Raw genomic sequence first — 115,343 nt, 5'->3', positions numbered from 1 at the left:
GCGAATACGACCCCGCAAATTTTCTGTTTCGCAAAAACAAAATAGCTCAGTTTTATCAAAATATTACGATGAATTGCTCAAGCAAGATGGACGCCAGCCGCGCAGCATCGTAGCAATGCGCTGATACGCCCTCGCTGACCGGCGGCGTCCGGTTTAGGGTGATCTGACAACAGCCGGAGATATCGATCGTGACGGAACATCTGCCGGCGGCTTCCATCGAAGCCGTCGAAACCAGCCTCGCCTCGGCCGGCTATATCGCCAGCCGCCAGATTGCGACCGCGGTCTTTCTCGCGCAGCGAATTGAAAAGCCTATCCTTGTCGAGGGCCCCGCCGGTGTCGGCAAAACCGAGCTTGCCAAGGCTCTCGCCGCCTCGCGCAACCTCTCGATGATCCGCTTGCAGTGTTATGAGGGCCTTGATGAGGCAAAGGCGCTCTACGAGTGGAAATACGCCAAGCAGCTTCTCTATACCCAGATCCTGAAAGACAAGGTCGGCGAAGTCCTCGGCGGGGCTGAAACGCTTCCCGCCGCCCTGAGCCGCTTGCACGATTTTGGCGACGTCTTCTTCTCCCGCGAATTCGTTGAACCACGCCCCCTGTTGCAGGCGCTGCAGCAGACCAACGGCTGCGTATTGCTGATCGACGAAATCGACAAGGCCGACGCGGAGTTCGAGGCTCTGCTTCTGGAGATCCTGTCTGATTTCCAGATCACCATTCCCGAACTCGGAACGATCTCGGCCATCGTGCCGCCGACCGTGATTCTGACCTCGAACGGCGAACGCGACCTCGGCGACGCTCTCAAGCGGCGCTGCCTTCATCTTCACATTGGATTTCCCGATCAGAAGCTGGAAGAGCGGATCATCGAAAGCCGCGTTCCGGGGATATCGCAATCCCTGCGCAAGCAGATTGTCGGCTTCATCAACGAGGTTCGCACACTCGATCTGAAGAAGCTGCCGTCGGTCAGCGAAACCATCGACTGGGCGCGCGTGCTCGTCCTCCTGGAAGCGCCGGAACTCGATAGCGAGACCGTCAAGGAAACACTGAACGTTCTCCTGAAGTACGAAGCGGACATCGAAACCACGCTGCCGCAAGTCGGCGCTTTAGTGGCCAAGGCCGGCCGACAGAACGTATTCGGATAGTGCAATGAGGGAAAACCTTCATCGCTTCTTTCGTGCAGCCCGCGGCGCCGGTGTTCGCATCTCGCCGTCCGAAAGCATGGATGCGATGAGGGCTGTGGCTGACGTCGGTTTTTACGACCGGTCCGTTCTGCGCGATACTTTCCTCGTGACTCTCGCCAAGAGCCAGGAAGAAAAGCGGCTGCTCAGCGACTGCTTCGATGTGTTTTTCGATCATCCCGAACTGACCCAGCCCCTGGCCGATGGCGATCCGGACGCCTCGGGCGAACAGCAAGAGGGATCAGAGGCTGCACAGACTGAAGGCGCACCCGGCGCGCCCTCCTCCGGCCTCGGCCAACTGGCGCAGACGCTTCTTTCGCAAGACCGCGCGGAGATGGAAGCCGCCATTTCCAATGCGGCCAACGCCGCGTCGCTGTCAGACATCCGGTTTTTCACCCAGCGCGGCATCTTTTCCAGCCGGATCCTCGATCTGCTCGGGATTCAGCAACTGCGCGACGATCTCGAGCAACTGGCGCAAACCAATCCTTCCGAAGCCGAGCGGCTCGCTGCCGCGACCGAGGCCCTGCGCGAAAACGTTCGCGATCGCGTCTCACAGGCACTCCTTCTCTATGGGCGCGAAGAAACCGAAAATCTTCGCAACGAAATCCTGAAGAATGCGCCCCTCTCGCAACTCGACCGGCGACAGGTCGAGCAAATGCGCGCGCTCATCCGCGTCATGGCGCGGCGGCTCCGCGAGCGCTACAGCCGGCCCCGCAAGCGCCAGCGGCGTGGGCATCTCGACGTGCGCCGGACCATTCGGCGGAACGCCGCGTGGGGCGGCGTTCCGTTCCTGACCACGTGGAAACGCCGCCACCGCGACAGGCCGAAAATCGTTGCCATCTGTGACGTCAGCGGCTCCGTCGCCAAGGTGTCGGATTTTTTCCTGCTGCTGATTTACAGCCTGCATGAGGTTGTCTCCGATGTGCGCTCTTTCGCGTTCTCGGGTCATCTGGTGGATGTCAGCGACATTCTGGATTCGAAAACGCCCGAGGCCGCGATGGCCGACATCATGTCGCTGGTCGGCCTTGGATCGTCCGACTACGGGAAGTCGCTGGCGGATTTCGAGGCAAAATGGATGCGCCACGTGACGCCGCAGACGACGGTCATCGTGCTCGGAGATGCCCGGACCAACAATCTCAATCCGCGTGCGGACATTCTGCGCCGCATCTCGGAGCGGTCGAAGCGCGTTGTCTGGCTCAACCCCGAAGGGCGCATGATCTGGGGTATGGGTGATTCCGAGATGCCGAGATACGCAACCTATTGCAGCGTCGTGCGGCAGTGTTCGACGGCCCGGCAACTTGAACGCGCCATCTCCGACATCGTGGCGTCTTACCAGTAGTGCCGCCCCTGACTACGCATTCGACCTATCGATAAAGGCTTTCGATCTCGGTCTCGTACTTCTTGTGCACGTTGGCCCGGCGGACCTTCATCGTCGCCGTGACCTCGTCATCATCGTGATCCAGCTCCTTGGTGAGCAGATAGAAGCGCCGGATCTGCGAGACCTGCGCGAGTTTCGCGTTCGCGCCGTCGATCTCGGACTGGATCAGTTCACGCAGACTCGCGTTCTCGGTCAGGTTCTTGAAATTCGTATAGGCGATGCCTTTCTCTTCCGCCCACTTCCCTGCGAGATCGTAATCGATCTGGATCAGGGCGGAGACGAATTTGCGGCCTTCGCCGATAACGATGCATTCCTTGATGAACGGACTCGACTTGACGGTATTCTCGATCTCTGACGGGCTGAGGTTCTTGCCGCCGGCCGTAATCATGATGTCCTTGAGACGGTCAACGATGCGGAAGTGACCGTCAGTGAGTTCCGCGACATCGCCGGTGTGCAGCCAGCCGTCGCGGATCGCGGCTTTGGTCGCCTCCTCGTTGCGGTAATATCCCGCAAACACTGTGTCGCCACGGATAAGAAGCTCGTTGGAGTCGCCGAGCCTCGCCTCCATGTGGGCGATGCCGGGTCCCACCGTTCCGACGCGGCGGTCGGAAAGCATCTGCCCGAGCGCGATGCCCGAGCTTTCCGTCAGGCCATAAACTTCGACGAGCGGCACACCCAGGGTGCGGAAGAAATGAACGATCGATGGCGAAATCGGCGCTGCGCCCGTCATTGCGATGCGCGTTTTCCGCAGGCCAATGAAATTCTGCAAGGCGCGAAAGATCAGCCAGTAGCAAATCGCGAACGTGATGCGCTCAGAGAGCGTCCGGCTGGCTGCGTTCTTTTCGGCGAACGGTTCACATGCGGCATAAGCCTTGTCGAAGAGCGCGCGGCGAATGCGCCCCGCTTCAAGCAGCTTGATGTGAATCGACGAATGAAGCTTCTCCCAGATGCGCGGCACGCCGAGAAACATGCTCGGTGCAACCTCCCGGAGATCCTCCTGCACGGTCCGGATCGATTCTCCGAAATTGACCAGCGAGCCGAGATAGACCGGGACCATCACCGTCGTCATCTGCTCGGCGACATGGCACAGCGGCAGATAGGACAAAAGGCTTTCCGACGCATCGAGATTCAGCCGGTCCACCGAGGCGATCGCCTGTGCGCGAATGTTCTTGTAGCTGAGCATCGCGCCCTTGGGCTTGCCGGTGGAGCCGGAGGTGTAGATCACCAATCCGATCTGCGAGAGCTGCTGCCGGTCCACGATGCCGTCCGTCAGTCCGGCATGGCTCGCCTCGAACTCGCCGCCGAGCGCTTCAAGCGCCTCGAACGACATGACCTGATCGGGCGGATAGTCCCTGATACCCTTGGTTTCGAGGACGACGATGCTCCGCAGCTTCGGCAACTCATCGCGCCGCTCCAGAACCTTGTCGACCTGCTCCTGATCCTCGCACACGATGATCTCGGACTCGGAATGGGCCAGCACATAGGCGACTTCGTTGGCCGGGCTGGTCGGATAAACGCCGACCGCGACTCCGTCGACAATGTTCGCGCCGAGTTGCGCCAGCACCCATTCGATCCGGTTTTCGGACAGAATGGCGACATGCCCGCCGGAGCTCAGCCCCAGCGCGCGAAAGCCAAGCCCGACATGGCAGGCGCGCGCGTAATAGTCCTTCCAGCTACACGGATTCCAGATTCCGTATTCCTTCTGCCGGATCGCGACACGTTCAGGATGTTTGCGTGCGTTCTCGCGCAACATCTGCGGTAGCGTGAACTCCGGAAATTTCTCGCTCATGCGATCCTCACACAGCCTCAGGACAGCCAGCGCTTGCGGCGCTTGTAGTGCTTGATCCCACGAAAACCTTTTGTCTCGGCATTTGCTGCGCCGACGCCCAGATAGAATTCACGGACGTCCTGATCGCGCACCAGTTGTTCCGTCGGCCCGTCAGTCACGATCTTCCCCGACTCCATGATGTATCCGTAGGTCGAGACTGCGAAGGCGACCGCCGCATTCTGCTCGACCAGCAGCATCGAGACGCCCTGCTCGCGGTTGATGCGCGCGATGATAGTGAAAATCTCTTCCACCAGTTTCGGCGACAGGCCGAGCGACGGCTCGTCCAGCAACATCAACTCGGGCTGCGCGATCAGCGCGCGCCCGATGGCGAGCATCTGCTGCTCGCCTCCCGACAGGTATCCGGCGCGTCCGGTGCGCCTCTCGAACAGACGTGGGAAGTAAGTGTATACGAGATCGAACGGCGTTTTACCCCCTGCCCGCCCCGACATGGCATATGTCGCCGCGGTGAGATTTTCCTCGACCGTCAGGTCCTCGAAAATCCTGCGCCCCTCCATCACGTGGAAAAGGCCGCTCCGCACCAGTTGATGCGGAGCGAAGCGTGAAATGGCGTCGCCCTTGAACAGGATTTCGCCGGTCGTCACCTTGCCGTCTTCCAGTTCGAGAAGATTGGAGACGGCCTTGAGCGTGGTCGATTTGCCGGCGCCGTTGGAGCCGAGCAACGCGACCACCGCTCCCTTGTCGACTTTCAACGACAGGCCGCGCAGCACCTGGACCGTCTTGTTATAGACGACCTCGATGTTGTTGACTGAGAGAACTGCTTCCGCGGTCATTGTCGTTACTTCGCGATCTTGATCCAGTCGGAGACCGGCTTCATGGTCTTGTTCACGCCGTCATACTGATAGACGCGGCCGACAGGAACGGTATTGCCGGGAATCGAGATCGGCACACCGATGATGCCGCCGGTGTCGAAGTCCTTGATCGAATTCAGCGAGGCTTTCATGTTGGCCGCGGTGAGCTCCTTCTTGGCGTCAAGCGTGCGCTTGGCCGCTTCCGTCATCAGCATGGCGGTCAGGAAACCCTGCATGTAGCCGGTCGACTGATACTCCGGACGGATCTGCCGGATCTTCTCCAGCATCGGCGACTTGCCTTCCGTGTCGTAATAGTAGCGATACGGCATCACGCCCATGAAGCCGTCGGCGACATCTGCCGACTTCGCCCAGATCGCATTGTCCATCGACCAGAACGTGCCCATGAACTTGGTCTTGAGACCGAGTTGCTTGGCCTGGGTCATGAATTCCGGCAGCGGGGCCAGAATATAGCCGTGGAAGATCGTGTAGTCGGGATCGGCCCGGCGCAGCTTGAGAACTTCGGTCGAGACGTCGACGCTGGTCGGCGGCGTGGCGATCTTCTCGACGATCTTGAGGCCAAGCTCCCCGGCCCGCTTTTCGGTCGGCGCAATCGGATCGCGGCCGAATTCGGTGTCGGAATTGACCAGAGCGATCTTTGCGCCCGGCTTCGTCTTGGCGATGTACTCCAGCAGAATGCCGATCATTTCCGAATAATCAGGACCGGCGATGAACTGGTTGGGAAAGTTCTTCGGATCGTTCAGTTCGGTCGCGAACGACGCACCCGCGAGCATGATATCGCCGCGGCGATTCAGCTCCGCGTTGATGGTCTTCGAGAAGGCGGTGGAGTCTCCGTAATAGAGGTTCACCTTCTCCTGGCTGGTGATACGGTTGAACACCGCCACCGAGTTATCGACCTTGTAGCCGGTGTCTTCGGCCACGTACTTGACCTTGCGGCCATTGATGCCGCCCGCGTCATTGACGATCTTCACGTAGTCCTGGAACGCGTTGTTCAGCGCGATGCCCGCGAAGGCGAACACGCCGGTCATCGGCATCGATCCGCCGATCACGATCTCGTCGGCGGCGCGTGCCGGAGCGTTAAGACCTAAAGCGAAACAGCCTGCGGCTGCGTAGGACAGCAGCTTCCGCCGCGTTGGAAAAAGTCTCATTGTTGTTTCTCCCTGCATATTACTTTTTGAACGGCCATAGATGGAAGAAGCGCCGCACGCGGCGCCAGATTTCGGCAAGGCCCTGCGGCTCGAACAGCAGGAACCCGATGATCAGCAAGCCGAAAACGATAGTCCGGATCGGTGACAATTGCGCCACCGCATTCGGAATGAAGGTCATGTAGGACACCGCGATCTTCAGGAATTCCGGAACCATGGTCATGAAGATTGCGCCGAGGATCGCGCCGAGAATGGTGCCCATCCCGCCGACGATCACAGCGGCAAGGAAAAACACCGAATAGATCAGCGGGAAGCTTTCGGGCGTGACCACGCGGAAGAAGTAAGCCCACATGCCACCGGCAACGCCCGCATAGAAGGACGACAGCGCGAAAGACAACAGCTTGTACTTCAGCAGCGGAATGCCCAGCACTTCCGCTGAGATATCGCGGTCGCGGATCGCGATGAAGGCGCGGCCGATGCGCGTGCGAAACAGATTGGCCGCCGCGAGCACTGACAGCGCCGTCAGCGGCATGAACAGCCAGTACAACTGGAATGGACGCGCGAGATCGTATCCGAACAGCCGCGCCGGCGGCATGCTAAGCCCTTGCGTTCCGCCGAGGATGGCTGGTCCGTTGGCGAACAGGAAATGCAGAATGAAAGACGCGGCGATGGTGGCGATCGCGAGGTACAGCCCCTTCACCCGCAGACTCGGAATGCCGACAACCATGCCGACACCGGCTGACACGAATCCCGCCACGACAAGATTGATGATGAACGGCGTGCCGACCCGTATTTCCAGAATGGCGACGGTATAGGCGCCAACCGACATGAAGGCCGCCTGCCCCAGACTGACAAGGCCGGTATAGCCGGTGAGAATGTTAAGCCCCGTCGTGCTGACGATATGGATCAGGACAAGACAGGCGAGATAGATCCAGTACTGGTCGGCGAAGAACGGAAACAGCACCAACCCCGCGAACAGCACCAGCAGCATGAACCGCTGCACGCTGGTGTCGAACAGCGCTTCTGCCTGAGCGTAAGTTTGATGGATGGCACCGATACGCATCAGAGTCGCTCGATTTCAACGGTGCCGAACAATCCGTAGGGACGGATCATCAAGGCGACCACGAGAATGATGAAAGTGACGAGCAGCTTGAATTCACCGCCCAAATAAGTGCCGACCAGCGCTTCGACAACGCCGATCGCCAGACCCGCGACGAGCGCGCCGGCAATCGAATCCAGACCACCGACAATGACGGCGACCAGCACCGACAGACCGAACACACCCATGGTCGGCGAAATACCGCCGATCGATCCGATCAGAATGCCGGACCCTGCCGCTGCCATGCCCGCGACGATCCACGAGACCGAGAACACCGCCGGCACATTGATGCCGCAGGAAAATGCCGCGCCCTGATCGGTCGCAGTGGCGCGCAGCGCGACACCGCCGCGCCAGTGCGAAAGATCAGCAGGAAGGCCGCGATCAGAACCGTCGCCACCGCGAAACTCACTGCGATTTTCGGCGAGATGTATGCACTGCCGATAAAGATCGGCTTCGACGGCAGGAAGTTCGGCAGCGTCGCCGGGTCGCTTCCCCAGACGAATTCAACAAATCCGATCAGCACCGAACTGAGACCGACCGTCACCATGAACACGGAAATTGGACTCTCGCCAAGCATCGGCCGGATCAGAACACGCTCGATGACACCGCCGAGAATGCCGCCGCCGATCACCGTCAATATGATCGCGAGCCAGACCGGAAGCGCGAGCGCAGCGGTCAGCCCGAAGAAGAAATACGCGCACAGCATCAGCATTTCGCCGACCGCGAGATTCAGGACCTTGGTGGCCTTGTAGATCAGAACGAAGGCGATGCCGGTCAGCGCCAGCAACGCGCCCGATCCGAGGCCCGACAGAACGATCTCGGTGAGAAAGAGCCAATCCATCACGCTGCCTTCTCGCCTGCAATGCGCCGCGACAGTTCGCCGACATCACCCGATCCCAGATAGGCCGAGATGACGTCGGGGTTGTTCTGGATCTCCGCCGGCTTCCCGGCTGCGATCACCTGTCCGAAATTCAGTACGACGACATGGTCCGAAATATCCATCACCAGGCCCATGTCGTGCTCGACCATCAGGATGGTGACACCCCACTCCTCCTTCACGTCGAGAATGAAGCGGGCCATATCCTCGGTCTCTTCGCGGTTCATGCCCGCCACCGGCTCGTCGAGCATCAGGATGCGTGGACGCATGGCGAGCGCGCGCGCCAGCTCGACACGCTTGCGCAGGCCGTAGGACAGCGACGCCACCGGCTGATCGCGGATATGCTCCATCTCAAGAAAGTCGAGAACGCGCCGTTCGATCTCGGAGCGCAGTTCGAGTTCCTCGCGCCGCGCCCGGCCGAAATACCAGAGCGCGTCGAACACGTTCGTTTCCATATGGGCGTGGCGCCCGAGCTTGATGTTGTCGAGCACGGTCATGCCGCGAAACAGCGCGATGTTCTGGAACGTGCGCGCCAGGCCGAGCCTGGCCCGCGCCGGCGGATGCAGTTTGCTGATGTCCTCGCCGCCGAATGCGATGATGCCGGTGGATGGCCGATAGAAGCCGGAGATGCAATTGAACAGCGATGTCTTGCCCGCGCCGTTCGGGCCGATCACCGCCGTGATCGATCCGGGCGCGACTGAAAACGAAACATCCGTCAGCGCCTTCAGGCCGCCGAAAGCCAGCGACAGATTGCTGACGTTCAACTCGGCCGACGATGACGGATCACGATCACGCATCGTCATGCTGCGCTCCGCGCGATCAGCCCATCGATATCCGGACGCACCGGATTCCCTAACCCTGTCACCACGATCTCCCCTTTGTATTATCCGGCGCTTTCAGCGCTCTTTTGGCGAAGTGTTTTTAGGACACCGTCCTCATCGCTTCTGTTGCGCCAACAGCGCATGTTCCATGTACATCCGCTCCACAGGCCGATCGAGCGAGTTGCCGGCCCGTTCAAAACCGCGGCGCCAGTCTTCGACATGCCGCCGCATCCAGACCATACCCTCTTGCTTGTCGCGCTTTCGGATCGCGTCGAGCAGATGATGATGTGCGGCAATCAGACGCGGCATGCCTTCGGCGACATTGCGCACGACCATCTCTGTGGTCGGAAAGAACAGCAGGCCAGCCGGCTCACGCGCGAGTTGCAGCACGCGGTTATGCGATGCCTTGGCGAGCAGAATGTGAAATTCGGCGTCCAGCTCGGCGAACGCAGCGGGATTGGCGACGGATTGCTCGGTCTTCTCGATGTTGAGAGCGATCTCGGCGATGTCCTCGTCCGTTGCGTGATCCACCGCATATTCGATGGCGGCAACCTCGAGGATCATGGCGGTCTCGAACAATTCCCGGAATGTAACCTCATGCAGCACCAACGCACGGCTGAGTCGGCTTGCCAGCTTGTTGTAACGCGGCAGGCAAGCATACAGGCGGCGGCTTGAATCCCGCCGGATCAATCCGCTCTCCTCGAGAACCCGGATACCTTCACGAACCGTCGAGCGATTGACGCCGAACTGCTGAACCAGTTCGGACTCCGTTCCGATCGGGTCATCGGGCTTGATCCGGCCGTTGACGATCTCGCGCTCGATCGCGTCAGCCACCTTTTGATAGGCGGGCGCGACCTCGATGCGCTTGAAGTTCGGGGACGTCGACGACATGAAGGCTCGATGTTGATTGTCGGACAATTGGTAGGGGCGTGTCTTGGGCTCGTCAATGGGCTGTTAGCAGCGACTTTTTTGCTGCATTGCGAAAATTCGTCGGCCAGATTTCACCTTTGTTGTCTTGTCCGACAATGCAGACCGACCTGATGGCTTTTGATTGATCCCGTTGCAGTTGCTGGAGAATGTCGCCCTCCCGCATCCCGGCATTGAACAACCGCGGCCGAGCTGTTCCCCGCGGCGAAAACAAGAGCATGCGGATGCCGGAATTCGATTGGCATCGTTGCAACTGTGCAAATTGACAAAGAAGGTGCCGTAGACGAAATCCGAAGACGGAATTTCCGGTTATATTTCGCCGTCACCGATCAGCAGAGCGGATAACCTATGGTCAGCCAACGACTCCGAGCCCTGGACGGCTTGCGCGGCGTGGCCATCCTGCTGGTGATGGGCTTTCATTATTTTTATCATCTCGAGTCGTTCTACTATAAATCGACGCTGTACCCGTACGGCGAGACGTTCAGCAACGTCCTGATCTTCAAGTACGGCTACATGGGCGTCGAGTTGTTCTTCATCATCTCGGGCTTTGTCATCGCAATGACGCTGGAATCATCGCGATCGGTGATTGATTTCGCGATCCGCAGATTCGTGCGCATCTGGCCCGCGCTGATTGTTTCTGCGATTCTCACCTTCTTTCTTCTGAACTGGTCCGATGCGCCGTTCGCCCTCCACCGCCGCCAGTCCTGGCCGAATTTCCTGCCGTCGTTGACGCTGACGCCGCCGTCGCTGTGGTCCGGCTGGTTTCCGAAGGTGGATTACGTCACCGGGGTCTACTGGTCGCTGGTGGTCGAGATCCGGTTCTACATGATCGCTGCAATCCTGTTCTGGCTGTTCTCCCGGGAGAAACTCGCGCGCAACCTCGTCATCTTTACACTCGTCGTCTACATCGCCCGCGCCCTGCTGCGGCGCGCGATGCCCGGATATAACGGGGTCTATGATGCCCTATTCATTCCTGATTACCTGCCGTGGTTCGCGGCCGGTGCGGTGTTCTACGAACTGTACAAGGAACGGCTCGCCAAAGGCGCAGCGCTTATCATGCTCGCCGTGATTTATGCGCTGATCGCGCGGGTCAGCACAAACTACGCGATGATCGGGCGAGATCCGGTCTTCGCCAGCGCCGCTGCGCTGGCATTCATGGTCCTGTTCTGGTTCCTGGCAACAAAGCCGGAATCGATGAGACTTTTTGAAGTCCGCCCGCTGGTCTGGATCGGCGAGTGCAGCTATTCGATCTATCTCTACCACTACGCGGTGGGGATGATCCTCATTTCACAGGTCTCGAAGACCATCGGTCTCGCGCCGCAGCTTTTGCTGGTGGCCGCGATTTCGCTGCTCGTGCTTGCTGTGGGCCGCGTGTCCTATGCGGTGGTTGAGAATCCGGCGCGGCGCTGGCTGACGAAGCTGCTGATCGGCCCGCCGCAGAAACCTGCGGCGGCGGCATCTCCGGCGGAGTAGTTATTTGCCCGTGAAGGTCGGCTGCCGCTTGGCGAGAAACGCGTTGACACCCTCGGCAAAATCCTTCGTACCGATGCACGCGCCAAACGCCTTTGCCTCGGCTTCCATTTGATCGTGCAAGGAATTGTCGAGCGAGCCACGTAACAGCGCCTTGGCCTGTCCGTAAGCAAATGTCGGCCCATCCGCGAGACGGCGCGCCAGCTTTTCGGTTTCACTGGCGAGATCGGCCGCCGGCACGATGCGGTTGATGAGACCCAGGCGCAGCGCTTCGGGCGCATCGTAGAGGTCCGACAGCAGCGCGATTTCCATCGCCTTGCGCAAGCCCACCAGCCGCGGCAGCGTCCATGAAGACGATCCGTCCGGGCTGGTGCCGAGTTTCGAATAGGCCAGCGTGAAAATCGCATTGTCGGCGGCAATCGCAAGATCGGTCGAAAGCGCGATGCTCATGCCTGCTCCAGCGACCGCGCCGTGGAGGCTGGCAATCACCGGCTGGGGCAGCCCCGCCAGAATTTCGAGTCCTTCATGCAGCGGTTCCATGATCGTCGGAACATGCCTGCGCACTTCGTCAGCCGGTCCCTGAAACGCAGAGATATCGCCGCCCGCCATGAAGGCGCGCCCCTCTCCTGCAATGATAACGACACGGTTTTCCTTATCGGCGGCGACGCTTTTGCAGGCGCTCAGAAACGCATCCGCCGCATCCACGCTCAGCGCGTTCAGAACCTTGGGACGATTGAAAACAATGCGCGCAATCGGTCCATCGACCTTCAGAAGCACCGGCTGATCTGACACTCGCATCTCCCTTGACCATTGTTGCTTTGAACAATCGGTAAGCCGGAAAATCCAGAGCGTCAACGCACAGTGAGGCGCAGGAAACTCATGATACAGCCGAGCGCGCCGAAGCCGGCACCCAGCGCCAGCGCGACAGTCGCGCCTTGATGGCCGGCAAGCGCGAAACACAGCGCGGCCAGTGCCGCCCCCAGAGTCTGGCCGATCAGACGCGCGGTCGCGACGATGCCGCTCGCGCCGCCGCTGCGCCCGGCCGGTGCGCTGCCCATGATGGCTTTCATGTTCGGGGACTGGAAGAAGCCGAAACCGCAGCCACAGATCGCCATGCGCCATACGATATCGGCCACGCTCGGCGATGCCGGCAGCATGGCGAGCAGCGCCATACCGATCCCGAGGATGAGAAGCCCCAATCCGCCCAGCAGGCCGGCGGGATGACGATCCGACAGACGTCCCGCGATCGGCGCCATGATGGCAACCACGATCGACCACGGCGTCATGAAGAATCCGGTTTCAACCTGGGTGCGGTGGAGAACATCCTCGAAATAAAACGGCAGCGACACGAAGGCGAGCCCCTGCACCGCGAACGAACAGACCGCGGTTGCAACCGACAGGGAAAACATCGGCCTGCGAAACAGATCGATCGGGAGCATTGGAGCTGGATGATCCGCCTGCCTGCGCAGCAGCCACGCGCCGAAGATCACTGCGCCCGCGAGCTCGATGGCGACAACGCCGACCGGGGCCTTATGCGCGGCGCTGCCGATTCCGAGAATAAAAAGACAGAGGCTGATCGATGTCAGCAGCGCGCCGGGAAAGTCAAAAGCATGGGCCGCGCGCGGCGTTTCCGGCAGGGTCTTGATGCCGATCAGCATCGCAGCCACGCCGAACGGAATGTTGATGGCAAACAGCCACGGCCACGATGCGACCGACAGGATGCCCGAGGCGAGCGCCGGGCCGAGCGTGAAAGCGGTTGCGACCACCAGCGCATTGTTGCCAAAGCCGCGCCCGTGAAGCCGGGAGGGATACACGAACCGGACCAGAGCCGTGTTGACGCTCATTACACCGGCAGCCCCCAGTCCTTGCAGCACGCGCGCGATCAACAGCGTCGGCAATGACCACGCCAACGCGCAAGCCAGCGAGGCAATCGTGAACAGCAGAAGCCCGCCGAGATAGATGCGCTGATGGCCAACGATTTCGCCAAGCGCCGCCAGCGGCAGCAGCGTCGCGACCATGGCGATCTGGTAGACGTTGACGACCCAGATCACGTCGGCCGGCGTCGTGTGCAGGTCAGCCGCAATTGCGGGAAGCGCGATGTTGGCAATAGCGGTGTCGAGCGCCGACATCGCCAGCGCGGTGAAGATCGCCAGCACCGCCCAACGCCGGGTTTCCGGCGGAAGACCATCGGTGACGGGAGGCAGCTTCGTCGAAATAGCGTCCATTTCGCGAAGTGTCCTGGAGCGGTTCGCGCGGTGTGTGATGGTGGTGTGTATGTAGCCGGGATGGCGTTCGACCTGCAGTAGCGGCGTTGCATGCGGCATATGCGCAGCGCAATAACCAAGCCAAATGGCTACACGATCGCGTGAGAACCGCAGTGCTCAAGGCGAACTGAGCGAGTCCTCTCCGAGGTAGCGGATTCGCGCCTCGCTCCACGACTCCTTCTGCACGGCGTCGAGGATCGCAATCGACAGCGATTTTCGCAGCGGACTGTCGGGCGGCAACGCGAACGCGTAGTTCTGCGCTTCGATGGAAATGTCCAGCACCTTCAGCCGCGACGCGAAGCCCTGCCGAATGGCCCATGTCAGCAGCGGCTTGTCGTAAACGAACGCATCGATGCGGCCTGCGCGCAAGGCCTTCAATCCGTCGCTGAGCGTTTCATAAGGTTGAAACTTGAGCTTGCGCCGCAGGAGATCGCTTTCGGACGATGTCCCCTTGACGGTGCCGACCCGCACCGATTCCAGATCGGAGGCGCCGTAGATCGTACCCTGGATCTGCGAGGTGGTCAGCACTGACGTCACGCCTGCGGTGAAAACCGCAATGGTAATGACCGACACCACCAGCCAGATGGTCGCGACGCTCCGGCCCAGAATGGTCTGCGGCCCCTTCTCCGCCGACGATCGCTGCGTCATCGCCAGCGTCGACCACCACACGCTGGAACTAATGCCCTTGGTGATGCTGCCGCCGAAATATTCGTTCTGCCGCCGTTCCAATAGCCAGACAAGAATGCCGGCCACCAGCGTCAGTCCGATCAACGCCGCGACCGCTTGGACAAAATTGAAGGACGTCATCGCCCGGCGAAGCGTTGCCCAGTTCATCACGCTGACAACAGGAACGGCGATGCCTGTGCCCGTCGAATAATACGACTGCGTGAAATCGAGCACCTTTTCGCGCTCGACGGTGACGGTGATTGCGCCGACGGCGACGTCGAGATTCCCGGCAGCGGTCTCCTGGATCAGCTCAGGCATGTCCCGGATTTCAACGAAACGAAACGTCCGGTTCGTCGCCTTCGCGACCTGCCGCCAAAGCTCGATGCTGAGACCCGACCACGCGCCGTCGGACCCCTTCATCGCAAACGGGGGCGCGTTGTTGACGCCGACCACAAGTTCGCGCTTCGCAGGCGCCGCTGCCTTTTGCGTCTGCGCGTAAGCGAACGGCGGAATGGACAACCACACGAGCACCAGAAAGGCTATCCGCAAGATCATCGTCTCTTCCGCATGTTTGTGAGCTGGTTATCGGTGACGAAGCTGTGACAGAATTTGGTGAGCACGGCGTTACCAAAATGCCCGCTCCTGGCGACTGCTCACAGCCCCACCGGCTGCTTTGTGAGCCTGCATACTACTGCTATACCTGAAGATCTCATCCCAGCCCTGCATGACCGAAAAGAGCAATGCCATGAAAGCCTTTGTATACGGTGCGAACGGCGCCGCGATCACCGATGTCCCGAAGCCCGCACCGAAGGGCCCGCAGGTTCTGGTGAAGGTTCACGCCTGCGGCATGAACCGGGCCGATCTCGGCATGATCAAGGGCCATGTCCACGGCGCGGCCGGCGGCGTTGGCACCGTGCTCGGCATGGAATGGGCCGGCGAGATCGTCGAACTCGGCCCCGAGGCAAAAGGCGTGAAAGTCGGCGACCGCGTGATGGGCTCCGGTCCCGGCGGTTACGCCGAATATGCCGTCACCGACCATGGCCGCCTGTTTCCGATCCCCGCATCGATGGACTTCGAGCAGGCCGCCTCGCTGACGCTAGCGCTGACCACGATGCACAACGCAGTCGTGACCAATGGCGCGCTTCAGCCGGGTCAAAACCTGCTTGTGCAGGGCGCGAGTTCGGGCGTCGGACTGATGGCGCAGCAGATCGCCCGGCTCAAGGGTGCGAAGCTTGTGATCGGATCGTCCACCGATCCGAAGCGTCGTTCGCAACTCACCGATTGGGGTGCGGATATCGCGATCGACTCGAACGATCCGGCATGGGTGGAGCAGGTGTTGAAAGCCACCGGCGGCGCGGGTGTCGATGTCATCATCGATCAGGTGTCCGGCAAGCTTGCGAACCAGAATCTTGCAGCGACGAAAGTGCTCGGACGCATCATCAACGTGGGGCGGCTCGGCGGCACCCGTGGCGACTTCGATTTCGATCTGCATGCCGCGCGCCGCATCCAGTATATCGGCGTGACCTTCCGCAGCCGCTCGATTGAGGAAATCCGCGATATCTTCGCGGCCGTAAAGCAGGACATCTGGCCTGCGGTGGAATCCGGCAAGCTCAAGCTGCCGATCGACCGCGTCTTCCCGTTCGGCGACATTGTGCAGGCTGTGGACTACATGTCTGCCAACAAGCATTTCGGCAAGATTGTCCTTAAACTTTAAAGCTCGCTGCCAACTGCGAATGATACGCATTTGGAGTCGCGAACTCTCGCGTTGACGTGCGCTGCAAAGGGCGTGACAAGACGCGCGCATTGAGGGTCCGATGAGCGCAGTCAAACAACGCGTCGCCGCCATATCGATCGCCGCCAGCGCCAGCATGGCCGCGATCAAATTCGTCGTGGGCGTGGCCATCGGCAGCCTCGCGCTGATTTCCGAGGCGCTGCATTCGTCCGTCGATCTGATCGCCACCGTGGTCACGTGGATCGTGGTGCGGGTGTCCGACAAGCCAGCCGACGCCGAACATCATTACGGCCATGGCAAGCTCGAAAGCCTTTCGGCGCTGGGCGTGATCGCCCTGCTCTATATTCTGGCCGGCGGCATCGTGGTCGAGGCCTACAGCCGCCTGCGTGAAGGCGTGGCGCCGCCAACATTGACCGCCCTGCCGTTCGTGGTGCTGGTCGTGGACATCGTGGTGAACTTCTGGCGCGCACGGGCGCTTCATAAGACAGCCATGGAAACCAAGAGTCAGGCGCTGGAAGCCGACGCGCTGCACTTCGCTTCCGACGTGCTGGGCTCGTTCGCCGTTATCATCGGTCTCGGGCTGGCTGCCTTCGGTTATGCCTGGGGCGACGCCGGCGCGGCCATCGCCGTCGCGGTGCTGATTTCAATTCTGGGATTGCGGCTCGGCAAATCCACCATCGAGACCCTGCTGGACCGCGCGCCCGACGGCGCGTCCGAGAAGGCCGAGGAAGCGATCCGCGGCATTCCCGGCGTGGTCGATCTGGAGCGGCTGCGTGTCCGAATGGTCGGCGCCCGGCATTTTGTCGATGCGACCGTGCAGGTCCCCCGCACCTATCCCATCGATCGCATCGACAGCATCAAGCGCAAGGCGCAGGATGCGGTGACCACAGCGCTTCACGACGCCGACCTGACCTTCACCGCGGTGCCGGTCGCCCGCAGCAATGAAAGCGTGCGCGAGCGGATCATGGTGATCGCCCGCAACTCGGGCCTCGCAATCCATCATGTGACCGTGCACGACCTCGGCGGGAAGCTGACCGTCAGCATCGACCTCGAAGTCGATGGCGACATGCCGCTGGACGAGGCTCATGACATCGCGCACCGGCTTGAACATGCCATCCGCGATGAATTCGGCGCTGACGTCGAGGTCGATACCCATATTGAGCCGCTCGAGCCGGAGCTTCCCCACGGCACCGATGCCGGCGCGGATCGCGTCGAAGCCATCCAGAAGGCGCTATCTCAATACGCGGCCGAGAGCGGCGCGATCCACGACGTGCATAATGTGCGGGTGCGCGATACCGAGGCCGGCGAGATTGTGAACTTCCACTGCCGCGCGGTCCCCTCAATGAGCGTCATCAATGTTCATGAGAAGGTGGATGAGATCGAACGCGCCCTGCGGCGCGCATTTCCATCCGTGAAGCGCGTCATCAGCCACGCCGAGCCCGAACGCTGACGATCAGCGCCTCCGTTCTCGTTTCGGACTCAACTTTCATCATCGAAACAAGTCGGATTCTCCTTTGGACAAGATTTATTTCGCATTAACGATTCGTTGACTCTCGACAGCCCCCGAAAACTGGATTCAAATCACATTGATTCGGAGGGTTGGGGAAAACCTCCCGAACGGGGTGCAGACAAGAAAATTCGAGGGGCAAGGAATGGCGCGTTCGCACGCAGCGACCACGTGTGTCCAATCCGATTCTATCAAGGGATTGGCACAGTCGATCGCGAAGCCGGCATATCACCGGCTGCTGATCGCGGAGCCGACGCTGCGGCGCGCCGTTCCCACCCTGATCATCGCCTTTCTCGTCACCATCTGCATCGGCGCCTTCGTCCAGGTCCTCGACCAGACCCGGCAAAAGCGCGCATCGGTCAAACGCGACCTCTCAGCGCTGGCAGATGTGCTGGCGGAACGTCTCGACCGCATTGTCCTGACGCGTCAGGATCGTGCGGCGTCGGCCGAGCGGCTTCAGAGCCTGTTGCCCGGCTTGGTGCCTTCTTGGGGCACCGCCGCCGGCCGCCATATCATCGTGACCAGCCCCGACCAGAGCATCATCGCGCGGGTGTCCATCGATGTTCCAAACGACGACGCCAACCGCCTGATCGATGTCCTCAGCGCCACACAGTTGCTGACCTTGCAGGGAACACAAACCAGCGTAGTCGAAGTCAATCTTCCCAACACCTCCCGTGCCCTCGCCGCCCAGCGCATCGTGAAATCGATGCCCGGTCAGGTCGTCGTGGTTCAGGAACAGGTCGAATCTCCCTGGCGCTCGGATGCCGCCTTGCAGATCACGCTGTCCGCCACCACCGGCTTTGTCGTGCTGATCCTCGGCTTCGCATTCCACTGGCAATCCACCCGCGCCCGTGAAGGCGACTTGATCAACGACGCCGTGCGCGCCCGGATCGATACCGCGCTGAACCGTGGCCGCTGCGGATTGTGGGACTGGGACCTCTCACGCGGACGCATCTTCTGGTCGCAGTCGATGTTCGAACTGCTTGGCCTCGAAAGCCGCAGCGACCTGCTGACCTTCGGCGAAATCAATGCGCTGGTCAAAACCGACGACATCGACCTCTTCCACATCGCCGACCAGCTCGTCTCCGGCAAACTCGATCACATCGACCAGACGTTCCGCATGCGCCATGCCAACGGCCACTGGATCTGGCTGCGCGTGCGCTGCGAGCTCAGCCAGGGCCAGAACGACAACGGCTGTCACCTGATCGGCATCGCCGTCGACATCACCGAGCAGAAGAGCCTCGCCGAGAAGACCGTCGAAGCCGACCTGCGGCTGCGCGACGCCATCGAGACAATTCCGGAAGCCTTCGTGCTGTGGGACGCCGACAACCGCCTCGTGCTCTGCAATTCGCACTTCAAGCGCCTGCACAAGCTCCCCGACTCCGCGGTCAAGCAAGGCACCTCCTACGAGACCCTGATCGAAGTCGGCAGCATGCCGGAAATCCGCACCCGGCTGCCGAACTCCCTCGCCCCCGGCGCCCGCACCTTCGAAGCACAACTGGAAGACGGAAGCTGGCTCAACATCAGCGAACGCCGGACCAAGGACGGCGGCTACGTGTCGGTCGGCACCGACATCACCCAGATCAAGCTGCATGAGCAGAAACTGATCGACAACGATCTCCGCCTCACCGCCAACGTGATCGACCTCAAGCGTTCACAGGCCGAGCTTGAGCGGCAGGCCCAGTTGCTCGCCGAACTCGCGCAGAAATATGCCGAGGAAAAGACCCGGGCCGAGGAAGCCAACCAGACCAAGTCGAAATTCCTCGCCAACATGAGCCACGAACTGCGCACCCCCCTCAACGCCATCATCGGTTTCTCGGAAGTGATGGGCAGCGGGATGTTCGGCGCGCTCGGCTCCGAGAAGTATCAAGAGTACTGCAACGACATCATGACCAGCGGAAACTACCTGCTGGACGTCATCAACGACATTCTCGACATGTCGAAGATCGAAGCCGGACGCATGAAGCTCGATTACGAGCCGCTCGACCTGGCGCAGACCCTGACCGAGTCCCTGCGCGTCGTCTCCGGCCGGGCAGAAAACAAGAACCTGACAGTGAATGCCGATATCCGCGGCGCGATCCCGATCGTCGCCGACCGCCGCGCCATGAAGCAGATCGCGGTCAACCTTCTGTCCAATGCGGTGAAGTTCACCCCCGACAATGGCAAGATCACCGTGCGCAGCCGGATGCGCAACGGCTCGATCGTGCTCACCATCGCCGATAGCGGCATCGGCATCGCGCGCCAGTCGCTGGCGAAACTCGGCCGGCCGTTCGAGCAGGTCGAAAGCCAGCTCACCAAGAGCTATCACGGCTCGGGTCTGGGGCTTGCCATCGCCAAGTCGCTGACAAACCTGCACGGCGGCTCGATGAAGCTGCGCTCGAAGCTGGGCGTGGGAACCATTGTCTGCGTGACGCTGCCGTGCGGACACGGCGAACACCCCGCACCAAGCATTATTGCCGAGGCGATCCCTCAAGCAGCTTCAGGAAAACCTCGCGCACCTCGTTCTGCGTCTCGCGCACCCGCGCCTCAAGCGCCGAAAAGTCCGGCGCGTCTCCAGCCCGCGTCAGCACCCGCAGAAGATCCTCCCCAGCTGTCTCTGGTTTGAATTTCCCGATCACGCAGAGGCGGATGATTTGTGTGAGATCATGATAGAGCCGCGATGCCGCCCGCAGGGTATCGGCATCGGATTGCGGTAGCACCCCAAGCCGCGCAGCATTGTCCAGCACCTGCACCGTGCTGACATTGAGAATCTCCGGCTTCTCCGCCGCGTGAATGAGCTGAAGATACTGGGCGATGAACTCGATATCGACCATGCCGCCGGCGGCGTTCTTCAGGTCCCAGATGTCGCTCTCGCCTCTTTCCTCGGCGATGGCGCGGCGCATTTCGAGAACGTCGTTGGCAATGATGCCGGTCTCGCGCTTGCGGGTCAGCACATCGCGGATGACGGCTTCGATCTTGGCCTGGAACGCCGGCGACGCCGAGATCACGCGGGCGCGCGTCAGCGCCATGTGCTCCCAGGTCCAGGCCTCGTGCTCCTGATACTCTGCGAAAGAATCGATGCGCGAGGCCAGCGGGCCGGCGCGGCCGGACGGCCGCAGCCGCATATCGACCTCATACAACACGCCGTAGTTGGTGCGCGTGGTGAAAGCGCTGATCAGGCGCTGGGTCAGCCGCGCGAAATACTGCGATCCCTCCAGCGGACGGTTGCCGTCGGACTCCGGCGCTTCATGGTCGAAATCGTAAATCAGGATCAGGTCGAGATCGGACGACGCCGTCATCTCGCGGCTGCCGAGCTTGCCCATCGCCACGATGGCGGTTTCCTGACCTTTGATCCGGCCGTGCTGCTCCGCGAACTGGTCCATGACGAGGCCATGCACCGTATGCGCGATACCCTCGGCCACGTCAGCGAAGGCAACGCTGGCGTGCTGCGCCGAGACCGTGCCGGACAGGATGCGCGTGCCGATCAGGAACAGGCTTTCCTGCCCGAACAACCGCAACCGATCCAGAAACTCCTCATATGAATTCGCATCAGCCAACGTCGACTCGAGCCGTGCCGACAATTCATTCTGGTCGGGCATTGCGCCGAAGAAGCGTGGATCGATCAGGCCATCCATGATCTGCGGCTGCCGCGCCAGCATGTCGCTCACGCGCGGCGCTGCACCAAGCACCAGCGCGACCAGCGCCACCAAGTCCTTGTTCTGGCTCAGCAGTGAGATCAACCGCCCACCCCGCTGCAGCGCCTGCAGGAAGCGGTCGAACGCCGTCACCGCATCGTCCGGCTCCTCGGCGCGCGACAGGCCACGGATCAGGTCGGGCACGAATTCGTTGAAGGCCAGCCGCGTCGCCTCGACCTTGAACACGCGATACTCGCCGCTCATCCAGCGCTGAACGGTTTCCGCGACCATCTTGGGCTTCTTGAAACCGAGCGTCAGCAGATGCTCGAGCAACCGGTTGTCGTCCGGGCCTTTGCTGTAGTCGATGTCCGGCAATTTTTCGGTGCCGGTCGGATCGCCCTCGAACAGGCGGCTGTAATGGTTCTGCACGCAGTTCAGATGCGCCAGCAGATCCTTCGCGAAAGCGGCACGATCGTCGTAGCCGAAGAACCGCGCGAACCGTTCGACGGCCTCGGCTTCGGCCGGCAACGTGTGGGTCTGCTCATCAGCGATCATCTGCAGGCGATGCTCGACCCGCCGCAGGAAGTCATAGGCCGAGGTCAGCTCGTCGCGAGCCTCGTTCGTAATCCAGTTGCTCGCAGCGAGAATGTTCAGCGCTTCCAGCGTCGGGCGCACCCGCAGTTCGGGATGCCGCCCGCCCGCGATCAGTTGCTGGGTCTGCGCGAAGAACTCGATCTCGCGAATGCCGCCGCGGCCGACCTTGACGTTATGGCCCTCGACCGAAATCTCGTTCTGGCCACGGAACGTCTGCATCTGCCGTTTCATGTCATGGACGTCGGCGAGTGCCGCGAAGTCCAGATGCTTGCGCCAGACGAACGGAGCGATCTCCGCCAGCAAAGCGTTGCCGGCCTTCTGGTCGCCGGCGCAAGGCAGCGCCTTGATCATCGCGGCACGCTCCCAGGTGCGGCCCTCGCGCTCGTAGTAATGCAGCGCCGCCGCCGTCGAGATCGCCACCGGCGTGGACGCCGGATCGGGCCGCAGCCGCAGATCGACGCGGAACACGTAACCGTCGGCGGTGCGCTGTTGCAGCAGGCGCGACAGCCCCTGCGCAACCTTGACGAAGAATGGCGACGGCTCGATGCCCTCGGCCAGCGTTGGAGCTTCCAGCTCGTAGAACACGATCAGGTCGATGTCGCTGGAGTAATTCAGTTCGCCCGCCCCCATCTTGCCCATGGCGAGCACGACGAGGCCGCTGCCGATTTCGGGATGCTCGGCATCAGGCGGCAACAAACGCCCCCGTGCTGCTTCCTGCTTGAGCAGAAAACGGATGGCGCACTGAACGGAGGTCACCGCAACGTCGGTCAGGGCCCGCGTCACCCGCATCACCGGCCAGACGCCGCCGATGTCGCACAGCGCGATCATCAATGCGGCTTCGGATTTGATCCGGCGAAGCACAATCATCACATCGGCTTCGGTCGCAGCGGCGGCGACATCGGCCACCGCCTTGTCGATCAGCGCCGCGAGATGATCGTCGGGATCGCATTGAAGGAGCCGCACGACGCGGCCCGCATCGGCGCGCATCAGGTCGAACAGATAGGGCGAGGCTTCCGCGATACCTTCAAGGATCGCTTTGGCATGCGGGAAGGAACCTGACACCTCCCTGAGCGCGGTCGCGACATCAGGCGGCACGTCGCCCAGCCAGTCGGCCAGCCGCCGCTCGGCGTCCTGTGGTGCAAACAGTTTCGGGCCCGCCACGAAACGGGCCGCCAGGGTGGGCCGGTCGGCGCGGCCCATCTCAGGTGAACTCATACAGTCTTCTGTTCCACGCCCCGGCTCGGGATCACAAGCGTCACGCGCAGCCCCGGCTGGCTGTCGGCGAGTCGCAGGTCGCCACCATGCAACGTTGCGACAGCCGATGCCAGACTCAAACCGAGCCCGGATCCAGGCTGGGTGCGGCTGGCCTCGAGGCGGACAAACCGCTCGACCGCGCGCTGGCGGTCGGCCTCCGGAATGCCGGGCCCGTGGTCCGTGACACTGAGAAGAACACTCTCCCCGTCCCGCCGCGCTTCGATCAGGATATCGGGCGATTTGGTCCCGCCGTCCGGACGCGGAGCCACCGGCTGACCGTACTTGATGGCGTTCTCGACCAGATTGGCCAGCGCCTGGCTGACGAGTTCGCGGTTGCCGTGGATCGTGGCGGCGTCGGCGGCGACTTCGAGGGTCAGGCCCTTGTCTTCCGCCAGCGGCTCATACAGTTCGTGGATGCCGTGGGCGACTTCAGCCGCGTCGAAATCGGTCATGTTGTCGCGCGCCTGACCGGACTCCGCGCGTGCGATCATCAGCAGTGCATTGAAGGTGCGGATCAGGCCATCGGATTCGTCGATGGTGCGTTCCAGCGCCGCACGGTATTCGCCTTCATTGCTGGATTTCGCCAGCGCTTCTTCGGCGCGATTGCGCAGCCGCGTCAGCGGCGTCTTCAGATCGTGCGCAATATTATCGGACACTTCCTTCAGTCCGGCCATCAGCGCCTCGATGCGTTCCAGCATCGCATTGAGATTTTCCGCGAGCCGGTCGATCTCGTCGCCGCTTCGGCCCACCGGCAATCGCTCGCTAAGATCGCCCGCCATGATCCGCTGCGTGGTCCCGGTCATGGCGTCGATCCGGCGCAGCACGCGGCGCGCAACGAACACACCGCCGCCGAGGCCGAGAACGACCACGATCAGCACCGACCATTGCGCCGCCTTGGCCACGATGCCGAACAGCCGACGCCGCTCTTCCAGATCGCGTCCCACCAGAATCCGAAAGCCGCCGGATAATTGGGACACTCTCACCAGCGCGAAGTGGTTCTTGGTGTCGGTTTCTTCCAGCCGTTTGTAAAACGTCTCGGCCCAGCCAGGATGATCCATCACCCCCGGCTCGAGCGAGGCGACATTGCCGGCGACGCCCTGCCCCTGCGGCGTTGTCACCAGATAAAGATTGGCGCCCGGACGCAGCGCGCGGCCCTCGACGGCAGCGACCAGCCCGCGCAGACCGCCCTTGGTATATTGCTCGGTGAGTTCGCTCAGTTCGGAGTTGACGGTGTCGGTGATCTGCTCGGTGATCATGCGCCGCGTATTCCAGGCGAAGTAACCCAGCAGCGACGCGGCAAACAGCGCGAACAGGAACAGGTAGACCAGCGTCAGCCGGAACGCTGTGGTCCGGATCAGTTTACCGAATGCCGTCACGGATCATGTATCCGGCACCACGGATGGTGTGCAGCAGCGGCTTGTCGTGCCCCTTGTCGATCTTGGAGCGCAGCCGCGAAATATGCACGTCGATCACATTGGTCTGTGGATCGAAGTGATAGTCCCACACGTTTTCCAGCAGCATGGTGCGGGTGACGACCTGCCCGGCATGCTTCATCAAATATTCCAGCAGCCGGAATTCACGCGGCTGCAACGTGATCTCGGTGGCGCCGCGCTTGACCTGATGCGACAGCCGATCGAGTTCGAGATCGCCGACGCGATAGGTCGTCTCCTCGGACGGGCCTCCATGACGGCGCGACAGCACTTCAACACGCGCCAGCAGTTCCGCGAATGAATAAGGCTTCGGCAGATAGTCGTCGCCGCCGGCACGAAGTCCCTTGATGCGGTCATCGACCTGGCCGAGCGCCGAGAGGATCAGCGCGGGCGTATGATTGCCCTTGCTGCGCAGCGTGCCGATGATCGACAGCCCGTCACGCTTGGGCAGCATGCGGTCGATCACGAGCACGTCGTAATCGCCGGACTCCGCCAGCGCGAGGCCTTCCTCGCCGTCACCCGCATGGTCGGCGATATGGCCGACCTCGCGAAATGCCTTCACGAGATAGTCCGCCGACTCGCGGTCGTCTTCAACGATGAGCAGTCGCATCTGTGATTCGGTCTGGGTCTGAGCAGCGGGGCTTTGTATCACCATGGCGCGATGATCGTCCTCTTGCAAGGCAGCGAGCGACGTGCCCGCGGCCGCCAGCCCCGACAAGAGAAAGAGAACGGGCGGCGAAGCTGGGGGACTTCGCCGCCCGCATTGCACGACCGACTGGAGTGCGATCGCGCCGCTTTCGACGGAGGGGGGCGTTTTCCATCGAAAGCATCCTTGCATGATACTGAAAATCGCATCATGCCTTGATTTCAAGGGACGGGCTTTTGGCCCGCCCCCGGGAAGGAGCCGTCGGCGGGGGCTACTTTGCCGGCGACAACTCCCCATTCCTCACCCGCTTGCGCGGATGCTTAACTATCGAAGTGGGCATGATCTGATCCGAAAACCGGTGCCCACTTTTCGGGATCATGCCTCAGCCCTTGGCGACCGGCATCGCGACGAAGCGCGACGAGTCTCCGGACTTCACGCGAACCAGAACGCTGTTCTTGTTCTCGCTGCGCGCGGTGTTGATCGCCTCGCGGACTTCAGCCGGGTTCGAAACCAGCTTGCCGGCGACTTCGAGAATGACGTCGCCTTCCTTGAAGCCGCGCTCAGCCGACGGGCTGTTCGGATCGACGTCGGTCACGACCACGCCTTCCTTGCCCGCGCCGGCCACGCTGTTCGCCGGAGCCAGCGTCAAACCGAGGTTCGGCACGGTGACGGTGCCGCGGCCCGACTTGCCATTGTCCTTCTGATCGGTATCGGCACTTGCAGCCTTGGCGTTCGGCAATTCGCCGAGCGTCATGCTGAGGATCTTGTCCTGGCCCTTGTGAACCACGACCAGTTTGACCGTCTGACCCGGCGCCATGCTGCCGATGGTGCGGGCGAGTTCGCGCGCATCCTTCACCGGCTGGTCGTTGACCCGCGTGATGACGTCACCGGATTCGACGCCCGCCTTCGCGGCCGGACCGTTGGCCTGCGGCTCCGCAACCAGCGCACCTTCGGTCTTCTTCAGACCGAGGCTTTCGGCGATCTCAGGCGTCACCTGCTGGATCTGCACACCGATCCAGCCGCGGCTGACAGTGCCCTTGTCCTTGAGCTGCTGCACGACGCTCTTCACGGTCGAAGCCGGGATCGCGAAGGCAATGCCGACGCTGCCGCCCGACGGCGAATAGATCGCAGTGTTCACGCCGACAACATCGCCTTCGGTGTTGAAGGTCGGACCACCGGAGTTACCCTTGTTCACGGGCGCGTCGATCTGGATGAAATCGTCATACGGACCGTTGCCGATGTCACGGCCGCGGGCTGAAACGATGCCGGCGGTCACGGTGCCGCCGAGGCCGAACGGATTGCCGACCGCAAGCACCCAGTCGCCGATCCGCGGCTGACCGTCAGACAATTTGGCGAACGGCATGTTGCTGACGCCATCGACCTTGATCAGCGCGAGATCGGTGCGCGGATCGGTGCCGATCACCTTTGCGGTGTGAACCTTGCCGTCGTCTGTGGTGACTTCCACCTTGTCGGCGCCATCGACCACATGATTATTGGTCACGGCGAAACCGTCAGCCGAGATGAAGAAGCCCGAGCCCTGCCCGGTCATCTGGCCACCGCCACGACCACCGCGGCCGCCACGGCCGCCAGGGAATCCATCCGGACCACCGAAGCGGCGGAAGAAGCGCTCCATCGGCGAGTTCGGCGGGAACGGATTGTCTTCAGGGCTGGCGCTCTCACCAGTGGTTGTCTTCTCAGCGATCTTGACGCGCACCGAAACCACCGAGGGCTTCACGCGCTCGACGATGTCGGCAAAGCCGATCGGCTGCTGAACCTGACGGACGTCCTTGTTGACCTGCGCATGCGCGCTCGTCGTGAGCAGGTCGAAATTATTCGACGGGCTGAGACCATAAGCGGCGACGCCGAGGCCCGCGACGACCGAAGCCATCAGCGCGAACTTGCGCGCGGAGAAAATGGAACGGCGAGGAGCGACGTAGGATGGAAGTTTGGAAAGATCGGTAGGGCGGTCAGTCATGAACAATCTCCAGAGGGCGCGAAAACGGGATGCGAATCTCGCGGTGCATGTGTGCACCTGTGCTCTGGAAGATGGGGCGCGCGGCCTTACCGCGCTCTGACGGGGGAATTAATGTTTTGTAATAAAAACAGGGCCGCAGCGGCCCTTGATACCTGCGCCGGATCGCGATCGGAACCGGTGCGCGAAAAGCCCGCTAAACGGACGTTTTCGGCGGCTCCTCGCCCGCAATGAGCTTCTCCAGCCGCGCCTCTTCCTCGGGGGTGAGTTGGAATGACGCACCCTCCTCGGCCGCGGCAGCGCGGTTGCGGCGGCGGTTGCCGTACCAGAGCGCAAGCCCGCCCCCGGCCAGCACCAGCGGGGGAATCAGCCACAGCAACAGCGTCCGGCTTTCGACGCGCGGCTTGAGCAGCACGAATTCGCCGTAACGGGCGACCAGAAAGTCCATCACCTGCTGATCGGTGTTGCCGGCAGCGATCCGCTCGCGCACCAGCAGACGCAGATCGCGCGCCAGCGGCGCATCGGAATCGTCGATCGACTGATTTTGGCAGACCATGCAGCGCAGTTCGCGCGACAGATTGCGCGCCCTCGCCTCCTGCGCCGGATCGGCCATGATCTCGTCAGGCTGCACGGCGAAGAGGACAGATGGCGCCAGTGTCAGCATGATCGCCAGCAACGCCGGAAGGATGCGTTTCATCGCGGCTACTCCGCAGCCTGCAACGCGCCGGAAGTCTTGTTTGTCTTTGCCGGCTTCGGCGCACCAACGCGGAGCCGCCGGTCGGTCAGCGACAGCAAACCGCCGAACGCCATCAGCACCGGCCCGAACCAGATCAGCAGCACCAGCGGCTTGTGATAGATGCGAACCGCCACCGATCCGTCAGCGTGGCTGTCACCGAGCGAAATATAGACCTGGCTCGCGCCGCGCGTCAGCAGCGCAGCTTCCGTGGTCGACATGCCGCGCGTCGCGAAATTACGCTTTGACGGCGACAGGATGCCGACCGTCTTGCCGTCCTGCATGACCGTGAAGTGCGAAATCGCCTCGCGGTAATTCGGCCCCTGCTGCTGGGTCACGTCATCGAGCCGCACCTGATAACCGCCGACAGTGACGACATCCTTCGGCTGCATCGAGGCGATGCTCTCGCTGTTCCATGTCGTTTCGCAGACGATTCCGATCAGCGCGATCCCAAGCCCGGCATGCGCAAAGGCCGAGCCCCAGGTCGAGCGCGGCAATCCACGCGCGCGGCTGAGCGATGTGGCGAACGGGACGCGGAACAGTTGCGTGCGCTCGACAATGTCAGTGAGCGAGCCGAGCACCACGAACGCCGCGACACCGATCATCAGTGGCGCAAACGCACCGCCGCCCTTGGTCCAGGCCCACAGCACCGCCATGGTGACCAGCGCGACAATGCCCGCCGCGGTCAGGCGCTGCGCCGCGCCGACGATGTCTCCGCGCTTCCACGCCAGCAGCGGCCCGAACGGCACCGCGAGCAAGAGCGGCAGGAACAGCGGCGCAAATGTCAGATTGAAGAACGGCGCACCGACCGAAATCTTGTCGCCGGTGAGAACCTCAAGCGCCAGCGGATACAGCGTGCCGACGAACACCGTCGCGCAGGCTGTTGTGAGCAGCAGGTTGTTCAGCACCAGCGCGCCTTCGCGCGAAATCGGCGCGAACAAGCCGCCCTGTTTCAATGCCGACGCCCGCCACGCATAGAGACTAAGGCTGCCGCCGATGAACAGGCACAGGATCATCAAGATGAACACGCCGCGCGCGGGATCGCTGGCGAAGGTATGCACCGAAGTCAGCACACCCGAGCGCACCAGGAAGGTGCCGAGCAGCGACAGCGAGAATGTCAGGATCGCAAGAAGAATGGTCCAGACCTTCAGTGCGTCGCGCTTCTCCATCACCACCGCCGAATGCAGCAGCGCGGTGCCCGCGAGCCACGGCATCAGCGAGGCATTCTCCACGGGGTCCCAGAACCACCAGCCGCCCCAGCCGAGTTCGTAGTAGGCCCAGTACGACCCCATCGCGATGCCCAGCGTCAGGAATATCCATGCCATCAGCGTCCATGGCCGCACCCACCGCGCCCATGCGGCATCGATGCGGCCTTCGATCAGCGCCGCGACGGCGAAGGAAAACGAAATCGAGAAGCCGACATAGCCGAGGTAGAGCATCGGGGGATGGATCGCGAGGCCGATGTCCTGCAGGATCGGATTGAGGTCGCGGCCCTCGATCGGCGGATTGGCGATCCGCGCGAACGGGTTCGAGGTCGCGAGAATGAACAGATAGAACGCCGCGCCGATCCATGCCTGCGCCGCCAGCACGAGCGCGCGCAGCGTGCGCGGCAGATTGTTGCCGAAAGCGGCCACAAGCGCGCCGAACAGCGCCAGGATCAGCACCCACAGCAGCATCGAGCCTTCGTGGTTCCCCCATACACCGGTGATCTTGTAGATCATCGGCTTCAGCGAATGGGAATTCTCGTAGACGTTCGCAACCGAGAAATCCGACGTGACATGCAGCCAGGTCAGCGCCGCGAACGACAGCGCGGCAAACGCGAACTGCGTCAGCGCCGTGGAGCGTGCGACATTCATCAGCGCCGGATCGCGCAGGCGCGCGCCAATCACCGGCACGACCGACTGGATCAGCGCCAGAACCAGCGCCAGAACCAACGCGTAATGTCCTGCCTCGGCGATCACTTCGCGTTCCCCTGCAGGTTTTGGGCATTCGCCGGCTTCTTCTCGTAGTCGTCCTTCCAGTGACCGGTCTTTTTCAGTTCGTCCGCGACGGCCTTGGGCATGTAGGTTTCGTCATGCTTGGCGAGGACCGTATCTGCCTTGAACACGCCCTGCGCGTCGAGCGCGCCTTCGGAAATGATGCCCTGCCCCTCGCGGAAGAGGTCTGGGAGAATCCCCTGATAGGTCACCGGCAGGATTGCGTTTCCGTCGGTGACCTCAAACTTCACTTTAAGCTGCTCGCCGCGCACCAGCGATCCCTCGCGCACCATGCCGCCGAGGCGGAAGCGCTGGCCGGGCTGAATGTGCTTTTCGGCGGCCATGGTCGGCGTCGAGAAGAACAGAATGGAGTCGCGCAGCGCATTGAGGACGAGCGCCGCCGCAATCGCCAGCACCGCCAGCGAACACCCGATCAATGTCAATCGCCGCTGTTTGCGCGTCATCGTATCATTTCCGTTTGTATCTGAATGCTTGCCGTCCTCGCGCTCTGCTCCCTCTCCCCAATGGGGAGAGGGTTGGGGTGAGGGGCGCTAGATGCTCGAAGTAAAATCCGATCCCCCTCACCCGGATTGCTTCGCAATCCGACCTCTTCCCGCCGGGGAGAGGTGAAAAGAGCTCCGTCATTGCGAGGAGCACTCGCGACGAAGCAATCCATTCTTTCTGTTCCAAAAGATGGATTGCTCGCTTCGCTCGCAATGACGTGGCTGATGCAACCCGCATTTATCCATCCAGTCCAAGGCTCTTGAGACCGTCGTTCAACTGCTGCAACCGCCCGGCGTCGTTGCCGACGGCGCCCCGCGCATCGATCAGCGCAGCCTGCGCCTTGTCACGTTCTCCGAGGACCATATAGGCGCGCACCAGCCGCAACCAGCCTTCGACATCGTTGCCGTTGTCCTTCAGCCGCGTGGCGAGACGATCCACCATGCCGCGGATCATCGTGTTGCGGTCGCCTTCGGTCATGTCCTTGGCAGCCGCGATGGTGTCGTCGGACAGTTTGGGCGCAACCACCCCAACGCGCACCAGCGCGCCCTGCACCAGCGGACGCCACGGCGCATCGGCCGGCGCCGACGCCAGCATACCGCGCCAGATATTGATGGCATCGTCCTTGCGGCCGTCCTGCTCGGCCGCGAGGCCGGTGAAATAGCGCGCCTTCACCTCATTCGGATCGAGCGCGATGGCGCGGTCGAACTCGGCCTTGGATTCGGCAGTCACGACCCCGCCGCTCGCTGCGGCAATCGCTTCGCCGAGATCGGCGCGGCGCGATGCGCTCTCGCCGTTGTAGGTGATGGAATTGCGCCAGGCGCGCACTGCGTCGTCGTAGCGGCCGATCCGCGCCAGCACCGGGGCCAGCACGTCCCAGCCTCGCCCGTCGGTCGGATTTTTCTCGAGATGGGTTTCGACCTGCGCCACCAGCTTGTCCATCGACGCGGTCGCAACTGCGGTACGGCTGCGTTCCGCGAGCGGAAAGTCGCCGAGCGACGGCGAGCCGAACTGCGCATAGAGCCCCACCGCGACCAGCGGCAGGCCGATGAGCGCAATCACGGCAACAGCGCGGCGAAACGAAACGCTCGACAACGATGTTGCGCCCTCCGCGGCATCCGATGCCGCGAGCAGACGGCGGCTGATCTCGACGCGCGCCGCTTCGGCCTCTTTTTCTCCGATCATGCCGGCGGCGGCGTCGCGCCGAACCTCGGCGAGCTGATCCTTGTAGACCACCGCTTCGCTGCCTTCGTGCGCCGAGGTGTTGCCGCGCCCGAGCGGCCACAGCACGGCAAATACCGCTGCGGCAGTCATCAGCGCGAACACAAACCAAAGTGTCATTTCAAAGGGTTCCCGGCAAAGTAGAACCGTTACAAGCGGCTGTTCCGTGCCGGGTTACACCATGGCTGGCGGATGGGCGCAATTGACATTTCCGTCACGGATTCAATGGGATTCGAAGCCGTCTTGCGGCCTTTTGAGAATCGCAGCTTCAGATGGAGGCCATAGCGCGCGGGCGCGTGTTCACCCTTGCGCCAGATCAACCGGCGCGCGGCTGCCTGGCGGGTTTCGCGGGCTCGGCCGCCTTGCGCTCGACCGGCCGCGCCATCTCGGCCGCCTTGCTCATCAGCGAGGCGTAATCCGGGCCGAACATCACCTCGCAGAACCGGATTGCGGCCTTCACCTGCATCAGGCGGAACGTACGGACCCGCTGATCGGTGGTGCGAAGCGATTCCACCAGCGTCTCGGTGGCCTTCTCGACATAGTGCTGCAATTCGGTGTGCGCGCGCAGCGACACTTCGTTGATGGCAAGTTCGCTGGCGTAGTTGCGGCACATCGCGACGAAATCGATCAGCGCCGCCGTCTCCTCGATGTCCACCGGATCGATCCGGTTCGCGGTGGTGACGTCCTTGTCCGGCCCCTGCCGCAGCAACCGGCGCACCCGGCCCGGCACGCTGTCGATTTCCGATTGCAGCGAATTGGAGATTTCGGAGCGGATCGCGGCGAGCTGCTTGCCCCATGCGGAGTCAGAGCGAATGTCGAGTTCGGTGCGCAGCCCGCGGACGCCGTCGTGCAGCGTCTTGAGATGGTTGGAGGTGTCCTGGAACTGGCCGCGCTTGATGTCGTTGCGCAGTTCTGCGGCGACGCGCGACAGATCGTGGATCGCCATTGTCACGGTGACGCCGAACGGCGTACCGGCCACGCGGATTTCATCGTCGGATGCGGCGACCGCGATGCCGAGGCGTACGATCTGCCAGGGTGATGCGAGCCGCTGCATCACCAGCGAGATCGCGAACGGCAGCACCTGCGGGGTTTGCAGCGACGGAATATTCAGCGCGGCCATCGTCGAGGTGATGTGGGAATCCGCGAACACCCGGATATGTCCGGTCAGCTTGTTGTTGAGTTTTTCCAGTGAATCGCTGGCTGCGAGAACCGCGCCGATCGGCGCGATGTCATCCACCACGCTCGGCGCGCCGAGGCGTCCGAGCGTGCGCTGGCGTTCGCCGCTGGACAGCGCGCCGGTGACATTGGCAATGGCTTCGGACGCGGCAACCTGCATGGTGCGGACGGCCGCATTGATGTCAGGAGCAGCAGACGCCTGCGCCAGCGCGGCCTCATAGGCATGAACGGCATCGGGAGCGCCTTCGCGCCCGAGCCATATCCAGATCGGAGCCAGCGACGAGCGCCTGATCTGGCCGGGCCTGACATGGGGAATGCTCTCGACCAGAAACGGCTCGAGCGGACGAAACACCCGCCGCATCGGATCGTCGGTCCGGGGCGTCATATCCTCGGTGGGCGCGCGCACGATCATGCGCAGTTGCTCGAGCACGAAGCCCGCAACGGCGACGTCCTCGCCGCGCTCGATCGCCCGCTCGAACTCGCGCATCAGCAGCGCCTGCGCCTTCGGCGGAAGCTGCCCAAGATAGTCTCTCAATCGTTCGATCGACGATTGGCTCATGCGCCCAAACGCTCACCTTCGGTGACACCCGGCAGGTGTCCACCGGGTGTCATAGCCGGGGCGTCGTTAATTTGGCGTTGAGGAACAGGGATTTGGGGGCCAATTGCGGCGGTACCCTAGCCCACCGCCGTCCAGGTGCCGTCCGGGTTGCGGCAGGCCGTTCCGCGCTCGGCGGTCGGCTGGCCGTTGATATAGACGGTGTGGGTAAAGGCGCGGCAGCGGGTCCCACGCCTGGTATAGGCCGGACCCGGCACGATGTTGCCGTAGCGGCCGGTGTCCGGATTGCGCCAGTCCACGGGCGCGCCCGGCGCACCCCGGTCGAGGGCGTTCATTTCGGCCTCATAGGCGTACTGCCGATCCTGCTCGTCCATCGACGCGCCGACCCGGTTGCCGATCAGACCACCGATGGCCGCACCGGCCATCGCCGCGCCGACCCGCTCGCCCGTCCCGCCGCCGATGGCCGAGCCGATCAGCGCACCGCTCAGCGCGCCGATCACGGTCCCGGAATTTTCCTTCGGTCCGCTGTCGGCGGCACAGCCGCCGAGGGTCAGTGTGGCCGCGAGCAGAATGGCGGCTGTCTGATGATGCATAGTGTCGTCCCCAAAATTCACTGCGGACATGGATCGTCCGGCGGCGCTTTGGAACGGACGAATGGGGCGAGAGAGCGGCGGTTAAATCCCCGGCAGCACCAGTTCCGACCGCAGGCCGCCGATGGGGGCCGCGCCGAGCGTGAGGCTTCCACCGTAGAGTGCGGCGAGATCGGTCACGATGGACAGGCCGAGGCCGGAGCCCGGCTTGGTCTCATCCAGCCGCTGGCCGCGGCGCGCCACTTGGGTCCGCTCGGCCGGTGACAATCCCGGGCCGTCGTCATCGACGATGATGCGCAGGGTCGGATCGAGCGCCCCGCCGGGCGTCAGTTCCAGAAGCACCTCGATGAAGACCTTCTGTGTCGCCCACTTGCAGGCATTGTCGACGAGGTTGCCGACCATCTCCTCGAGATCCTGCCTTTCGCCGCGGAATTTCGCTCCCGCGTTGACCTCGGCATCGATCAGAATGTCCCGGTCGCGGTGGATTTTTTCCATCGTCCGCGCCAGCGCCTCGATCACCGGCGCAACATCGGTCACCGTGCCGATGGTGGTGACGCGGGCGGCGATGCGCGCGCGCTCCAGATGATGCGCAACCTGATCGCGCATGATCTCGGCCTGCTCCAGAACCTTGATCGCCAGCGGATCGTCCCGGTTGGCGCCCGCTTCATTGACGATCACCGACAGCGGCGTCTTGATCGCATGGGCAAGATTGCCGACATGGGTGCGCGAGCGCTCGACGATGGCGCGGTTGGCGTCGAGCAGCGCATTGGTTTCGCGCGCGAGCGGCGCGATCTCCTCGGGAAACTCGCCCTCCAGCCGGTCGGCCTGACCCGAGCGAATGGCCGCCAGCGAATTGGAAATGCGCTTGAGCGGCGCGAGGCCGTAACGCACCTGAAAGATCGTGGTCAGCAGCAGCCCGACCGTCAGCGCCGCGAACGTCACCGTCAGATAGGTGTTGAACGCCCAGGTTTCATCCTCGATCTCGGTGGCGTCGCCCGCCACCGTCGCGAGGAATTTTCCCTCGGTGCCGAGATCGACCGGCCGCTCCACCATGCGCAGACGCTGGTTTTCCGGTCCGATGACATAGCCGAGCCGCACGCCGGACTGATCCAGATCGATACCTTTGTCTTCGAGCCTGGGCAGCGACGCATCCCACAGCGAACGCGACGCGCGCACCTCCGGCTTGTCGCCATCGGTCCGCGCCATGCGCCAGTACCAGCCCGACAGCGGCAGTTCGAACAGCGGCTCGCCCAGCGACTGCACGGACCGTTCGGACTTGTCGCTGGAATCGTCAGGCTGCGCGGCTTCGGCGATCAGGGTGCGGAGATAGAAATTGAGCCGGCGGTCGAAGGCGCGCTCGGTCGAACGCTTGTAGACCGTCGACAGCACGATCCCGGTGATGACAAGGATCAGCACCACCCACGCCGTCGCCGACAGGAACAGACGTGTTGCGAGGGATTTCGCGTGACGATTCAAAAAAACTTATCCCAGGTATGGCGCATGCCCAGTGGCGTGTTCAACCGCGTCATTGCGTGGAGCACTTGCGACGAAGCAATCCAGTTCTTTGCACGGCCCTGGATTGCTTCGCTTGCAATGACGGTGGGCGATTCCGCTCCACCTGAGCCTATCACACTTTACCGCGCGTCGGTTGCGGAAGCCTTTGTATCCGCCACCGGCGGCGTCAGCAGATAGCCGAGGCCCCGCACGGTCTGGATGATGTCGACGTCGAGCTTCTTGCGGATGCGTCCGACGAACACTTCGATCGTATTGGAGTCGCGATCGAAGTCCTGATCGTACAGATGCTCGACAAGTTCGGTGCGCGACACCACACGGCCGGAATGATGCATCAGATACGCCAGCAGCCGGTACTCGTGCGACGTCATCTTGATCGGGTTGCCGTTGACGCTGACGCGGTTGGTGCGGGTGTCGAGCATCACCGGCCCGCAGGTCAGTTCGGACTGGGCATGGCCCGCGCTCCGGCGCAGCAGCGCGCGAATTCGGGCGAGAACTTCTTCGAGGTGAAACGGCTTGGCGACATAGTCGTCGGCGCCGGCATCGAAGCCCTGCACCTTGTCGCTCCAGCGGTCGCGTGCGGTCAGGATCAGCACCGGCATGGTGCGCTTGTTGCGCCGCCAGGCCTCCAGCACCGAGATGCCGTCCATTTTGGGGAGCCCGACGTCGAGCACGACGGCGTCGTAGGGCTCGCTGTCGCCGAGGAAGTGCCCCTCCTCGCCATCGAATGCGCGGTCTACGACATAGCCTGCGTCCGACAAGGCTGTCGTGAGTTGGCGGTTGAGATCGGGATCGTCTTCAACAACGAGAAGGCGCAACGTCGTCTCCAGGTGGCAAGCTTGCGATAACCTAACATGAACGCCGCGGCGGTGAATGCACCATGAACGGAAGCCGTGCCGGAGGTTACTTTTTCTCCATACTCACTTCTTCTTCACGACCGCCTTGACCAGTTTGTCGAGCACGCCGGGGGTCTCCTGGCCGGTTGCGAGGCTGAGTTTTTCCCGGGTCCGGCCGCTGACATAGACGCCTAACACGCCGAATCGGAACCCCCAATAGCTCACCAAGAGGCCGGTCGCGCCGATCAGGGCGTTGATCGCCGTCATGTCGCCGGTCCAGAACTCGTGGACCAGAACGGCCCACAAGGCTGCGCATTCCAGGGTTAACTCCAGAGCGTAAAACGGACGCCACAGCCTTTGAACGACATCCTCGCTGCCAAGTTCCGCGCGGATCGTCGCCTGCGTTTCGGCAACCGAGCCGCGCACCGCCTCCGCCTCGGCGCGGACGGCCTCCGTCCAAGCGTTCTCGGCCAGCGCGATCCTGTCTGCGCCGCAGGACGGCAACGCCTTGCCGACCGCCTCCGGCGTTGGCTCCGATGCGCCGACCACCTCGGCCAGGATGCGCCCCGCCGCGCCGCCGAGCGGGCCGCCAAGCGCGGTTCCCAGTATCGGCGCACCGAGCCCGATCACCTGTTTGGCGAGACTAGCCCAATCCATTGGACGTCCTTTCTGTGAATGCTGTGACCGCCGCTTCCTGAGCGGCGCGATGACGCCAGCGCCAGATCAGAAACACGGCGACTGAAGCTGCAAGCGCTGCTGCGACAACCAGTGCGGCGACTTCAAAGCGCGACGTGGTGGCGGCCGCGGCAGCGCCCGCCGCAATCACCGCGCCCGCCGACGCGGGACCGGCTGGATTTTTCACAGGCACAACGGCCTTGCCCGCAGAGGTTTCGGCAGACGTTGCCGCAACCGGCGTTCGCCCTTGCGCCATCGCCAGCGCCGCAACGCGCACGCCATTGACGCGCGCCGTCCAGCCGCGTCCGAACACCGGAAAGATTTTCAGCCCTTGCAGGAACGCGAGCCGTTCCGCGCAGATCGCGGCAACGAGATCGCCAGCGTTGCGCCTGGATGTTGCCGCGATGACGTCGTTCGTGACCGCGCTGGTTGAGTCCGGCATCTCGAGCACGCGGCGCAGGACCTTGCCGGCACGGCCGATGCCGGAGTTCACGCCGTAGTCGAACACCGCATAGTCGACGCCGGCGGGAAGCTCGTCGCAGCGCATCGCATTCCAGTAATGCTTGCGATAGATTTTCCGCGCGGCGCTTTGCGGCATCGTCCGCACATCGTCCGCTGTGGCGTTGCCCTTCCAGTAACGCCGCGCGTCGGCAAGCGTGATGCCGAAATTGGTCGGCCCGCCCGGATCGGAGGGATGATCGGTGTAACCGCCTTCGTCCTTCAGCAGCCGCGTCAGCGCCGCGTTGTAAGATTCCGCGGCCATCAGTTGTACTGCCCGCCGGTCGCTGTCGTTCCCGCGGTCGAACCGGGCAATGTCGCGCCTGATGACAGGATCACGCCATTCAGCGTCACCGAGTAGCGCGATCCCGTTGCGGAGCCGGAATACGTGTTTGAGACCGCGACGATCTGGGCGACGATGGTTGCGTTGGCAAAAGCCGTGAAGGCCGGCGTGCCGGTCAGCGTGACCGTGCGGCCGATCACGGCGATCGAACCGCCCGCAGTTTCGCTCCACCAGTGATAGAGCGAACCGCCGGAAATGGTGTAATCCGCCGACACCGCGATCTGCCCGGCGTAACTGCTATGCATGTGCGCAGTCGCGCAGGTGCCGAACTCCATCTTGCCGGTGACGTTGATACGCCCGGCCTTCGTCGCGTTCAGGCCGCTGCCCGCCGTCGCGGTCACCAGCTTGAAGCCGCCGATCCCCAGTTCGGCGCCATTCGAGACGCTGACGGCATCCCCGGTGACGCTGATGACGACATTGCCCGGCGTGGTGGTATCGCCCTGAAGCACCGGCACGCCGCCGACGAACGGGCTCGTTACGCTCACACCGGCCGTGTAAGTGCCGTTGCCGACCTGGATCGTGACTGCCTTCCCGTTCAGATCGAGACCTGCAACGGCACTGATCGCTTTCTGAATCGTCAGAAAAGCGCCGCCTGAGACGTTCGACAATCCGTCGTTGCTGTCGCTTCCGTCGGTTCTCACATAATATGTGCGGCTGGCAGCTAGCGTCTCGCGGCCGCCAGGACGCGACATCGCACGCCAGCGTGCGGCGGTGCCGTCGTAACGCAGCAGCGCAGCCTGCTTTCCGGCAATCGTCAGATCGGTGCCAAGTGCGAAGCGGTTGGCGGCCGTCGATGACGCGCTCTCGTTGAGCAGCGAAATGATCTGGCTGCCGGTGTTGATGAGAGCGATCACGCGGCCCTCCGCCCCGCCCGCCAGTCCCGACACACTCCGCAGCGTGTCGGACGACAGGTTGAGAACCGACACCGCGCCGAGACCGGACGGATTGTAATCGTTCTGGTTCGCCGTGATCTGCGACGGCGAGATCACGCCCGTCAGCGACAGACCGCGCGGAAACGCGGCATTGCCAGAACTCTGGTCGATCGCGAGCGCCTCGACGAATGTTGAGCCGTCGCTGGAGACTTTCAGCTTGAAATCATCGGAGCCGATCAGGCCGAATTCGGCGCGGCCGGAAAACGCATCGGAGAATACGACCGACGCGGTCTTCGCACTGGCTTCCTTGGAAATTTGCACGCGCATGTGACCGGTGCCGCCGCCAGCGACGGAAACCGCATTGAACAGCGCCGCATTCGATTTCACGGTCAGCAGATTGGGAGCGCTCGCCGTATCGTTGACGCCGAGTTGTGCGACGCTGCCTGGCATCGCGCCAGCGCCGCCCGCGACATCGGTCCATGCCGTCCCGTCATAGACCAGCAACGCGCCATCGGCGTCGCACCATGCACACCAGCCGGACTTCGGGATCAGAAAGCGCCATGCGCCGTCTTGATAGGCGGCGACCGCGTCAGCGTGTCCGGCCCATGAGCCGGTCGCGCCGCTCGCGATGATATGACGATCGCCTTCCGCCGGCGTGGTGGGCGGCGCGGTGCGGTCGGCATCGAGAACGCCGATCTGCACCACGGCGTCGACCGCGACCGCTGCGGCCTCAATGGGCGCGAGGCCGTAATGATCGTCGAGCGGATGAAAGAATGTCAGATGGAGGATCGGCGGCACGCTCGAGCCAAGCTGATCGAAGCGTACGCTGCGTCCCGCGACGCTGTATTCGTAGGCTTCCGCCCAGCCGTCGTGCCCGGGCACCACCTTCATGCGGTCAGGCCGCAGCGCGTAAAGCTCGCGCACCTCCTCGCCGAGCGCAACGGCCTCGACATAGGCATTTCCCGCAAGCAGCATGTGCGCGTACAGCGCCTCGAAAAAACTCGCGCCGTCCTGCCGCGCATTGGGCCGTGTCAGAAGCTGCAGCAGGGGATGCGCCTCGCGCTCCTGCGCGCCCTCATACAACAGAAACCCGCACGACGCGGCGTTCTCCGCGATCAGCCGCACGGCGCGATGCACGATGGCGTTGGCGAGATAACCCTCGCGCGCCAGCGCCGCATAATCGCGCGGCGTCCATCGTGCCCGTCCGCCGGACTCGAATGCGAGCACCTGCGCGGTGCGCGAGGCTTTCGCTTCGGGAGCGCGGAAGAGGTTTTTGAAGTTGAGCATGGGAGTCCTTTCTCTCACGAGGCAGAGAGAACGTCGGGGCAAGCATCATCATCAGGGTCGTCCCCACGAAAGCGGGGACCCATACTCCCTGAACTATCGTTATGAACGCAGCAGTTTCGATGCGTCCTTTATCGTCACATCATTTGGTGATTATGGGTCCCCGCTTTCGCGGGGACGACATCGTCAAAAATTGCCAGGCCGCGCATAACAGCTAACCTACAATCCCCGCACCCGCGGCTGTGCTCGTGCCGTGAACGTCAGCGACGCGATCGCCCACACCAGCGCATCGAGCCGGTCCGGCGAGCGGCCGGACGTCAGCCCGCCCGGACCGAAGTCGCACATCTCGTCTTCCAGCGGGGGAAACATGCCGGCATGTTTAACGCGGCCCTGCTCGTAGAGTGTCGCGACGGGCTCGGCGCGCAGATATTTCCCGCGATGCGCGCGGACGGACACCACCGGCACGCTGGCATCGACTTCATTGATCACCGAACGCACCATCTCGCCGCCCTGATTGACCTCGGCGACAAGCGCATCGGCTTCCAGCTTTCGCCACAGTGCGATGGCCTTCGCTGCCCACACCGCAGGCGTCGCTTGCGATACCGTTTCGTCGGCGATCACATAGATCGCGCCCTCGCCCGTGATGCCCGCCGCGACAATGCCGCAGGCGTCCGCGCGCTTGCCAGACGAGGCCGGCGGATCGACCGCGACCACGATACGCGAAAGCGGCGGCGCGTCGCTCACACGGCAAGTCTCGATCAGCGCCCGCGACCACAGCGCGTCGGGGCGATCCTCGATGATCTCGCCGTCCAGTTCCTGCCGCCCGAGCCGCGTATCCTTGTAGCGCGCGAGCACGCCCTTCAGGAATGTCGGCGCAAGATGGTATGCGTTGGCCTGTGTGCCTGCGCGCGTCACGACACTGGTCGGCTCCAGCATCAGCCGCTTGATCAGCGCGGTCGGCCGCGGCGTGGTCGTGATCAGTTGCCGCGGCTGATGGCCGAGGCGCAGACCGAATTGCAGCATGTCGAAGGTCGCCTGCGCATAGCGCCACTTCGCCATCTCGTCGGACCAGGCGCAGCCGAATTGCGGCCCGCGCAGACTTTCGGGATCTTCCGCGGAGAAGGCATAGGCCACCGCGCCGTTGCTCCATTCCAGCCGCCGCCGCGACGAGGTCCACACCGGGCGTTCATCGCGGCGATGAACGGCGAGCAGGCCGGAAATTCCCTCTACAATCACCTCGCGCACATCGTGTTCGGTTTCGCCGACCAGCGCGATGTTGGTCACCGGCGCATCGGCCAATGGCGCAAGCCCGAGCGCCTGCGCCCTCACCCATTCCGCGCCGGCGCGTGTCTTGCCGGCGCCGCGCCCGCCGATCAGCAGCCATGTCAGCCAGGGTTGGCCATTCGGTGCCAGGAGTGGCGGCACCTGATGATCATGCGCGAACACATCCCACCGGCCGAACAGCAGCTCGAGTTCAGCCCGGCTCATCCCCTCGATCAGAAACCGGCGCTGCGCTTTCGACCAGCCCTTCCAGGCGTCGCGAAAGCTCGCGGCGGAATTCGTCGAGGTCTCGGGGGATGGCATCGTCATCGGCCTTCGCGTTGTCGTCAGTCCCACGCTCCTGCTCACGCAGCCGCATCACTTCTTTCAGTGTGCGCGCGAGTGAGGCCAGCACCCGGGCGCGGCTTTCGGTCTCGATGCGCTGCGCGGGATACAGCCGCGACGGGTGACCGACGATGCGCTCGATCTTCGACAGTTCGCGCTCGATCGCATCGCTGACCCGCGCAACCATCGAAGTCGCCGGCGTATCGCCTGGCGGCGGATCGGCCGCGATGTCGGTGGCCGTCTGCTTTCTGGGCTTGAGACGCGTCGTCCGCCGCGCGCTGCGCGCCGTGATCGCCTCGTTGGCGTCATGATCGTTCGGATCGGCGACAAGATTGCCGGGATGTTCGTAAGTGACTCTCGCACGCGGACGCTTTTCCCCTTCAGGCTTCGCCGCGGTGGGCTTCCTTGCAGTCTTCGCGGCAATCTTTCCGGCGCGGCTCTTTTTGACGGGCGCCGTCTTGACCGCGGTTTTCCTGACCGTTTTCTTGGCAGTTTTCCTGGCCGTCTTCTTCACAACCGTCTTGCGTGCAGCCTTCTTCGCCGCCGGCCTCTTGACCGGAGCTGAAACAGGCTTTTTCGGCATTGTGAAAGCTCTCGTATCGAAACGAAAACGCCGCGCTCAAGGCGCGGCGATCAACCGATTATTGCTGTCATTGCCGGGCTCGACCCGGCAATCCATCTGCTTGAGGAAGCTGTCCGGTGGATGCGCGGATCAACCCCGCGCATGACACTCAGAGCATCACGCGATGCCGTTCAGCGTGCCTACGTCCGGAAGAAAATGAACCAGATGATCGCCAGCACAAAGCCGGCAGCGATGGTGCTAATGGTCAGCAGCGCCAGGACGGACGGTCCCGGTTCCCCCTGCCGCGCTTCGGTCGGCGTTTCGACAACCCGCCGATGTCCTTCTGCGTGTTCGACTTTTGCCATTGCGTCCTCATTCACTGGAATGCGCGAAACGGCCCGCGCATCATATGAAGGGCAACGCCCGATGGCAGATGAGGTTCCTGATCGAACCGATGCCGCCGCGTGCATGTCTCTCAGGCACAACTCTGGAGCATGCGATAACCCTACTGCGGGAGCGTTACGCTGTCAAGGACTATTTTCCTAGAATCGACCCTGCTGAAAACCGGTCCGTCAGTGCACCGTGTGCCGCTGGCGCGAAATCTCGGCCTGCCGCAAAATTTCAAGCGGCAGCCACGGCTTTTGCATGAACATGGTATTGTCGGGGACATCCTCGATGGCCTGCTCCGATGTCACGATGACATCGATATGCGGAAACCGCTCCATCGCGATCCACGCCAGTTCGATTCCCGACATCTCGCCGTGAAGATCCGCGTCGGTGAACATCAGCATCAGGTCCCCGCCGGTTTGTTCAAGCACGGCGGCGGCCGCCTCGGCGCTCCTGCACTGAATGACGTTGAGATCGCTCTCCTCGAAAATCAGGCTGACGAGCTCCCGCTGCAGCTGATCGTCTTCGACGACCAGCACAGTCTGTTTCAGGGCGTGTCCCATGGGGTCTCCCCTTTCCATGAAGAAAGGCAATGCACGAAGGCGGGAGAAGTTCGCCTGATGCCGAGGAACCAAATCAGCAATGTCACGTTTTCCTTCGCGTTACGAGTTACACCATCGAGGTACATCGTGAAGCAAACCGTCGATCGCGTGATGAAGGCGTTCGCACAAAAGCATAAGGCGATGACGCCCGAACAGGAGCGCCGCGTTCGCAATGAGGTTTCCGATTTCGTTGCGAAACTTCTCGAGACGCGCGCGTCGCAGTTCACCAAATTCGGCAATGCGCGGCTGCGGGAAACCGAGCCGCATATTTAGTTCTCATTCGACAGAAGCTACCGCAAAACTGCATACCCGCCGGACCGAGGCGGGTTTTTCATCGCCGAATGGAACTCCGCGGGAGGAACCGGAATCCTCGAAAGCCGTTTCCACCTCACAGTGTGGAGACCCGATCATGACAGCTCAAGAGCATGTTCTCGACGCGGTTCTACGGGCACAGGGCGTTCTGGCCGACTATATCGAACCAGGCCCGCGCGACTGTGCCCAGACGCTTAGCAAGCTTTACGCGATCTTCGCTGACGACAGGCTGACCAACGCCGTCAACACTCTGAATCTGGAAGCCGTTCACGCGGCAATGGCGTCGGCGGATACGTCCAAGCAGATATTCACCTCTCCTCGTCGTCGAACCAGCGGTTGACGCGACCGCCATTCGTATCGCGCGCCGCTCCTGCGGTCACATCGTATGGGATATGAGCAATCTGGATCGTGGTGGCTCGCAACACGACTGGTGGCGCTAAGACGCGCTCACCCACCTCTCCTCTTTGTAGTCGAACCAGCGGCTGAAGCGCCTGCCGTCCCATTCGTATTGCAGATGCCGCTCCTGCATGGGAACGCCGGCGACATCCGGCCAGAACGCGGCGATGCATGAGCCGCCCTCGTCCCGCACGCTGGGATAGACAATGCCGTCGCTGCCGTCGTCGCGCAGCTTCAACGCAAACGGCCGGCTGTGCGCGTAGCTCTCGCTGTCCAGGATCAGCCGCCTTGTCTTGTCGTCGAGCTTCGTCACGTCGTGAAGTTTCGCATCGACGTGACCGAGCAGCACGCGCATGTCTTCCCGGCGCGGCGGGTCGCTGGAATCCGCTGCGAAGCGCGCGAAGTGATAGCCGGTTTCCCTGATTGCGGTGGGCAACGTGCGCGCGGCGTAATAGACGCCGTAGCTGCCGTCCGAAAAACGCGAGCCATTGCGGTTCACATGGGTGAACGGCGCCATCACCCACGATGCGTTCGGCCCGGTCACGCGCCGCTCCGGCGGCACCAGCGCGATCTCGCCGGCCTCATCGCGCAGCCGTGGATTGGTCGCCTGTTCAAGATCGGTCAGCACATCCCAGACGGCAGGATCATCCGAGACGCGCTCGAACAGCGCGATCGGCGGATAGCGCGAGGCGATGATGCGCCATGCTTCCCGCCAGCGCACACGCGTGGTGTCAGGTGCTTTTGCCGTCACGACCACGGCGCGCGCGCGGCATCGACATAGGCGCGCACCGCCGCGAGATCCGTCACGTCCCCGGCGGTCATTCTTGCCAGCGGAGTCTGTCCGGCGAACGAACGGTTCGGCCGCAGCACCCAGCCGTCGGCCAGCGCGGCATCGGAATAGATGATCTGCAACGCCTTCCAGATGCCGGCGACATAGCCGATCCGGCGCAGCGTATCGTCCGGCAGGCGCGCGGCCTTGCCGCTCTTCCATTGAAAAAACGTGCGCTCCGGAGGGTTGCCGAGGATGCGCCGCGCGTCGCTGTTGCCGACGCCCCAGCGGGCCATGATGCGGAAGAAACCTTCCAGCGCGAGGCCGTGACGGTCGGCAGGAACAAGTTCCGATGCTGTCTGCGATTTTGCAGGCATTTGCCTATCCTCTGCAATCTTGCATAAGATAGGAACCTTGCCTGCGGGCGTCAACGGCTCATCCGGCCGCTATGGGGCCGCCGGAATGACACTTCTGGAGCATGCCGGAACCGTAACCCGGCAGTGTCACGCTGTCAAGGATTTATTTCCTATCTAGGGACAGCCGCGCGGCCCATCCGGCGTCGGTCGCATCCCTTAATAACTTCCTCGTCAAGAAGTAGCCGCGCGGGCCGGGATGCAGACTCCCGTCGCAATCCGCTGCGGGATACGCCTCTCGCAATAGCTGTTGCAGACGGGCCCGTTCAGTCTGGTGCATTTCGCCATGCAGGCAGCATAGGTGCAGCTCACACCCATGGGTTGGGAGGCCGCCGCCGTTCCCGGGAATGAGGTTGCACTTGCGATCAGATGAACGATCAGCCAGGCCGAGTTCAGCATGCTGCCACTGCTCCGTTCGCGGAGTGCAGCACGACAGGGGGTCGCGTGCAACGCAGCCGGACACCTTGTTGCCATTCCCGCCTTATGCGCCGAAGTTCGTCACCGTTTCGCCTTATCGCGCAAACAGCGGGATCAATCCCTACTCCGCCATCTCGGCGGGGGCCTGTTGCGGCCCCGCCAGCGGGCGCTCTTCCATCAGGATCACCAGCGTCGCGGCGGTCGTCAGCAGAACCGCGGCGGCGGCGAACACGTAGCGGAACGCGACGATCATGTCGCTCGCGGCGATCGCATGCTTCGAGCCGATCTGATGTTCGGCGCCGATGGTGAGGTTGCCGCCGAGCACCATCAGCAGGATCGCGGTGAACACCGCAACGGTGAACGACGCCATCAGCGAGCGGAAGAAATTCATCGCACCGGTCGCCGTGCCGACCTGCATGCGCGGCACTGCGTTCTGGATCGACACAACGCTGACCGGAAACACCGTCCCGAGACCCACCGCCATGAACGACAAGGCCGCGAGCAGTTGCCACAGCGGCAGCGGCGTCGCCACTGCGAGCGCCGTCGCGGCACACGCTGCGACGGTCACACCGCCGATGGCCGCGCGCTTGTAGTGTTTGGTGAACATCATCGCGCGGCCCGCGGCCCATGCGCCGAGCACCGACACCGCGACCAGCGGAATCAAGGCGAGGCCCGCTTCACTCGCGGACAATCCGTACACCACCTCGTAGTAGAGCGGCATGTGCACTGTAAGGCCGATCATCGTGCCGATGGCGCAGCCGCCCGCCGCCATCGCGTACGGCACCACCGATCCCGACAGCAACGGAATCGGCAAGAACGGTTCACTGGTGCGCTTCGCATGCCAGACAAATGCGACGCCGAGAAATAGCGCCGATCCGATCATGGCGATAATCGCGGGCGATGCCCAAGCGAAGCGGTTGCCGCCCCACGTCAGCACCAGCATCACGATCACGGCGGATGCCATCAGCAGCACGCCGCCGAGCCAGTCGACCTTGCGCCTGCGGTGAAACACGGGAATCTTTTTCATCTTCGGCAGCAGCAGCGCCAGCGACAGCGCGCCGAGCGGCAGGTTGATCCAGAAGATCACCGACCAGTGCAGATGCTCGGCGAACAATCCGCCGAGCACCGGACCGCCGATGCCGGCGGCGACCCACACCGACGAGAAATAGGCCTGGTATTGGCCGCGTTCGCGGGGTGTCACCACGTCGGAGATCACCGTCTGCACCAGCGGCAGGATACCGCCGCCGCCGATGCCCTGAAGGGCGCGCGCGAGAATCAGCGTCAGAATATTCGGCGCGATGGCGCACAGCACGGAACCCAGCAGGAACAGCGCCAGCGAGACGATGATCATCGCGCGGCGGCCGTAGATGTCGCTCAGCGTGCCGTAGACCGGCGCGACCGCCGTTGATGAAAGCAGATAAGCGGTGATGACCCACGACAGATTGCTGACGTCGTGAAACTGCCGGCCGATGGTCGGCAGCGCGGTCGCGACAATGGTCTGGTCGAGGGCGGTGAGGAACATCGTGAGCATCAGGCTCAGCAGGATGGTCCGCACTTCGCTCTTCGAGAGCGGCGGCGCCGGCACGATCGGCGGCGCTTCCGACAGATCGATCACTTCGCTGGCGATGTTGGCAACGTCGTCCGGTGTATCCAGCGCCTGCGCCTCATCGGCCATATCGCCGCGCTGTCGATGTGTCTCGGTCATGAGGCTGGACGAGGTCCGGAAAATGTTTCTGAAGAAGGATCAAGCCGCAAATGACTTGAACTCGAAATGTACGGGATGACACCAGCCTTATCCTGTTTCGCGCGGCTTCATAAGCGGCGCAGGCGCATGGGTGCACCGCGCGGAAGGACCATCACGTGGGCGTTATCCGTCGCCTGATATACCGTGGATAGGTTACTTGGACGGTGGCCGCTGCTTCATCCGCGCCCGCTTCGGAATCACGCCGGGCCACTGCACGATGTGGTCCTCAAGATCGGCTTCCTCGATCTCGTCCTCGCTGCCCCACACCCTGCCCTGCACCGAAACGCCGGCTTCATGGACGGTGTTGGGGTCGCCGGAAATCAGTGGGTGCCACCAGTACAGATCGCGGCCCTCGGCCACGAGCTTGTAGCCGCAACTCGGCGGCAGCCAGTTCAACGTCCGGACGTTCTCCGGCGTCAGCCGCACGCAGTCGGACACCTTGGCCGACCGGTTGGGATAGTCCTTGCAGGCACAGAGCCCGGCATCGAGCAGCCTGCAGGAGATGTGGGTGAAATAGATCTTGCCCGTATCCTCGTCTTCCAGCTTTTCCAGGCAGCAGCGCGCGCAGCCATCGCACAGGCTTTCCCACTCGCTGTCGGACATCTCCTCCAACGTCTTGGTTTTCCAGAAAGATTCGCTTTGGGTCGAGGGCGGCCGAGGCCGGGCTGTCATGGCTTTGAACCTGCTGGGATCCTGAAGCGTCCTTACGCTAATATGGTGCTTTATGAGCCTTGGCGGCTGTTGCGCAAGCGGCAAGGTGCCGGTCGGTGTTGCCGGCGCCGAAAAACGTGGGCAGCATTCACCGTCATCATTAAAAAACCAACGCGGCCATTGGTTTATGGTTCATGGTCGGCTAGAAGATGGCGGATTCCCGCTGGCAAAATCGGCCCTCCGGTCGCCTTGGGGATGCCGCAAATTGATCAGCATCGTTTAACCAGCGCTTTTCATCCGGCGACTCGTGATCCCGTTTCGCCGCGTCATTATCAAGGGTTCCGGTGCGCCAGATCGTACCCAGCGAGTGGAAGAAATGGTTCCGGCACTTCCTGCTGGACCTCGACGCGCGAATTGATTCCTCGCTGTTTAATTCGGCTGTCGGCCTGCGCGAGCTCTGGGAGCGCTATTCGACCTTCATGGATCGCTTCTATGTCGGCCGCTGGAAGCGCTGGGTTTTCATCGAGCCGCTCTCCGAAGGCGCAACTATCGGTCTCGCCGGCCTTGTTCTGATGCTCGCGCTGGCCATCCCGGCATTTCGCGAAACTTCCGATGACGACTGGCTGAAGAAATCCGATCTCGCCGTGACATTCCTCGATCGCTACGGCAATCCGATCGGCAGCCGCGGCATCAAGCACAACGATTCGATTCCGCTCGAAGATTTCCCCGACAACCTGATCAAGGCCACTCTCGCCACCGAGGATCGCCGCTTCTACGATCACTTCGGCATCGACGTCGCCGGCACAGCGCGCGCTCTGATGACCAACGCGCAGGCGGGCGGCGTCCGGCAAGGCGGCTCATCGATCACGCAGCAGCTCGCGAAAAACCTGTTCCTCAACAACGAGCGCACCATCGAGCGCAAGGTGAAGGAGGCGTTCCTTGCGATCTGGCTGGAAACGCGGCTGACCAAGAACGAAATCCTGAAGCTCTATCTCGACCGCGCCTATATGGGCGGCGGTACCTTCGGCGTGGACGGCGCGGCGCACTTCTATTTCAACAAGTCCGCACGCGACGTGAACCTTGCTGAAGCCGCGATGCTCGCCGGCCTGTTCAAGGCGCCGACCAAATACGCACCGCACATCAACCTGCCCGCTGCCCGCGCCCGCGCCAACGTCGTGCTCGACAATCTGGTCGACGCCGGTTTCATGACCGAGGGCCAGGTGTTCGGCGCACGCCGCAATCCCGCCAACGCCGTCGACCGGCGTGACGAGAACTCGCCCAACTATTATCTGGACTACGCCTTCGACGAGATGCGCAAGCTCGTCCTGACATTCCCGAAGTCCTATATTGAACGTGTCTTCGTGGTCCGCACCGCCATCGACATGAATGTGCAGCACGCCGCGGAATCCGCCGTCGAAAACCAGTTGCGCCAGTTCGGCCGCGACTATCACGCGACCCAGGCCGCCGTGGTTCTTGCCGATCTCGATGGCGGGGTGCGCGCCATGGTGGGCGGCCGCGACTACGGCGCCAGCCAGTTCAACCGCGCTGTCGATGCGATGCGCCAGCCCGGCTCCTCGTTCAAGCCTTACGTGTACGCCACTGCGCTGATGAACGGCTTCACGCCAAAATCCATTGTGGTGGACGGCCCGGTTTGTATCGGCAACTGGTGCCCGCAGAACTACGGACGTTCGTATTCGGGTTCGGTGACGCTGACGCAAGCGATCACGCGCTCCATCAACGTCGTGCCCGTCAAGCTGTCGATCGCGATGGGCGGAAAAGGTGGCCCGCGCGCCGGCCGCGCGAAGATCGTCGAGACGGCGCGCAAGATGGGCATCACCGCTCCTCTGGTCGATACGCCGTCGCTGCCGATCGGCTCGACCGAAGTGAGCGTCGTCGAGCATGCGGTCGCTTACGCCACGTTCCCGAACAAGGGACGCGCGGTGAAGCCGCATGCCGTGCTCGAAGTCCGGACCGGCGCAGGCGATCCAGTCTGGCGCTGGGACCGCGACGGCAGAAAGCCGACGCAAGCCATCCCGGCATCGGTGGCTGCCGACATGGCGGAAATGATGAGCCACGTGGTCGACGAAGGCACCGCGCGGCGCGCCCAGCTCGACGGCATTCCCGCCGCCGGCAAGACCGGTACGACGAACGCGTTCCGCGACGCATGGTTCGTCGGTTACACCGGCAACTTCACCGCAGCCGTGTGGTACGGCAACGATGATTACTCATCGACCAACCGCATGACCGGCGGCTCGCTGCCGGCGCAGACATGGCACGACGTCATGGTCGTCGCGCACCAGGGCGTTGAAATCAAGGACATCCCCGGCATCGGCGCCGGCAAGAAGCGGCCTGACGCTGTTGCTTCGGCCAACGCCAACGCGAAGGCCTCCGAGGTCAATCCCGGTCCTCCTCCGGTCCTGACCCGGCGTGGTGCGAATATCCTGGTGCGCGTCGAGAAGTTGTTCGATGATGCCGCCAAGACCGTCGCCGTGCCGGGCAAGACGTCCTCGAATGACAACGGCAAGCCGGCGCCGGCCTCCAGCGTGGCTTTCCCGGACAGTTTCGCATCGGCAACCGATCAGCCTGCGGCGGCCCAGCCGCCGCGCAAGAACTAACCGCGTCATGAGTGCGCTTCGATCGTGCGGCTGATCCTCATCACCCTTGTTACACTGATCATCGCAACCATCGTCGGCCTCGGTGCCACATGGATGACGGCGACGCGTGGCGTCAATGTCGGCACCATCAAGATCGGCGCGTGGACCGCCCGGCCCCGGACCGGGACCAGCAGCATCGACCCCTACTCGCGCGCCTCCGTCGCCCGCAGCGGCGAGCTTCCGGTCGGCACCGGTGACGGCGTGTTGTTCACCGCAAACAGGGACGATGCAGGCCGCGCGCTCGACGGACGATGCGATGTGGTCGTGAAAGGCGTGACGCCTGCTGCGCGTTTCTGGACCATGACGATTTACGATACCAAGGGCCAGCTCGTCGCCAATTCGCTCCAGCGCTACGGATTCACCAGCCAGGAAATCGTTCGCGGCTCGGACGGAAGCTTCGAGGTGCGGATCACGTCGCGCGCGCGCGCCGGCAACTGGCTGCCGACCGGCGGCCTTGACCGGTACATGCTGGTGTTGCGGCTCTACGATACGCCGGTCGGCGTCGGAACGCGTACGCAGAAGGATGCGCCGATGCCATCGGTCAGCACGGTGAGCTGCCCATGATCCGGTGGCTGTTCGCAATTCTCGGCGGCGTGCTGCTCGGCGGCGTGGTTCACCTCGTGAGCGTGCTGGTGCTTCCGCGGGTCGCGACGCTCGACGCCTATTCGCGTCTCGCTCCGATCACCAAACTGAATGCTGTGACGGCGTTGCCGGCGGCCGCGCCGGGCAGCGCTCCGATGCCGTTCATGGACCCCGCCTTCGCCAGCGCAGCCTGCCGCTACGATCTTTCCAGCGGTCCGCTCAAGCTCACCGTTCCGGTGAGCCAGGCCTATACCTCGGTGTCGTTCTACACGCGCAACGATGTCGCGTACTACGCGATCAACGATCGCTCCGCAGGACGGCGCGTGATCGAGCTCGACCTGATGACGGAAGCACAGCATGCCGAACTGCCGGAAGACGAAGAAGTCACCGCGGCCGACCGCCTGATTATCGACTCGCCAACCACGACCGGCCTCATCGTGCTCAAGGCACTCGCGGCAGAGCCAGGCCTGATGCCACAGGCGCAGGCCTCGCTGGCGGCAGCAAAATGCGGCCTGCAAACCGAAGCACCGCAAGCCAAGCGGTAAATTTCCAGATCAGCGACACAGGTAACGCCGCCCGCAACAACAAGATTGCGGGCGGTACTACCGATGTCGTTCACTTCAGGTGTGGCCAGATCTCCAGAGCGCCGCGATAGATCATCTCGCCGGCGACATAGAGAATAACCGCGAGACCGACATAAGCGATCCAGCGATGCTTCTGCAGCAGCTTCGCGATGAACGACGCGGCAAGACCCATCAACGCTATCGACAGAGCCAATCCAAAGACCAGCACCATGGGATGCTCGCGCGCCGCGCCGGCGACCGCGAGCACGTTGTCGAGCGACATCGAGACGTCGGCGATAACGATCTGCCATGTGGCCTGGGCCAAAGTCTTGGTCGGGGCTCCTGAGGTCTCACCATCAGGCGTCATAACGTGCTGTTCATGACCGGCGCTCAGCTCACGCCACATCTTCCAGCAGACCCACAGCAGCAGGACGCCGCCCGCGAGCAGCAGACCGACGATGGCCAAGAGCTGGGTCGTAAGAGCTGCGAAGACAATTCGCAGCAGCGTCGCGGCGCCAACGCCGATCAAGATCGCCTTGTTGCGCTGCTCTTTTGGCAGACCCGCAGCGGCAAGGCCGATGACGATGGCGTTGTCGCCCGCAAGAACAAGGTCGATGAGAATGACCTGAACAAGTGCGGTCAGGGCTTCGGGGGTGATAAGTTCAAACATGAGCCGGGCTTCCCTATTTTGTGGAAGAGCGGCCCCTGTCGCAGGCGAACACGATGCAGCACAACAAGCATCACGCATCGACTTTTCAGTCAGTGCATCACGCTGCCGGACAACAGCCGTATAGTTTAAAGGGCCACTCCAATTGAATTCCAGTCCGACATCGCAGCTTCACGCTGCCAGAGGGGCCCGGCCTGGTCGTCTAGCTTCTAAAACGTCTCCCGTTACTTGGAGTCAGTTCTGCGTTCGAACAGATGCTCGAAAAGTTGTGCGACCTGCTCCGGTTCTCCCAGCACGGATGCTGCGCAACCGGTGATAACGAGGCCGCCGGCGACATCCCAGAGATTCAAATTCTCCGTGTTCTTCTTGGTCTTGACCGACAGCGCCGTGATCGCGGCAAGAGCTGCTGCCGCGAAAAACAGCACACTGAGCGCGGGTAGGACCAGATGCGGTTCAAGCGTGTAGACAATGAAAAACGCAGGCACAGCAACGGCGAAACTCAGCGCAATCAGAGTTCCAAAAGATCTTCCGAGAAGAAACAATCTTTCGACCGGGGAACCTGTCATTCCATCCCCCATCTTCATCTCAGGGCAAATCAGTTGGTTCGATGTCTTGAAAAAACAAACAACTGATTGCAGGCGGACTCAACGCGGCGTTCCGCCGCGTGTCGGAACGTCGCAGAGATTCTGGATTTTGATTTATCCGCCGACGCGCAGCGCGCGGCCGACAACAGGCGTCGCCTTGATCCACAGTTCCGATGCGCGCTGGGACAATTGAACGATCAAACGATCCGCATCCGCCGCCATCGGATCAGGCGCCTGAATCACCAGCCGATCAAGCGCCCACCGATACGACGCCACGCGCTGCTGCAGACACTGCTGCGCCCACTGCACGACCAGAACGTTCTCGCGCATTCGCGCCTGCGCGTCATCGTATTCGCGCGGTGAGAGATCGGCGACGATGCCGAGCGCCTTGTTGCGCTTGATGTCGAGATCGTTGACTTTCAGGGCGACGGGAATGAACTGATCCAGCATCACGCCGTCGTTGCGCACATCCTCTATCAACCCCCCGTAAGCCGCAGCCTGTGACCGGTGCGGCTCGTCGATCATCCGCCGTCCATAGAGCGTCCGATCGAAGACAACGTTCTGCCGCCAGGGCGCGGGTATTTTTTCGTAGTCACCGAACACCGCTTTCCATGCCGGGTGTGAGTGCGGCGGCTCGATAAAGTAGTAAGCAAGATCGCGCAGCGAGCGCTCCAGATCCGTCAACTGGAATTGCGACGGATAGCCGCCCAGACTCTTGGTCGCCTCGGCGCCGACCCATCTGTGCATGTCTTCATGATAGAACGTCGCGCGGGTGCGGCCGAAATCATCGCTCGGGCAGGCGAGGCTCGCAACGAATGGCAAAAGATAGAGCGGATTACACATCGCGGTCCGGTCTGAAAGCGTTATCGATCCGGCGAGCCTTTCGCCGGGAAACCTATTCAGGAACGCGCCCTGCGCTTGCGACGGCGTCCCGGAGCCGTTCCCTCCCCCGGTCCGACTCCATCGCTGGTTTCGTCAGCGTAGCGCTCGATCCGGATGGCTGGGAGAATCAGGATCGTTGCCGTTCCCTCGCGCGGGACCATGTTCATGTCCGGCCCGGCGCGCCGCGCCGCTGCACCAGCCGGAAATTCAACAATGATGCCCATATCGATCTCTCCTGACCGCCTGCTTCCTGCGCCGGCGGCACCCGGTCATTAAGAGTGGTCATGGTTAATGGGTTGTTAACAGGCGATCGATAACGTCGGGCCCAGACTTAAACCCGCGTATCCGGCATGACGACACCTCCGATGTTTCACGGCTTCGATGGCCTGATGACACTGTCCCGGCGCGAGGGCGTCGACATTCGCCCGACGCTGCTTCGCGTGCTGACCGACCTTTACGTCCAGACCAGCGACCACACCCTCGACGAGGAGCGGCAGTTCGCCGAACTGGCCACGCGTCTGATCGATGAGGTCGACGATGCCACCCGCGCCGCGGTGCGCGCGCGCCTGGCGATCTACCCGAAAACGCCGCGTGAAATCGCCTGGAAGCTGCAACTGAAACACACGACAGACAGCCGGGTCGTTGTGCGGGACGACGAGCACATCCTTGACGACACGCTTGAGATCGAACCCGCGGCAGACTTCGAGATCGTCTCCGACTCCGAAGCGCCAGCCGCCCCCATCTTGCCCGCGCCGACCCTGTCGATGCAGCCGGACGATGCAGCAAAGCTGATCGAGATGTTTCTGACCGCCGACAAAGGCCACCGTGCTCAAATGCTGTATGGCCTGACCGATACGCCGCTGAAACCGTCGACGCCGGTCGATCCGCGCCGCGCCGCGCGCGCGGTCGCAGCGCTGGAGCAGGCCGCGCTGGCGGCCGATTCCGCTGGCTTCGCCGCCGAACTCGCCGACGCGCTGATCCTGACGTCGCGAGTCGCCACCCAGATCGTCAACGAACCGGGCGGCGAGCCCCTCGCCTGCGCGCTCAAGGCGCTCGGCATGCCGGGCGAATCGTATCAGCGCGTGCTGCTGTTCCTGAATCCGTCGCTCGGCGCGTCGGTCATGGAGGTCTACCGGCTGGCGCGCCTCTACGAGGTCATCGAACTGCGCACCGCACTGATCATGCTTGCCGCATGGCGCGGCTCGGCACTTGCCACCACGCGGGCAAAATATCGCCCTGCACTCTATGACGACGAGCGCCAGCGCGCCCGCTCAACATCCCTACAATCGCGCCCCACAGCCCAGCCGGGGACGCGCGTCACCACCCGCAACACGTCTCGCGGCTAGGTTTACGTCTTCGCTATATCGAGGAAGTGACGGCCTTCCTTGTCCTCGACTTCCACAATCCAGACATCCGGATCGAAACCGATCTCCTTCGCAAGACGCGCTTCGATGACCTGCTCGTCAACAGCTTGCGGCGGCGACTGAATGAAAGCCCGTTCCATGGGGTGGCTATCGTCGTAGGCGGTTTGCGGCGCAGGAACGAACAACATCGCCGTGCCGTTCATCAAGGCGATCTTCACAAATACCGCGCCGGCCTCCTCCGCTCCGCGACGCCGGACCGCGCCGAACATGCCGACGCCCTGGCATCGCCGCAGATAACCCGCGACCCAGATGGATGTTTTCAAACGAGACATGAGGCTGGACCGACCGGGCGAATGGAAGACAGAGAGGTGCTACCACAGTCGGAGCGCGGCCCGTCTATCCATTTAAGAGGGGCCGCCTATTCGATCGGCCGTCCCGTCAGAACGGTCAGATCGCGAATCAGGCGGTCGGACAACTGGCCGGTGACCGGCATCTTGCGATCCCGCTCGAACTTCTGGATCGCGGCCTGCGTGTCGGTGCCGACAACGCCGGTGGGCTTTAGCTGGCCATAACCGTACTCCGTCAAGGCACGCTGAACAGCCGCGATACGCCGCGTCGACACGATCAGATCGCCAACCGGATCGCTCTTGGCCGCGTGAACGGCGGCCGGAGGCCGCGGCGCGGCAGACGCTGCTGCCTGCTTCGCTGGCGCAGGCGATTCCAAAGGCTTCTCGACAACACGCGCTTCCGCCTCTGGCGGACGAACGCGCGGCAATGGCGCGGGGGCCGGAGCTACCGCCGGCAGTGACGACACCGAAGCGGTGCTGAACATCGGCGACGGATGACGCCCGGCCTGCAGGAACATCGCATTGGTGACGATGGCGATGACCGCCGCGAGCGCCGCCGTTGCCGCCAGGGTGTCCTTCGGGCTGTGCAACAGAACGCGCATGATCAGGCCACGCTCGGACTCGGCCTCGACCGCCGCAACTGCGGAGGCCCGGCGGCGGCGGCGTGGTTTCTCGTCGTCTTCTGCAATCTGCCTAGGCACTTTTCTTCACCTGATAGTCTTGATGTTCGGCGCGCTGGGGCGCCAGGGTCGCGATATTGCTGGGCTTCTCGGCCGGGGGCGTGAACGTGATCGGCAACGCCACCGTGACCGTCGTGCCTTCGTCGATCTGGCTTTGCACCGTCATCTCACCGCCGTGCATCGCAACGAGGCTCTTGACGATCGAGAGGCCAAGTCCGGTGCCTTCGTGGCGGCGCTGATAGGTTTTTCCCGCCTGAAAGAACGGATCGCCGATCCGCTTCAGATCCTCGGCGCCGATTCCGACACCGCTGTCGATCACGCGAACCAGCAGGCGCGCCCCTTCGATCCCGGCGGTGACGGTGACCGTGCCGCCGCGCTCCGAGAACTTGATCGCATTGGACAGCAGATTCAAAATCATCTGTTTGAAGGCGCGCGGGTCTCCGGTGATTTGCGGCAAGTCCGCCGGCGCGCGTGTCACGACATCGATGCCGTTTTCGCGTGCTTTCAAAACCATCAGGTTGCAGCAACTGACCAGGGACTCGCGCGGCGAGAACAGTTCGGGAAGAATCTCGAAGTTGCCGCTTTCCATCTTCGACATGTCGAGAATGCCGTTAACCACCGACAGCAGGTGCAGACCGGATTCGTTGATCAGCTTGGCGTACTCCTGCCGCCGTGCCGCGTCGATCATCATCTCGTCTTCGCGCACGATCATCTCCGAGAATCCGATGATGGCGTTCAGCGGAGTGCGCAGTTCATGGCTCATCGTGGCGAGGAAGCGCGATTTGGACGCGCCTGCCCGCTCAGCCTCCATGTGAGCATTCTCCAGCGCCTGCTCCTGTAGCTTGCGCTCGGTCACATCGCGCATCACCGCAACCACTTCGACACCCGGATCGGTCAGCGATCGCGACGTCGCATCGATCGGGCGGCAGCGCATTTCGATCCAGATGAATTCGGTGGCCGGTGGCCGCTCATGATCAAAGCTGCGTACAGCATCCCGCTTGACCCGAAACTCGACGCTGCGCTCATCGCCGCTGCGCGCGGCCTCCGAGAGAGCGGTCAGATAGGCCGGCCGGTCGGCTACATGAACACGGTCGAACAGACCATGCTCCTGAAGCAATGCCGCAGGTGTGCCAAGCAGCGCTTCCGCTGCCGGCGAAATAAACCGGATCGCGCCATTTCGGCTATGCCGGGAAATCACGTCGCTGATGTTATGCGCCAGCAGCCGATAGCGCTCCTCTTCGACCATCAGCAATTTTCTGCTCATCTGCGCCAGCGATTCCGCGCTGAAAGCCAGAGCCGACGCATAGATCGTTGCCGAGGCAATGCCGAGCGCCTCGAACAGCGAACTGTATGAAGCGGGCACCTTGGAAGCCGGAAGCGCGCCGAAAGCGTCGATCATGACCAGACCCAGCGCGCAACCGAGCGCCAGCACGACGGCAATGACAACGGCACGCCGCGAAGCGGACAACGCCGCATCGAGCGGAACGGCCACAAGCCAGATCGCTGCGAACGACGAAATTCCGCCGGTATTGATGCAGACCGCCATGACCACCGCCGCCAGCGCGGTCGATGACAGAATGTGCGCGCGCTCATAATGACCTGTGCGCGACAGATAATAGGAGACGAGTATGGGCGCGATCAGCCACGCGAACACCATGACCTCGACTTCCTGCGGAGCGCCGCGAACCGCGAGATAGAGCGGAAGCGATGCAAGTGCCGCAAGGCCGCCGAGCAGCCGCGGCCCGATGAAAGCGCGATGGCGGGCTCTCGTCATCAAATCCCGCCGCGCCGATGGATGCAGCAGCGAGTCCAGATGATCACGTATGATGGCGGACAATCTCACGTTGTTCTCACTGTTCGGCCGGTCGTCGTGTCGACTGCCGGAACGCCCCCGTTTTTCGTTTGGCCGATGGTGTCAGAGTGAACTTAAGCGAACGCTAAGGCGCGCTGCCGATTGCAAGTTACGCCGCTCGAATGCGCTGTTTTCGCGGACAATTGGCGATTTCATCCAGCCGAATGGTGAACGCGAAGTTTCCATGCGGCGCGCTATGGTTTCGAAATCGTGCATGGGTCGCGGTCAGAGCCGCGTCATTCGAAGCGAAATATTGCTCTTATCAATCGAAAATTTACGCCAAATCAAACCATTCAAATTTTAGACAGCGCAAGAACCGGAGATTTATCCGCGTCTGATACGACACGGGATGATTGCGAGATCAATCGCAACGGGGCGGAGTGCTTCATTGTGTGAAGCCACTCCGGTGAAAGCGACTAACGGGGTGTGAGATGTTTTTCCTCCTTCGCATGGCGTTCTGGCTGGGGCTGGTGCTTGTGCTGCTCCCGACCGACAAGACGCCCGATTCGGACAAGGGTCCGCAGATCGGCGCGTCGGAAGCTATTTCGGCAGCCACTGCGGCCGTGTCCGACATGAGCCAGTTCTGCAATCGTCAGCCGGCGGCATGTACCGTGGGCGGACAGGCGGCGACGGTGATCGGCGAACGCGCGCAGTCCGGCGCCAAGAAGGTTTATCAGTTCATCACCGACAAGGCCGAGAAAAACGAGAAGAAGGCGCCTGATCCCGTCGACAAGGCCGGCAAAAAAGCACCGGATCACACCGGCTCCATTGGCACGCCGGATGACAGCGAGGTCGGCGGACCGGAGATCGCGGCGGTCGTGCATCAGACGCTGACGCAGGACGACCTTGCGATCGACTGGCAGCCGCCGGCCGGGGGAACTGAGGGTCCATAAGACCGCCGACAAAGGCAATTCCAGGCCGAAAAAGGCCCGGAACTTATGGCTATCGATGTCTCGCGATCTCATATAAGGCTCGGATGAGACCTTTTTGATATGAGCACGCGGACCGCCATGACCATCGACGAAATCAGGGACAATTTCGAACTGCTCGATGAGTGGGACGACCGCTACCGCTATGTCATCGAGCTTGGCCGCACGCTGGCCCCGATGTCCGATGCCGAGCATTCCTCGCAGAACAAGGTTCAGGGCTGCGCCAGCCAGGTCTGGCTGTCGCGTGACATCGACCGCAGCGGCGACGAGCCGGTGCTGAATTTCAAGGGCGACAGCGATGCGCATATCGTGCGCGGGCTGATCGCGATCCTGCTGACAATCCAGTCCGGCAAGACGGCGCGCGAAATCCTGGACACCGATCCGATCTCGATCTTCGACGAGTTCGGATTTCGCGAACACCTGACGCCGCAGCGCTCCAATGGCCTGCGCGCCATGGTGGAGCGGATCAAGAACGACGCCCGCGAAACGCTCGCTTCTGCCTCTTAGGACAACTACGGCGTGAAAGCCGCGTCATCCGCAAGCCAGGTCCTGATCGAACCGCCGGTGCCGTGCGCATCGCTGCGCAATCCGTAATGACGCGCCAGCCGGTCGAGCGCCAGCTGCAGCACAACCTTGGCCGAACGAGAAGGCCAGCCGCGCTCACGCTCGACATCCTCGAGTCCTCGCAAAAAGCAGCAGACATCGAGCAGAAGCCCGGAGAATTCCGGTCCGCAGGCTTCCAGCGCCAGACGCACGCGCTGGCGCGACGCAACGATCAGATCCGTCATGTCGTTGCCGCCGCCCGATCCTTTCGTCCGGCCGATACCGGTCCAGCTCGACGTCACGCGCGGCGTCATGTGTCCGCGGGTGAAATCCGCGCGGAGGCGTTCACCCGCGATGAACTGATCCGGTCCGATCATGGCGCGCCCATCACGTCCTTTGCGGCGCGCCAGCCACGCCAGGGGGCTTTCGCTGTCATTCACAAGGACCTGGGTCACGCCGGTCTCCGTCATGAGATCGCGCGTTGCGAGATGGAGATGTTGCGCACGGAACGCGTCAACCGCGTCACCGGGAACCGGCATGGCTGATTGCCGGGTCTTGCTGTCCTGCCGCTTCATCGGACATCTCCACCGGCCGCCGCGCGGCAGATCAGTTCGAGTGTCGCGACACGGCAGTCGAACCAGATGTCGTCGCGGCCATCTTCCACGACGCGGCACGCATGGGCGACGGTGGTCCGGTCGCGTCCGAAGGCATGTCCGATGATCTCGAAACTGAGCCCAAAGCCGATATTGGCGAGGTACATCGCGATCTGCCGCGCGAAGGCCATGCGCCGAGAACCGCGCAGACCGGTTTCAAGAGCAGCGGCGTCGAGACCGAAATCCAGTGCGACACAGGCCGCAACCAAACGACAGATCTCGTTCGGATGCGGTTCACCGGTGCTGGATTGCGGCGGAGAAAAAGGGAGAGCAGGCGGCTGGAAATCGAGCATCGAAACCTCACTAGGATTTTATACCTAAATCCTAATGCCGATGCCAACAACGGGGATAGCTATCCCCGAAAAAATATAACAGCCGTCCGGACTTGACTCCGGGAATCTCAAATGTGGAATTATTCCTAAGCTATGGCAAGCCTGTTGTTTTCAGGCGCTATTTCCGGCGCCGGCGCTGCTGGCCAAGGCCCATCTTCTTGGCAAGCTGGGACCGGGCCACCGCATAGTTCGGAGCCACCATCGGATAGTCGGCCGGAAGGCCCCACTTCTCGCGGTATTGCTCGGGACTCATGTTGTACTGCGAGCGCAGATGCCGCTTCAGGGACTTGAAGCGTTTTCCATCTTCCAGACATACGAGATACTCCGACGTCATCGACTTCTTGATGGAAACCGCCGGCTTGGCCGGCTCCGCCGCGGCTTCCGTGCCGGAGTTTGAAACCCGCACAAGTGCTGCGTGAATCTGACTGATAAGGGCCGGGATTTCAGCCGCGGTGGTCGCGTTGTTGCTGACATAGGCGGAGACGATCGAAGCGGTCAGGTCGACAAAGCCCTTGGGGGTGGTTTCGCTCATCGTGATGTCTTTCAAATCCGCAAATCAGATGACAGTCGAAAGCTCCGCGGCCAAGCAAAGGGCCGCCTGTCGACAGTTTCGACGTCATCTATACTTGCAAGTATGAGAGATTTGCTGCCGCACTGACAAGGACAACAAGAATACCGGCGTGTATTTATTTACGCTCGGGAACGGCCGTCTGTTTGCCGGGATCAGCCGCGCTGATCCAGATGCGCGCGCAGTTCGTCGATCGACGCAAACCGCACCATGCCTTCAGGCATCTGCGCCTCGATCGATCCGTCGGAATACAGCGAATACGCCATCGAATCGACGACTCCCGACTTCACGATGGTGACCGACGAGGCATCCGCTCGCCGCGGCGGCTGAAACCGCTCGCGCACGGGCTCCGGGGCGTCATGATCGGAGGCAGGCGGCGGCGCGCTCCGTTCATTTCGAGTCAAGGGTGAATCCTGCCGCCCCTTATCGGATTCAAGGCGCGAGCTGGGCCAGGCGCTGTCGAATGCGCCTCGCGCCTCCGGTTCCGGCTCGTGACGCTCGAAATCCTCCGCCGCCGGCCTGTCGGCGCTGTCGTCCTGCGGTGAAAGATCGCGCGGGGGCAACTCGCGCGCCTTATCGCGCCGGTGCGACGAGAACATGATGTTGCGGCGCTGGCGCGCAGGAGTTTCCGCCGGAGGCTCGAATGATTCCGTGGCAGGCGCAGGATTGCGCGCGCGGGTGACCGGATGCTCCGGCCATGGCGCCGGCTCATGCGCGCCGAGCGGCGCACGGCCGTGATCGTCGCGGCTGTCGTCGCCGAAATCGTCCCTGTCCTGCGCTCCATCGCGCGGCTGATCGCGGGTAAACAACGTGTCTTCGCGGGCGGGCCTTGGGGGCATCGGACGCGGCGTCAGCGGCGGTTCAGGCAGGGTTCGCGCCGGGCGAATGGGCGGAGCAGAAGCCTCGATCTCAGCGGCCTGCTCGCGCGGCAACACGGCTGGCACCGGCAGACCGGTTTCCAGACGGCGCGCTAGGTTCCGGAATTCCCGGCCAACGAAATACAGGCCGATCAGGACCAGCCCGGTGCAGGACACCACGGCCCCGGCCAGGATCATCGTATTGCCGAAACTGAATTCCTTGATCGGAATTCCGAACACGACCGTCAGAAGGCCGATGCAGAGGATGACCGTTCCGCCGATCAATAGCGCAATCATTACAAGCTCCAAACCCGCGCTAGTGATCCGATTCTGACATTCGGATCGAATCTCCCCTAGGCACTTTTACGCATGTCAGAACCAAAGGATCCCTTAGAATGATAGGTTTGCCGGTGTCCGTTTGGATCCGGCGGACTCACAGGGTGAGTTCCATAATAGTTTCAAGTCAGCGCATTACCAATTGGTAATTGAACGCCTTTTCGATGAAAGATGCCTCGCCAGTCACGCGTCGTTCAGGTTCAGAACCCCAATCTGCCCGCGTGCAAAACAGGCTTTCGGAGCATGGTTGTTTTACCCTGGTTGCAAATGTTGCAACGCAATTAGAGAAAATACGCCATATTTGGCAATTACCTGAACACCGATCTGGGATACAAGGTTCCCGGGAAAGCCTGCCCGGGAAACATGCAGGCACGGGAACGGCTGGATTCATTAGCTGAGATGTCATCGATAACAACTTCGGCCCTCGACACGCCGGCCGGGCGCTCGATCGAGCAGACATGTGACGATCTTGCGCTTGCCGTGCTGGCAGTTCTCGCGGTCGTCGCAGGCCTGACGTTCCGCGACTACGGTCTGGGCTGGGATGACTACACACACGCGGAATACGCCGATCTGCTGCTGAAGATGTTCGGCAGCGGCTTCACCGATACCAGCGCGCTGTCGTTCGCCAACCTCTACATGTACGGCGGCGGCTTCGACATGGCGGCCGCGCTCCTGCACAAAGTCATTCCGCTCGAACTGTTCGAGACGCGGCGCCTTCTCGGCGCCATCGTGGGCCTGATTGGCATCGGCGTGACATGGCGGCTGGCGCGGCGCGTCGGCGGACCGGTGGCCGGTCTCGCAGCGATCGTCCTGCTCGCCCTGTGTCCGACTTTCTACGGACACATGTTCATGAATCCGAAGGATGCACCCTTTGCCGTGGCAATGGTGATCCTGATGCTCGGGCTGGTGAGGCTGGCGCAGGAGTATCCGTCGCCCAAGCCTCATACAATCCTGATCATCGGTCTGGGTGCGGGTCTGTCGATCGGCTGCCGTATCCTCGGCGGACTGGCGCTGATCTACGCTGCGATCGGATTTCTGCCGATCTGGATTTCCGACATCCGCACCCATGGCCTGCGCGAAGCCGCGCACCGGCTCGGTCATGTCGTTTATGTTCTGCTGCCCGGCGTGCTGCTGGGCTATCTGATCATGGGCCTCGTGTGGCCGTGGTCGATCATCGACCCCGCCAATCCGTTCCGCGCGCTGACGTACTTCTCGCATTTCTTCGAGAAGCCATGGAAGGAACTGTTCAACGGCGCGATCGTCTCCGTACCGGACATGCCGTGGTCGTATCTGCCGACGCTGTTCGCTCTCCAGCTTCCCGAAGTGTTGCTCGGCCTGCTCTGCGCCGCCGTCGCCGGCACATTCGTTGCGCTGATGCGCTCCAACGTCGATACCCGGCGCAAGAGCATTATGCTGATGCTGACGCTGGCGGCGACGCTTCCGCTCATCATCGCGATGGTGAAGCGCCCGGCGCTTTACAACGGCATTCGACATTTCATCTTCGTCATCCCGCCGATGGCCGTTCTCGCCGGCGTTGCCTTTGCCACGATCATCGGCTGGCTGAAGGAACGCAGCCGTCCCGCGCAGGCCGTGTTCGCAGCGCTATTCTTGCTGGGGCTGATGCTGCCGCTCAACGAGATGATCCGGCTGCATCCCTATCAGTACACGCACTTCAACCACATCGCGGGAACGGTTCGTGCCGCCGACGACCGCTACATGCTCGACTACTGGGGGCTCGCGCTCAAGCAGGCGTCCGAGGGGCTGCGGCAGGAGATCGAGGAGCGTCAGGAGCCTGCGCCCCGGAACCGCAAGTGGCGTGTCGCGGTGTGCGGTCCGCAGCGTCCGGCACAGGTCGCACTTGGCCCCGATTTCACCATCGGCTGGGACAGCCAGGCCGCGGATTTCGCCATGACGCTCGGCGAGTTCTACTGCAAGGGACTGAACGCGCCGGTTGTGGTCGAAATCAAGCGTGACGACGTGGTGTTCGCGCGGGTGTACGACATCCGCGGCAAGAGCATCGCCAGCCTGCTCACTATTCCGGCACCCTGATCCCTGCCCGTTTCGGGTTCACGGCATGGCGCCCCTGCGGGCGTCGCATGTTGCGATAGCGGTATCCCGGGACTAGGCTCCTCCCCGAGCAAGATCAAAACAAATCGCGGGAGAAAATCGCCATGTCACCGGCTGAAGCACGTCTCAAGGAAGTCCAATCCAACATGGTTCCCGGTGAGTGGGAGCAGCGCGTCAATCTCGCCGCGGCCTATCGCCTTGTTGCGTATTATGGCTGGGATGATCTGGTGGATACGCACATCTCCGCCCGCGTCCCCGGTCCAGAACATCACTTCCTGATCAATCCCTATGGCCTGATGTTCGACGAGATCACCGCATCGAGCCTGGTGAAGGTCGACCTCGACGGCAACCAGCTTACCCAGAGTGAATACAGCATCAATCCCGCCGGCTTCACCATTCACTCGGCGATTCACGAAGTTCGCGAGGACGCGGGCTGCGTTCTGCACCTTCACACGCCCGACGGCACCGCGGTTGCAAGCTGCATGGAAGGGCTGTTGCCGCTGAACCAGACCGCCCAGCTCGTCACCGGCGACCTCGCCTATCACGACTACGAAGGGATTGCGCTCGACCACGACGAACGCCCACGCATCCAGAAGGATCTCGGCACCAAGAACCATCTCTTGCTGCGCAATCACGGAACCCTGACAGTCGGACGTTCAGTCGCTTCCGCATTCGAGCGCATGTTTCATCTTGAGCGCGCCTGCACGATGCAGGTCCGCACCCGCATGCTCGGGCCGACCGCTTACCCGGTCGAAAAGCTTGTGATCGAGAAAAACGAAAAGCTGGTCAGCGACCCGGATCGTTCGGAACTGCGCTCAACCAAGCTCGTCTGGCCGCCGCTGCTGCGCAAGCTCGACCGGCTCGATCCAAGCTACAAGACTTGACAGGATCGGCCTCGGATATAGATTCCATCCGTCAGCCTCTACACTGACAGAGACTAAAAACGCCGCCTAATTCCGGGCGGCGTTTTTGCGTTTGGCGGATGCTTCAGCATCGACCGCCTCAGCGCGGGGTGTCGGCAAACGCCGCAAGAATGCGCGCCCACGAGCGGATACCCTTGTGGAAGCTCTTCAGGTCGTACTTCTCGTTCGGCGAGTGGATATTGTCATCCTCGAGGCCGAACCCGATCAGCACCGTGTCGAGTCCAAGCGTCTTCTTGAAATCCGCAACAATCGGAATCGATGCACCGGACCCGATCAACAGCGCGTCCTTGCCCCATTCATCAGTCAGCGCATGCTTTGCCGCCGCCAGCGGCTTCATGCCCCAGTCGAGCGCGATTGCCGGCGCGCCGGCGTGATCGATAAACTCAGCCGAGCAGTCCGCAGGCAGACGCGAGGTGACGAAATCCCGGAAGGCTTTGCGGATTTTCTCCGGGTCCTGTCCCTCCACCAGACGGAACGAGACTTTCGCCGATGCGTGCGCGGGGATGACTGTCTTGGAGCCTTCGCCGGTGTAGCCGCCGAAGATGCCGTTGATGTCACAGGTCGGACGCGACGAAACCTGGTCGATCAGCAACCGGTCCTTCTCACCGGCGGGAACCGACAACCCGATCGGCTTGAGGAATGTTTCCGGCGACAGGTTGAGATTCTTCCACTGCGCGAGAATATCCGCCGGAAGATCTTTCACGCCGTCGTAAAAACCCGGAATGGTGATGTGGCCGTTGTCGTCGTGGATGCTGCCGAGAATGCGGGTCAGCACGCGGATCGGATTTTGCGCGCCGCCACCGAAAATACCGGAATGCAGATCGCGGTTCGCCGCCTTGATCTTGACCTCGTCGTAGACGAGGCCGCGCAGCGACGTGGTGATCGCCGGCGTGTTCTGGTCCCACATGCCGGTGTCGCAGACCAGCACGAAGTCTGCTGCGAGGTCCTTCTTGTGCCTGTCGAGGAACGGTCCGAAATTCTTCGAGCCGACTTCCTCCTCGCCTTCGATCAGAATCGTCACGTTGAGCGGCAGCGAGCCCGTGACATTCTTCCATGCGCGGCAGGCTTCAACGAAAGTCATCAACTGACCCTTGTCGTCTTCAGCGCCACGCGCGACGATGATCTTCCGGCCATCGGCATGATTGGTGACGATGGGCTCGAACGGCGGGCGGTGCCAAAGATCGAGCGGATCGACAGGCTGCACGTCGTAGTGGCCGTAAAACAGGACATGCGCGCCGCTCTGGCTGTTGCTCTTGCCGACGATCGCCGGATGCCCGGCGGTTGGATGCACGTCGGTCGCAAAACCAATGGAGGCGATGTCCGCGGCGAGATGAGCAGCCGCCTTTTTGCAATCGTCCGCGAATGCCGGATCGGCCGAAATCGACTTGATCCGAAGCAGCGTGAACAGCCGCTCCAGGCTGTTGTCGAAATCCTTGTCGATATGGTCGAGAACGGCTGCGAGTTGCGGTGTGGCTGACATATTCGATTGGTCCTCTCGGTCGGGATGCGCCGGCATTGCCGGCCAACTGGACTCGCCCGACAATTTCTGCTTCACCCTCTATCATCTTTTATCACGCTTCTCGCGGCTTTTGTGCCCTCGAGCATCGATCGCATATGCTTTTCTACGAACCGCTTTTTCTCACAATTTTTCCGGCGCTCTATGCGTTCTATCTGCTTCTGACCGGCGCATCGGCCAAGAAGTGGACGCTGCTGATTGCGAGCACGCTGTTCTACATCTGGGGCGAACCCGCCTTCGTGCTGGTGCTGTTCCTCTCGACTGCCATCGACTACGCGCTGTCATTTCATCTCGTCGAAGGAAATCCGGCCCGGACGCGGAAGCTGGCACTGGCCGCCGGGATTGCCGCCAATCTCGGCCTGCTCATTTTCTACAAGTATGCGGATTTTCTTGCCACGAACATCAACCTCATCCTGGCGCCCTTTTCCGCCGGCCGCATTCCGTTGCTGCACATTGCGCTGCCGATCGGCGTGTCGTTCGTGGTATTCGAGAAGATCACCTATCTCGTGGACACTTACCGCGGCGTCTCGAAACCGGCCGACCGGTTTTCAGACTACTGCCTGTTCGTGCTGTTTTTTCCCAAGCTACTCGCCGGGCCCATTCTCAAATACCATGAGATGCGCGACGCAATTGCGTATCCCCCCCCTGTGGTCTGGACTGATTTTCAGGAAGGGTTTCTGCGCTTCGCGCGCGGGCTGGGCAGAAAATTGTTCATTGCCGATCCGCTCGGCAGTTTCGCCACGCAGGTTTTTGCCGTAGATCCTTCAACACTGTCTCCAGGCATGGCCTGGCTCGGGCTGGCGTGTTTCACGATCCAGATCTACTTCGATTTCGCGGGCTATTCCGACATGGCGATCGGCCTCGCCCGCATGTTCGGCATTTCACTCAGGGAAAATTTCAATTCGCCTTACGCCTCCCGCTCGATCACCGAGTTCTGGCAGCGCTGGCACATCTCGCTGACCACGTGGATCCGCGATTACCTCTATATCCCCCTCGGAGGAAATCGGGAGGGTGAAGCCCGCACCTATCTCAATTTGTGGATCTGCTTCCTGCTCTCCGGTCTCTGGCATGGAGCGAGCTGGAACTTCGTGCTGTGGGGTGCATACAACGGATTGTTCCTGACTCTCGACCGGATGTTCCTGCGGAGGCTTCTCGACCGCTGCGGTGCGTTCATAGCAACGGCGGTGACCCTGTTTATTGTCATGATCGGCTGGGCGATCTTTCGTTCTGAATCGCCCGCCCATCTTGGGCCTTTCCTCACTGCGTTGTTCGGCTCAACTTCCGCCCACACCGCGATCTCTGTTCCGGCGGAGGTGCCGTTCACGCTTGCACTCGGAGTGATCATCTCGCTGTTCCCGGCAACGATGCTGTTCGAGCCGCTCAGAAATGCCTACAAGACACGCGGTTGGCTGCGGCTTGTGACGGCGGTGGCGCTCGTGATGCTGTACGTTTTTGCCATTGCCCGCTCGGTGACGGTGCCGTTCCAGCCATTTATCTATTTCAGGTTCTGATGCCATGAACCGGCCGTCATTCTCACACCCCGTTGTCCGCGCCACATTCAGCATTTTCCTCGTGCTGCTGCCGCTGTTGACCGCATGGAATCTGGCCGTTGCACCAAATCATCCGAAACTTGAAATCAAGATCGGGCCGAAGCTGGCCGGCGTCACACGGCAGTTGCCGCTGACCTGGTCGCTGTCATCCCTGATTGACGGCAGCCTGCAGAAAGCCATCACCGAGCGTGTAACCCAGGCGCTGCCGATCCGTCCGTTGCTGGTGCGCTTCAATAACGAGCTGAAATTCGAACTGTTCGGAGAACTAACACTGCCCGGCGTCGTCCGCGGGGCCCACGGACACCTGATCGAGCAATTCTATCTGGACGACTACTGCAATCGCACCGAAGGCATGGTCGAGACGCGGGCCCGTGCGACCATTCCCAAGCTCAAGGCGGTTCAGGACTATTACCGCTCGCGCGGATCGGTTTTCATTTATCTGATCACACCGTCAAAGGTGGCACACCTGCCGGACTATTTTGTGAATCTCCAGGCATGCCCGAGCACGCCTGCGGCGAGGACCGAGTTCGTTCCGAGATATGTGAACCTTCTCCGAGAGGCGGGTATCAATGTGGTCGATACTGCGACCATGATCCATTCCTTGAGAGGAAAGTACGAGGTTGAACTGTTCCCGCAGGGCGGGACCCACTGGAACGACATCGGCGGTGCTTTGGCCGCGACGGCCATTGCCGAAGAGATCAACCGGCAGGCCAACCAGACCCTCGCGCCGCCGTTCACTTTTACGTACACCATTTCCGGTGTCACCAGCGGCGTCGATCGCGAACTGGCAGACCTGATCAATGTGTTTTTTCCACCGACAGCCTATCTCACGCCGAAGGTTAAATTTCAGCACTCGGCCTCCTGCCCGGACCATCCGTCAAGCAAGCTGAATGTCGCGGTGGTCGGCAGCAGTTTCACTCACCTGCCAGCGGAAATCCTCGCACGCGACAACTGCTTGTCGGCGCTCAGCACATATTTTTATCTGAACCTCAGCCGGCACGGCGGCCAGCCCTATCGCCGGCTGCAAACCAATCTCGCTGAAAAAGATCTGAACTCTTTACGCGATGCAAAAATCCTGATCCTCGAAGAGAATGAGTCCTTTGCAGGGACCCATTCATACATCGATGCACTTCGCGAACTGCTTGCCAGGCAGCAGTAGTCATCGCCGCAGCAGGCTACCCAGCACGTTCCTCACGATGGAACGGCCAATCGACCCGCCGAGCGAACCGCCGACCGATTTGCCGATGCTGGCTGCAACATCGCCCGCGACCTTGTTGGTCACCGAACGCGTCACACTGCGCGCGATGACCTGCCCGGTCGACATCTTCCCGCGCGGCGTATTGGTGCCGAACACCGTCCCGACAATCGAGCCGATCTGCCCGAGAACGCCGCCGCCTTCCGGTCCGTCAGCACTGGGCGTGCCGACCGGCGCTGCGGTATTCGACAGGCGCTTTTGCAAAATCTCGAACGCGCTTTCCGCATCGACGGCGGTGTCGTACTTGCCCTTGACCGGGCTCGCATTCATGATCGCCTTGCGCTCGTCCGGCGTGACCGGTCCGATCCGCGCCGTCGGCGGGCGGATCATCACACGTTCGACCATCGCGGGCGTACCGTTACCTTCGAGAAAAGAGACCAACGCCTCGCCCTTGCCCAGTTCCGTAATGACCTGAGCCGTGTCGAGGGCTGGATTTGGCCGGAAGGTTTGCGCTGCCGCCTGCACCGCCTTTTGATCACGCGGCGTGAAGGCGCGTAGCGCATGCTGTACGCGGTTGCCAAGCTGGGCGAGAATCTTGTCCGGAACGTCAATCGGGTTTTGCGTGACGAAATAGACGCCGACGCCCTTCGAGCGGATCAGGCGCACAACCTGCTCGATCTTGTCCATCAGGGGTTTTGGGGCATCGTCGAACAGCAGATGCGCTTCGTCGAAGAAGAACACCAGTTTGGGCTTTGCCGGATCGCCGACTTCAGGCAGTTGTTCAAAGAGTTCCGAGAGCATCCAGAGCAGGAATGTCGAATACAATTTCGGGCTCGACATCAGCTTGTCGGCGACAAGAATATTGACCATGCCGCGGCCGCTGGAGTCGGTCCGCATAAAGTCCTTGAGCTGAAGCGCGGGTTCGCCGAAAAATTTGTCCGCGCCCTGATTTTCCAGCACCAGCAACTGGCGCTGGATGGTGCCGACCGTCGCTTTGCTGACATTGCCGAAAGACTGCGCGGCCTTGCGAATGTCCTGTAGCGGGTCAACGTCTTCGTCCTTCGCCGAGCCGGGCACGATGGCATCAAGCAAGGCGCGCAAATCCTTCATATCGACCAGCGCGAGGCCGTGCTCGTCGGCGACGCGGAACGCGACGTTGAGAACGCCTTCCTGCACGTCGTTGAGCTGCAGCATCTGCGACAGCAGCAACGGTCCCATTTCAGTAACGGTGGCGCGGACCGGGTGGCCCTGCTCGCCGAACACTTCCCAGAATATCGTCGAGAACTGATCCGGCTGAAACTGCAGACCCATATCCTTGGCACGGCTGAGAATGAAGTCCTTGGCCTCCCCCACTTCCGCGATGCCGGAAAGGTCGCCCTTGATGTCGGCTGCGAACACCGGCACACCCGCGCGTGCGAAGCCTTCCGCCATGACCTGCAATGTGACCGTCTTCCCGGTGCCGGTCGCACCGGTCACGAGACCATGCCGGTTCGCAAGCCCGAGCGTCAAAAATGCCGACTGATCGCCCTTCCCGATGAAGATTGTCTTGTCGGTGTCCGCGGATGCAACGCTTCCACCACTGGCTGGAGTTGCAGCCGGGGCGGCCTTTGGGGAGGAAACACTCGTGTTGGAAGCAGCCTTGTCAGAAACGGTCTTGGACGTCTTCTTGGCCATGTCTCGCCTCTCGCAGGCTTTCGATTCCGTGCGCCTGCCTCTACGGCCGCGCGTCATGCGTGATCTTGCAGGACGGAACCTGCCGGTCAACCCGCAGAATGCGCCTCTTCGCACAAGCCGATGCCGCGCTGCATTATATATGGCGTCCGGACGCTACGAATGAGTGAATACTTACCACGCGCCGTCAATTCTCTGCTTGCGTGTCTCGGCATCCTGACAATGCAGGTTGCTCCAAATCGGACAGCGCGTTGAAACCAATACGGCCTCACCGCGTAATTCGAAGCCGCGATAGTCCCGATTATTGCTTTCAGCACCGCAAATGTTCGTAAAACCAGTGACGGCCTTGCATGGCTGCAACACTTCACGATCGATTGCGTCCAAACTGCGGTTTCCAAAAGCGGCATAGCTTGTAATTCGCAACGCACGCGCTCAAGATAAAATCACAAACAAAATATCCGGCAATCAACCGGAGGGCACGGGGCATTTGATGGACGAACTGATTGACGCTCTGGCTGCAAAAGCCGGCATCGATAGAGCTGTGGCTGAAAAGGCCGTCGGTGCGATCTTGGGGTTCCTTCGCAAGGAGGGGCCGGTGGATCAAGTGCGGGCCCTGATCGAAAAGATTCCAGGCGCCGAGTCCGCGATCGCTGCTGCCGGTTCCACGGGCGGTCTTGCGGGGATGCTGGGCGGCGGTGTGATGGCGCTTGGCGCCAAGCTGATGGGCTTTGGTCTTGGCATGAACGAGATTCAAAGTCTGGGACGTGAACTATTCCGGTTTGGCCGCGACAAAATTGGCGCGGACGGAATGAGTACGATCATCGCCGAGACCCCGGGCCTTTCCAAGTTCGCGTAAAGAATTCATTTCCAAGTTCGAGTCTCATGTCCAATCCACTTGCAGCGTATCCCCTCTCTAAAATCGACGGCCTGGGTCCGCATGCCCTGGCCAAACTCAAGGCACAGGGCATTCGCACGACGGCTGCGCTGCTCGACAGCGCCAGCACGCCCAAGGGCCGCAAGGCGCTCGCCGCCAAGACCGGCCTCAGCGAGCAGCAGTTGTTGGCTTGGGCGAATATCGCCGACTGCATGCGCATCAAGGGGATGGGCAAGGCCAAGGCCGAACTGCTGCGAGCAGCCGGCGTGGTCACCGTGCGCGAGTTCGTGCAGCGCAATCCCCAGCGGCTGGCGCAGGCGATGAAGGAAGCCAACGACAAGCGTAAACTGGTTCAGGTTCTGCCGTCGGACAAATCTGTAGCGGAACTGATCCAGCGCGCCCGCAAGCTGCCGCTGAAGATTTCTTACTGAAACGACCGGCCCACGGCTCCGGTCAATCCGGCAGACCCCGACACCTTGGGCCATATCCCCTCCGCCATCGCTTGACTCGTCAGCGGGGACCGCGCAAAGCCACCGCATGATGGCTGCCCCGTCCCGATCAAGCCCGGCCGCCTCGCAGTATCATCCGGTGCTGCGGGCCCTTTTCGTGCGGCGCGATCCCGCCGTGATGGGCGTGCTCAACATAACGCCGGATTCCTTCTCCGACGGCGGCCGGTTCATCGAGCCTGACCGGGCCCTCGTACAGGCGAAACGCATGATCGCCGAGGGTGCGGATATCCTCGATATCGGTGCGGAATCCACCCGCCCCTACGGCTCGCAACCGGTCACCGCCGCCGAGGAATTGCAGCGGTTACGGGATATCCTGCCCGCGGTCGCTCGTCTCGGGAGTCCGGTCTCGATCGACACCATGAAGTCATCGGTAGCTGCATGGGCGCTCGGCAACGGCGCGGTGATCGCCAACGACGTATGGGGCCTGCAACGCGATCCCGATATGGCGCGGGTGATCGCCGATCATGGTGCGCCGGTGATCGTCATGCACAATCGCGACAGCGTCGATCCCGCCATCGATATTGTCGCCGATATGGTGGCGTTCTTTGCCCGTTCGCTCGACATCGCCGCCAACGCGAATATCCCGCGGGAGAACATCGTGCTCGACCCCGGCATCGGCTTCGGCAAAACACCGGAGCAAAGCATGATCGCGCTGGGGCGACTCGATGATTTGAGCCAGTTCGGCCTTCCGTTGCTGGTCGGCGCGTCACGAAAGCGCTTCATCGCGTCGGTCAGCCCGTCCGAACCGGATCAGCGGCTCGGCGGATCCATTGCAGCGCATCTGCTGGCGGCGCAGCGCGGCGCCAAAATTATCCGCGCGCACGACGTGGCGGAAACGATACAGGCCCTGCGCGTGGCATCGGCAATTGAGGACAAGCGATGAGCGACGTAATTTTCATCAGGGGACTTTTGATCCACGCCCGTCACGGCGTTATGGACCATGAGGCTGAAGTCGGCCAGCGGTTCGTGATCGACCTCGAACTATCCATTGATCTCGCAGAGTCTTCCCGCACCGACAAGCTCGCCGACACGGTGTCCTATTCGGACGTGGTGGCGACCGCGAGCGCAGCCTTCAAAGGTCACAACTACTATCTCCTGGAGCGGGCGGCAGGCGCAGTGGCGGAAGCGATCCTTGCAGCCTTCGTCCGCATCAGCGCGGTCAAGGTAACGGTCCATAAGCCGCACGCACCAATCGCCGCGATCTTCGACGATGTCGGCGTCGTCATTACCCGCACGCGGGCTTGAAACAACCATGGCGAGCGTCCTGATTGCTCTCGGCGGCAATGTTGGTGATGTCCGCGCCACCTTCGCCAAGGCGATCGCCAACATTTGCGGCATGACACAGGCCGCCCTCGTGGCGCGTTCCTCGGACTATGCGACGCCGCCGTGGGGCGACGAACATCAGGAGCCGTTCGTCAATGCCTGCATCGAAATCGAGACCAGCCTCGATCCGCATGCGCTGCTGTTCACGCTGCACAAGATCGAGAAGAAGTTTGGCCGCGACCGGGCCAATGAGCGGCGCTGGGGGCCGCGCACGCTGGACCTCGACATCATCGCATATGACGACGTCCGCCTCGACAAGCCGGAGCTGACGCTGCCGCACCCTCGCCTGTTCGAACGGGCCTTCGTACTGGTGCCGCTAACCGAAATCGCACCGGATCGCCCGATCGCGGGGCAGACCCCGCGTCAGGCTCTCGCGCGGCTCTCGTCCGATGGCATCGAACGCTTGCCTGATTTGCAATAAACGCCTGAAACAACCATTTGGCTTGCGCGCCGCCACATGGCATTTTCCGGTCAACCAATAGCGTTCCGGGAGCTAACCTTCTGAATGTCCACTAAAACCGATGCCCTGACCTTAGCGGCTGATTTCGCCCCTGCCACTCGCGATGACTGGCGGAAGCTGGCCGACGGGGTTCTCAAGGGTGCTCCATTCGATAAGCTGGTGGGCAAGACCTACGACGGGCTGCGGATCGATCCGATCTACGAGCGTGCCCGCAATGCGACCGCCATTCCCGCGCGTCCCGCAGGCAGCCCCTGGCAGATCATGCAGCGGGTGGATCATCCCGATGCAGCGAGCGCTAACGCGCAGGCGCTGCATGATCTCGAGAACGGCGCCACCGGTCTGACGCTCGTCTTCGCCGGAGCCAACGGCGCGCGCGGCTATGGCCTGCCGCCGACCAAGGAAGCGCTGGAACGCGCACTCGACGGCGTGTATCTCGACGCCGGCATCGGCATTGAGTTCGAGATCGGCCCGCAATCGCGCGACATGGGGCAGCATCTGGCCGAGTTGCTTGCTGCCCGAAAAATTTCCCCCGCGGCTGTGCACGTCCGCTTCGGTCTCGATCCGATTGGCGGCGGCGGAGTACGCGGCAGCAGCCACGGTCCGTGGGACTCCATCGCGAAGGTTTTTGGCGACAAGATTGCGAAGCTTGCGAAGCTGGGCTTTCAGGGTCCTTTCGCGCCGGCCGATGGCCGTGTCATTCACGACGCCGGCGGTTCGGAAGCACAGGAACTGGCTTACGTCCTCGCGGTTGGCATCACCTATCTGCGCGCGCTGGAAGCGACCGGCATTCCGCTCGACGACGCACGGCGGATGGTTTACGCCCGCCTCAGCGCCGACGCCGATCAGTTTCTCACCATGGCGAAATTCCGTGCGCTGCGTCTGCTCTGGGCGCGGGTCGAGCAAAGCTGCGGACTTACCCCACAGCCGCTTTTCATTGCCGCGGACACCGCGTGGCGGATGCTCACACAGCGCGATCCCGATGTGAACATGTTGCGCGCGACCATCGCAGCGTTCTCGGCGGGACTTGGCGGCGCGAACAGCATCAATGTTCTGCCCCACACGCTGGCACTCGGACTGCCGGATGCATTCGCACGCCGTATCGCCCGTAACACCCAGCTCGTGCTGCTGGAAGAATCCAATCTCGACAAGGTTTCCGATCCGGCCGCAGGATCGGGCGGAATCGAAACACTCACCAGGCAGCTTTGCGAAGCCGCATGGACGCAGTTTCAGGATATCGAAAAGGCCGGCGGCCCGTTTGCCGCGCTCGAAAAGAACATCATTCAAAGCAAAGTGGCCGCAGTTCGCGCCGCGCGCGACGTCAATATCGCAAGGCGCAAGGATGTGTTGACCGGAGCCAGCGAGTTTCCGAACCTTCACGAGAAGACACCGGCCGTGCTCGATGCCAAACCGGTGACGGGGCTGTCGCCGGATGACATCGTGATCCGGTTCGATGCGCTCGCGCCCATTCGGCTCGCAGCACCTTTCGAGGCGCTGCGCGATCGCTCCGATCAGATGTCGAAGACCGGCAAGCGCCCAAAGGTGTTTCTGGCCAATCTCGGCACCGCTGCCGATTTCACTGCGCGGGCGACCTTCGCGAAAAGCTTTTTCGAGACCGGCGGCATCGAGGCCATCGATACCGAAGGCTTCTCCGATCCGGCGGCGCTCGCTGCGGCTTTCAAGTCGTCAGGCGCAGCGCTCGTCTGCCTCTGCTCGTCCGACAAGGTCTATGCCGCGAGTGCCGTGGCCGCAGCGAAAGCTCTTCACGACGCCGGCGCAAAGCATATCTATCTGGCAGGCCGGCCCGGCGAACTCGAAGCCCCCCTACGCGCTGCGGGCGTCGGCGATTTCATCTTTGCGGGAGGCGACGCCCTCGCAACGCTCAGGGCGGCCTACGAACGAATTGGGTGAAGCCATGAAGGAACGAGTTCCTGTTCTGACCGGCGGTTGTCAATGTGGCGCGGTGCGCTTTGCGTCGTACAGCAATCCGGGGCGGATCAGCGTCTGCCATTGCCGGATGTGCCAGAAGGCTGTGGCCGGACCGTTCGCCTGTTTCGTTGAAATTCCCCATGGCGACTTCGCGTGGACGCACGGTATGCCAGGGACGTTTCGCTCATCATCGATAGCTGAACGTGATTTTTGCAAGGCCTGCGGAACACCGCTGAGCTATCGGAAGCTGAACGGCTCGGTGATCGAGCTTCTGACCGGCGCTTTCGATCGCCCGGATCGCGTGATTCCGACCTATCAGATCGGCATTGAATCGAAGCTCGCCTGGGTCGCCCATCTGCACAACTTGCCGGGTAAAACGACAGCCGAATCATGGGGTTCTGCCGAGACGGGCAGCATTGTCAGCTATCAGCATCCGGACCATAATACGTGAGAGCGATATAACTCATGACAGATATTACGGGTCCCAAGATTGTCTTAGCAACCCAAGCTGCGCGCAAGCGGCGGCGGATCAATCGTGAATTACACGCACTGCGTACCATGCAGGTTCATCTAAATGCTAAGGACATTGCGTGTGCCGTACTCACAATCCCAATGCTGGCACTACTTTGTTTGGCCGTTGCGTTCAAACTACATTTTGCTTCCGGATCGATCCTGCTTTCATGCGCGGCTGCTTTACTGGCAGGAGCTGTAATATGGTGGATAGGTCGTCGCTTGTTTACGATCGCTTACCTAATTGTCATGGCTTTGCTGATCATTCTCTTTGAAACCGGTTTGGATCTTGGCTGGCCTATTTCGACTAATAAGGAACACAGGCACGAGAAACTCAAGTACGCGATTGCGAGACGCGAGGCGTTGCTACGTGAGTTGGATAGAGCAAAACTATGATCCCTGATTTCACAAAGATTGCGTTTGAAAGCGTCCAGACTCCTTCGAGCGAAGGCAACGCGCAGCCGTGGCTCACGCCCGAGGGTCTTCTCGTCAAACCGAGCTACAGCGAAGCCGACCTCAACGGCATCGATTTCCTCGACACATGGCCCGGCATCGCACCATTCCTGCGCGGTCCCTACCCGACCATGTATGTGAATCAGCCATGGACCGTGCGACAGTACGCAGGCTTCTCGACGGCGGAAGATTCCAACGCCTTCTATCGACGCAACCTCGCAGCCGGCCAGAAGGGTCTTTCGGTCGCGTTCGATCTCGCCACCCACCGCGGCTATGACTCCGACCATCCGCGCGTCTCTGGCGACGTCGGCATGGCGGGCGTCGCCATCGACTCCATCTACGACATGCGCACGCTGTTCGCAGGCATCCCGCTCGACCAGATGAGCGTGTCGATGACCATGAACGGCGCGGTGCTGCCGATCCTGGCGCTGTTCGTGGCTGCCGCCGAGGAACAGGGCGTGCCGCCGGAGAAACTGTCGGGCACCATCCAGAACGACATTCTCAAAGAATTCATGGTGCGCAACACCTACATCTATCCGCCGGCTCCCTCGATGCGGATCATCTCGGATATCTTCGCATACACGTCGCAGAAGATGCCAAAGTACAATTCGATTTCGATTTCCGGCTACCACATGCAGGAAGCCGGCGCGACGCAGGATCTCGAACTCGCCTACACGCTCGCCGATGGCGTCGAATATCTCCGCGCCGGATTGGCCGCCGGCCTCGATGTCGATCGCTTCGCCCCCCGACTGTCGTTCTTCTGGGCCATCGGCATGAACTTCTTCATGGAAGTCGCCAAGATGCGCGCGGCCCGGCTGCTGTGGGCCAAGCTGCTGAAGCCGTTCAATCCGAAGGATCCACGGTCGCTATCGCTGCGCACCCATTGCCAGACATCCGGCTGGTCGCTGACCGCGCAGGATGTGTTCAACAACGTCGTTCGCACCAACATCGAGGCGATGGCCGCAACGCAGGGTCATACCCAGTCACTGCACACCAACGCGCTCGACGAGGCGCTGGCGCTGCCGACAGATTTCTCCGCGCGCATTGCCCGCAACACGCAATTGTTCCTGCAACAGGAAAGCGGCACCACGCGGATCATCGATCCGTGGGGCGGCTCCTATTATGTCGAGCGGCTCACACACGACCTCGCCGCCAAGGCCTGGGCGCATATTCAGGAAGTCGAGGAACTCGGCGGCATGGCGAAGGCCATTGAGGCCGGTGTGCCGAAACTGCGGATCGAAGAAGCCTCGGCCAAAACCCAGGCGCGCATCGACGCAGGGAAGCAGGCTGTGATCGGCGTCAACAAATACAAGCCTGAAAATGAAGCACCGATCGACGTTCTCAAGGTCGAGAATTCCACCGTGCGCCGCCTGCAGATCGACAAGCTGGCGCGTCTCCGCTCCGAGCGGAAACAGGCAGACGTCGATGCAGCGCTTGCAGCGCTGACGCGCAGCGCAGGCGAAGGCAACGGCAACCTGCTCGCGCTGGCCATCGATGCGGCGCGCGCCAAGGCCACGGTCGGCGAAATTTCCGATGCGATGGAAAAGGTGTTCGGTCGTCACCGTGCCGAAATCAAATCCATCACCGGCGTTTATAAACGCGAGGCCGCCACCATGTCGGACCGGGTCGAAAAATTGCAGGCTCTTATCGATGCCTTCGAGGATGCGGAAGGCCGCCGCCCGCGCATTCTGGTCGCGAAGATCGGTCAGGACGGTCACGATCGCGGACAGAAGGTCATCGCGTCGGCCTTCGCCGACGTCGGCTTCGACGTCGACATCGGGCCGCTGTTCGCCACCGCCGACGAGGCGGCGCGGCAAGCCGTCGAAAACGACGTTCATATGCTCGGCTTGTCGTCGCTCGCCGCGGCCCACCTCACAGCCGTTCCGGAGTTGAAGGAAGCGCTCAAGAAGCGCGGCCGCGAAGACATCATGATCATCGTCGGCGGCGTGATCCCGCCGCAGGATTACGATGCCCTTTACAAGGCTGGCGCCGAGGCGATCTTCCCGCCCGGCACGGTCATCGCGGACGCCGCCGAGGAACTGATCCGCAAGCTCAACGTGCGGCTCGGGCATTCCAGCGAAGCGGCGGAGTGAGCGGCGATTGAAACAACACCGCGTATGGCCCCGGTGACAGCTTCCCCGAAAGCCTCGCTCCATCTCGCCGATGGCCTTCGCTCCGGTGACCGCGCTGCGCTGGCACGCGCGATCACGCTGATCGAAAGCCGCCGCGCCGACCATCAGGCGCAGGCGCGCGATCTGGTTCAGGAATTGCTGCCGCTGACAGGCAGCGCGATGCGTGTCGGCATCACCGGCTCGCCGGGCGTCGGCAAGTCCACCACCATCGACGCACTCGGAATGGCGCTGATTGCCAAGGGCCACAAGGTGGCAGTGCTGGCGGTCGATCCCTCATCGGCGCGCACCGGCGGCTCGATCCTTGGCGACAAGACGCGGATGGCGCGGCTCTCCGCCGAAGACAATGCCTTCATCCGCCCTTCCCCGTCATCGGGCACGCTCGGCGGTGTCGCCGCAAAAACGCGCGAAGCGATGCTGCTCTGCGAAGCCGCCGGATTCGACGTGGTGCTGGTGGAAACCGTCGGCATCGGCCAGTCGGAAACCGCGGTCTGCGACATGACGGATTTCTTCCTGGCGCTGATGTTGCCGGGCGCGGGCGACGAATTGCAGGGCATCAAGAAGGGCCTTGTCGAGCTTGCCGACATGATCGCCGTCAACAAGGCCGATGGCGACAATCTCAAACGCGCGAAAGCGGCCGCTGCCGAATACAACGCCGCGCTTCACATTCTCGCGCCGCGCTCGGAACACTGGTTTCCGCCGGTCCTCACCTATTCCGCACTGACAGGCGACGGGATCGAGGGGCTGTGGGAGAAAATTCTCGCGCATCGGACCGCCATGATCGCGTGCGGCGACTTCGAGACACGGCGGCGGCAACAGCAGGTCAAATGGATGTACACCATCCTCGAGGATCGGCTCCACGCGCGGCTACGCTCCGATCCCGTCATCCGCGCCAAGGTCAAGCAAACCGAAGCCGCAGTGGCCAACGGCCGCATGACGCCCGCAGTCGCTGCGGACACGATTACAGCGTTGCTGGAGCGATGATGGGTGCGAAGCCGCGTATCCTGATCACCGGCTTTCGCCCCTTTCCGGGCGCTCCTTACAATCCGACCGAAAAACTTGTCGAGCGGCTGCTTCGCCTGCGCCGCCCCATGTTCGACGGCATCGAGCGGATCGGGCATATTTTTCCCGTGACGTACAGCGCGGTGGATCGGCAGCTTCCGGTGCTGATTGAAACACATCGCCCCGATGCGCTTCTGATGTTCGGCCTCGCGACCCGCACGCCGTTCGCGCGCATCGAAACGCGCGCCCGCAATACCGTCACCCAGATATGGCCCGATGCCGAACACACGGAGGTGCGAAGCCGCACCATCGTGGCGAATTCAGATTCCACACGGCGATTCGGACCGCACACGCACCGTCTGCTGCGCGCGGCGCAACTGACAGGCGTGGATGCCCGGCCCTCCCTGAGCGCAGGATATTATCTCTGCAATTATCTGAGCTGGCGGGCGATCGAGGCGACCCATGTTGAGGGCGGCCCTCGCCTCGCGAACTTCGTCCATGTTCCGCTTGTGCCTCGAAGTCCCACCGGGCGCCAGGCGCCGGGCCGGATGACGTTTGAGCACCTGGTCGATGCGGGCGAAGCCATGCTGATGGAAATGGCACGTCTGGCGCGACATCGAGCAGCCGGGTTTTTGGCCGCAAATCCGTCTGGCAGCCATACCGGAAGCTAAGTTGTGCAGCGCAATATCGCTCCGTAAGCTGTGCTCTTAGCCTCACGAGACACGCTTCATGACCGATACCAGCGCCAATGCCTGGGTTTCATCGACCCATCGCCCCATGGGCTTTCGCGAGTTCGTCGCCATCGTGGCCGCGATCATGGCGCTTAACCCGCTCGCCCTGGACCTGATGCTCCCGGCCCTGCCGAACGTGTCGTCGGCATTTCACCTCAGCAACGTCAACCACGCCCAGGCAGTCCTGTCGGTGTTCCTGACCGGCTTCGGCGCCGGGCAGTTCATCATGGGCCCGCTGTCGGACCGTTTCGGACGGCGACCGATCCTGCTCGGCGGTCTGATCGTCTATGGCATCGCCAGTCTGCTGGCGATCGTCGCGCCGTCCTTTGAAACGCTGCTGCTCGCGCGCGCGTTGCAGGGTCTCGGCACCTCCGCCTCGCGCGTGATCGCCACCTCCATCGTGCGGGACTGCTACAGCGGCCGCAGGATGGCGAGCGTGATGTCGCTTGCGATGATGATCTTCATTTCGGTTCCGGTGATCGCCCCGTCATTCGGCCAGGCCATCATGCTGCTCGCTGAATGGCATGGCATTTTCATCGTCCTGCTGATTTACGGCCTGCTCACGCTGAGCTGGATCGTCATCCGCGTGCCGGAGACGTTGCCGCTCACCGAGCGCAAATCGCTTACTCCCCGCGAGGTGGCGAAGAATTTCCTTCAGACCCTGACGAACCGGCAAACCTTCGGCTACGCACTGGCTGCCGGCAGCATACAGGGGATTCTGTTCGGCTACGTTCTGTCGTCGCAGCAGATCTTCACGGGTATCTACGGGCTCGGTCATTATTTTCCGCTGGCCTTTGCCGCAATCGCGATCGGTATCGCCGTTGCCGGTTTCCTCAATTCGCGCATCGTCGGCCGCTACGGCATGCGCATGATCTCGCACAGCGCCCTCGTCGGCCAATTGGCCGTTGCCGTTGTGATGCTGGTTGCGGCGCTCGTCGGCTGGCTGTCCCTGACTCTGTTCATGATCCTGTCCACCGCCAGCCTGTTCTCGTTCGGATTGATGTTCTCCAATTTCTCCGCGCTTGCGATGGAGCCTCAGGGACATATCGCCGGAACGGCCTCATCCCTGTTCGGATCGATCACAACCCTGATCGGAATCGGGGTGGGGACGGCCATCGGGCAGACCTATAACGGCACTCTGGTCCCCCTCGCGGTGGGTGGGGTACTGAGTTCGGTCGTCGCGCTTCTCGTTGTGGTCGTAGTCGAGAAAGGCCGCCTGTTTACGCCGCACAACAAGCCGATCTGATCGCTCCCGCGGCTCCATTCCATTAACCCTACTACCGACAATCGCGGGCAAATTCGCGCGGGCGGGCATCGTTCGCTGCATTCCTGCATTAGGTCTTACTGTGCGTTCAGGTGAACCTGGGACGCTGTCAGGCCGAGCATCGCATGGACATCAATCGCCGCAGTCTCATCAACGCCACTGCCGCCGGCGCGGCGGCAGGTGCGCTGGCGGCAACGCCTGATCCTGCGCGCGCGGCTCCGCTGACCTCCACACTAGGGCGTGACGCGACTCAGTACGGCGTGCGGCCAAACAGTCCCGACGATCAAACAAAAACACTTCAGCGCGCTATCGATACAGCAGCCAATGCGCAGATGCCATTGGCGCTGCCGTCGGGCATCTATCGTACCGGCGCCTTGAGAGTGCCGAATGGCGGCCAGCTCGTCGGCATACGTGGCGCGACCGTTCTCAGGTTTACTGGCGGCGCATCGCTCATCGGCAGCGAGGGTGCGAGCGGCATCACCCTCACCGGCCTTACGCTTGAGGGCGCCGGCATCAAACTGGCCGACCGGCGTGGACTTGTGCATTTCCAGAACGGCCTCGATGTCCGCGTGCAGGACTGCGACATCGTCGGCAGCGGCGGATACGGCATCTGGTTTGAAAGCATCGCGGGCGAAGTCAGCGGCAACACCATCCGCAAGACCGCGAATACGGCGTTCACCTCGTTCGATGCGATGGGGCTGCTCGCCGCACAAAACACGATCCAGGACGCGTCCGACAACGGCATCGAAATCCTTCGGCATACGATCGGCGATGACGGCACGATCGTCGTCAACAACCGCATCGACGATATCAAGGCCGGCCCCGGCGGCTCCGGCCAGCACGGCAACGCCATTAACGCCTTTCGTGCCGGCAATGTCATCGTCAGCGGCAATCGCATCCGCAACTGCGATTATTCCGCCGTGCGTGGCAACTCCGCTTCGAACATTCAGATCACCGGCAACAGCGTCAGCAATGTCCGCGAAGTCGCGCTTTATTCGGAGTTCGCGTTCGAAGGCGCGGTGATCGCCAACAATACCGTCGATATCTGCGCGGTCGGCGTGTCGGTCGCGAATTTCAACGAGGGCGGCCGCATCGCGACCGTCCACGGCAACGTCATCCGGAATATCCTGCCGAAGCGCCCGATCGGCACCGCGCCCGATGACGACGCCGGGATTGGCATCGTGGTGGAGGCGGACGCCGCGGTGACCGGCAACGTCATCGAGAACGCGCCCTCATTCGGAATCATGGCCGGCTGGGGCAAGTACCTCCGCGACGTGACCATCACCGGCAACGTGCTGCGCAACGCCTTTGTCGGCATCGGCGTCTCGGTGGTGCCGGGAGCCGGCACCGCGATGGTCAGCAACAACCTGATCTCAGGATCCAGAGGCGGCGCGATCGTCGGACTCGATCATGCAAAGGCGGTCACAACCGATCTCGGCGCAGACGGAACCTCACGCTTTGCGCAGATTGTCCTTGGCGTTAACGCTGTGCGCTGACGACATGTCTGCGAAAGGCGACGCGGGAATGGCTGAACTTACAGCCTGCGCGATCGCCACTTCGACCGGCTTGTCCTGAGCAGGATCGAGAGGCGCAAGCTGCTCCCACGTTTTCAGCGCCGCACGGGCCTCCTGAACGACGTTCAGAAACTCTGTCTCGCTGTAATAGGCCTTCCAGCGCCCGGTTTCATAAAGTTCGACCAGATAATTGAGCCTTCGCTCAGCGAGCATACGCCAGCGCGTCACTACACTTCGCCCCTGCTGGGCGTCGCCAGGATTGGTCATTTCGAATCCGGAAAGTTCTAAAAATCACTTCTGAACAAACATCAAGCAACGCCACGACTCACGCAGCACCGAAACAACGAGAAACAGATAGCGCAACCCGTGCCACACATACATGCAACTTTCGTGACAGGCGTTTGCACAATTCACGAACACGCAAGTATTAACGCACCTGCCGCCTGATCGCGGCCCGAAGCGACTACCGCGACCCTGCCGGCGACGGCACGCGGCCGAGGGTGGATGGGCGCCCGCGCCATTCAGCTGCAGGAAACGAGGAATTCGTCGCCGGCAGTTGGTCGCAGGAAGGATGCGGCGGGTTCACATCCGGCGGGATCGTCAGCGCTTGTCGCCGTTATCGGATGCCGCAGCCATCGGAGCCGGGGCGACCGCCGAAACTGCGCTGAAAGCATCGGCCTGCCCTGCTCCGAACTGATCGTCGCGGCCCTTGGGTCCTAGGTCGCGCGCGGTCGATATCAATGTGGCGCGGACATCGGCAGAAGAAATCCCGGGATTGCGCGCGATCATCAATGCCGCCACGCCGCTGACATAAGCGGCGGACAGCGAGGTGCCGGACGACATCTGATATTTGCCGTCGGGTGCCGGCGACAGAATATCCACGCCGGGTGCCGAGATGGCGACGTAACTGCCGCGATTCGATTGGGCAAAGAGCTTGTCGGACTGGTCGATGGCTGTCACCGCGATCACGTTGCGATCGGCGGCCGGATAGAGCGGTGGAGACTTCGCGCCGGCGTTGCCGGCAGCAGCCACCAGAACGATGCCCTTGGCCGCGGCAGCGGCAAGACCGCGCTCCATGGCGGGATCGTGCGGACCGGCAAAGCTCATGTTGATGATCCGCGCATTCTTCGCGAGCGCATAGTCCAGGCTCTTGAGGATCAGAAACGAGGTGCTTTCAGCACCGCTCTTCTTGTCACCGAACGCCCGGATCGCCAGCAGATGTGAGGACGGCGCCGTTCCCATCAGGCGCGCATGTGCGGCGATGACGCCCGCGATGCTGGTGCCGTGCGAATGTGGTCCTTCGCCATTGTTGAGCGCGTCGAACGTGCCGGTGATGACACCCGCCAGTTCAGGATGGGTGACGTCGATTCCTGAATCGATCACGGCAATTGTGACGTCCGCACCGACCGAGAGCGCGTGTGCCTCGGGCAGCCGCATCTTGGCGAGTGCATACTGCACGGGATCGCCCTCGAGTCTGGCGGCTCCCGGCGCTGCATTCTGTTGCAGCTTGAAGATGTTGTTTCGTTGCGCCGCCTTGACGTTGCCGCCGGCAACCAGTTCGCGCACCACGGCATCGACCGAGCGGCCGTCCGGTATCCGCCAGCGAAAGAACGTGCTGTCGGTCAGCGCGAAACTCTGGGACTGAACACGCGTCAGGCGATGGCGCCGCGCGATGTCGTCGACCTGCGCATCGGTCGGGTTGCCCGCGATCTCGATCAGCACTTCCTTCGCGACGTAGGTATTGTCGATAGCAGCAGACGTGGACTTCGCCTTGCCGGGGCGTTTACGAGGTGAAATGTCCTCCGGCCCACCCTGATCCAGATTCCGCATGACGCGCGGACGCGGCCCTGGATCGCTGTATCCGTCGTATTGAATGTTCGGCGAGTAACGTATCGTCGGATTGATGTTGATGCGCGGCCCCACATTCATGCTGGGCCCGGTGCGCATGCTCATGCCGCTGTACTGCGCAAACGCCTGCGGCGTTGCCAGCATCACCACCGCCGCGATCAGAGCAATTGACCGCAACGGCCGCATCCGGCTCTTCGTCCGGATGAAAGATCGTTTGCCCTGGCCGGTCTCGATCATCTGATGTCCTCGCGAATCCATGGCAGCGCCAGCGCGGCGCGCAGGTGATGTCCCTCAAGCTCTATCGTGGCGTTGCCGCCAAGCCGATGGCCCGATACTTATCGGGCGCGGGATCAAGGACTAGTCAGCACTCACCACCATGCTGATGATCTTTTCGGCCTGCAACCGTGTCATAAGCTGCGCCGCGTCCTGCTTTGACAGCGCTTTGTCGCCGAACTGGACGCGGAACATGCCAGCCTTGGGACCGGAAACGATGGACGCGTTGTAGTTGTTCAGCAATTGGGCGATGTCGTCGGCCTTGGCGTCCGGCGCGAAGCGGATCAGGCCAAACGTGCCCGCGGTCGACTGAGCCGGGAACGCGGCCGTCTGGAAATTGCCGCCCGCGCGATCCTTGACCAGTACGGTTCCAATCACACCCGCCTGCAACAGAACCAGCACCGCACCAGCGACACCTGCATAAGCAAGCGTGCGCGGTGACAAACTCGAGAAGAACCCGACAGCCCGCATAAGCGGATTAAATGACACGCTCTTGCGCGCAGGCTCGGCGTCGATGGCGGCGAACAGCTTCTGCATCGCCCGCGAAGACGGCGCACCAAGGCTCTCGTTCAGCAAAATCGTTTCTGCGTACTCGTCCTGGATCGCTGCGTATTGGCGCGCCAGATCGGGATCGCTGGCGAGTGCCTCATCGACGCGGCGGGCGTCACGCAGGTTGAGCGTGCCCGCCGCATGGAACGGCAGCAGAGCCTCGAGCTCCGTAGGCTCCCGATCGGCGGTTTGCTTGCTCGTGGCAGTCATGGCCAACCTCGCTCTATGCCGGCTGCCTTCAGCAGTTCGGCTAATTTCTTCCGCGCGTAAAACAGGCGCGTCTTTACTGTATTCTCCGGGATGCCCACGATTTCGGCCACTTCTTCCACGGACTTCTCGTGGTAGTAGACGAGATCGACGATCTCCCGATGTTCTGGCGAAAGTGCGGTCAGGCAGTTCCGCAACGCGTTACTCGTGTCCTTCTTAGCGACGGTGACTTCCGGATTATCGGACGTGTCCTCGATCGCGGCAGCCGTTTCGTCGTCCAGTTCCGCGTCCTTCCTCTTGCGGAGGGCGGACAGGGCCTTGAACCGGGTGATCGCCAGGAGCCACGTAGAGACAGCAGACCGGCCTTCAAACTTGCCGGCCTGACGCCACACATCGAGGAAAACCTCGCTGATGAGGTCCTCCGCGATGGACTCGTTCCTCACGAGCCGCAGCGAGAAGCGAAACACCCGTACATGGTGCCTTCCGTAAAGCACCTGCATGGCGAGCCGGTCACCTTGGGCGATGCGACCGATCAGAACTTCGTCCGACGTCGCGTGGGTTGCACTCAATGGCCGTCTCGCAAGGTTGGTCGCACGCGACTGGAAATGGGTTCGATCAAATCCGTGAAAATCTTCGCGATTTCCCGAAATTGCCGGGATTGGCGAAGCGCAAAATGCCCCTGAATCATGAACAAGGGCAAGTGATGAGACCTATGGATACCAGAGATGGTATTCAGTTACCTAATCAGGATTATTCCGGATTGGACGGAATAGTTCTTGAAGCTCTGCGGCTTACCGATCCCGTAAGTCACTCCAACGATACCAAACCTAAAGGCTTTCCCGCCTACAGTCCCGCATTGCTTTTCCTTAACGGCGAGTTCATGCGCGGCGCAGCTTCATCGGCCTCCGGATCCCTGACAGGCGCTCTTGGCCGAAGCCATTCCGCCGTCGAGAGCGAATTGGCGCCGGAGATTCTCGCACGCCGTGCAAGGCAGCGGCGGCAGATGCTCGACATGGTCGGCGTCAGCTACATGATCGACGCCGCGATTCTGCTGATCTACGCCTACGCAGGCGCCACCAGTTTTATGGTCGCACCCGCCTATGGAGCCTGCGGTCTATTGTCGGTGGCTGCGTACATTGCGATTTCGGAAGCCAAGATCAACGACCGGTTCAGAGATCACTACTTCATCTCGCAGCAAACCAGCATTAGCCTCGGGATCATGCTGCTGTTCATCTACCTGGCGCCCGAAGTCGGCTGCCTCTTCCTTTGCTCCATCTTCCTTGTCTTTACCTTCGCCGCATTGCGGTCCACGCCTCGCCAGACGATCATCGGATGGACGGCCGCAGCCGTCGGCTTGACCGTCCTGTTTCTTCTCTCGGATAGACCTATCGGAATGCCGACCGGCACGCCGCTGGAGCGCTTCGCGACCATGCTGGTTTTCATTCTGGTGCTTGGCCGCGGCATGGTCGTCGGCCTGTTCAGCAGTTCGCTGCACGAATCCCTCTATCGGCGCGGCATCGAGCTGAAGGAAGCTTACAAGCGCATCGAAGAACTCGCCGAACTTGACGAACTGACCGGATCGCTCAACCGGCGCAGCATCATGCAAACGCTCGACGAAGAGATCGCCCGCTCCCGGCGCAGCAAGACGCCTTGCGCTGTCGCGTTGATCGATCTCGACTGGTTCAAGCGCATCAACGACCGGTTCGGACATCCAGTCGGCGACGAAGCACTGCGGGCTTTTGCAATCACAATGTTCGCCAATATCCGCAGCATCGACAAATTCGGCCGCTATGGCGGCGAGGAATTCCTGCTCATTCTCCCGGAAACATCCGATGGCGCAGCGATGCGCACCGTCGATCGATTGCGCGCCATCGTGGGCGCGCTCGACTGGAGTGCGATTTCGCAGGACATGAATGTCACAATGTCGGCCGGTGTGGCCATGTTGCGAACGGACGATACCGCGGACAGCATTCTCGCCCGCGCCGATCAGCTTCTTTATCAAGCCAAAGACCTAGGGCGAAATCGGGTTGTCTCAGCCTAGCTTCCATTTACGCCGGCCAAGAACCTGGCTGGCATTTGTCGCTTCGGTGTTTCCAGGACAGAAAGTCATGAGTTCGAGATCGACAGCACGGCCGGCCAATCTTCTCGATGAACTACAGAATGCTCTCGCTCACGGCACTGTGGCACGCCGCGTGGAGACGCTGCGCCGGGTCACCGATCTCTTTCTGTACGGTGTGACGGACTACTCCGACGAGCAGATCAATGTTTTCGATGACGTCTTTCATTGTCTGATCGAAGAAATCGAGACCTCGGCCAAGGCCCTGCTGGCGAAACGCATGGCGCCAGTGCCGAAAGCGCCCCCACGCCTGATTTACACGCTTGCCTTCGACGACGAGATCGAGGTTGCCGCACCAGTGCTGTCGCTGTCAGAGCGGCTGAACGACGACATGCTGATCAAAAACGCGCGCAGCAAGAGCCAGGGCCATATGCTCGCGATTTCGAAACGAAAGGTTCTGAGCGACGCCGTCACCGACGTTCTGGTTGAATGCGGCAACAACGACGTAGTCGAGAGCACCGTCAACAATCCGGGCGCAGAATTCTCCGACAAGGGCTTCACGGAGCTGGTCTCCCGCGCCGAGGGCAATGACAATCTCGCCACTTGTCTTGGCGCACGGCGAGGAATTCCAAGGCCTCACTATCTCAAGCTCATCGCAAGAGCGTCGGACTCAGTACGAGAGCGCCTCCAGGCCGCAAACCCCCGCGCAGCGGACGATATCTCGGCCGCCGTCAAGGAAGCCGCATTCAACGCCGGCCATGGAGCCTCCACACGCGGCGAAACATCTCAGGCGATGCGTCTCGTTAAATCCCTCTTCGACGACGGACGCCTCGACGAAAGGCAGATCGCCGAATTCGCGGCGTCCGGGCGCTTCGAGGAAACAGGTGCCGCGATAGCTGTATGTGCGAATGTTCCAGTCGCGACCGTTGAAAACATGATGATCGAGTCGCGCTCGGAGGGATTGCTGGTCCTCGCCAAGGTCGCAGGACTGTCGTGGATGTCGCTCAAGCTGGTACTTGAAATGTGCGGCAACGCGTCCGGAACCGAGATCGAGAATATCGACGAACACAAGTCAAGCTACGACATGCTGCGCCCTTCAACCGCGCAACAGGTGCTGCGCTTCTACCGGATGCGGCAGGACACCGCGCAGACGGAATCTGCTGTGTGAGGACGATGGCACCGGGCTTCGCACGGCCCGTCACATGAATTTAGAATCTCAGGACGCGCGAGCCCGCGAGCGCACCAATCGCCGCAACGATTGCAGCCGCCATCGAGTACCAGGTCGCCACGAACATCGGTGAGTCGTCGGTGCAGTGCGCCGCGTAAAGCGTTGCAGCCAACCCGGCCGACAGCAACCCGGCGAAAGCTCCCGTCACAGCCGGCCGCGACGGCGCACCGCGCCGCAAGGCTACCAGCGCCGCCGCCAGCAACGGCAGGGACAGCAGCGGAATGGCGACCAGGCAAAGTTTCGAGTTAGAGCCCACCATCCGCGTCGCCATCGGGGCACGATTTGGCATCATCATCATCTCGCCCATCATGCCGATTCCGAGCAATCCGGCCGGAACCGCCAGCAGCCACGCCCAGCGCCCAAGCGAGGCTTCCGGCCGTGAAAGACGCAGGCTGATCACGATAGCGCCCGCGGCCAGCGCGAGGGTGACGGCGAACTTCAGATCGAACATCGGATTGCGCATGGCGGTCATCACGTCGGAGCGCACACCAAGCCCAGCCAGGAACAGCGCAGTCGATACCGGCACCGCAAGCACCAGTGCGGCCAGCAGCAGATGACCGACCGAGCGTTCGTGTGTGTCGTTATCCGCGGCGAGGGTGCGGATGAGATCGTTGGTGTCCATGGTCATTCTTTCCGCAGTTTGCTTGCGAGACCCGTCAGTCCCCGGTGCAGCGCCACGCGCACAGCGCCCTCGGTCATCGAAAGTTTAGCCGCCGTTTCCTTGATAGACGCACTGTCGACGGCGATCGATTGCAACACGTCCCGCTGCCGCTTCGGCAAGCCGTTGAGATGGGTCGTGACCTCACTCGGCGCCACACGGTCCTCGACCGGCGCACCCGCCAGAGTCTCCGAAAAATCGTCGATGTTGACGAAGACACGGCGGCCGCGGCGGCGCAGGGCATCGATCAGCTTGTTGCGGGCAATCGCGAACAGCCACGGCGCGAACGGGGCGTTGGCGTCCCAGGTATGCCGCTTCAAATGCACCGCTAACAAAATGTCCTGCACGATGTCCTCGGACTGGTCGACCGGCTGACCGGCTCTCGCCAGACCGCGGCGCGCCCCTGCTCGCAGGACCGGCGTCACGGCCTTGAGGAGGCGATGATATGCGGCGTTGTCTCCGGCATTGGCCGATCGCATCAGATCGGTCCACTCGTCCTCACGTCCGCGCACGCGCGCTCCTATCAACGCAATTCGCTCCTGTTCCTAAAGTGTTACGGGGAGAAATTGCAATCACGCAATCGTGAACGAATTGGTTCCCGAGACCTAACGACGCTGCGCGGGGCTCCGGCTGTGGGTCTTTTTTAGGGCAAAAGATCACAAGATTCCCTCTTTCTGCCGTCCTGTGGCCATTCCGCACCGGTCTGTTCCCCTTGCTGGAGGCTCTGGCAAAAGGGGAAATTGCCATGCGGATTAGGAGTACAGGATTAGCGGCGCTGGTCGCTGCCGCCGGAATCTGGATGAGCTTTTCAGTCGAGCCGGCGATGGCCGCCAAATCGACAACCAAGACTGAAAAAGCCGCGAAGGTCACCTCGGCCAACCGTCCCGTTGTTCTCTCCAAATTTAAAAAGCAGCGCGTGGCTGCGAAGAAATCCAAATCAGCGCGATACGCCACCAAGTCAACGCGATACGCGAAGAAGGCAGGATCGAAGGTCTCGTCGAAGATTATCGAGGCTCCAGAGACATGGGAGGACAAGCCGGCCCGTAGCGAGGCCAAGACTGCCAGTCAGAACAAGACCGAGTTGCCGGCTTCGGTCGCCAATGCGCGCGCCCAGGCCCTGGCGGAAGACCAGGCGAGGAATTTCGCGGCTCTCGACAGCACCGATGCTCCGGTCGTGGACGGCATGCAGCTTGCTGCCGCCGACCAACTGACCGATGCCGACCGCGCTGCGACGGCCGAGACCGCGCAGGATTCCGGCGCTCCGGCCGCCCCCGCCGCAGTTCAGCCGGCGCCGGTCCAGAGCGGCAAGATCATCCGGGCGACATCGGCATCGGAAAAGCCCGTATTCAAGACTGATGACGGGGATCCGTGGAGCAAGACATCGCTGATCGGCAAGATCTTCATCGCGTTCGGAAGCCTGCTGACACTGGCATCGGCGGCCCGCCTGCTGATCAGCTGACGCAAACACCGTCTGCATCAGACGCAAACGCCGGTCCGCAGCCTTGCGAACCGGCGTTTTTGTTGCGCACGTGACGATCAGCCCTGACATCCCCGGTCTTGCAGAGACCAGCCCCGGAAGGCACATTGCCGCCCAACCGCGCGCAGGCGCTGATCCTCAGACATCCTTCAAGGGGCGAAACATGTCAGCATTCGAGCACATCATCGTTGAGACCAGGGGCGCGGTCGGCATCGTGCAGATCAACCGGCCCAAGATGCTCAATGCTCTCTCCTTTGGTGTCTTCAAGGAAATTGCGATCGCGATCGATCAGCTCGAGGCCAATACTGCTGTCGGCTGCATTGTCGTCACCGGCAACGAAAAGGCATTCGCCGCCGGCGCCGACATCAAGGAAATGCAGCCGAAGAAATTCATCGACATGTTCAGCGAAGACTTCATGGATATCGGCGGCGATCGCGTTGCGACTTGCAAGAAGCCGACCATCGCGGCTGTCAGCGGCTATGCGCTCGGCGGCGGCTGCGAACTTGCGATGATGTGCGACATCATCATCGCGTCCGACACCGCTAAATTCGGTCAGCCCGAAATTACGCTCGGCACCATTCCGGGCCTTGGCGGCACACAGCGGCTGACGCGCGCGGTCGGCAAATCCAAGGCGATGGACCTGTGCCTCACCGGCCGCATGATGGATGCGGCGGAGGCCGAGCGCTCGGGCCTCGTCAGCCGTATTTTCCCCGCCGACAAGCTGATGGAAGAAGTGCTCGCGATCGCGGAGAAGATCGCATCGATGTCGCAGCCTGCGGTCGCGATGGCAAAGAGCGCCGTCAACCGCGCGCTGGAAACACCGCTCGCCGAAGGCATGAATGTCGAGGGCGATCTGTTCCACGCGACGTTTGCGCTTGAGGATCGTTCAGAAGGCATGGCCGCTTTCATCGAGAAGCGGAAGCCGAACTTCAAGCACCGCTAGGTCTGGCTGCTCCGCGCCAGCGCGGCGATCAGCAGGGCGCGATAGAACCGGTCGGCAAAGGATGCCGGCCGTTCGAGTTGCATCCGCGCAAGACATGCGGCCAGTTCGGCGGAATGGTTGGCGCGGCGGCCTTCCCATGCGAGCCCGAGCAAAGCCAGCGGACTGGCGGTCGCCTCCTTCAGAATCTGCAGGGCCGGGATCAGCCGCTGTTCGACGTCCGTGAAGTCGCTGCCGAAGGGGAATGCCGGCAGCAATCCGGCATCACGTGACGGCTTCAGGGCTGCGGCGACGCGGTCCGGGAAATTCTCGCGGTGGACGGCCGGAATCTCGTATCCCTTCGGCAGTTTGCCCGCCTCTTTCGCCTGCCGCATCAGTTCGCGTTGAAACCGCGTATCCGTCACATTCAGCATCGCCGCGATCACATCGGCATCCGAATGGCCGCGAAGATCGGCAACGCCGTATTCGGTGACAATAACATCGCGCAGGTGACGCGGGATCGTGGTGTGCCCGTAGGACCATCGAACATTGGACGCGACTTTCTTGCCGGAACCGCGCGTCGATTCCAGCGTCAGTATCGAGCGTGCGCCCTCGAGCGCAAAGGCCTGCGCCACGAAATTAAACTGACCGCCGACGCCGCTCACGACCTGACCGTTATCGAGACCGTCGGAGACCACGGCTCCCATCAACGTCGCCATCATCGCGTTGTTGACAAACCGTGCATCGACACGCGCTCGCCGCTTGGCATCCTCGCCGCCATAGAGCTGGTTGGTAAATGAGACCGGCACCATCTGGATGCGTTCGATCTGCTCAGGCTTCATTTCACGCAGAGCACGGTAGAAGGATTTCGGGCCGAGGAAGAACGCGGCGTGCAGGAGTGCGCCATCGACCTCGCGCTTGAGCACGCCGGCATCGATCAGCGCGAGAAACGCCTCGAAAAACATTTCACTGACGCCGTAAAGACCTGCCGTGAATGGTTCTGCCTCGCGCAACGCCTGCCCCGGGGCCAACCGTGACATGATTTCGCGATAGGCTGCACTATCACGATGACGAACGATCAATCCTTGTGCGAGCGCATCGCCGACCTGTCCAATACCGATCTGCAAGGTGCCGCCATCGCGGATCAATCCCGCAGAATGCAGCCCGATGGCGTACTTGGTGTCCGAGACCGGCTCCGATGGCGGCGCGAACAGCGGGAAATCGGTTTCCGGACTGTCCAGCACCGCATGAAATTCATCCCCGGCCAGATCGCCCTGCCCCGGCATGAACGGCAGTTCGGAGTTCACCTGCCCCACAATCTTGAACGCGATCCGGCCCTCGGCGCGCGCCCGCATCAGATCGAGCGTGGTGTCGGTATTGCCGCCGAGGCTGTATCTGGTCTGGCCGTCGACGATGCGCTTGGCCACCAGTTGGGCGATCACGTTGACGCCGCGGGTCAGCAGGTATGACGAGGCGTGGGTGTAGTTCGCCGAAATATAGTGCTGTTGCGCATAGGCATTGCCGAGCCACTTGCCTGCAAGGAAGAAGAATTCGACGATCTCGATATTCGGCGGCAGCGCCCGGGCATGCAGTGCCTTGGCGTAATCCAGATCCGGGTAGCCGCCGAACAGCCGGTCTATCACGGGTCCGATAAATCGCCGTTCGAGATCGGCCGACGGTGCCGGCTTCTCAAGTGTCAACGCCGTGAAAATGGTTAGATGGATCGAGCGGTCATTCAGAGCCCGCCGAAACAACGCATTGACGATGTGATTCGCCTTGCCGAGGCCCAAAGGCAGACCGACCACAAGCCTTGGTCCGACCTCGCGAATGATATCGCCCGCGATCGCCTCAGGGTCGGAGAAGATTCTTGGCATCGGATGTCTGCTGGTCCACTCCGCCGGACAGGCCGCTGTCATCGCATAAGGGCGCGCGACACTTAGCCACCGTGCCGGAATTTCACCGTAGGACATTGATCGGTCAAGACAATACCGGCCTGGTTGATAACAAAGCGGTGTACACAGTCACAGTCGGCGATTTTCTGTGTTCATAGGTTTGCCCAAGCGAACATCGGCCTCTAAACAGTGTACGAATGGAGCTGCCGGATGGTGCAATCCCACCGCTGCTGTGAATCTCGGATTGTTACGGAAAACGATGGCTCGGCGTGCTTCAGGGTTTGGTGGCGTAGGCTGGCGCCTTGGTGTGTCGGGCGTCGCTATCGGTCTCGCGCTGTCTGCCGGATTCGGAGCGCAGGCCCGCGCCGAGACGCTGAACGAGGCGCTGGTCAAAGCCTATCAGTCCAATCCGCAGCTCAATGCCGGCCGTGCCCAGCAGCGCGCCACCGACGAAAACGTGCCGCAGGCGCTGGCGGGCTATCGTCCGCAGATCGTCGCGAGTCTCAGCGCCGGATTGCAGCCGGTTCGCAATCTGCTTCTGGATAACACCATCCAGACCGCGACCCTGAAGCCGTGGACCATCGGCGTGACGGTCACGCAAAACCTGTTTAACGGCTTCAAAACCTCCAACAGCGTCCGTGTTGCGGAATTTCAGGTGCTGTCCGGCCGGGAGGCCTTGCGCAACACCGGTCAGGGCGTCCTGCTCGATGCCGTCACCGCGTACATGAACGTAATCTCCAATCAGGCTCTGGTCGAGACCCAGCGCGGCAACGTCGCATTCCTGCGTGAGACCCTCGGCATTACCAAGAAGCGCCTCGACGCCGGCGACGTTACTCCGACCGACACCGCTCAGGCCGAGGCGCGGCTGAGCCGGGGCCTCGCAGACCTCAACGCTGCGGAAGTCGCGCTGGAAACCAGCCGCGCCATCTATGCGCAGGTGATCGGCAACATGCCCGGCAGCCTTGCACCGGCACAGACGGTCGATCGCTTTGTTCCGCAGAGCCGGCAGGAGGCCATCGACAGCTCGATTCGCGAAAATCCCGCGGTCATCGCAGCGACTTACGACGTCGATGTTGCCACCACCACCATCAGCGTTGCCGAGAGCAGCCTGCTGCCGCAGGTTAACGTGCAGGGCAATGTCAACCGCAGCGCTGACAGCGACCCTAACCTCGGCACCAAACGTGCCGATCAGGCGTCCGTGGTCGGCGCCCTCACCTTGCCGATTTATGACGGCGGCACCGCCGCCTCGCAAACCCGCCAGGCCAAGGAAACCGCGGTGCAAAGCCGACTCGTGCTGGAACAGGTCAGAAATCAGGCCCGCACCGCCGCGATCAGCGCCTGGATCAGCAGCGAGGGCACCAAGGTCGCGCTCGCCGCTGCCGAAGCCGAGGTGAAGTCAGCGAACATCGCATTGCAGGGCGTGCGGCGCGAGGCGCAGGCCGGACAGCGGACCACCATCGATGTGCTCAATTCACAGCAGGATCTCACGGCCGCCCGGTCCCGCCAGATTCTGGCACAGCGCGACCGCGTGATCGCCTCCTATACCCTGCTGAGCGCAATCGGCCGTCTCGACGTCAGAACACTTGGCCTCAGTACGCCGGACTACCTGCCCGAGGTGCACTATCATCAGGTCCGCGACGCCTGGCACGGCGTACGCACGCCGTCGGGACGATAGCTCTTAGCGCACCCGGCGCGAGAACATCAAAATCAGGACCGGCAGCGTGATCAGGATGACCAGCGGCGCCACCGCCATGCCGGTCACGACCACCACCGCGAGCGGCTTTTGCACCTGAGACCCGATTCCCTCCGACATGGCTGCCGGCAGAAGACCAATGCCTGCGACGACGCAGGTCATCAGCACCGGACGCAACTGAAGCTCGCCGGTCCTTATCACCGCCCTGACGCGATTGTATCCCTCGTCGATAAGCTGGTTGTATTGCGACAGAATGATGATGCCATCCATCACCGCAATGCCCATCAGCGCGATGAATCCGATCGCCGCTGAAACGCTGAACGGAATGCCGCTGAACAGCAATCCAAGCACGCCGCCGAAGATCGCCATCGGAATCACACTCATCGCCAAGAGAGTGTCCGGCATCGATCCGAAGTTGAACCACAGCAGAATGGCGATCAGCGCAAGGCTGATCGGCACCACGATAGACAACCGCCGGATCGCATCCTGAAGATTTCCGAACTCTCCGACCCATTCCATATGCGAGCCGGCAGGAAGCTGGACCTGCTCCGCCACCTTGTCCTGCGCCTCCTGAATGGCGCTGCCAAGGTCGCGCTCGCGCACCGAGAACTTGATCGGCAGATAGCGCTCCTGCTGCTCTCGATAGATATAGGCCGCGCCGGATACGAGTTTGATTGAAGCTACTTCCGACAGGGGAACCTGCTGGATCCCGTTCGGTCCCTGCGCGCCGATGCGCAGATTGTGAATCGCTTCGGCGCTCTTGCGGTATTCAGGCGCAAGGCGGACCACGATCGGAAAATGACGATCGCTGCCGGGCTCGTACAGATCGCCCGCGCTGTCGCCGCCAATCGCGACACGGATAGTCGCGTTGATGTCACCGGGAGAGAGGCCATAACGTGCGGCCCGTGCGCGATCGATGTCGATCTGGATCGTGGGCTGCCCCAGCGATGTAAAAACCGACAAATCGGTGATGCCCTTCACCGTCGAGAGCACCGACTTGATCTTGTTGGCGGTCTTGGTCAATTCCTCAAGATCGCTGCCGTACAGCTTGATCGAGTTCTCACCCTTCACGCCGGACACTGCTTCGGCGACGTTGTCCTGCAGATACTGCGAGAAATTGAACTCGACGCCGGGAAATCTCTTCTGGAGTTGCGCCAGAAGCTCGCTGGTCAAATCATCCTTGTCGCGTGAACCCGGCCATTCGCTGACCGGCTTCAGTGGCGCGAAAAATTCCGCATTGAACAGACCCGCCGCATCGGTGCCGTCGTCGGGCCGTCCGTGTTGCGATACGACCGATTCCACCTCCGGCCGCGAGCGGATGAGCTTTCGCATTTCGTTGACGTAGGAGTTGCCCTCCTCGAGTGAAATGGTCGGTGGAAGTGTCGCACGGATCCAGAGGTTGCCCTCTTCCAGCTTTGGCAGGAATTCGAGCCCGAGCATCCGCACCGCAACGAATGTGAGGATGACGAGCATTCCCGCAGCCGCCATGACGATCCGCCGGCTGCTGATCGCCCAATGCAGCAGCGGCATATAAACGCGATGCAGCCATTGCATGATGCGGGTTTCAGTTTCCTGGATATGCGCAGGAAGAATGATCGCGCTCAGCGCCGGGGTGATCGTGAAGGTCGCGAGCAATCCGCCTGCCAGTGCATAGGCGTAGGTTTTCGCCATCGGCCCGAAAATATGACCTTCGACACCGCTCAGCGTGAACAGCGGCAGGAACGCGGCGATAATGATCGCAGCCGCAAAGAAGATCGACCGGGAGACGTCGGCCGCAGCGCTGAGAATGGCATGGGCTTTCATGCCCATAATGGTCTCCGGCGAGATTGCCCGCTCTTCGGATACGGACAGTACGGTGGTCTGCGATAGTCTGCGGAAAATCGCCTCGACCATAATGACCGTGCCGTCCACGATCAGACCGAAGTCGATGGCGCCCACCGACAGAAGGTTGGCTGACTCACCGCGCAGCACCATGATGATGACGGCAAAAAACAGCGCGAAAGGAATCGTGGCGCCCACGATCACCGCGCTGCGCAGATTGCCCAGGAACAGCCACTGCAGCAGGACGATCAGAAGGATGCCGACTACCATGTTGTGGAGCACGGTGTGGGTCGTGGTGTCGATCAGATCCTTGCGATCGTAGATGCGTTCAATCCGCACGCCGGGCGGCAAAATATTCGAGTTGTTGATCGATTTGACCAGCTTTTCCACGCGCGCGATGGTCGGCGAGCTCTGCTCGCCCCGGCGCATCAGCACGATGCCCTGAACGATATCATCGTCAGCATTCATGCCGGCGACGCCGAGACGTGGTTTCTCGCCCACCGTCACGGTCGCGATGTCACGCACCAGTACGGGATTGCCGCCGCTTTGCGAAATCATGGTGGTGGCCAGATCGTCGATGGAGCGGATCAGGCCGACGCCGCGAACAACCGCGGACTGCGTGCCGATGTTGACGGTGTTGCCGCCGACATTGATGTTGGCGTTGCCGACGGCCTGCAGCACCTGCGGCAACGTCAGGCCAAAGGCTGTCAGCTTGTTGAAATCGACCTGAAGCTCATAGGTCTTGGTCTTGCCGCCCCAGCTCGTGACATCGATCACGCCGGGCACGCTGCGGAAGCGGCGTTGCAGCACCCAGTCCTGCAACGTCTTCAGATCCAGAACGCTGTAGTTCGGCGGTCCGACCAGCCGATAGCGGAAGATTTCGCCGATCGGGCTCAACGGAGAAATCTGCGGCTGCACATTGCCCGGCAAGGGGCTGAGCTGCGACAGGCGGTTGAGCACCTGCTGCAAGGCTTCGTCGTAGGTGTAGTCGAACGAAAACTGCAGTTTGACGTCCGACAGACCGTAAAGCGAGATTGTGCGAAGCGTCCGCAGGTTCTTCAGGCCAGCAACCTGCGTTTCGATCGGAATGGTAATGTAACGTTCGATTTCCTCAGCCGACAGGCCGGGACTTTGCGTTACGATGTCGACCATCGGGGGCGTGGGATCCGGATAGGCCTCGATGTTCAACTGCTGGAAAGCGATGACGCCGCCAACCATCGTCATGATGAACAGCACCACCATGAGGTAGCGGCGGTTGACAGCAAGAGCGACAAGGCGATCCATCGAGACCGGTCTTTCAGCGGGAGCGTATGACGTCGGGGAAAGACACGGAGCGGACTAGCTGCCTGACGCAGCGCGATCAATGAACAGGCTGCCTCGGGTCACGATATTCTCGTTGGGGGACAGGTTGCTCTTCACTTCGACCAGATCGCCGTTGGTCATGCCGATCTTGATCTGGCGCAGTTCGATGGACTTGTCGTCGCGCACAACCCAGACCCTTACCTGATCGCCTTCGTAGATGAGCGCCTGCCTGGGCACACCGACGGCCGGACGGTCGCCTGCGGAATAGATGGTTACGTTGGCGAACATCTCCGGCTTCAAGGCTTCGCCGGGATTGTCGATGGTGGCACGGACCATCAGACGGCGGGATGTCGGATCGATGGCCGCCGAAACATAATTGATGCGCGCGTTGAAGGTGCGTCCCGGAAACGCGAGAACGCCGAACATAATTTCCTGACCAACCTCGATGGCGGGCGCTTCGGTTTCGCGTACGAACGCTGTCAGCCAGACGGTAGACAGATCGCCGACAACGAACACCGGGTCGCTCGCACCGGCATTGACGTATTGTCCGGGGCCGACCTTGCGCTGCACGACCGTGCCGGTGATCGGCGAGAAGATCGTCGTTTCGCGATTGATGCGGCCCTTGTCCTGAAAGGCCGTGATGGCCTCGTCGGTCAGGCCGAGCATGCGCAGCCGACTGCGCGCGGCTTCCAGCGCCGTCTCGCTCGAGCGCATGTCGTTCTGCGCGGATATCAGCGCTGCCTGCGATTGCTGATAGTCCTTCAGCGGCGCGGCCTTGCCCTCATAAAGATCGCGGGCGCGCTTGTCCTGGATTTGCGCCAGTTCGAGTTGCGACTTCGCCTTGTTGAACGCGGTCGCCGCCGTGATGAAATCGTTCTGCGCCTGAACATTGTCGGCAGCCTCGATCACGAACAGCGACTGGCCCTGCGTGACCCTGTCGCCGGGCCGCGACAGCAGCTTGGTGACACGACCGGCATTGGGCGAGAATACCGGCGTCGAGCGGTCTTCATCGACCGCGATCTTGCCTTCTGTGACATGCTCGGCACGGAACGCGCGTTCCACCACCGGCTGAACGGTCAGGCTGGCCCATTCCGCCGCCGTCGGCGTATAGCGCAGCAGCCCCTTTCGAGACTGGCTGGAGACGTCGGAATGGTTTTTGGGCGAAGCCCCCACAAACGTCAGGCCAAACGCTGCCAGCCCGGCAATCACGGCCACACTAGCGCCCATAGCCAACCGCTGCCGGGGCATAGCCTGAACCCGGGCAATCAGAGCACTCAGGCTGGTTGTCTTTTCGGTCATTCGAAATCCGTGATCCTGCGGCGAGCCGACGCAGCCTGTCAGGCTAATAGTTCCTCTTTCCTATTTAGGACAATCAAAAACCGACGGCATGGACATTATTTTCGGTTAACGTCAGCCGAATGAAGGCCACATCGGCTCGTGGGACCCGAGGGGCATCGCCGGGCGGCGCCAGAATGCAGGAGTTGCCGACATCACCGCCGCGTGACGAACACCCCGCAGCGCACCAAAACCCGATGCACTTTGCTCCATAAACGGCAGAATTTGGTCCGCTGTGAGGTCTGCCGCCGCCAGGCCATCGTCCAGCCGGCCCAGGTTCCAGAGCCAGCGCCCCGTCTGCGCCAGCGAAACCTTCACATGCCAGCTTCCGCCCTCCCGCGCCTGCCGCAAACGCGCCATCATGGCACCGAACGCCATCAGATGCCCCGTGGCGTGGTCGAGGATCTGCATTGGCAACTCTTTCGGTCCGTGTATTCCGGCGGCTTTGCCCTCAGCGTGGTTGAACCCGGTTGAGGTCTGGACCAGGGAGTCGAAGCCGCGTCGGCCTGCCCACGGGCCAGCGTGGCCATAGGCGCACATGGACAAATAAACGATGCCCGGGCTGATCCGGGCCGCGTCTTCCGCCGAAAAGCCGAGCGCGGCGATCGATTGCGGCCGGTAGCCTTGAGAGAAAATATCGGCCGACGCCAGCAGGTCGCGCAGCACGTTCCTTCCCTGCTCCGTCTTGAGGTCGGCGAAACTCGTCAGCTTGCCGCGGCCGGTATCGATGACGAGCCACGGGATCGAAGGCAGGTTCGGCGAGGAAATCAGCATGACCTCCGCGCCATGCGCCGCCCACGTACGCCCTGCGACCGGACCGGCGATAACCCGCGACAGATCGAGCACACGCAATCCCGCCAGCGGGCGATCACCGGCAGGCCATTGACGCGGCGCAGCTTCGCCGATTTTCTCGATCTGTATTAGCGGCAATCGCTCAAGGGCCTGCGCCTGGGACGTTGCGAGCCACTCGTCATGCGACCGCATCATCGAAACGACGCATCCGCCTGCATAAGCGTCGTTCTCGAATGCTTCGGCTTTCCATTGCATCAAAGCGCGCTGTACATCGTCGCGCTCCGGTTTGCAGGCCAGCACCTTGCAGACATTGTCGCGGTGATGCGGAAAATTGGTGTGGAGACGCACGAAGCGTCCGTCGCCCGTTTTATAGACACCTGCAATGGCGTCCCACGCCCGCGGCGGCGGTTTGTCATCGACCCGCAGATGTCGCTCACTGCGGCACTCGACGACCGCGTGCATCATGTCGACCGAAATGCCTTGTGCCTCGCCGCCGCGGGCTTTCCATATTTCCGCTGCGGCAAGACCGGCGGCTGCAATCGTGACCTGCGAAGCGGCGCCAACGCGGAAGGACGACGGGAGGATTGGCTCGCGTCCCGTCAGCGTGACGGCATCGAGCGCAGAAGGTTCGCCGCCGCCGAGGGTCCAGAGATCAGCGAGAATATCGTGTACGGACTTCATGGCGCGGCTCCGGCATCAGCAGCCCCATTGAGCGGATGACGAAGGCCGAAGCAATTCACAAATCGTATCAGTGAAAATCCCGCGAGCGCGGAAGGATAAGCACATTGCGCGGATGGCGTATTTTGTAAACGGGGCTGTCCGAATGCGCCTTCTGTTCATCCTCCAGCGGCTCGACGATATCTGAACCGGGAGGGATCGGATGTTTCCGTCCAAGCGCATCGTTGGCGAGATTCATCAGGTCATGGGAGCGATCAAACAAACGCTCCGCCACCAGATGGACCACCCTGTCCGGGCTGCTCTGAATGGTCCCCTGCACCTCGATCAGCCGCGCGCCCATTACTTCCTTGCGAAATTTCTCCATCACTTTCGGCCACACCACGATATTGGCAATGCCGGTCTCATCCTCCAGCGTCATGAAAACGACACCCTTGGCGCTGCCGGGCCGCTGCCGGACCAGCACCACGCCGGCACAGCGCACCCGCTGTCTGTCATGGGCATGGGCGACAGCTTCGCAAGCCACCACTCCCTCTTCCGCAAACTTCAGCCGCAGGAATTCCATCGGATGTCCCTTCAATGACAGCCTGATGGTCTGATAGTCGGCAACCACATGCTCCGGCAGCGGCATTTCGGGTAACGGCTGAGCGGCTTCATCGGGTTGTTCGCGCGCCGCCGCGGCGGAAAACAACGGCAATGGCACATCGTCCGGCAACCGCCGCACCGCCCACAGCGCCTCACGGCGATCGAGCCCGAGCGAACGGAACGCATCTGCATCCGCCAGCAGGATCAGGGCGCGCTTCGGCAACCGCGTTTCACGGGCGAAGTCCTCCAGAGAGGTGAATGGTTTTCGTAATCGCGCGGCGGCGATGCGCTGATCCCAGTAATCCTCGCGGCGCTTTGCTTTGCTTTTCGTAGCCGCAGATTTGGCCTTGTCCAGTTTCTCCTCGTCCAAATCGTAGACATCAAAACCGTCGATCTGCCGGAAGCCCAGCCGCACGGCGCAATACTTTCCGGTCCGCTCTTCCAGGGTATTCTGCCCAAAACTGTGAGATACATCGATCTCGCGCACCGTGACGCCGTTCTTGCGCGCGTCACCGATGATCTGCGCGGGTGCATAAAATCCCATCGGCTGCGAATTCAAGAGACCGCAGCAAAATGCATCGGGATGGTAATGCTTTAGCCACGACGACACATAGACAAGCTGCGCGAAGCTCGATGCGTGGCTTTCGGGGAAGCCGTAGCTGCCGAATCCCTTGATCTGGTCGAAGCAGCTTTGCGCGAACCCAGGTTCGTAGCCGCGATCGATCATGCGGCCGACCATACGCTTTTCGAACTTCGGCATGGTGCCGACATTGCGGAAGGTCGCCATCGCGCGTCGCAACCCGTTGGCTTCCTCCGATGTAAACTCAGCAGCCGCCATGGCGATGCGCATTGCCTGTTCCTGAAATAGCGGCACGCCGAGGGTCTTGTGCAGAATGTCCTTCAATTCGTTTTTGTTGCCTCCCTTGGGATAAGGATAATCAATTTCCTCCTTTTTCATCTTTCGTCGCTTGAGATAAGGATGAACCATATTGCCCTGGATCGGACCGGGCCGGACGATGGCGACCTCGATGACGAGATCGTAGAACGTGCGCGGCCTCAGGCGCGGCAGCATGTTCATCTGTGCACGGCTTTCCACCTGAAACACGCCGAGCGACTCGCCTCTACACAACATATCGAAGACCGGACCGCTGTCGTCATTCTCCGCCTTGATGTCAGAAAGCTGATAATGCAGCCCCTTGTGCTGCTCGATCAGATCGAAGCATTTGCGGATGCAGGTCAGCATGCCGAGCGCCAGCACATCGACCTTCATCATACGTAGCGTGTCGATGTCGTCCTTGTCCCACTCGATGAAGGTGCGGTCGTCCATCGCGGCATTACCGATGGGCACGTAAGTATCGAGACGGTCCTGCGTCAGCACATAGCCGCCGACATGCTGCGACAGATGACGCGGGAACTTGATCAGCTCCGTGGCCAGTTCAACGGCGCGGCGGATCATCCCGTTCTGCGGATCGAAGCCCGCCTGCCTGATCTGCATGTCACTGACGCCGACGCCCCAATTCCCCCACACCGTATCGGCCAGCGCGGCCGTCACGTCTTCCGTCAGCCCGAGCGCCTTGCCGACATCCCGGATGGCGCTGCGCGGACGATAATGAATGACGGTGGCGACGATCGCCGCGCGGTGGCGTCCATAGCGCCGGTAGACATATTGCATCACCTCCTCGCGCCGCGAATGCTCGAAGTCCACATCGATATCGGGAGGCTCGAGGCGTTCTTTGGAGATGAAGCGCTCGAACAGAACGTCGGTCTGTGCCGGATTGACGGCGGTGACTCCGAGGACATAGCAGACGGCAGAGTTAGCTGCAGAACCACGCCCCTGACAGAGAATGTCCTGGCTTGTCGCATAGCAGACAATGTCGTGTACCGTCAGGAAATAATGTGCATACTTCAGCTTGCGGATAAGCCGCAGTTCTTTCCAAAGAACCTTTTTGATCTTGGGAGAAATCCGCACCGGAAATTTCCGATGCGCGCCGCTCCATGTCAGGTCTTCCAGATGCCGTTGCGCCGTCTTGCCCGGAGGCACCGGTTCGTCGGGATATTGATATTTGAGTTCGTCGAGCGTGAACGTGATGCGATCGGCGAAGCGCATCGTTTCCGCAACCGCCTCGGGCAGATCGCGAAACAGCCGCGCCATTTCGAAGCCGGGTTTCAGATGCCGCTCGGCATTGGCTTCGAGCCGCCTGCCGGCACGCATGATCGTCGTCTTTTCCCGGATACAGGTCAGCACATCCTGCAAGAGCCGGCGCGCCGGGTGATGGTAAAGCACCTCGTTGGTCGCCAGCAGCGGCACGCGAACCGAAACGGCAAGACGCTGAAGCCTGCCAAGACGCCGCCTGTCATCACCGCGATACAACAGGCTCGCAGCGAGCCATATATCTTTTGCACCGTCGGCGCGGCTGCGCTTCAATCGATCGAGAACCTTCAAGGCCGTTGCAGCCTCAAAACGGTGCGGCAGCACAAGAACGAGCAATTGCCCTTCGGCAAAATCGAGCAGATCGTCGAGCGTGAGATGACACTCACCCTTCTCCGCCTTGAGTTTGCCGCGCGTCAGCAACTGGCACAGCCGGCCATAGGCGGCGCGGTCGCGCGGATAGATCAGGATATCCGGCGTTCCATCGATAAATACGAGGCGGGCTCCAATCAGCAATCTGGGTTTGAATTTGACATCTGGGTTCCCGAGTTCCTTGTAAGCGCGCACGACACCGGCCAGTGTGTTGCGGTCGGCGATGCCGATAGCCGGAATGCGAAATTCGCCGGCCTGATGAACATATTCCTGCGGCTGCGATCCGCCGCGCAGGAACGAGAAGTTCGTCGTGATCCCGATTTCCGCATAGTCGGTGATTTTCATGCGAACAGCCCATGCACGAACCATTTCGGCTGAACCGGTTCGCCCTCGTCGGTGACAAGTTCGCTGCCGTAAAGACCATCGCGATAAATCCAGAAGCGCATCCCTTCCGCATCCTCGACGCGGAAATAATCACGCGTCAGCGTTTCTGGCTTCTGTCTCCACCATTCCATGGCGATGCGCTCCGGCCCCTCGACACGCACCACCGCATGGGTCGCACGCCGCCACGTAAACCGGGGCGGAGGTCCGTCAGGGACCGCGGCAGCAGTGACCTTGATTTCTTCCGGCCGCTCGAACAGCCGCAGCGGGCGCAGCGGCGGTTCGGCTTCGGCGCGCGCAGGCCACTCGGCGCTAGAAGCCGCGGCGAGATGTTGTTGCGCCGGAACAGCCAGCGCAGCGCGTTCCGGAATATGCGTATCCTGCGGCAGATGAACAACAACGCGCCTGCCGCCAAGACGCGCGGCGAGACGGTCGGCCAGCGCCGCCACTTCATCATTGTCCCGGGTGCGGGTATCGAAATCGCGCTGCTCTTGCACCACAATCTCGACGCGGCTGGCCGACAGGCGGATCAGATCGAACCCGAAGCCGGGATCGAGCGGATCGGCCAGCGCATCGAGCCGCTCGCGGAACAGACGATCGACGACATTGACCCTGGTGACCGGCTGTCCAGTCTCCACCGTGATAGTGCGTACCGCGCCGTCGGTGCGGAAAAAGCTGGCTTCCAACTGCCGCGCGCCCTTGCCTTGCTTGTCCATCGCCGCGACCAGCATCTGCGCCAGACCGGAAAGAATGGCTGCGATCACAGTGTCGGTGGCGACCGGTTCGGCGAAACGCTTTTCCACCATGAAATCCGGCAGCGGCTTGCGAGGCGAGATCGGCGCGTCGGCCTGCCCCAATGCCTGTTGCAACAAACTCACGAACGCAGCGCCGAAGCGTGCTGCAAGTTCGTGCGGTGCCCGCGCCGCCACATCGCCGACCGTTTTCAGACCAGCGCGGCGCAGGCCTCGTGTGATCGCATCATCAGCACCAAGCGCGTCCACCGGCAGACGGGCGACGGCACGCGCTTCCTCTCCATCGGGAACGATGCAGCTTCGCGCCGCGCGCGCCACGGTGCGCGCACAGACCGGCGTGCTGGCAATCGCCGCGTTGACGACAAAACCTTGCCGCGCCAGCGATCCGCAGACGTTGCGCAGCATCGCTGCCTCGCCGCCGAACAGATGCGCACAGCCGCTGATATCGAGCAGCAATCCATCAGGCGCATCGAGCGCCACCAGCGGCGTGAAGCGGTTGCACCAGTCGGCGATATCTTCCAGCAACTTTGCATCCGCCGCTTCGTCCGCGTCGAACACCTCCACATCGGGACAAACCGCGCGTGCGTTGGCAAGCGGCAGCCCGATCTCAAGGCCGATATCGGCAGCGGCGTCGTTCAGCGCGGAAATTTGCAGCTCATTGTTCAGTTTTCCGACGACCACACACGGACGCGCATCATCCGGCGCGGCGTCTTGTCCCGACAACTGACGCTTCAAGCGATCTGTCGGCAGGCGCGGCAGCCACAGGCTGAGAATGCGCCGTGCCTTCACGGAAGAGGCCCTCATCACATTTCCACTCCATGATCCATTGTCCGGTCTGGCCGTGACGGTTGCGAATGAGGCGTGCGTCAAGCATCGGCGCGCCCCACGCCTCGGTTTCGGAAAGTGAAGGCGCGGGACGCACCACCCACCGCGTCTCCGCCGTGCTGGCGGACGGCGTGGCGGCCGTACGCAACATCAGGCACGTGACATTCGACGCGCGCGCGGCCAGCGTCAGCCTGCGGCTTGCGACCAGATCGAGTGCCCGCACTTCGCCCCAGACATCCAGCACCACGGCACCCAGCGCATCGCAGGCGATCGCGTCGGCTGCGGCACGCAGCGCCGTCTCGGCATCCGTTGCCCGGACCGTCACCAGGAGACGCGGATCAAGCCCGAGTTCATTGAGGCCGCTCATCGAGAGCGCACCGGATTCAAGTTCCGCAAAATCCTGCCGCACCCACACCAGCGGCCGCTGCCCCGCGAGGCGATGTGCCAGCCCCGCAATAAAGCCCGTCGCTGCCGCACCATGACGGCCGCCCTCGGCGAACACCTCATGCAGCGCGCCGCGCACCAGTCCGCCCTGCAACACAGCGTCGGCATCCGCGTGTCCGAGCGCCACGCGCGCAAGCCCACCGGCTTCACCCTCAAGGCGGCCGATGGTCCCTCGCAAGGACGCAAGCGTGGTCATGCGCGCGCCGGTCATGGGCCGCTCCTGGAAATTCTGGTCCGTTATCTGTGGTCGATTGAACGAATGACGGACTTATTTGTTCATGATATGTTCGCTAAGAGCGAACGGAGAGTCAACCGGACTTTGGGACGGCCTCTTTCTTTAACGAAAACAATGAGATTCGATCCATGGACGTTCAGCGCAAACTCGAAATCCTGGCGGATGCTGCCAAATACGATGCTTCCTGCGCTTCCAGCGGGACGGAAACGCGCGACAGCCGCAACGGCAAGGGCATGGGCTCGACCGATGCTGGTATGGGCATCTGCCATTCCTATGCGCCGGATGGCCGCTGCATTTCGCTGCTGAAAATCCTGCTGACCAACGCCTGCAACTACGATTGCCTCTATTGCATCAACCGCGCGTCCTCGAATGTTCAGCGCGCGCGCTTCACCGTGGAGGAAGCCGTCAAGCTGACACTCGATTTCTACCGGCGCAATTATATCGAAGGACTGTTTCTCTCCTCAGGCATCATTCGCAGTCCGAACTACACCATGGAGCAGGTGGTCCGCGTCGCGCGCAGCCTGCGCGAAGATCATCATTTCCGCGGCTACATCCACCTGAAGACAATCCCTGAAGCCGATGACGCCCTGATCGCCGAGGCCGGGAAATATGCCGACCGCCTCAGCATCAACATCGAAGTGCCGACGGAGAGCAGTCTCTCGAAACTCGCGCCGGAAAAAGACGTCCGCGCCATCCGGCGAACCATGGGCCGGCTCCGGCTCAGGCTCGATGAAGCGCAAGAAACAAAGAAGGACAAACGAGCGCCGCGCTTCGCACCCGCTGGTCAAAGCACACAGATGATCGTGGGCGCTGATACCTCGAACGATCAAACCATTCTGGAAGCCAGCGCCAATCTCTACGGCTCCTATAAACTCAAGCGCGTCTATTATTCGGCATTCAGTCCAATTCCCGATGCCAGCCGCAGCCTTCCCTTGCAGGCGCCGCCGCTGATACGCGAGCATCGGCTGTATCAGGCCGACTGGCTGCTGCGGGTTTACGGGTTCGATCTCGGCGAGATCACCGATCCGCTCGAAGGCGGTATGCTGCCTCTCGACATCGATCCGAAACTGGCGTGGGCTTTACGCCATCGCGAACGCTTTCCGCTCGATGTCAATCGCGCCAGCCGCGAGGATTTGCTGCGCGTTCCCGGCTTCGGCGTGAAAACCGTTGATCGCATTATTTCCGCGCGCCGCGTCACCAACCTGTGCAGCGCCGATCTCGCACGCCTGCGCGTTCCTCGGAACAAGGTGCTGCCCTTTATCGTTCTTCCTGACCACAAGCCACCAGCGCAACTCCTCGACAGCAACCGTCTGCTGCAGTTGTTCCGTCCGCCGGCAACGCAAATGGGATTCGGATTTTAAATTGCACGTCATCAGCCTCGACAACGAAACGGACTTCAACGGGTGGCGTAATGCTGCGCGGGCCCTCGCATCGAACGGCATCGCGCCGAACGATGTGACATGGACCGTGGCAGGGGGAGACGCGGGCCTGTTCACGCCTTCCGCTATTCCCGCCTTCGATACGGAACAGTCATTCAACGTGCCCGCTGCTTTCCTGCAACTCGCAAAAACCGCGATCCTCAATCGCAATCCGGAACGCTTTGCATTACTGTATCGCCTGCTTTGGCGATTGCGGACACACCCGCGCCTGATGGATGCGGCAACCGATGCCGATGTTGCCCGGGTGCAGTCCCTCGCAAAAGAGGTTCGCCGCGACGAGCACAAGATGCATGCCTTCGTCCGGTTTCGCGAATTCGGCCGTGGCAACGATTTTCGCTTCGTCGCATGGTTCGAGCCCGACCATCATATCGTGGAACTGGCTGCACCATTCTTCGAGCGCCGTTTCGCCGATATGGCGTGGTCGATTCTCACGCCGGATCGCTGCGCGCACTGGGACGGGTGCAAGACGATCTTCACACCTGGCGCGGTGAAATCAGACGCGCCCTCCAGTGATCCGCTCGAAGACATCTGGCGCACCTACTACGCAAACATCTTCAATCCCGCACGGCTCAAGATCAAAGCCATGAAAGCGGAAATGCCCAAGAAATACTGGCGGAACCTTCCCGAGGCCGCGCTGATTGATCCGCTAATTGCAAAAGCCGGACTCATGACGCAGGCCATGATCGACAGCGAGGCTTCAGTGCCGCGCGCATCGCAGCAACGGAGGGATAAACCGATGAAATCACCATCGGTCCATACAAAGCCCGGCAGCCTCGCTACAATCAGCGCCGAGGCCGCCGATTGCCGCTCCTGTCATCTTTGGAAGGATGCGACCCAAACTGTGTTTGGCGAAGGCCCAAACCACGCGCCGATCATGCTGGTCGGCGAACAACCCGGCGACAAAGAAGACCTCGCCGGCAAGCCGTTCGTCGGCCCCGCCGGGCAGGTGCTCAACCGCGCACTGGAGGAAGCCGGACTCGACAGGGACAAGGTGTATGTCACTAACGCGGTGAAACATTTCAAATTCGTGCCGCGCGGAAAAATCCGCCTGCATCAGAAACCGAATACACCCGAAATCAAAGCCTGCCGGCCATGGTACGAGCGCGAACTCGCATCGATCAAACCTGCCCTGGTGGTCGCGATGGGCGCAACGGCGGCGCAAACCGTATTCGGCAAGATCACGCCGATCGGCAAGAACCGCGGCCACCTGATCGATCTCGATGAAGCCGGACCCGAGACCAAGGCGCTGGTCACAGTTCACCCGTCCTATCTGCTGCGGCTGCCGGACGAAGACGCCAAAGCGCGCGAGTATGCCAACTTCGTGAAAGACCTGAAACTTGCAGCCTCGTTCCTGCACAAGCTGAAGGCGGCGTAAGCCCCTCTCCCCGCAAGCGGAGAGAGGGGCAAATAGATCACGCAGCAAGCGCTTCGGAATTCACAGCACCTTCAGCAAGTGCCGTGAGATCTTTGTCAGTCTTGCGTTCCTGCTGGAGCGTTTCATCGAGCAATTTTACAGCTTCGTTCATGCCAAGCTGGATGGCCCAGGCCTTGAGCGTGCCGTAACGCGACATTTCATAATGTTCCACTGCCTGTGCGGCAGCCAGCAATCCGGCATCAAGCGCTTCGGTGCCTTTGTATTCGTCCATGATCTCCTTGCCCTCGTCGAGGATTCCCATGATCGCATCACAGGTTTTGGCCTTCGCGGGCTTGTCGATCAGCTTGAAAACCTGCTCGAGGCGATCGACCTGACCTTCGGTTTCGCCATGATGTTTCTTGAATGCGGCGCTCAGGTCTGCCGACTGAGCTGCCTTGGCCATCTTCGGCAATGCCTTTAAAATCTGCTTCTCCGCGAAGTAGATGTCCTTGAGCGTGTCATGAAAGAGATCGTTGAGATCCTTATCGTTCGGCACAGCTCGCTTTGCGGCCATCCGCTTCGGTGCGGATTTCTTCGCTGATTTCCTGACCGACTTTTTGGCTGACTTCTTCGCCGATTTCCTCGCTGCCATTGTCCCACTCCGCATGTTTGACGGGATCGTTCCCGCCTCTCAACGCGATGTGATGATCATGGTTCCGAACAGGATGCACCCGGTAGCGACTCGTCGTCAGCCTGCGAGCTGGCTTTCGACCAGCTTGATCCAGTAGGACGAGCCATAGACGATGGCGTCGTCGTTAAAATTGTAGGCAGGATGATGCAGCCCCGCGCTGTCGCCATTTCCGATAAAGATGAACGCGCCCGGACGCGCTTCCAGCATATAGGCGAAGTCTTCCGCGCCCATCACCGGCGGTATCTCGGAACTGACGTTGCCCTCGCCTGCGACGTCGGCCGCAACACGGGCGGCAATACCCGTTTCGGCGGGATGATTGACCAGCACCGGGTAACTGCGCTCGTAATCCAGCGTGATCTTCGCGCCCGAGAGCTGCGCCACCCCGTTCACAACTTCCCCTACCCGCTGTTCGATCAAATCGCGCACCTCGGGAGTTAGCGTCCGCGCAGTGCCGAACAGTTCCGCGGTCTGCGGGATGACGTTGCGGGCGTTCCCGGCGTGGAACTCGCAGATCGAAATCACTGCGGCATCCAGCGGATCGACGCTGCGGGAGACGATCGACTGCAGGGCCGTAATGAGCTGGGCGCCGACCAGCACCGAGTCGATGCTCTTGTGCGGTCGCGCGGCATGTCCGCCCAGACCTTCGATGTGAATGTTGATGTGATCGGTCGCGGCCATCGCAGGTCCAACGCGCGTGGCAAACGTGCCGATCGGCATGCCCGGCGAGTTATGCATGCCGTAGACCTGCTCGATCTTGAAACGGTCCATCAGACCGTCCTTGATCATCGCCTCGGCGCCCGCACCGCCCTCCTCCGCCGGCTGGAAGATCATCACGGCATCGCCGGCGAAATTCCGCGTCTCGGCGAGATAGCGCGCCGCGCCGAGCAGCATCGCGGTATGACCATCGTGCCCGCAGGCGTGCATCTTGCCCGGCACGGTCGAGCGATAGGCGACGCCGGTTTCTTCCTCGATCGGCAGCGCGTCCATGTCGGCCCGCAGCCCGATCGCTTTCAGATCACCGCCATTGACCGGCTTTCGCCCCTTGATGACGCCGACCACGCCGGTGCGTCCAAGGCCGGTCGCGACCTCATCGCAACCGAATTCGCGCAAACGGTCGGCAACGAAGGCCGCAGTGCGGTGCACATCGTACATCAGCTCTGGATGGGCATGGAGATTGCGACGCCAGCCCATAATTTCGGGTTGCAGATCGGCGACGCGGTTGAGGATGGGCACGGCGGTAACCTCACAGGATCAAGACGGCAAAGGCTAGCATGGGCCCGCAGTAGACCCAATATCCGCGCAAACGGGACTTGCGCGGAACCATACTGTACAGCGAACCCCGGCCGGGGCCATAAGAAGAAAAGTCTTCAACAATTTGACCAGAGAAACGCAGGATCGGGAATGGCGAAACGTCTGGAGGGGGATTTCGACTATATCGTCGTCGGCGCCGGCACCGCCGGATGCATCGTCGCCAACCGCCTCTCGGCTGATCCCCGCAAGCGCGTTCTAGTCCTGGAAGCCGGCGGCAGAGACAACTGGATCTGGTTTCACATCCCGGTCGGCTACCTGTTCGCCATCGGCAATCCCCGCTCCGACTGGATGTTCAAGACCGAGCCGGAAGCCGGTCTCAATGGCCGTGCACTGGCCTATCCGCGCGGCAAGGTGATCGGCGGATCGTCTGCGATCAACGCCATGATTTCCATGCGCGGACAAGCCGCCGATTACGATCACTGGCGACAGCTCGGCTTGACCGGCTGGGGCTGGGACGATGTGTTCCCGGCTTTCAAGAAACTCGAAGATCATTTCCTCGGCGAGAGCGAACATCACGGCGTCGGCGGTGGTTGGCGGATCGAAGCCCCGCGGCTGTCCTGGAAAGTGCTGGATGCCGTCGCGGACGCTGCCCATGAAATGGGAATCCGCAAGACGGCCGATTTCAATACCGGTGACAATGAGGGCATCGGATACTTCCACGTCAATCAGAAGCGCGGACGGCGCTGGTCATCGGCACGCGGGTTTCTGAAGCCTGCACTGTCGCGGCCAAACCTGCGCCTGGAGACCAACGTGCTGGTCGACAGGGTGATCGTCGAGAACGGCCGCGCGGTCGGCGTGCGCTTCCGCCAGGGCGGCGAGACCATCGAGGCACGAACGCGGGGCGAAGTGATCCTGTGCTCCGGGTCTGTGGGATCGACGCAGGTGTTGCATCGTTCCGGCATCGGTCCGAAAGAATGGCTGTCGCCGCTCGGCATCGACACCGTGCTCGACCGGCCGGGCGTGGGCCGCAACCTGCAAGACCATCTGCAACAGCGCGCGATCTACAAGGTCGAAGGGGTGCGCACGCTGAACGAGACCTATTACAATCTGTTCCGGCGCGGCTGGATGGGTGTCGATTACCTGTTGCGGCGGCGCGGGCCATTGACCATGGCGCCGTCGCAACTCGGTATCTTCACGCGATCCGATGCGCGGCAGGAGCGCGCCAACATCCAGTTTCACGTCCAGCCGCTGTCGCTGGATAAATTCGGCGAGCCGTTGCACCGCTTTCCGGCCATCACCATCGCCGCCTGCAACCTGCGGCCGACATCACGCGGAACGATCCGCATCAAGTCCGATGCACCGGACGAGGCTCCGGCGATCGCCCCGAATTATCTGTCGACGCCGGAAGACCGCCAGGTTGCTGCTGACGCCATTCGCGTCACGCGCAGGCTGATGAAACAGCACGCGCTCGCGGCCTATCATCCGCAGGAATATCTCCCGGGCCCATCCGTCGGCAATGACGATGCATCCTTGGCGAAGGCAGCGGGCGACATCGGCACCACGATCTTCCATCCGGTCGGCACCGCAAAGATGGGCACCAGCAGCGATCCTCTCGCCGTGGTCGATGAGCGCCTGCGCCTTTACGGCCTCAAGGGGCTGCGCGTTGTCGATGCATCGGTGATGCCGACCATCACGTCCGGCAACACCAACACGCCAACTGCGATGATCGCGGAAAAAGGTGCGGCGATGATCATCGCCGACGCCAAATAATCACGGCCTGATCGCCATCTTCGCGACGCCTGGCGTGCGCAGCGGCTCTGCGAGCCTTGCGAAATCGCAAAGCAGCGATCGCGTCTTGCGCGGATCGATGATCTCCTCGACCCAGAATTTTTCCGCTGTACGAAACGGCGACCGCAGCTTGTTCAAGCGGTCCTCGATTTCAGCCAGCTTCGCCTTGGGATCTTCGGCGGCGTCGATATCGGCACGGTAAGCGGCCTCAATGCCGCCCTCGAGCGGCAGCGATCCCCAATAGGCCGACGGCCATGCATAACGCATGGAGAAACGGCCAGCAGGCTGATGCACAACACCAGCAACGCCAAAGGAGTTACGGATGATAATCGTGCACCACGGCACGGTGCTCTGATTGACGGCAGCCATCGCGCGAACGCCATGCCTGATCGTTGCAGCCTTTTCCGCTTCGAGTCCGATCGCGAAACCCGGGCAATCCATCAGATAGACCACCGGCAGATGGAAGGTTTCAGCGAGATCAACAGCGC

The 115,343-nt window shown here is 61.9% G+C and carries 102 protein-coding genes and 2 pseudogenes (1 of these 104 running past the window's edge); 39 read left to right on the top strand and 65 right to left on the bottom strand.

Features of this window, described 5'->3' with window-relative positions; all coding sequences use genetic code 11:
- Positions 1 to 188 precede the first annotated feature (188 nt).
- Together ACP7AL_RS19145 and ACP7AL_RS19140 are read left to right on the top strand one after the other, a co-directional pair.
- The gene (locus ACP7AL_RS19145; RefSeq protein WP_425993515.1) at positions 189 to 1,136 is read left to right on the top strand and encodes an AAA family ATPase; all 948 of its coding nucleotides are present in this window, start codon (positions 189 to 191) and stop codon (positions 1,134 to 1,136) included.
- 4 nt (positions 1,137 to 1,140) lie between these two features.
- Complete coding sequence (locus tag ACP7AL_RS19140; protein ID WP_425993514.1) at positions 1,141 to 2,511, top strand: vWA domain-containing protein; 1,371 nt, start codon at positions 1,141 to 1,143, stop codon at positions 2,509 to 2,511.
- Positions 2,512 to 2,536: 25 nt separating this feature from the next.
- Here ACP7AL_RS19140 and ACP7AL_RS19135 read toward each other — a convergent pair whose 3' ends face one another.
- From ACP7AL_RS19135 to ACP7AL_RS19100, 8 genes are all read right to left on the bottom strand, one after another.
- Positions 2,537 to 4,339 (bottom strand): AMP-dependent synthetase/ligase, encoded by a 1,803-nt coding sequence (locus ACP7AL_RS19135; protein WP_425993513.1) that lies wholly within the window; start codon positions 4,337 to 4,339, stop codon positions 2,537 to 2,539.
- Positions 4,340 to 4,356: 17 nt separating this feature from the next.
- Positions 4,357 to 5,169, bottom strand: coding sequence for an ABC transporter ATP-binding protein (locus ACP7AL_RS19130; protein WP_425993512.1), 813 nt, complete (start codon positions 5,167 to 5,169; stop codon positions 4,357 to 4,359).
- Positions 5,170 to 5,174: 5 nt separating this feature from the next.
- Entirely contained in the window at positions 5,175 to 6,353 is a 1,179-nt protein-coding gene (locus ACP7AL_RS19125; RefSeq protein WP_425993511.1) for an ABC transporter substrate-binding protein, read from the bottom strand.
- A 19-nt stretch (positions 6,354 to 6,372) separates the two neighbouring features.
- Positions 6,373 to 7,413 carry a branched-chain amino acid ABC transporter permease gene (locus ACP7AL_RS19120; protein ID WP_006019872.1) on the bottom strand — a complete coding sequence of 347 codons (1,041 nt, stop codon included), beginning with the start codon at positions 7,411 to 7,413 and terminating at the stop codon, positions 6,373 to 6,375.
- Positions 7,413 to 7,733: a hypothetical protein gene (locus tag ACP7AL_RS19115; RefSeq protein ID WP_425993510.1), complete on the bottom strand. Its 321-nt coding sequence runs from the start codon at positions 7,731 to 7,733 to the stop codon at positions 7,413 to 7,415. The genes ACP7AL_RS19120 and ACP7AL_RS19115 overlap by 1 nt, the downstream gene beginning before the upstream one ends.
- Complete coding sequence (locus ACP7AL_RS19110; protein WP_425993509.1) at positions 7,667 to 8,290, bottom strand: branched-chain amino acid ABC transporter permease; 624 nt, start codon at positions 8,288 to 8,290, stop codon at positions 7,667 to 7,669. Before ACP7AL_RS19110 ends, ACP7AL_RS19115 begins: the two co-directional genes overlap by 67 nt.
- Complete coding sequence (locus ACP7AL_RS19105; protein ID WP_425993508.1) at positions 8,290 to 9,129, bottom strand: ABC transporter ATP-binding protein; 840 nt, start codon at positions 9,127 to 9,129, stop codon at positions 8,290 to 8,292. Before ACP7AL_RS19105 ends, ACP7AL_RS19110 begins: the two co-directional genes overlap by 1 nt.
- Before the next feature lie 132 nt (positions 9,130 to 9,261).
- A complete protein-coding gene (locus tag ACP7AL_RS19100) occupies positions 9,262 to 10,038 on the bottom strand; it encodes a FadR/GntR family transcriptional regulator (RefSeq protein WP_024921011.1) in 777 nt (258 codons plus the stop codon).
- A 384-nt stretch (positions 10,039 to 10,422) separates the two neighbouring features.
- Here ACP7AL_RS19100 and ACP7AL_RS19095 point away from each other — a divergent pair, with 384 nt between their 5' ends.
- On the top strand, positions 10,423 to 11,547 hold the full coding sequence (locus ACP7AL_RS19095; protein ID WP_425993507.1) for an acyltransferase family protein: 1,125 nt from the start codon (positions 10,423 to 10,425) through the stop codon (positions 11,545 to 11,547).
- On the opposite strand, the gene ACP7AL_RS19090 is transcribed toward ACP7AL_RS19095, so the two are convergent.
- The 3 genes from ACP7AL_RS19090 to ACP7AL_RS19080 all read right to left on the bottom strand — a co-directional run bounded on the left by ACP7AL_RS19090 (position 11,548) and on the right by ACP7AL_RS19080 (position 15,029).
- The gene (locus ACP7AL_RS19090; RefSeq protein ID WP_425993506.1) at positions 11,548 to 12,336 is read right to left on the bottom strand and encodes an enoyl-CoA hydratase/isomerase family protein; all 789 of its coding nucleotides are present in this window, start codon (positions 12,334 to 12,336) and stop codon (positions 11,548 to 11,550) included. It abuts the gene before it with no gap.
- A gap of 59 nt (positions 12,337 to 12,395) precedes the next feature.
- Positions 12,396 to 13,769 carry an MFS transporter gene (locus tag ACP7AL_RS19085; RefSeq protein ID WP_425993505.1) on the bottom strand — a complete coding sequence of 458 codons (1,374 nt, stop codon included), beginning with the start codon at positions 13,767 to 13,769 and terminating at the stop codon, positions 12,396 to 12,398.
- A gap of 156 nt (positions 13,770 to 13,925) precedes the next feature.
- Complete coding sequence (locus ACP7AL_RS19080) at positions 13,926 to 15,029, bottom strand: substrate-binding periplasmic protein (protein ID WP_425993504.1); 1,104 nt, start codon at positions 15,027 to 15,029, stop codon at positions 13,926 to 13,928.
- 190 nt (positions 15,030 to 15,219) lie between these two features.
- On the opposite strand from ACP7AL_RS19080, the gene ACP7AL_RS19075 reads away from it, so the two are divergent.
- From ACP7AL_RS19075 to ACP7AL_RS19065, 3 genes are all read left to right on the top strand, one after another.
- Positions 15,220 to 16,188: a zinc-binding dehydrogenase gene (locus ACP7AL_RS19075; protein ID WP_425993503.1), complete on the top strand. Its 969-nt coding sequence runs from the start codon at positions 15,220 to 15,222 to the stop codon at positions 16,186 to 16,188.
- A 100-nt stretch (positions 16,189 to 16,288) separates the two neighbouring features.
- On the top strand, positions 16,289 to 17,656 hold the full coding sequence (locus ACP7AL_RS19070; protein ID WP_425993502.1) for a cation diffusion facilitator family transporter: 1,368 nt from the start codon (positions 16,289 to 16,291) through the stop codon (positions 17,654 to 17,656).
- Between the two features lie 202 nt (positions 17,657 to 17,858).
- Positions 17,859 to 20,318 carry an ATP-binding protein gene (locus tag ACP7AL_RS19065; RefSeq protein WP_425993501.1) on the top strand — a complete coding sequence of 820 codons (2,460 nt, stop codon included), beginning with the start codon at positions 17,859 to 17,861 and terminating at the stop codon, positions 20,316 to 20,318.
- Here ACP7AL_RS19065 and ACP7AL_RS19060 read toward each other — a convergent pair.
- The 20 genes and pseudogenes from ACP7AL_RS19060 to ACP7AL_RS18965 form a co-directional block, all read right to left on the bottom strand.
- Positions 20,239 to 23,121, bottom strand: a pseudogene (locus tag ACP7AL_RS19060) (bifunctional [glutamine synthetase] adenylyltransferase/[glutamine synthetase]-adenylyl-L-tyrosine phosphorylase); the annotation flags it as partial. The gene ACP7AL_RS19065 and the pseudogene ACP7AL_RS19060 overlap by 80 nt on opposite strands.
- Before the next feature lie 11 nt (positions 23,122 to 23,132).
- Positions 23,133 to 24,551 (bottom strand): sensor histidine kinase, encoded by a 1,419-nt coding sequence (locus ACP7AL_RS19055; RefSeq protein ID WP_425993500.1) that lies wholly within the window; start codon positions 24,549 to 24,551, stop codon positions 23,133 to 23,135.
- Positions 24,535 to 25,260 (bottom strand): response regulator transcription factor, encoded by a 726-nt coding sequence (locus ACP7AL_RS19050; RefSeq protein WP_425993499.1) that lies wholly within the window; start codon positions 25,258 to 25,260, stop codon positions 24,535 to 24,537. The genes ACP7AL_RS19055 and ACP7AL_RS19050 overlap by 17 nt, the downstream gene beginning before the upstream one ends.
- Before the next feature lie 373 nt (positions 25,261 to 25,633).
- On the bottom strand, positions 25,634 to 27,226 hold the full coding sequence (locus ACP7AL_RS19045; RefSeq protein WP_425993498.1) for a Do family serine endopeptidase: 1,593 nt from the start codon (positions 27,224 to 27,226) through the stop codon (positions 25,634 to 25,636).
- Positions 27,227 to 27,419: 193 nt separating this feature from the next.
- Complete coding sequence (locus ACP7AL_RS19040; protein ID WP_006019857.1) at positions 27,420 to 27,920, bottom strand: cytochrome c-type biogenesis protein; 501 nt, start codon at positions 27,918 to 27,920, stop codon at positions 27,420 to 27,422.
- Between the two features lie 5 nt (positions 27,921 to 27,925).
- Positions 27,926 to 29,917 (bottom strand): heme lyase CcmF/NrfE family subunit, encoded by a 1,992-nt coding sequence (locus tag ACP7AL_RS19035; protein WP_425993497.1) that lies wholly within the window; start codon positions 29,915 to 29,917, stop codon positions 27,926 to 27,928.
- Complete coding sequence (gene ccmE, locus ACP7AL_RS19030) at positions 29,914 to 30,396, bottom strand: cytochrome c maturation protein CcmE (RefSeq protein ID WP_425993496.1); 483 nt, start codon at positions 30,394 to 30,396, stop codon at positions 29,914 to 29,916. Before ccmE ends, ACP7AL_RS19035 begins: the two co-directional genes overlap by 4 nt.
- A gap of 277 nt (positions 30,397 to 30,673) precedes the next feature.
- Positions 30,674 to 31,774, bottom strand: coding sequence for a c-type cytochrome biogenesis protein CcmI (gene ccmI / locus ACP7AL_RS19025; RefSeq protein WP_425993495.1), 1,101 nt, complete (start codon positions 31,772 to 31,774; stop codon positions 30,674 to 30,676).
- Positions 31,775 to 31,970: 196 nt separating this feature from the next.
- A complete protein-coding gene (locus ACP7AL_RS19020) occupies positions 31,971 to 33,389 on the bottom strand; it encodes a hypothetical protein (RefSeq protein ID WP_425993494.1) in 1,419 nt (472 codons plus the stop codon).
- A gap of 116 nt (positions 33,390 to 33,505) precedes the next feature.
- Positions 33,506 to 33,979 (bottom strand): RT0821/Lpp0805 family surface protein, encoded by a 474-nt coding sequence (locus ACP7AL_RS19015; protein WP_425993493.1) that lies wholly within the window; start codon positions 33,977 to 33,979, stop codon positions 33,506 to 33,508.
- Positions 33,980 to 34,060: 81 nt separating this feature from the next.
- Entirely contained in the window at positions 34,061 to 35,452 is a 1,392-nt protein-coding gene (locus tag ACP7AL_RS19010) for a sensor histidine kinase (RefSeq protein WP_425993492.1), read from the bottom strand.
- Positions 35,453 to 35,610: 158 nt separating this feature from the next.
- Positions 35,611 to 36,306, bottom strand: a complete 696-nt coding sequence (locus ACP7AL_RS19005) for a response regulator transcription factor (protein WP_425993491.1) — start codon at positions 36,304 to 36,306, stop codon at positions 35,611 to 35,613.
- 102 nt (positions 36,307 to 36,408) lie between these two features.
- Positions 36,409 to 36,981, bottom strand: coding sequence for a 3TM-type holin (locus ACP7AL_RS19000; RefSeq protein WP_425993490.1), 573 nt, complete (start codon positions 36,979 to 36,981; stop codon positions 36,409 to 36,411).
- Positions 36,968 to 37,762, bottom strand: coding sequence for a glycoside hydrolase family 108 protein (locus ACP7AL_RS18995; RefSeq protein WP_425993489.1), 795 nt, complete (start codon positions 37,760 to 37,762; stop codon positions 36,968 to 36,970). The genes ACP7AL_RS19000 and ACP7AL_RS18995 overlap by 14 nt, the downstream gene beginning before the upstream one ends.
- On the bottom strand, positions 37,762 to 39,414 hold the full coding sequence (locus ACP7AL_RS18990) for a DUF2793 domain-containing protein (RefSeq protein WP_425993605.1): 1,653 nt from the start codon (positions 39,412 to 39,414) through the stop codon (positions 37,762 to 37,764). The genes ACP7AL_RS18995 and ACP7AL_RS18990 overlap by 1 nt, the downstream gene beginning before the upstream one ends.
- A gap of 6 nt (positions 39,415 to 39,420) precedes the next feature.
- Positions 39,421 to 39,999: pseudogene (locus ACP7AL_RS18985) on the bottom strand (phage portal protein); the annotation flags it as partial.
- 216 nt (positions 40,000 to 40,215) lie between these two features.
- Positions 40,216 to 41,484 carry a DNA-packaging protein gene (locus ACP7AL_RS18980; protein ID WP_425993604.1) on the bottom strand — a complete coding sequence of 423 codons (1,269 nt, stop codon included), beginning with the start codon at positions 41,482 to 41,484 and terminating at the stop codon, positions 40,216 to 40,218.
- Positions 41,471 to 42,184, bottom strand: a complete 714-nt coding sequence (locus ACP7AL_RS18975; RefSeq protein WP_425993488.1) for a hypothetical protein — start codon at positions 42,182 to 42,184, stop codon at positions 41,471 to 41,473. The genes ACP7AL_RS18980 and ACP7AL_RS18975 overlap by 14 nt, the downstream gene beginning before the upstream one ends.
- A 179-nt stretch (positions 42,185 to 42,363) precedes the next feature.
- On the bottom strand, positions 42,364 to 42,528 hold the full coding sequence (locus ACP7AL_RS18970; RefSeq protein WP_425993487.1) for a hypothetical protein: 165 nt from the start codon (positions 42,526 to 42,528) through the stop codon (positions 42,364 to 42,366).
- Between the two features lie 207 nt (positions 42,529 to 42,735).
- Positions 42,736 to 43,113 (bottom strand): response regulator, encoded by a 378-nt coding sequence (locus tag ACP7AL_RS18965; protein ID WP_425993486.1) that lies wholly within the window; start codon positions 43,111 to 43,113, stop codon positions 42,736 to 42,738.
- A gap of 126 nt (positions 43,114 to 43,239) precedes the next feature.
- Between ACP7AL_RS18965 and ACP7AL_RS18960 the strand changes: the two genes are divergently transcribed.
- Both ACP7AL_RS18960 and ACP7AL_RS18955 read left to right on the top strand, forming a co-directional pair.
- Positions 43,240 to 43,425 carry a hypothetical protein gene (locus tag ACP7AL_RS18960; protein WP_425993485.1) on the top strand — a complete coding sequence of 62 codons (186 nt, stop codon included), beginning with the start codon at positions 43,240 to 43,242 and terminating at the stop codon, positions 43,423 to 43,425.
- A 136-nt stretch (positions 43,426 to 43,561) separates the two neighbouring features.
- A complete protein-coding gene (locus ACP7AL_RS18955; RefSeq protein ID WP_425993484.1) occupies positions 43,562 to 43,804 on the top strand; it encodes a hypothetical protein in 243 nt (80 codons plus the stop codon).
- Between the two features lie 96 nt (positions 43,805 to 43,900).
- Here ACP7AL_RS18955 and ACP7AL_RS18950 read toward each other — a convergent pair whose 3' ends face one another.
- The 4 genes from ACP7AL_RS18950 to ACP7AL_RS18935 all read right to left on the bottom strand — a co-directional run bounded on the left by ACP7AL_RS18950 (position 43,901) and on the right by ACP7AL_RS18935 (position 47,875).
- Complete coding sequence (locus ACP7AL_RS18950) at positions 43,901 to 44,611, bottom strand: RES family NAD+ phosphorylase (protein WP_425993483.1); 711 nt, start codon at positions 44,609 to 44,611, stop codon at positions 43,901 to 43,903.
- Positions 44,608 to 45,006, bottom strand: a complete 399-nt coding sequence (locus ACP7AL_RS18945) for an MbcA/ParS/Xre antitoxin family protein (RefSeq protein ID WP_425993482.1) — start codon at positions 45,004 to 45,006, stop codon at positions 44,608 to 44,610. Before ACP7AL_RS18945 ends, ACP7AL_RS18950 begins: the two co-directional genes overlap by 4 nt.
- Before the next feature lie 574 nt (positions 45,007 to 45,580).
- The gene (locus tag ACP7AL_RS18940; protein WP_425993481.1) at positions 45,581 to 47,164 is read right to left on the bottom strand and encodes an MDR family MFS transporter; all 1,584 of its coding nucleotides are present in this window, start codon (positions 47,162 to 47,164) and stop codon (positions 45,581 to 45,583) included.
- 192 nt (positions 47,165 to 47,356) lie between these two features.
- Positions 47,357 to 47,875: a YcgN family cysteine cluster protein gene (locus ACP7AL_RS18935; protein WP_425993480.1), complete on the bottom strand. Its 519-nt coding sequence runs from the start codon at positions 47,873 to 47,875 to the stop codon at positions 47,357 to 47,359.
- A 323-nt stretch (positions 47,876 to 48,198) separates the two neighbouring features.
- On the opposite strand from ACP7AL_RS18935, the gene ACP7AL_RS18930 reads away from it, so the two are divergent.
- From ACP7AL_RS18930 to ACP7AL_RS18920, 3 genes are read left to right on the top strand one after another with little or no spacing between them, the layout of a single operon-like run.
- Complete coding sequence (locus ACP7AL_RS18930; protein WP_006019832.1) at positions 48,199 to 50,469, top strand: transglycosylase domain-containing protein; 2,271 nt, start codon at positions 48,199 to 48,201, stop codon at positions 50,467 to 50,469.
- A gap of 24 nt (positions 50,470 to 50,493) precedes the next feature.
- Positions 50,494 to 51,072: a DUF1214 domain-containing protein gene (locus tag ACP7AL_RS18925; RefSeq protein ID WP_425993479.1), complete on the top strand. Its 579-nt coding sequence runs from the start codon at positions 50,494 to 50,496 to the stop codon at positions 51,070 to 51,072.
- Entirely contained in the window at positions 51,069 to 51,635 is a 567-nt protein-coding gene (locus ACP7AL_RS18920; RefSeq protein WP_006019830.1) for a DUF1254 domain-containing protein, read from the top strand. Before ACP7AL_RS18925 ends, ACP7AL_RS18920 begins: the two co-directional genes overlap by 4 nt.
- Before the next feature lie 70 nt (positions 51,636 to 51,705).
- Here ACP7AL_RS18920 and ACP7AL_RS18915 read toward each other — a convergent pair whose 3' ends face one another.
- From ACP7AL_RS18915 to ACP7AL_RS18900, 4 genes are all read right to left on the bottom strand, one after another.
- Positions 51,706 to 52,323: a TerC family protein gene (locus tag ACP7AL_RS18915; RefSeq protein WP_425993478.1), complete on the bottom strand. Its 618-nt coding sequence runs from the start codon at positions 52,321 to 52,323 to the stop codon at positions 51,706 to 51,708.
- Between the two features lie 221 nt (positions 52,324 to 52,544).
- The gene (locus ACP7AL_RS18910) at positions 52,545 to 52,886 is read right to left on the bottom strand and encodes a hypothetical protein (RefSeq protein ID WP_425993477.1); all 342 of its coding nucleotides are present in this window, start codon (positions 52,884 to 52,886) and stop codon (positions 52,545 to 52,547) included.
- Positions 52,887 to 53,018: 132 nt separating this feature from the next.
- On the bottom strand, positions 53,019 to 53,747 hold the full coding sequence (locus tag ACP7AL_RS18905; RefSeq protein WP_425993476.1) for a hypothetical protein: 729 nt from the start codon (positions 53,745 to 53,747) through the stop codon (positions 53,019 to 53,021).
- Between the two features lie 56 nt (positions 53,748 to 53,803).
- Positions 53,804 to 54,010: a hypothetical protein gene (locus tag ACP7AL_RS18900; protein WP_425993475.1), complete on the bottom strand. Its 207-nt coding sequence runs from the start codon at positions 54,008 to 54,010 to the stop codon at positions 53,804 to 53,806.
- 126 nt (positions 54,011 to 54,136) lie between these two features.
- Between ACP7AL_RS18900 and ACP7AL_RS18895 the strand changes: the two genes are divergently transcribed.
- The gene (locus tag ACP7AL_RS18895) at positions 54,137 to 55,132 is read left to right on the top strand and encodes a DUF2336 domain-containing protein (RefSeq protein WP_425993474.1); all 996 of its coding nucleotides are present in this window, start codon (positions 54,137 to 54,139) and stop codon (positions 55,130 to 55,132) included.
- A gap of 2 nt (positions 55,133 to 55,134) precedes the next feature.
- Here ACP7AL_RS18895 and ACP7AL_RS18890 read toward each other — a convergent pair whose 3' ends face one another.
- The 3 genes from ACP7AL_RS18890 to ACP7AL_RS18880 form a co-directional block, all read right to left on the bottom strand.
- Positions 55,135 to 55,482, bottom strand: a complete 348-nt coding sequence (locus tag ACP7AL_RS18890; RefSeq protein WP_024921679.1) for a DUF1491 family protein — start codon at positions 55,480 to 55,482, stop codon at positions 55,135 to 55,137.
- Between the two features lie 86 nt (positions 55,483 to 55,568).
- Positions 55,569 to 56,198 carry a peptidoglycan-binding domain-containing protein gene (locus ACP7AL_RS18885; protein WP_425993473.1) on the bottom strand — a complete coding sequence of 210 codons (630 nt, stop codon included), beginning with the start codon at positions 56,196 to 56,198 and terminating at the stop codon, positions 55,569 to 55,571.
- Entirely contained in the window at positions 56,191 to 57,951 is a 1,761-nt protein-coding gene (locus tag ACP7AL_RS18880; RefSeq protein ID WP_425993472.1) for a PAS domain-containing sensor histidine kinase, read from the bottom strand. The genes ACP7AL_RS18885 and ACP7AL_RS18880 overlap by 8 nt, the downstream gene beginning before the upstream one ends.
- Positions 57,952 to 58,460: 509 nt before the next feature.
- On the opposite strand from ACP7AL_RS18880, the gene ACP7AL_RS18875 reads away from it, so the two are divergent.
- Both ACP7AL_RS18875 and ACP7AL_RS18870 read left to right on the top strand, forming a co-directional pair.
- Positions 58,461 to 58,922 (top strand): DUF5330 domain-containing protein, encoded by a 462-nt coding sequence (locus ACP7AL_RS18875; RefSeq protein WP_425993471.1) that lies wholly within the window; start codon positions 58,461 to 58,463, stop codon positions 58,920 to 58,922.
- Positions 58,923 to 59,039: 117 nt separating this feature from the next.
- Positions 59,040 to 59,465, top strand: coding sequence for a SufE family protein (locus tag ACP7AL_RS18870; protein ID WP_425993603.1), 426 nt, complete (start codon positions 59,040 to 59,042; stop codon positions 59,463 to 59,465).
- Positions 59,466 to 59,470: 5 nt separating this feature from the next.
- On the opposite strand, the gene ACP7AL_RS18865 is transcribed toward ACP7AL_RS18870, so the two are convergent.
- The 4 genes from ACP7AL_RS18865 to ACP7AL_RS18850 form a co-directional block, all read right to left on the bottom strand.
- Entirely contained in the window at positions 59,471 to 60,076 is a 606-nt protein-coding gene (locus tag ACP7AL_RS18865) for a DUF6456 domain-containing protein (RefSeq protein ID WP_425993470.1), read from the bottom strand.
- Positions 60,073 to 60,447, bottom strand: a complete 375-nt coding sequence (locus tag ACP7AL_RS18860; protein WP_425993469.1) for a helix-turn-helix domain-containing protein — start codon at positions 60,445 to 60,447, stop codon at positions 60,073 to 60,075. Before ACP7AL_RS18860 ends, ACP7AL_RS18865 begins: the two co-directional genes overlap by 4 nt.
- Before the next feature lie 157 nt (positions 60,448 to 60,604).
- Positions 60,605 to 61,018 (bottom strand): MucR family transcriptional regulator, encoded by a 414-nt coding sequence (locus ACP7AL_RS18855; RefSeq protein ID WP_425993468.1) that lies wholly within the window; start codon positions 61,016 to 61,018, stop codon positions 60,605 to 60,607.
- Positions 61,019 to 61,209: 191 nt separating this feature from the next.
- The gene (locus ACP7AL_RS18850) at positions 61,210 to 62,208 is read right to left on the bottom strand and encodes a hypothetical protein (RefSeq protein WP_425993467.1); all 999 of its coding nucleotides are present in this window, start codon (positions 62,206 to 62,208) and stop codon (positions 61,210 to 61,212) included.
- Positions 62,209 to 62,646: 438 nt separating this feature from the next.
- Here ACP7AL_RS18850 and ACP7AL_RS18845 point away from each other — a divergent pair, with 438 nt between their 5' ends.
- A complete protein-coding gene (locus ACP7AL_RS18845) occupies positions 62,647 to 64,296 on the top strand; it encodes an ArnT family glycosyltransferase (RefSeq protein ID WP_425993466.1) in 1,650 nt (549 codons plus the stop codon).
- Positions 64,297 to 64,418: 122 nt separating this feature from the next.
- Positions 64,419 to 65,198: a class II aldolase/adducin family protein gene (locus ACP7AL_RS18840; protein WP_006019814.1), complete on the top strand. Its 780-nt coding sequence runs from the start codon at positions 64,419 to 64,421 to the stop codon at positions 65,196 to 65,198.
- A 118-nt stretch (positions 65,199 to 65,316) separates the two neighbouring features.
- Here ACP7AL_RS18840 and ACP7AL_RS18835 read toward each other — a convergent pair whose 3' ends face one another.
- A complete protein-coding gene (locus tag ACP7AL_RS18835; RefSeq protein WP_425993465.1) occupies positions 65,317 to 66,717 on the bottom strand; it encodes a M20/M25/M40 family metallo-hydrolase in 1,401 nt (466 codons plus the stop codon).
- A gap of 134 nt (positions 66,718 to 66,851) precedes the next feature.
- On the opposite strand from ACP7AL_RS18835, the gene ACP7AL_RS18830 reads away from it, so the two are divergent.
- Both ACP7AL_RS18830 and ACP7AL_RS18825 read left to right on the top strand, forming a co-directional pair.
- Positions 66,852 to 68,264, top strand: a complete 1,413-nt coding sequence (locus ACP7AL_RS18830; protein WP_425993464.1) for an MBOAT family O-acyltransferase — start codon at positions 66,852 to 66,854, stop codon at positions 68,262 to 68,264.
- Between the two features lie 4 nt (positions 68,265 to 68,268).
- Complete coding sequence (locus ACP7AL_RS18825; RefSeq protein WP_425993463.1) at positions 68,269 to 69,462, top strand: alginate O-acetyltransferase AlgX-related protein; 1,194 nt, start codon at positions 68,269 to 68,271, stop codon at positions 69,460 to 69,462.
- On the opposite strand, the gene ACP7AL_RS18820 is transcribed toward ACP7AL_RS18825, so the two are convergent.
- Both ACP7AL_RS18820 and ACP7AL_RS18815 read right to left on the bottom strand, forming a co-directional pair.
- Positions 69,463 to 71,172, bottom strand: coding sequence for a helicase HerA-like domain-containing protein (locus ACP7AL_RS18820; protein WP_425993462.1), 1,710 nt, complete (start codon positions 71,170 to 71,172; stop codon positions 69,463 to 69,465).
- A 171-nt stretch (positions 71,173 to 71,343) separates the two neighbouring features.
- Positions 71,344 to 71,553, bottom strand: a complete 210-nt coding sequence (locus ACP7AL_RS18815; RefSeq protein WP_425993461.1) for a hypothetical protein — start codon at positions 71,551 to 71,553, stop codon at positions 71,344 to 71,346.
- A 106-nt stretch (positions 71,554 to 71,659) separates the two neighbouring features.
- On the opposite strand from ACP7AL_RS18815, the gene ACP7AL_RS18810 reads away from it, so the two are divergent.
- The 13 genes from ACP7AL_RS18810 (at position 71,660) to ACP7AL_RS18750 (ending at position 83,846) form a co-directional block, all read left to right on the top strand.
- The gene (locus tag ACP7AL_RS18810) at positions 71,660 to 72,025 is read left to right on the top strand and encodes a DUF2267 domain-containing protein (protein ID WP_425993460.1); all 366 of its coding nucleotides are present in this window, start codon (positions 71,660 to 71,662) and stop codon (positions 72,023 to 72,025) included.
- A gap of 26 nt (positions 72,026 to 72,051) precedes the next feature.
- Positions 72,052 to 72,474 carry a DUF4332 domain-containing protein gene (locus tag ACP7AL_RS18805; RefSeq protein ID WP_006019808.1) on the top strand — a complete coding sequence of 141 codons (423 nt, stop codon included), beginning with the start codon at positions 72,052 to 72,054 and terminating at the stop codon, positions 72,472 to 72,474.
- Between the two features lie 106 nt (positions 72,475 to 72,580).
- Positions 72,581 to 73,435: a dihydropteroate synthase gene (folP, locus tag ACP7AL_RS18800; protein ID WP_425993459.1), complete on the top strand. Its 855-nt coding sequence runs from the start codon at positions 72,581 to 72,583 to the stop codon at positions 73,433 to 73,435.
- Positions 73,432 to 73,797 (top strand): dihydroneopterin aldolase, encoded by a 366-nt coding sequence (gene folB, locus ACP7AL_RS18795; RefSeq protein ID WP_006019806.1) that lies wholly within the window; start codon positions 73,432 to 73,434, stop codon positions 73,795 to 73,797. Before folP ends, folB begins: the two co-directional genes overlap by 4 nt.
- A 7-nt stretch (positions 73,798 to 73,804) precedes the next feature.
- The gene (gene folK / locus ACP7AL_RS18790) at positions 73,805 to 74,296 is read left to right on the top strand and encodes a 2-amino-4-hydroxy-6-hydroxymethyldihydropteridine diphosphokinase (protein WP_425993458.1); all 492 of its coding nucleotides are present in this window, start codon (positions 73,805 to 73,807) and stop codon (positions 74,294 to 74,296) included.
- An 84-nt stretch (positions 74,297 to 74,380) separates the two neighbouring features.
- Positions 74,381 to 76,243 carry a methylmalonyl-CoA mutase family protein gene (locus ACP7AL_RS18785; protein ID WP_425993457.1) on the top strand — a complete coding sequence of 621 codons (1,863 nt, stop codon included), beginning with the start codon at positions 74,381 to 74,383 and terminating at the stop codon, positions 76,241 to 76,243.
- Between the two features lie 4 nt (positions 76,244 to 76,247).
- Entirely contained in the window at positions 76,248 to 76,712 is a 465-nt protein-coding gene (locus ACP7AL_RS18780) for a GFA family protein (RefSeq protein ID WP_425993602.1), read from the top strand.
- Positions 76,713 to 76,726: 14 nt separating this feature from the next.
- Positions 76,727 to 77,167 carry a hypothetical protein gene (locus ACP7AL_RS18775; protein WP_425993456.1) on the top strand — a complete coding sequence of 147 codons (441 nt, stop codon included), beginning with the start codon at positions 76,727 to 76,729 and terminating at the stop codon, positions 77,165 to 77,167.
- Entirely contained in the window at positions 77,164 to 79,317 is a 2,154-nt protein-coding gene (gene scpA, locus ACP7AL_RS18770) for a methylmalonyl-CoA mutase (protein WP_425993455.1), read from the top strand. Before ACP7AL_RS18775 ends, scpA begins: the two co-directional genes overlap by 4 nt.
- Before the next feature lie 24 nt (positions 79,318 to 79,341).
- A complete protein-coding gene (gene meaB, locus ACP7AL_RS18765) occupies positions 79,342 to 80,337 on the top strand; it encodes a methylmalonyl Co-A mutase-associated GTPase MeaB (RefSeq protein ID WP_425993454.1) in 996 nt (331 codons plus the stop codon).
- Positions 80,337 to 81,026, top strand: a complete 690-nt coding sequence (locus ACP7AL_RS18760) for a pyroglutamyl-peptidase I (RefSeq protein WP_425993453.1) — start codon at positions 80,337 to 80,339, stop codon at positions 81,024 to 81,026. The genes meaB and ACP7AL_RS18760 overlap by 1 nt, the downstream gene beginning before the upstream one ends.
- 58 nt (positions 81,027 to 81,084) lie before the next feature.
- Positions 81,085 to 82,332 (top strand): multidrug effflux MFS transporter, encoded by a 1,248-nt coding sequence (locus tag ACP7AL_RS18755; RefSeq protein ID WP_425993452.1) that lies wholly within the window; start codon positions 81,085 to 81,087, stop codon positions 82,330 to 82,332.
- A gap of 143 nt (positions 82,333 to 82,475) precedes the next feature.
- Entirely contained in the window at positions 82,476 to 83,846 is a 1,371-nt protein-coding gene (locus ACP7AL_RS18750; RefSeq protein WP_425993451.1) for a TIGR03808 family TAT-translocated repetitive protein, read from the top strand.
- On the opposite strand, the gene ACP7AL_RS18745 is transcribed toward ACP7AL_RS18750, so the two are convergent.
- The 4 genes from ACP7AL_RS18745 to ACP7AL_RS18730 all read right to left on the bottom strand — a co-directional run bounded on the left by ACP7AL_RS18745 (position 83,802) and on the right by ACP7AL_RS18730 (position 87,310).
- On the bottom strand, positions 83,802 to 84,131 hold the full coding sequence (locus tag ACP7AL_RS18745; RefSeq protein ID WP_425993450.1) for a TIGR03809 family protein: 330 nt from the start codon (positions 84,129 to 84,131) through the stop codon (positions 83,802 to 83,804). The two genes, ACP7AL_RS18750 and ACP7AL_RS18745, sit on opposite strands and share 45 nt — an antisense overlap.
- 333 nt (positions 84,132 to 84,464) lie before the next feature.
- Positions 84,465 to 85,898, bottom strand: a complete 1,434-nt coding sequence (locus tag ACP7AL_RS18740; protein ID WP_425993601.1) for a S8 family serine peptidase — start codon at positions 85,896 to 85,898, stop codon at positions 84,465 to 84,467.
- A 171-nt stretch (positions 85,899 to 86,069) separates the two neighbouring features.
- A complete protein-coding gene (locus ACP7AL_RS18735) occupies positions 86,070 to 86,744 on the bottom strand; it encodes a hypothetical protein (protein WP_425993449.1) in 675 nt (224 codons plus the stop codon).
- On the bottom strand, positions 86,741 to 87,310 hold the full coding sequence (locus tag ACP7AL_RS18730) for a sigma-70 family RNA polymerase sigma factor (RefSeq protein WP_425993448.1): 570 nt from the start codon (positions 87,308 to 87,310) through the stop codon (positions 86,741 to 86,743). Before ACP7AL_RS18730 ends, ACP7AL_RS18735 begins: the two co-directional genes overlap by 4 nt.
- A gap of 311 nt (positions 87,311 to 87,621) precedes the next feature.
- On the opposite strand from ACP7AL_RS18730, the gene ACP7AL_RS18725 reads away from it, so the two are divergent.
- Complete coding sequence (locus tag ACP7AL_RS18725; protein WP_425993600.1) at positions 87,622 to 88,782, top strand: GGDEF domain-containing protein; 1,161 nt, start codon at positions 87,622 to 87,624, stop codon at positions 88,780 to 88,782.
- Between the two features lie 67 nt (positions 88,783 to 88,849).
- Positions 88,850 to 89,965, top strand: a complete 1,116-nt coding sequence (locus tag ACP7AL_RS18720) for a DUF2336 domain-containing protein (RefSeq protein WP_425993447.1) — start codon at positions 88,850 to 88,852, stop codon at positions 89,963 to 89,965.
- A gap of 40 nt (positions 89,966 to 90,005) precedes the next feature.
- On the opposite strand, the gene ACP7AL_RS18715 is transcribed toward ACP7AL_RS18720, so the two are convergent.
- Together ACP7AL_RS18715 and ACP7AL_RS18710 are read right to left on the bottom strand one after the other, a co-directional pair.
- Positions 90,006 to 90,647, bottom strand: a complete 642-nt coding sequence (locus ACP7AL_RS18715; RefSeq protein ID WP_425993446.1) for an NrsF family protein — start codon at positions 90,645 to 90,647, stop codon at positions 90,006 to 90,008.
- 2 nt (positions 90,648 to 90,649) lie between these two features.
- The gene (locus tag ACP7AL_RS18710) at positions 90,650 to 91,195 is read right to left on the bottom strand and encodes a sigma-70 family RNA polymerase sigma factor (RefSeq protein ID WP_425993445.1); all 546 of its coding nucleotides are present in this window, start codon (positions 91,193 to 91,195) and stop codon (positions 90,650 to 90,652) included.
- 233 nt (positions 91,196 to 91,428) lie between these two features.
- Between ACP7AL_RS18710 and ACP7AL_RS18705 the strand changes: the two genes are divergently transcribed.
- Both ACP7AL_RS18705 and ACP7AL_RS18700 read left to right on the top strand, forming a co-directional pair.
- Positions 91,429 to 92,142 (top strand): hypothetical protein, encoded by a 714-nt coding sequence (locus ACP7AL_RS18705; protein WP_425993444.1) that lies wholly within the window; start codon positions 91,429 to 91,431, stop codon positions 92,140 to 92,142.
- Between the two features lie 181 nt (positions 92,143 to 92,323).
- A complete protein-coding gene (locus tag ACP7AL_RS18700; RefSeq protein WP_425993443.1) occupies positions 92,324 to 93,103 on the top strand; it encodes an enoyl-CoA hydratase in 780 nt (259 codons plus the stop codon).
- Here the strand turns inward: ACP7AL_RS18700 and ACP7AL_RS18695 are convergent.
- On the bottom strand, positions 93,100 to 94,953 hold the full coding sequence (locus ACP7AL_RS18695) for an acetyl-CoA hydrolase/transferase C-terminal domain-containing protein (protein WP_425993442.1): 1,854 nt from the start codon (positions 94,951 to 94,953) through the stop codon (positions 93,100 to 93,102). The genes ACP7AL_RS18700 and ACP7AL_RS18695 overlap by 4 nt on opposite strands.
- Positions 94,954 to 95,230: 277 nt before the next feature.
- On the opposite strand from ACP7AL_RS18695, the gene ACP7AL_RS18690 reads away from it, so the two are divergent.
- Positions 95,231 to 96,646, top strand: a complete 1,416-nt coding sequence (locus ACP7AL_RS18690; RefSeq protein WP_425993441.1) for a TolC family outer membrane protein — start codon at positions 95,231 to 95,233, stop codon at positions 96,644 to 96,646.
- Positions 96,647 to 96,649: 3 nt separating this feature from the next.
- Here ACP7AL_RS18690 and ACP7AL_RS18685 read toward each other — a convergent pair whose 3' ends face one another.
- The 6 genes from ACP7AL_RS18685 to ACP7AL_RS18660 all read right to left on the bottom strand — a co-directional run bounded on the left by ACP7AL_RS18685 (position 96,650) and on the right by ACP7AL_RS18660 (position 108,308).
- Positions 96,650 to 99,769, bottom strand: a complete 3,120-nt coding sequence (locus ACP7AL_RS18685; protein ID WP_425993440.1) for an efflux RND transporter permease subunit — start codon at positions 99,767 to 99,769, stop codon at positions 96,650 to 96,652.
- A 54-nt stretch (positions 99,770 to 99,823) separates the two neighbouring features.
- Positions 99,824 to 101,086 (bottom strand): efflux RND transporter periplasmic adaptor subunit, encoded by a 1,263-nt coding sequence (locus ACP7AL_RS18680; RefSeq protein WP_425993439.1) that lies wholly within the window; start codon positions 101,084 to 101,086, stop codon positions 99,824 to 99,826.
- A gap of 111 nt (positions 101,087 to 101,197) precedes the next feature.
- Positions 101,198 to 102,595 carry a CoA transferase gene (locus tag ACP7AL_RS18675; protein ID WP_425993438.1) on the bottom strand — a complete coding sequence of 466 codons (1,398 nt, stop codon included), beginning with the start codon at positions 102,593 to 102,595 and terminating at the stop codon, positions 101,198 to 101,200.
- A 67-nt stretch (positions 102,596 to 102,662) separates the two neighbouring features.
- The gene (locus ACP7AL_RS18670) at positions 102,663 to 106,040 is read right to left on the bottom strand and encodes an error-prone DNA polymerase (protein ID WP_425993437.1); all 3,378 of its coding nucleotides are present in this window, start codon (positions 106,038 to 106,040) and stop codon (positions 102,663 to 102,665) included.
- A complete protein-coding gene (locus tag ACP7AL_RS18665) occupies positions 106,037 to 107,632 on the bottom strand; it encodes a Y-family DNA polymerase (protein WP_425993436.1) in 1,596 nt (531 codons plus the stop codon). Before ACP7AL_RS18665 ends, ACP7AL_RS18670 begins: the two co-directional genes overlap by 4 nt.
- Positions 107,523 to 108,308: an ImuA family protein gene (locus ACP7AL_RS18660; protein ID WP_425993435.1), complete on the bottom strand. Its 786-nt coding sequence runs from the start codon at positions 108,306 to 108,308 to the stop codon at positions 107,523 to 107,525. Before ACP7AL_RS18660 ends, ACP7AL_RS18665 begins: the two co-directional genes overlap by 110 nt.
- 152 nt (positions 108,309 to 108,460) lie before the next feature.
- Between ACP7AL_RS18660 and ACP7AL_RS18655 the strand changes: the two genes are divergently transcribed.
- Together ACP7AL_RS18655 and ACP7AL_RS18650 are read left to right on the top strand one after the other, a co-directional pair.
- The gene (locus tag ACP7AL_RS18655) at positions 108,461 to 109,693 is read left to right on the top strand and encodes a putative DNA modification/repair radical SAM protein (protein ID WP_425993434.1); all 1,233 of its coding nucleotides are present in this window, start codon (positions 108,461 to 108,463) and stop codon (positions 109,691 to 109,693) included.
- 1 nt (position 109,694) lies between these two features.
- Complete coding sequence (locus ACP7AL_RS18650; protein WP_425993433.1) at positions 109,695 to 111,146, top strand: UdgX family uracil-DNA binding protein; 1,452 nt, start codon at positions 109,695 to 109,697, stop codon at positions 111,144 to 111,146.
- 37 nt (positions 111,147 to 111,183) lie between these two features.
- Here the strand turns inward: ACP7AL_RS18650 and ACP7AL_RS18645 are convergent, their stop codons facing one another.
- Together ACP7AL_RS18645 and ACP7AL_RS18640 are read right to left on the bottom strand one after the other, a co-directional pair.
- Positions 111,184 to 111,699 (bottom strand): ferritin-like domain-containing protein, encoded by a 516-nt coding sequence (locus ACP7AL_RS18645; RefSeq protein WP_425993599.1) that lies wholly within the window; start codon positions 111,697 to 111,699, stop codon positions 111,184 to 111,186.
- Between the two features lie 174 nt (positions 111,700 to 111,873).
- Positions 111,874 to 113,049: a M20 aminoacylase family protein gene (locus ACP7AL_RS18640; RefSeq protein WP_425993432.1), complete on the bottom strand. Its 1,176-nt coding sequence runs from the start codon at positions 113,047 to 113,049 to the stop codon at positions 111,874 to 111,876.
- A gap of 168 nt (positions 113,050 to 113,217) precedes the next feature.
- On the opposite strand from ACP7AL_RS18640, the gene ACP7AL_RS18635 reads away from it, so the two are divergent.
- Positions 113,218 to 114,837, top strand: coding sequence for a GMC family oxidoreductase (locus ACP7AL_RS18635; RefSeq protein WP_425993431.1), 1,620 nt, complete (start codon positions 113,218 to 113,220; stop codon positions 114,835 to 114,837).
- On the opposite strand, the gene ACP7AL_RS18630 is transcribed toward ACP7AL_RS18635, so the two are convergent.
- Positions 114,838 to 115,343, bottom strand: partial view of an acyl-CoA carboxylase subunit beta gene (locus tag ACP7AL_RS18630; protein ID WP_425993430.1) — the end only. The gene runs 1,051 nt beyond the window's last position; 506 of the gene's 1,557 nt are visible here — the last part of the coding sequence; its start codon lies off the right edge, out of view; it ends in the stop codon at positions 114,838 to 114,840.

The sequence above is a fragment of the Afipia sp. DC4300-2b1 genome (assembly GCF_049895725.1).
GTDB classification, from domain to species: Bacteria; Pseudomonadota; Alphaproteobacteria; order Rhizobiales; family Xanthobacteraceae; genus Afipia; species Afipia broomeae.
This window is presented reverse-complemented; position numbering and strand designations above follow the sequence as displayed.

Coding starts and splice junctions, on each gene's coding strand:
- ACP7AL_RS19140 (WP_425993514.1), top strand. CDS start 1,141: ATGAGGGAAAACCTTCATCGCTTCTTTCGTGCAGCCCGCGGCGCCGGT.
- ACP7AL_RS19135 (WP_425993513.1), bottom strand. CDS start 4,339: ATGAGCGAGAAATTTCCGGAGTTCACGCTACCGCAGATGTTGCGCGAG.
- ACP7AL_RS19130 (WP_425993512.1), bottom strand. CDS start 5,169: ATGACCGCGGAAGCAGTTCTCTCAGTCAACAACATCGAGGTCGTCTAT.
- ACP7AL_RS19125 (WP_425993511.1), bottom strand. CDS start 6,353: ATGAGACTTTTTCCAACGCGGCGGAAGCTGCTGTCCTACGCAGCCGCA.
- ACP7AL_RS19120 (WP_006019872.1), bottom strand. CDS start 7,413: ATGCGTATCGGTGCCATCCATCAAACTTACGCTCAGGCAGAAGCGCTG.
- ACP7AL_RS19110 (WP_425993509.1), bottom strand. CDS start 8,290: ATGGATTGGCTCTTTCTCACCGAGATCGTTCTGTCGGGCCTCGGATCG.
- ACP7AL_RS19105 (WP_425993508.1), bottom strand. CDS start 9,129: ATGACGATGCGTGATCGTGATCCGTCATCGTCGGCCGAGTTGAACGTC.
- ACP7AL_RS19100 (WP_024921011.1), bottom strand. CDS start 10,038: ATGTCGTCGACGTCCCCGAACTTCAAGCGCATCGAGGTCGCGCCCGCC.
- ACP7AL_RS19095 (WP_425993507.1), top strand. CDS start 10,423: ATGGTCAGCCAACGACTCCGAGCCCTGGACGGCTTGCGCGGCGTGGCC.
- ACP7AL_RS19085 (WP_425993505.1), bottom strand. CDS start 13,769: ATGGACGCTATTTCGACGAAGCTGCCTCCCGTCACCGATGGTCTTCCG.
- ACP7AL_RS19080 (WP_425993504.1), bottom strand. CDS start 15,029: ATGATCTTGCGGATAGCCTTTCTGGTGCTCGTGTGGTTGTCCATTCCG.
- ACP7AL_RS19075 (WP_425993503.1), top strand. CDS start 15,220: ATGAAAGCCTTTGTATACGGTGCGAACGGCGCCGCGATCACCGATGTC.
- ACP7AL_RS19070 (WP_425993502.1), top strand. CDS start 16,289: ATGAGCGCAGTCAAACAACGCGTCGCCGCCATATCGATCGCCGCCAGC.
- ACP7AL_RS19065 (WP_425993501.1), top strand. CDS start 17,859: ATGGCGCGTTCGCACGCAGCGACCACGTGTGTCCAATCCGATTCTATC.
- ACP7AL_RS19050 (WP_425993499.1), bottom strand. CDS start 25,260: ATGGTGATACAAAGCCCCGCTGCTCAGACCCAGACCGAATCACAGATG.
- ACP7AL_RS19045 (WP_425993498.1), bottom strand. CDS start 27,226: ATGACTGACCGCCCTACCGATCTTTCCAAACTTCCATCCTACGTCGCT.
- ACP7AL_RS19040 (WP_006019857.1), bottom strand. CDS start 27,920: ATGAAACGCATCCTTCCGGCGTTGCTGGCGATCATGCTGACACTGGCG.
- ccmE (WP_425993496.1), bottom strand. CDS start 30,396: ATGACGCGCAAACAGCGGCGATTGACATTGATCGGGTGTTCGCTGGCG.
- ccmI (WP_425993495.1), bottom strand. CDS start 31,774: ATGACACTTTGGTTTGTGTTCGCGCTGATGACTGCCGCAGCGGTATTT.
- ACP7AL_RS19020 (WP_425993494.1), bottom strand. CDS start 33,389: ATGAGCCAATCGTCGATCGAACGATTGAGAGACTATCTTGGGCAGCTT.
- ACP7AL_RS19015 (WP_425993493.1), bottom strand. CDS start 33,979: ATGCATCATCAGACAGCCGCCATTCTGCTCGCGGCCACACTGACCCTC.
- ACP7AL_RS19000 (WP_425993490.1), bottom strand. CDS start 36,981: ATGGATTGGGCTAGTCTCGCCAAACAGGTGATCGGGCTCGGTGCGCCG.
- ACP7AL_RS18995 (WP_425993489.1), bottom strand. CDS start 37,762: ATGGCCGCGGAATCTTACAACGCGGCGCTGACGCGGCTGCTGAAGGAC.
- ACP7AL_RS18980 (WP_425993604.1), bottom strand. CDS start 41,484: ATGAGCCGGGCTGAACTCGAGCTGCTGTTCGGCCGGTGGGATGTGTTC.
- ACP7AL_RS18975 (WP_425993488.1), bottom strand. CDS start 42,184: ATGCCGAAAAAGCCTGTTTCAGCTCCGGTCAAGAGGCCGGCGGCGAAG.
- ACP7AL_RS18970 (WP_425993487.1), bottom strand. CDS start 42,528: ATGGCAAAAGTCGAACACGCAGAAGGACATCGGCGGGTTGTCGAAACG.
- ACP7AL_RS18965 (WP_425993486.1), bottom strand. CDS start 43,113: ATGGGACACGCCCTGAAACAGACTGTGCTGGTCGTCGAAGACGATCAG.
- ACP7AL_RS18955 (WP_425993484.1), top strand. CDS start 43,562: ATGACAGCTCAAGAGCATGTTCTCGACGCGGTTCTACGGGCACAGGGC.
- ACP7AL_RS18945 (WP_425993482.1), bottom strand. CDS start 45,006: ATGCCTGCAAAATCGCAGACAGCATCGGAACTTGTTCCTGCCGACCGT.
- ACP7AL_RS18940 (WP_425993481.1), bottom strand. CDS start 47,164: ATGACCGAGACACATCGACAGCGCGGCGATATGGCCGATGAGGCGCAG.
- ACP7AL_RS18935 (WP_425993480.1), bottom strand. CDS start 47,875: ATGACAGCCCGGCCTCGGCCGCCCTCGACCCAAAGCGAATCTTTCTGG.
- ACP7AL_RS18920 (WP_006019830.1), top strand. CDS start 51,069: ATGATCCGGTGGCTGTTCGCAATTCTCGGCGGCGTGCTGCTCGGCGGC.
- ACP7AL_RS18915 (WP_425993478.1), bottom strand. CDS start 52,323: ATGTTTGAACTTATCACCCCCGAAGCCCTGACCGCACTTGTTCAGGTC.
- ACP7AL_RS18910 (WP_425993477.1), bottom strand. CDS start 52,886: ATGACAGGTTCCCCGGTCGAAAGATTGTTTCTTCTCGGAAGATCTTTT.
- ACP7AL_RS18905 (WP_425993476.1), bottom strand. CDS start 53,747: ATGTGTAATCCGCTCTATCTTTTGCCATTCGTTGCGAGCCTCGCCTGC.
- ACP7AL_RS18900 (WP_425993475.1), bottom strand. CDS start 54,010: ATGGGCATCATTGTTGAATTTCCGGCTGGTGCAGCGGCGCGGCGCGCC.
- ACP7AL_RS18895 (WP_425993474.1), top strand. CDS start 54,137: ATGACGACACCTCCGATGTTTCACGGCTTCGATGGCCTGATGACACTG.
- ACP7AL_RS18890 (WP_024921679.1), bottom strand. CDS start 55,482: ATGTCTCGTTTGAAAACATCCATCTGGGTCGCGGGTTATCTGCGGCGA.
- ACP7AL_RS18880 (WP_425993472.1), bottom strand. CDS start 57,951: ATGACGAGAGCCCGCCATCGCGCTTTCATCGGGCCGCGGCTGCTCGGC.
- ACP7AL_RS18875 (WP_425993471.1), top strand. CDS start 58,461: ATGTTTTTCCTCCTTCGCATGGCGTTCTGGCTGGGGCTGGTGCTTGTG.
- ACP7AL_RS18870 (WP_425993603.1), top strand. CDS start 59,040: ATGACCATCGACGAAATCAGGGACAATTTCGAACTGCTCGATGAGTGG.
- ACP7AL_RS18865 (WP_425993470.1), bottom strand. CDS start 60,076: ATGAAGCGGCAGGACAGCAAGACCCGGCAATCAGCCATGCCGGTTCCC.
- ACP7AL_RS18860 (WP_425993469.1), bottom strand. CDS start 60,447: ATGCTCGATTTCCAGCCGCCTGCTCTCCCTTTTTCTCCGCCGCAATCC.
- ACP7AL_RS18855 (WP_425993468.1), bottom strand. CDS start 61,018: ATGAGCGAAACCACCCCCAAGGGCTTTGTCGACCTGACCGCTTCGATC.
- ACP7AL_RS18850 (WP_425993467.1), bottom strand. CDS start 62,208: ATGATTGCGCTATTGATCGGCGGAACGGTCATCCTCTGCATCGGCCTT.
- ACP7AL_RS18845 (WP_425993466.1), top strand. CDS start 62,647: ATGTCATCGATAACAACTTCGGCCCTCGACACGCCGGCCGGGCGCTCG.
- ACP7AL_RS18840 (WP_006019814.1), top strand. CDS start 64,419: ATGTCACCGGCTGAAGCACGTCTCAAGGAAGTCCAATCCAACATGGTT.
- ACP7AL_RS18835 (WP_425993465.1), bottom strand. CDS start 66,717: ATGTCAGCCACACCGCAACTCGCAGCCGTTCTCGACCATATCGACAAG.
- ACP7AL_RS18830 (WP_425993464.1), top strand. CDS start 66,852: ATGCTTTTCTACGAACCGCTTTTTCTCACAATTTTTCCGGCGCTCTAT.
- ACP7AL_RS18825 (WP_425993463.1), top strand. CDS start 68,269: ATGAACCGGCCGTCATTCTCACACCCCGTTGTCCGCGCCACATTCAGC.
- ACP7AL_RS18820 (WP_425993462.1), bottom strand. CDS start 71,172: ATGGCCAAGAAGACGTCCAAGACCGTTTCTGACAAGGCTGCTTCCAAC.
- ACP7AL_RS18810 (WP_425993460.1), top strand. CDS start 71,660: ATGGACGAACTGATTGACGCTCTGGCTGCAAAAGCCGGCATCGATAGA.
- ACP7AL_RS18805 (WP_006019808.1), top strand. CDS start 72,052: ATGTCCAATCCACTTGCAGCGTATCCCCTCTCTAAAATCGACGGCCTG.
- folP (WP_425993459.1), top strand. CDS start 72,581: ATGATGGCTGCCCCGTCCCGATCAAGCCCGGCCGCCTCGCAGTATCAT.
- folB (WP_006019806.1), top strand. CDS start 73,432: ATGAGCGACGTAATTTTCATCAGGGGACTTTTGATCCACGCCCGTCAC.
- folK (WP_425993458.1), top strand. CDS start 73,805: ATGGCGAGCGTCCTGATTGCTCTCGGCGGCAATGTTGGTGATGTCCGC.
- ACP7AL_RS18785 (WP_425993457.1), top strand. CDS start 74,381: ATGTCCACTAAAACCGATGCCCTGACCTTAGCGGCTGATTTCGCCCCT.
- ACP7AL_RS18780 (WP_425993602.1), top strand. CDS start 76,248: ATGAAGGAACGAGTTCCTGTTCTGACCGGCGGTTGTCAATGTGGCGCG.
- ACP7AL_RS18775 (WP_425993456.1), top strand. CDS start 76,727: ATGACAGATATTACGGGTCCCAAGATTGTCTTAGCAACCCAAGCTGCG.
- scpA (WP_425993455.1), top strand. CDS start 77,164: ATGATCCCTGATTTCACAAAGATTGCGTTTGAAAGCGTCCAGACTCCT.
- meaB (WP_425993454.1), top strand. CDS start 79,342: ATGGCCCCGGTGACAGCTTCCCCGAAAGCCTCGCTCCATCTCGCCGAT.
- ACP7AL_RS18760 (WP_425993453.1), top strand. CDS start 80,337: ATGGGTGCGAAGCCGCGTATCCTGATCACCGGCTTTCGCCCCTTTCCG.
- ACP7AL_RS18755 (WP_425993452.1), top strand. CDS start 81,085: ATGACCGATACCAGCGCCAATGCCTGGGTTTCATCGACCCATCGCCCC.
- ACP7AL_RS18750 (WP_425993451.1), top strand. CDS start 82,476: ATGGACATCAATCGCCGCAGTCTCATCAACGCCACTGCCGCCGGCGCG.
- ACP7AL_RS18745 (WP_425993450.1), bottom strand. CDS start 84,131: ATGACCAATCCTGGCGACGCCCAGCAGGGGCGAAGTGTAGTGACGCGC.
- ACP7AL_RS18740 (WP_425993601.1), bottom strand. CDS start 85,898: ATGCGGCCGTTGCGGTCAATTGCTCTGATCGCGGCGGTGGTGATGCTG.
- ACP7AL_RS18735 (WP_425993449.1), bottom strand. CDS start 86,744: ATGACTGCCACGAGCAAGCAAACCGCCGATCGGGAGCCTACGGAGCTC.
- ACP7AL_RS18725 (WP_425993600.1), top strand. CDS start 87,622: ATGCGCGGCGCAGCTTCATCGGCCTCCGGATCCCTGACAGGCGCTCTT.
- ACP7AL_RS18720 (WP_425993447.1), top strand. CDS start 88,850: ATGAGTTCGAGATCGACAGCACGGCCGGCCAATCTTCTCGATGAACTA.
- ACP7AL_RS18715 (WP_425993446.1), bottom strand. CDS start 90,647: ATGGACACCAACGATCTCATCCGCACCCTCGCCGCGGATAACGACACA.
- ACP7AL_RS18705 (WP_425993444.1), top strand. CDS start 91,429: ATGCGGATTAGGAGTACAGGATTAGCGGCGCTGGTCGCTGCCGCCGGA.
- ACP7AL_RS18700 (WP_425993443.1), top strand. CDS start 92,324: ATGTCAGCATTCGAGCACATCATCGTTGAGACCAGGGGCGCGGTCGGC.
- ACP7AL_RS18695 (WP_425993442.1), bottom strand. CDS start 94,953: ATGCCAAGAATCTTCTCCGACCCTGAGGCGATCGCGGGCGATATCATT.
- ACP7AL_RS18690 (WP_425993441.1), top strand. CDS start 95,231: ATGGCTCGGCGTGCTTCAGGGTTTGGTGGCGTAGGCTGGCGCCTTGGT.
- ACP7AL_RS18685 (WP_425993440.1), bottom strand. CDS start 99,769: ATGGATCGCCTTGTCGCTCTTGCTGTCAACCGCCGCTACCTCATGGTG.
- ACP7AL_RS18680 (WP_425993439.1), bottom strand. CDS start 101,086: ATGACCGAAAAGACAACCAGCCTGAGTGCTCTGATTGCCCGGGTTCAG.
- ACP7AL_RS18675 (WP_425993438.1), bottom strand. CDS start 102,595: ATGAAGTCCGTACACGATATTCTCGCTGATCTCTGGACCCTCGGCGGC.
- ACP7AL_RS18670 (WP_425993437.1), bottom strand. CDS start 106,040: ATGAAAATCACCGACTATGCGGAAATCGGGATCACGACGAACTTCTCG.
- ACP7AL_RS18665 (WP_425993436.1), bottom strand. CDS start 107,632: ATGAGGGCCTCTTCCGTGAAGGCACGGCGCATTCTCAGCCTGTGGCTG.
- ACP7AL_RS18660 (WP_425993435.1), bottom strand. CDS start 108,308: ATGACCGGCGCGCGCATGACCACGCTTGCGTCCTTGCGAGGGACCATC.
- ACP7AL_RS18655 (WP_425993434.1), top strand. CDS start 108,461: ATGGACGTTCAGCGCAAACTCGAAATCCTGGCGGATGCTGCCAAATAC.
- ACP7AL_RS18645 (WP_425993599.1), bottom strand. CDS start 111,699: ATGGCCGCAAAGCGAGCTGTGCCGAACGATAAGGATCTCAACGATCTC.
- ACP7AL_RS18635 (WP_425993431.1), top strand. CDS start 113,218: ATGGCGAAACGTCTGGAGGGGGATTTCGACTATATCGTCGTCGGCGCC.